Source organism: Streptomyces sp. NPDC043685 (assembly GCF_056436585.1).
In genome coordinates, this window is the sequence record NZ_JBWKCH010000006.1 from 403700 (window position 1) to 519042 (window position 115343).

A 115343-nucleotide genomic window follows, 5' to 3' on the forward strand; every position below is an offset into this window, starting at 1 on the left:
CGCCCTCCAGGACGAGGCGGACCGCTTCCACGCCGTCGGCAAGATCCACCCCGACACGGGCCTGCCGATCGCCACCTCCGGCGCCGACTGGACGTCCGTCTTCGGCGAGGAGATGGTCAAGCTCGGCGAGGAGCGCGAGGACATCGTCGCCATCACGGCCGCCATGCTCCAGCCGGTCGGCCTGGACAAGTTCGCCAAGCGCTTCCCCAAGCGCGTCTACGACGTCGGCATCGCCGAACAGCACGGCGCCGTCTCCGCGGCCGGCCTGGCCACGGGCGGCGTCCACCCGGTGTTCGCGGTGTACGCCACGTTCCTCAACCGCGCCTTCGACCAGGTGCTGATGGACGTGGCCCTGCACAAGTGCGGTGTCACGTTCGTCCTGGACCGGGCCGGCGTCACCGGCACCGACGGGGCCTCCCACAACGGCATGTGGGACATGTCGATCCTCCAGGTCGTCCCGGGGCTGCGGCTGGCCGCGCCGCGCGACGCCGACCAGGTGCGCGCCCAACTGCGCGAGGCCGTCGCCGTGGAGGACGCGCCGACCGTGGTCCGCTTCTCCAAGGGCGCGGTCGGCCCCGCCGTACCGGCCGTGCGCCGCGTCGGGGGCATGGACGTCCTGCGCGAACCCGGTACCGACCGGCCGGACGTCCTGCTGGTGTCCGTGGGCGCCCTCGCACCGATGTGCCTGGAGATCGCCGGTCTGCTCGACAAGCAGGGCATCTCCACGACCGTCGTCGACCCGCGCTGGGTCAAGCCGGTCGACGAGACCATGGCCCCGCTCGCCGAACAGCATCGCGTGGTCGTCACCGTCGAGGACAACAGCCGCGTCGGCGGCGTCGGCTCGGCGATCGCCCAGGCACTGCGCGACGCGGGCGTCGACGTGCCGTTGCGCGACTTCGGCATCCCGCCGCGCTTCCTCGACCACGCCTCCCGTGCCGAGGTCCTCGCCGAGATCGGGCTCACCGCGCCGGACATCGCCCGTCAGGTGACCGGCTTGGTCGCCAAGCTGGACGGCCTCCCCCACTCTCGGCTGCGCTCGAGCGGGGGGACCCCCACCGACCGCAGTGCGGCGGACGCCGTGGACGCCGCGCGCGACTGACGCGACTGCCGCGGACGACACGGCCGATACGGCCGAACGGGTTCGAGATGGGCCGGTTCCCCCACCATGAGGGTGGTGGAATCGGCCCATTGGCGTGAATTGGCCCGTGCCGGGGCATACGGATGGTGCCACCTCTCGATCATGTCGAGGACGACAAGCGTGGGAGGTACCCCGTGAGAAGTACCCTCTTCCGGACGAAGAAGGTCGAGCAGTCCATCCTCGACACCGAGGAGCCAGAGCACGCGCTCAAGAAGTCCTTGTCCGCGCTTGATCTGACCGTTTTCGGCGTCGGTGTGATCATCGGTACGGGCATCTTCGTTCTCACCGGCACAGTCGCCAAGAACAACGCGGGGCCCGCGGTGGCCCTGGCGTTCGTGGCGGCCGGCGTCGCCTGTGCGCTGGCCGCGCTCTGTTACGCCGAGTTCGCCTCGACGGTTCCGGTCGCCGGGTCCGCCTACACGTTCTCGTACGCCTCGCTCGGGGAGTTCCCCGCCTGGATCATCGGCTGGGACCTGGTCCTCGAGTTCGCGCTGGGGACGGCGGTGGTGGCCGTCGGCTGGTCCGGCTACATCCAGTCGCTCATGGACAACGCGGGCTGGACGATGCCCGCGGGGCTGGGCAGCCGGGAAGGTGCCGACACCTTCGGCTTCGACATCCTCGCCGCCGCGCTGGTGCTCGTCCTCACGGCCATCCTCGTGGTCGGCATGAAGCTGTCGGCGCGAATCACCTCGCTCGTCGTCGCCATCAAGGTGACGGTCGTCCTCGTCGTGATCATCGCCGGTGCCTTCCTCATCAAGGGCGAGAACTACGACCCGTTCATCCCCAAGGAGAAGGCGGTGGAGGCCGGATCCAGTCTCGACTCCCCGCTGATCCAGTTGATGTTCGGCTGGGCGCCCTCCAACTTCGGCGTGATGGGCATCTTCACCGCGGCCTCGGTCGTGTTCTTCGCCTTCATCGGATTCGACGTCGTCGCCACGGCCGCGGAGGAGACGAAGAACCCGCAGCGGGACATGCCGCGCGGCATCATCGGCTCCCTCATCATCTGCACCACGCTGTACGTGCTCGTGTCGATCGTCGTCACCGGCATGCAGCACTACACGAAGCTGTCCGTCGACGCCCCGCTCGCCGATGCCTTCAAGGCCACCGGGCACCCGTGGTACGCGGGCTTCATCAGCTTCGGCGCCGCGGTCGGCCTGACGACGGTGTGCATGATCCTGCTGCTGGGACAGACGCGTGTGTTCTTCGCGATGAGCCGTGACGGCCTGCTGCCGCGGTTCTTCTCGCACGTCCACCCGCGGTTCAAGACGCCGCACCGGCCGACGATCCTGCTCGGCGTGATCATCGCGATCCTCGCCGGGTTCACGCCGTTGACCGAGCTCGCCGCGCTGGTGAACATCGGCACGCTGTTCGCCTTCGTGGTCGTCGCGATCGGCGTGATCATCCTGCGCCGGACCCGTCCTGACCTGCCCCGGTCCTTCCGTACACCGTGGGTGCCGGTCATCCCGATCCTGTCGGTGTGCGCCTCGCTGTGGCTGATGATCAACCTGCCCGCCGAGACGTGGGTCCGCTTCGCCATCTGGATGGCCGCCGGCTTCCTCGTCTACTTCCTGTACGGCCGCAGCCACAGCCGCCTCGCCCGCCGCGATGCGGGGCTGGAGGAGCCGAGCGTGGGCGGCGGCGGCACGCCGTAGGCTCCGCCGGGTCGCCGCGCCGTTGCGGCGGCCCCGGCCGCGCGGTGGGTGTGCGGGACTTCGCCAATCGCCGGGTGGTGGGCCAGGGCCGCGGACCAGCCGCGGAGCACCCCGTTCCGCCGGGCTGCGGACGACCCCGCCCCGGCACCGGCGCACCGTGCCTACGGACGGACGGACCGCGGTCCCGCCACCTCCGCCCCCAGCTCCCCGACCCGCCCCCGCAGCTCCCGGTCCGCCGTGATCACCAGGACGGGACGCTCACCGGCCGAGGCCACGACTTCGACGATGTGGTCGTCCCCGCTGCCCGGGGCGGACGACACCCGTACGCCGGGCACGGACTCCACCCCCCGAGCCGCCCCCTCGACCACCAGGACGATCTCCACCGGGCCGGGCACCGCGGGGACCCCCTCCGACGCCAGCCGGTCCCGCAGCCGTTCCGCCGCCCCTCTGCGGTCCCGCCACCACCCGTCCGGCACCGACCCGACGACATTCGCGGCGTCGACGACGACGAGGACAGGCTCAGGGGAGTTCATGTGGCCAGCGTCGCACGGGGGAAAGGCGGGAGGCACGGGTGGGCGGGCGCACCGGGCGCCGTCGGCCGCATAAAGTGAACACGTGAACGGCGACTGGCTCATCCGCGGCCGCGACGGCCGCCTCACCGTCTATCTGCCCTCCGGCGACGCCGTCCTGTGCCGTGCCGAACGCGGCCCCGCCGGCCCCTGGGAGCACGCGCCACGCACCGTCGGCGGCAGCCAGAAGCTGCACCCCGGCGCGGCGGTCGGCCAGGGCACCGACGGGTACGCGCACCTGGCCGCCTGGCGGCCCACCGTGCCGGGGGAGTCGGGACTCGTGCACTCCACGCACTTCCGGCCCGGACTCGCGGCCCTGGACTGGGTCCCGATCGGGCACCCGGACCAGAAGGGCGACCGGACGGGCCCGCCGGCCGTCGCCGTCGACGGCGCGGGGCGCGGCTACGTCTTCGTGCGCAACAACAGCGGCGGGGTGAGCCTGCGCAACCAGAAGGTCAAGGGCGGCTGGGGAGGCTGGCTGAACCTCGAAGGGCAGGACGTCGACGGGGAGTTGGCCGCCGTGACGGGGGAGTCGGGGTTCGTGGAGCTGTACGCCTGCGCGCCGGGCGCCCTCCTGCACTGGCGTCAGGAGGCGGACGGGAAGAAGCCGGTGCTGACCGAGGGCGTGGACGCCCCCGTCCGTCCGGGGACCTTGCGCGCGCTCGCGACCTCCGCCGAGCACACCACCCTCTTCTTCACCGACACCTCGGGGGACGTGTGCGCCTGGCGTCCCGGTGAGAAGCCGGTCACCCTCCTCGCGTCCGCCGGCCCCGGCCCGGTCTCCGCCGTGCGGTGCGAGATCGAGGGGCACGACTGCACCGTGCTCGCGCAGCGGTCGGCGAGCGGCCGGGTCGCCTTCGCCGCGTATCCCACCGAGCAGGAGCCGGCGGGTGCCTGGTGGACCGAGTCCGGTCCCACGCTGCCCGACGACGCCCTGGTGTCGGTGGCGCTCGACGAGCACGACGAGGTCGTCGCCGCCTCCCAATCGCCCTCGACCGGGCGGGTGCTGCTCACCCGCCGCAAGGACGAGCCGGGGCTCGCGCTGGAGGCCTGGAGGGAGATCTGACCCCTCCGCGAGGCGGAAGACTCCTTCGAACATGCGGAAAGGGGGGCGGGTGCACGGATTGTTACCGTACGCCCACCCCCCTCAGGGGTAACGCGTTACGCGGGGACGCTCGCGACGCCCTGCGCCAGGAACCTCTTGCCGTTCACGCGCTCGGAGACACCCTCGCGGTCCAGGTACGGCGTGATGCCGCCCAGGTGGAAGGGCCAGCCGGCGCCCGTGATGAGGCAGAGGTCGATGTCCTGGGCCTCGGCGACGACGCCCTCGTCGAGCATGATGCCGATCTCCTGTGCCACCGCGTCGAGCACGCGGTCACGGACCTGCTCCTCCGTCAGGACGGTGTCGCCCTGCTTCAGCAGCGCGGCGACCTCGGGGTCGAGCTCGGGCTTGCCGCTGTCGTAGACGTAGAAGCCGCGCTTGCCCGCCTCGACGACCGCCTTGAGGTTCGGGGAGACCGTGAAGCGGTCCGGGAACGCCCTGTTGAGGGTTTCCGAGACGTGCAGGCCGATCGCCGGGCCGACCAGCTCCAGCAGGACCAGCGGCGACATCGGCAGACCGAGCGGCTCGACGCCCTTCTCGGCGACCTCGACGGGGGTGCCCTCGTCGATGATGTTCTGGATCTCGCCCATGAAGCGGGTCAGGATGCGGTTCACGACGAACGCCGGGGCGTCCTTGGTGAGGACCGCGGTCTTCTTCAGCTTCTTGGCGACACCGAACGCCGTGGCCAGGGAGGCGTCGTCGGTCTTCTCACCGCGGACGATCTCCAGCAGCGGCAGGACGGCGACCGGGTTGAAGAAGTGGAAGCCCACGACCCGCTCGGGGTGCTGGAGCTTCGAGGCCATCTCCGACACCGACAGCGAGGAGGTGTTGGTGGCGAGGATCGCGTGCGCCGGGGCGACCGCCTCGACCTCCGCGAACACCTGCTGCTTGACGCCCATCTCCTCGAACACGGCCTCGATGATGAAGTCCGCGTCCGCGAAGCCCTCGGCCTTGTCCAGGACACCGGTGACCAGCGCCTTGAGGCGGTTGGCCTTGTCCTGGTTGATCCGGCCCTTGCCGAGCAGCTTGTCGATCTCGGCGTGGACGTAGCCCACACCCTTGTCGACGCGCTCCTGGTCGATGTCGGTCAGCACGACCGGCACCTCCAGGCGGCGCAGGAACAGCAGCGCGAGCTGGCTGGCCATCAGACCGGCGCCGACGACACCGACCTTGGTGACCGGGCGGGCCAGCGACTTGTCCGGGGCGCCGGCGGGGCGCTTGCCGCGCTTCTGCACCAGGTTGAAGGCGTAGATGCCGGCGCGCAGTTCGCCGCCCATGATGAGGTCGGCCAGAGCCTGGTCCTCGGCGTCGTAGCCCTGCTGGAGGTCGCCGTTCTTGGCGGCGGCGATGATGTCCAGCGCGCGGTAGGCGGCCGGGGCGGCGCCGTGCACCTTGGAGTCGGCGATGAAGCGGCCCTTGGCGACGGCCTGGTCCCAGGCCTCGCCGCGGTCGATCACCGGGCGCTCGATCTTCAGCTCGCCCTTGAGGACGGTCGCGGTCCAGATCAGCGACTGCTCCAGGAAGTCCGCGCCCTCGAAGATCGCGTCGGCGATCCCGAGCTCGTAGACCTGCTTGCCCTTGAGCTGCTTGTTCTGGTTGAGGCTGTTCTCGATGATCACCGAGACGGCCTTCTCCGGGCCGATCAGGTTCGGCAGCAGCGTGCAGCCGCCCCAGCCGGGCACCAGGCCGAGGAAGACCTCGGGCAGCGAGAACGCCGGCACGGCCGCGGAGACGGTGCGGTAGGTGCAGTGCAGACCGACCTCGACACCGCCGCCCATCGCGGCGCCGTTGTAGTACGCGAAGGTCGGCACGGCCAGCGTGGAGAGCCGCTTGAAGACCTCGTGGCCGCCCTTGCCGATGGCGAGCGCGTGCTCGTGCTCCTTGAGGATCTCCACGCCCTTGAGGTCGGCGCCGACCGCGAAGATGAACGGCTTGCCGGTGATGCCGGCGCCGACGATCTCGCCGTCCGCCGCCTCCTTCTCGACCTGGTCGATCGCGGCGTTGAGGTTCGCCAGCGAGGCCGGGCCGAAGGTGGTCGGCTTGGTGTGGTCGTGGCCGTTGTCCAGGGTGATCAGGGCGAAGCGCCCGGCACCCAGGGGGAGGTCGAAGTGGCGTACGTGCGCACTCGTGACGACCTCGTCCGGGAACAGTTCGGAAGCCTGCTTCAACAGCTCGGCGGTGGTGCTCACTTGTCCCCCTCGAAGTGCGGGTTCTCCCAGATGACCGTCGCGCCCATGCCGAAGCCGACACACATGGTGGTCAGGCCGTAGCGGACGTGCGGCTGCTCCTCGAACTGGCGGGCCAGCTGCGTCATCAGACGGACGCCGGAGGAGGCCAGCGGGTGGCCGAACGCGATGGCGCCGCCGTACTGGTTGACGCGCTCGTCGTCGTCGGCGATGCCGTAGTGGTCCAGGAAGGCCAGCACCTGGACGGCGAAGGCCTCGTTGATCTCGAACAGGCCGATGTCGGAGATCGACAGACCGGCCTGGGCCAGCGCCTTCTCCGTGGCCGGGATCGGGCCGTAGCCCATGACCTCCGGCTCCACGCCCGCGAAGGAGTAGGAGACCAGACGCATCTTCACCGGGAGGTCGTGCTCGCGCGCGAAGTCCTCGGAGGCGATGAGGGAGGCGGTGGCGCCGTCGTTCAGACCGGCCGCGTTGCCCGCGGTGACCCGGCCGTGGACGCGGAAGGGGGTCTTCAGGCCCTGGAGGTTCTCCAGGGTCGTGCCCGGGCGCATCGGCTCGTCGGCGGTGACCAGGCCCCAGCCCGTCTCACCGGCCTCCGGCGAGGTGCGGCGGACCGAGATCGGCACCAGGTCGGCCTGGATCTTGCCGTTGGCGTACGCCTTGGCGGCCTTCTCCTGGGAGCGCACGGCGTACTCGTCGGCGCGCAGCTTGGTGATCTGCGGGTAACGGTCGTGCAGGTTCTCCGCGGTCATGCCCATGAACAGGGCCGACTCGTCGACCAGCTTCTCGGAGACGAACCGCGGGTTCGGGTCGACGCCCTCGCCCATGGGGTGGCGGCCCATGTGCTCGACACCGCCCGCGATGGCGATGTCGTAGGCGCCGAAGGCGACGGAACCGGCGACCGCGGTGACGGCGGTCAGGGCGCCTGCGCACATGCGGTCGATGGAGTAGCCCGGGACGGACTGCGGCAGACCGGCGAGGATGCCCGCGGTGCGCCCGATGGTCAGGCCCTGGTCACCGATCTGCGTGGTCGCGGCGATGGCGACCTCGTCGATCTTCTTGGGGTCCAGTCCGGGGTTGCGGCGCAGCAGCTCCCGGATCGCCTTCACGACGAGGTCGTCGGCACGGGTCTCGTGGTAGATGCCCTTCGGGCCCGCCTTGCCGAACGGGGTGCGGACGCCGTCGACGAAGACGACGTCCCTGACGGTACGAGGCACGATGGCTCTCCTCCAGGGTCAGGACTGCATTGCTGCTGCGATGCGCTGAGCGCGCGCTCAGTCACCATGCTACTTATGAGTAACGTAGCTGCACAGTCCTGACAGGCGGAGCGGTGAAGGTCACACCTTCGGGGGTGCCGTGGAGCCTCTCGGAGTCAGCACGGGCGTGGGCACGGGGTGCGACCCCGCCGCCTCCTCACCCCCGGTGATCAAGGAGAACAACGTGCGGGTCACCTCCGCCCCGAACCCGTGCACGTCATGGCTCATCGCCGAGAGGGTCGGATGGGTCAGCCGGCACAGCTGCGAGTCGTCCCAGGCCAGCAGCGACACGTCCTCCGGTACCCGCAGCCCCATCTCCGCCGCCACCGACAGCCCGGCCACCGCCATGATGTCGTTGTCGTACACGATCGCCGTAGGCCGGTCGGCCGCGGACGAGGTCAGCAGCGACCGTGTCGCCCGCGCTCCCGCGTCCCCCGAGAAGTCCGTTGCCACCTGCCACGCCCCGGCCAGGGCCAGCGTCCCCGCCGCCTCGTCGAACGCGGCCGTCCGGATCGCCGTGTGCCCGAGCTCCGCCGCCCCGCCCACCCGGGCGATCCGCCGGTGCCCGAGCGCGGCCAGATAGCGCACCGCCTCCGTCACCGCCGTGGCGTCGTCCGTCCACACCGAGGTCAGCCCCCCGGTCAGCGAGGGATGCCCGACGGCGACCACCGGCATGCCGAGTCTCTCGGCGAGGGCCGCCCGGGGATCCTCCGCGCGGAAGTCGACCAGGATGGACCCGCCGACCTGCCGCCCCCGCCACCACGCCTCCTGGACGCCCACCTCCTCGTCCATGTTCCGCACGAGCCGCAGCAGCAGCGAACTGGAGTGCTCCGCCAGCACGCTCTCCACACCGGAGACGAACTCCATGTACCAGGGCTCCAGCCCCAGCACCCGCGCCGGCCGGCACACGGCCAGACCGACCACGTCCACCCTCGAGCCGGCCAGCGTCCGGGCGGTGAGGCTCGGTTCCCAGCCCAGCTCGCGCGCCGCCCGGAAGATCCGGTCCCTGGTGGCCTCCGACAGCCCGGGCTTGTGGTTGAACGCGAGGGACACGGCACCCTTGGACACACCGGCGCGCGCGGCGACGTCCTTGATGGTGACGCGGGGGGTCGGCGTTGCCGTCATCGGGCGCTCTCCACGCAGTACAGGGCCGAGCGGGCGGTCTCCGCGTCCGGAGTCTTCCAGCCGCGCACCCCGATCGTCACCTCTTCACCGGGCAGCAGTGTCACCAGCCCCCGGTCGGCCCGCGCCCCCGGCTCCAGCCGGTCGGCCTGGAGCAGCAGGTCCCGGACCAGGGTGCGGGCGGTCACGGTGATGCCACCCGGGGCGAGCGCCACCTCGAACCGCGGGGTGGGGTAGGGGACGTCACGGTCGGGCACCGGGAAGTGCACCGCCCGCAAGCCGTCGGCGTCGGCGACCAGGAACTCCTTCGGCCCGACGGGTGTCAGCGCACGCGGCACGTCCCGCCGGGCCACGGCACGCGCCCCGGCGGCCAGTTCCACCTTCGCGTGCCCCAGCACCTCGCCCTCGACGGTCATCCGCCGCAGGGACAGCGTCCCCCTCCACTCCGTCGCCCCCTGGTTCACGGCGGCCAGCACCAGCCCGCCGTCCTGTTCCGCGAGCGTCAGCAACCGGTCCGCGTACAGGCGCCTCAGCTCGTAGTACAGCGGTTTCTCCCGGCCGTCCCCGTCGATCGCCGCCCACGAGGTCACCGGCCAGCAGTCGTTGAGCTGCCAGACGATCGTGCCCGCGCACACCGGCCAGTGGGAGCGCCAGTGCTCGATCCCGGCCGCGACCGCCCGGGCCTGGTTCAGCTGCGTCAGGTAGTGCCACCGGTCGAAGTCCCCGTCCGGCACGGCGAAGTGCCGCTCCAGCCCCCGCTCCAGCTTGCCGTTGCCGTCGTCCGCCTTCTGGTGGTGCAGCATCCCGGGGGAGTCCGGCGCGAGTTCCTCCCCGGGCAGGGCCCGGCGCAGCGTGGCGTACGCGGGCGGTGCCTGCCAGCCGAACTCGGCGACGAACCGGGGCACGCTCAGCCGGTAGTCCGCGTAGTCCTCCCGGTTCCACACCTCCCAGGAGTGGTGGGTGCCGTGCGCCGGGTCGTTCGGGTGGTGCCGCCAGGACCCGGACCAGGGGCTGCCCGCCGCGTACGGCCGGGTCGGGTCCAACTCGGCCACCACGCGAGGCAGGACGCCCAGGTAGTAGCCCTCGCCCCAGGAGTCCCCGGCCAGCCGCGGCTCCCACTCCCAGTCCCGAAAGCCCCACAGGTTCTCGTTGTTGCCGTTCCACAGCACGAGCGAGGGGTGCGGCATCAGCCGTACGACGTTCTCCCGCGCCTCGGCCTCCACCTCGCCGCGCAGCGGCTGCTCCTCCGGGTAGGCCGCGCACGCGAACGGGAAGTCCTGCCAGACCAGCAGTCCCAGTTCGTCGCAGGCGTCGTAGAAGTCCTCGCTCTCGTAGATGCCGCCGCCCCAGACCCGTACGAGGTCCACGCCCGCACCGGCCGCCTGCTCCAGCCGCTCCCGGTAGCGCGCGCGGGTGATCCGGGACGGGAAGACGTCGTCGGGGATCCAGTTGACGCCCCGCGCGAAGAGCCGCTCGCCGTTGACGACCAGGGTGAAGCCGGTGCCGTGCGCATCCGCCCGCCGGTCCAGCACCACCGTCCGGAAGCCGACCCGCCGCCGCCACACATCCAGGGTGTCGTCGCCGTGCAGCAGCTTCAACTCGACGTTGTAGAGGGGCTGTTCGCCGTAACCGCGGGGCCACCAGAGCTCCGGGTCCGGCACCCGCAGCCGTACGGTCCCGCCGGCTCCCTCGATCTCCGCCCGGGCCCGCACCCCGGCGATGGTCGCCTCCACGGCGAGCGGTGCCTCGACCCGGGTCCGCTCGATGTCCACGGCCAGTTCGACGACGCCCGTGCCCTCCTCGACGGTGACCAGCGGACGCACCCGGGCGAGCCGGGCGGTCGACCAGTGCTCCAGGCGCACCGGCCGCCAGATCCCGGCCGTGACCAGGGTCGGCCCCCAGTCCCAGCCGAAGGAGCAGGCCATCTTGCGCAGGTACTGGTAGGGCTCGGCGTAGGCGGCGGGCCGCTCGCCCACCCGGCCCCGCACGGCCTCGGCCTCGGCGTAGGCGGAGACGAACCGCACGGACAGCCGCCCGGACAGGCCCGTCACGTCGAACCGGTACGAGCGGTGCATGTTGCGTACCTCGCCCAGCAGCCGCCCGTCCAGGGAGATCTCGGCGACGGTGTCGAGCCCGTCGAAGACCAGGTCGGTCTGCTCCTGTCCCCACGGGCCGCCGATCTCGCGCTCGTACGTCCACTCCCGGCGCCCCACCCACGCCACCTCGGTCTCGCCCAGGCCGAGGAACGGGTCGGGGATCACCCCGGCCGCCATCAGGTCGGTGTGCACGCAGCCCGGCACGGTGGCCGGCAGCGCCTCCGAGCCGTGCCGCAGGATCCATCCCTCGCCGAGCGGTGTGGCCTCCAGCATGCGCACTCCCTTAACCGGTTCAGTGAAGAGTCGAGTGTCGTCTTCGCATCGTTGGCGGGATTGGGACTTTACCGGTTGAGTGCACGCTGTCAGAGTTCCGAACCAGCCATACCGCACGTGCTCGTCCGTCCCGAGTTCCCCTCAGCGAACGGAGTTGATGCACATGAACCGCCGTACCCTCCTCGCCCTCTCCGTGGGCGCCGCCCTGCTCGCGTCGGCCTGCACCGGCACGGGGGGCTCCTCGAAGGGCGCCGACGCCGAGGCGCCCGACGACGCCTCCAAGGTCGACGGGACCATCACCGTCCTCACCCACCGGACCGACCTCGTGCAGGACGGGACGTTGAAGAAGTACGCCGCCGAGTTCAACAAGACGTACCCGAAGGTGAAGGTCGAGTTCGACGGGATCACCGACTACGAGGGCGAAGTCAAGATCCGTATGAACACGGAGAACTACGGGGACGTCCTCATGATCCCCGCGGTGATCGAGAAGAAGGACTACCCGAAGTTCTTCGCCTCGCTGGGCACTCAGGAGGAGCGGAGCAAGAAGTACCGCTTCACCGGCTACACGGCCGTGGGCGGCAAGGTCTACGGCCAGAGCCCGCTCGGCGCGCTGCCGGGGTTCATCTACAACAAGAAGGTGTGGAGCGAGGCCGGGATCACCGACTGGCCCACGACACCGGCCGAGTTCCTCGCCGGCCTCAAGGCGATCAAGTCGAAGACCGACGCGGTCCCCTACTACACCAACTTCAAGGACGGGTGGCCGCTGAGCCAGTGGACGGGCGTCAGGGGCTCGGTGAGCTGCGACGAGCAGGCCACCACCCGATGGGCCGAGGGCAACCCCTGGGCCGAGGGCGGCGAACTGCGGGTGGCGGACACGCTGTTGTACGACATCGTGCACGAGGGGCTGACCGAGAAGGACCCGACGACCACCAACTGGGAGGCGTCCAAGCCCAAGCTGGCCAAGGGCGAGATCGCCACCATGTGGCTCGGCTCCTGGGCGGTCATCCAGATGCAGGGCGCGGCGAAGCAGGCCGGCGCCGACCCGGACGACATCGGCTTCATGCCCTTCCCCGCCCAGAAGGACGGCACGTTCTGCGCGGTGACCTCGCCCGACTACAACCAGGCCGTCAACGTCCACTCCGACCACAAGCAAGCCGCCCGCGCCTGGATCGACTGGTTCACCGACAAGTCCGGCTACGCCGAGGACAACCTGGCGCTGTCCCCGCTCAAGGACGCCCCGCTGCCCGACGTCCTGAAGCCGTACCAGGAGGCGGGCGTCAAACTCCTCGACCTCGACGACAGCAAGGGCGCCGAGCTGAAGACCCTCGAGAACCAGTCCGAGGTGGGCATCAACAAGCCCGACTACCGCAAGGAACTCGTCGACATGGCCCGCGGCGCGAGGAAGGGCGACCCGGACGACTACCTGGACGGCCTCGGTGAGAAGTGGACCGAGACCCAGAAGTCGCTGGGGTACTGATGACGGGCACGACCGAGACGGCGGCCGTCAAAGCCGCCGCGGGAGCGGCCGCCCCCCGACCGGCCCCCGCCCCGCGCCCGGCACGCCTGTGGCGCGGGGCCACCCCCTGGCTCTTCCTGCTCGCCCCGCTCACCCTGCTGATCGTCTTCACCTACGCGCCGATCGCCAACATGGTCGCGTACAGCTTCACCGACTGGGACGGGGTGAGCCCCGAGCTGCACTACACGGGCGCCGAGAACTACACCGAACTCTTCACCCGCTCCGAGCTGTTCGAGGTCTTCTGGGTCAGCGGCTACTACCTGGCCGCCTCCGTGATCCAGATCGTGGCCGCGCTCTACTTCGCCACGATCCTCAGCTTCAACGTGCGCTTCCGGAACTTCTTCAAGGGCGTGCTGTTCTTCCCGTACCTGATCAACGGCGTGGCGATCGGGTTCGTGTTCCTGTACTTCTTCCAGGACGGCGGCACCCTCGACTCGGTGCTGGGCCTGTTCGGGGTGGAGACGGACCGGGCCTGGCTGGGCACCCCGGCCTCGGCGAACACCTCCCTCGCGGCGGTGTCCGTCTGGCGCTACCTGGGCCTGAACTTCGTGCTGTTCCTGGGCGCGATCCAGTCGATCCCGGGGGAACTGTACGAGGCGGCCGAGCTGGACGGCGCGAACCGCTGGCAGCAGTTCCGCCACATCATCGCGCCGGGCATCAAGCCGGTGCTGTCCCTGACCGTGATCCTGTCGATCTCGGGCTCCCTGGCGGTCTTCGAGATCCCGTACATCATGACCGGCGGCGCGACCGGTACCGAGACGTTCGTGATCCAGACCGTGAAGCTTGCCTTCCAGTTCAACAAGACGGGCCTCGCCTCGGCGGCGGCCGTCGTGCTGCTGCTGATCGTCCTGGCGGTGACCTGGGTGCAGCGGCGTCTCGTCCCGGACGACAAGGTGGACCTCGTATGACACGCCGCTCGGTGACCCGCGTCCTGGTCCACCTGTCGCTGATCGCCGCGACCGCGGTGGTCCTCCTTCCGCTGGCCGCCGTCTTCCTGACCTCGCTCAAGTCCGAGCGGGAGATGGCGGACGGCAGCGGAGCGCTCGCCCTGCCCGACGACCCGTTCAACTTCCACAACTACGTGACGGCGTTCCGGGACGGCCACATGCTCTCGGCGTTCGCCAACACCGCGATCATCCTGGTCGTCGCCATCGCGGGCACCGTCCTGATCGGCTCGATGACGGCCTATGCCATCGACCGCTTCCGGTTCCGCTTCCGCAGGTGGGTGCTGGCGCTGTTCCTGGTCGCCGCCCTGGTCCCCGGTGTGACCACCCAGGTGGCCACCTTCCAGATCGTCAACAGCTTCGGCATGTTCGACAGCCTGTGGGCGCCGATCGCCCTCTACATGGGCACCGACATCGTCTCGATCTACATCTTCCTGCAGTTCATCCGGTCCATCCCGGTCTCCCTGGACGAGTCGGCCCGCATCGACGGCGCCAACGCCTTCACGGTCTACCGGAAGATCATCTTTCCGCTGCTGAAACCGGCGATCGCGACGGTCGTGATCGTGAAGGGGATCAACGTCTACAACGACTTCTACATCCCCTTCCTCTACATGCCCTCCGAAGATCTTGGCGTGATCTCGACGTCGCTGTTCCGCTTCAAGGGCCCGTTCGGCGCCCACTGGGAGACGATCTCGGCGGGAGCGATCCTGGTGATCGTCCCCACCCTGGTCGTCTTCCTGTTCCTCCAGCGGTTCATCTACAACGGTTTCACCCGGGGGGCCACGAAGTAGCCGGCCTCGCTCAGGCCTCCTTCGGCGACAGCGCCTCCACCAGCACGGGCGTCACCTGCTCCACCTGCCAGGGCCGCGCACCGTGCCCGGCCAGGGCGGCGGCCACCGTCTCGGCGTCCACCACCGCCGGCGGCTCCCAGCACACCCGCCGTACCGTGTCCGGGGTGATCAGGTTCTCCTGCGGCATGTTCAGCTGCTCGGCCAGCGCCGACACCCCGGCCCGGGCCGCCGACAACCGCGCCGCGGCCGCCGGGTCCTTGTCGGCCCAGGCCCGCGGCGGCGGGGGCCCGGTCACCGCCTGCCCGGGCTGCGGCAGCTGCGCCTCGCTCAGCGCCTTCGCCCGGTCGACCGCCGCCTGCCACTGCTCCAGCTGACGCTTGCCCACGCGGTGGCCGAAACCGTTCAGCGCGGCCAGTGCGTGCACATTGGCCGGAAGCGCCAGCGCCGCCTCCACGATGGCCGCGTCCCCGAGCACCTTGCCCGGCGACACGTCCCTCCGCTGCGCGATCCGGTCCCGGGTCTGCCACAGCTCCCGCACGACGGCCAGCTGCCGGCGCCGGCGCACCTTGTGCATACCGGACGTACGCCGCCAGGGGTCCTTGCGGGGCTCGGGCGGCGGAGCCGAGGCGATCGCGTCGAACTCCTGGCGGGCCCAGTCCAGCTTGCCCTGCCGGTCCAGCTCCTTCTCCAGCGCGTCGCGCAGGTCGACGAGCAGCTCGACGTCCAGCGCCGCGTAGCGCAGCCAGGGCTCGGGCAGGGGCCGGGTCGACCAGTCGACGGCGGAGTGGCCCTTCTCCAGGACGAAGCCCAGCACGCTCTCGACCATCGCGCCGAGACCGACCCGGGGGAACCCGGCGAGCCGCCCGGCCAGCTCGGTGTCGAACAGCCGCGTCGGCACCATGCCTATCTCGCGCAGGCAGGGCAGGTCCTGGGTGGCGGCGTGCAGCACCCACTCGACGCCGGACAGCGCGTCGCCGAGGGCGGACAGGTCGGGGCAGGCCACGGGGTCGATCAGGGCCGTACCGGCGCCCTCACGGCGCAGCTGCACGAGGTAGGCGCGCTGCCCGTAGCGGTAGCCGGACGCGCGCTCGGCGTCGACGGCCACGGGCCCGGTCCCCGCCTCGAAGGCGGCGATCACCCGGGCGAGGGCGGTCTCGTCCGCGATGACGGGCGGAATGCCCTCACGCGGCTCCAGCAGAGGGATCGGCGCCTCCGTAGCAGAAGATCCGCCGTCGTCCGGAGGGGCGCCTCCGGTGGTTCGCAGTGGGCTGTCTGCTGCGGTGTCGTGGGCGTCGGTCACCTGTCAAGGGTATCCATGTATGGACAGCGCCCGCCGACGGAACGTTCCGTCGACGGGCGCCCCAGGGTCGCAAACCAGTCATGTCGGGGAAGAGGCGGGCTCGCGAACCGGGAGTGACATGAGCGGGACCGGTCGCCGCCGTCGTACTGGAGGCCGGTTCCGTTCATGTGAATGAATGATCACGACGGGTCACGGGGGAGCGGGTCAGTGGATGATCCCGGTCCGCAGCGCCACCGCGACCATGCCGGCGCGGTCGCCCGTGCCGAGCTTGCGGGCGATACGGGCGAGGTGGCTCTTGACGGTCAGGGCGGACAGTCCCATCGAGACGCCGATCGCCTTGTTCGACTGGCCTTCCGCGACCAGCCGCAGCACCTCGACCTCACGGCCGGACAGTTCGCGGTAGCCGCCCGGGTGGCTCGGGGCACCCGGGGGGCGGCGGTGCAGACGGGCGGCGGCGGCGCCGATGGGGGCGGCGCCCGGGCGGGTGGGGAGCCCGACGTTGGTACGGGTGCCGGTGACGACGTACCCCTTCACCCCGCCGGCGAGTGCGTTGCGCACGGCGCCGATGTCGTCGGCGGCGGAGAGGGCGAGCCCGTTGGGCCAGCCCGCGGCGCGGGTCTCCGACAGCAGGGTGAGGCCGGAGCCATCCGGCAGGTGGACGTCGGCGACACAGATGTCGCGGGGGTTGCCGATGCGGGGACGAGCCTCCGCGATGGACGAGGCCTCGATGACGTCGCGCACACCGAGCGCCCACAGATGGCGGGTGACGGTGGAGCGGACGCGCGGGTCGGCCACGACCACCATGGCGGTCGGCTTGTTCGGGCGGTAGGCGACCAGGCTTGCGGGCTGCTCGAGGAGAACGGACACCAGGCCTCCTGGGGTGCGGGACGGGGCCGGCTCGTGGGGGTGAAGCCGGGACGAACCGTGCTTTCAAGGTCACAGTCGTCTTCGGCACCGAACCCGTCCGCCTTTAGAGAATGATCACGATTCGGTGATAACAATCCGTGCAATTCGGACACGCGGTCGATCATTCGAAGGTCGAACGGTTTCGGTCTGCGTCGGTACGCGGTCGAAAGTGGCCGTATCGACAAAGTGATTCGGCCAAGAGGGGTACTCAGGTGTGATCGTCGACCGGACATGGTTGACCGCCCCGCACAAGGTCGATCAGTGCGGGGCGGTCGGGGGTCGATCAGAGGTGGATCAGGGGCCGGTTCAGCGGGACTGCGGCCCTCGCCGCTGGGGCAGCGTCACGATCGACGCGTCCCCGGGCCCGGCCGGGGGCAGCCCGGCGATCTGGGCGAGCAGATCGCACCAGGACGCCAGATGGGCTGCCGTGTCCGGCACACCGCCCAGGCCCTCGCGCGGCGTCCACGACGCACGGATCTCGATCTGCGAGGCGGCCGGCCGTGCGGACAGCCCGCCGAAGTAGTGGGAGCTCGCCCGCGTGACGGTGCCGCTCGGCTCCCCGTACGTCAGCCCCCGGCTCTGCAGCGCGCCGGTCAGCCAGGACCAGCACACCTCCGGCAGCAGAGGGTCGGCCGCCATCTCCGGCTCCAGCTCCGCGCGCACCAGCGTCACGAGCCGGAACGTGCCCCTCCAGGCGTCGTGCCCGGCCGGGTCGTGCAGCAGCACCAGACGCCCGTCGGCCAGGTCCTGGTCGCCGTCGACGACCGCGGCCTCCAGCGCGTAGGCGTGGGGGGCGAGCCGCTTCGGCGGGGGCGTCGGCTCGACCTCGATCTGGGGCCGCAGCCGCGCCGCCCTCAGCGCGTCGACGGCGGCCCGGAAGGGCAGCGGGGCGGACTCCGCCTCCCGCCGGTCGTTCTCGGTGTCCTTCGCTTCGTCCATTCCGCCAGCGCCGTCCGACAGTCGTCCCTGAGCCGCAGCCATGCGGGAAGATTACGGGGACCGGGGCCCGGGTGCCGGGCTAGACACCCCGCGCCTGCCCAGGGGCTGAATCGCGCCGTCCGGCAGCGTGCGAAACTTGGCCCCGTGAGTGCCAACGACGCCCCTCGGGCCCAGCAGCCGTCCGCCCCGTACGAATCCGCCTTCCTCAAGGCCTGCCGGCGCGAGCCCGTGCCGCACACGCCGGTGTGGTTCATGCGACAGGCCGGGCGCTCACTGCCGGAGTACCGCAAGGTGCGCGAGGGCATCGGGATGCTCGAGTCCTGCATGCGGCCCGAGCTGGTCACCGAGATCACCCTCCAGCCGGTGCGCCGGCACGGCGTGGACGCGGCGATCTACTTCAGCGACATCGTCGTCCCGCTCAAGGCCATCGGCGTCGACCTCGACATCAAGCCCGGCGTCGGCCCGGTCGTCGAGCGCCCGATCCGCACCCGCGAGGACCTCGCCCAGCTGCGCGACCTCACCCCGGAGGACGTCTCCTACGTCACCGAGGCCATCGGCCTGCTCACCCGCGAGCTCGGCGCCACGCCCCTCATCGGCTTCGCCGGAGCCCCCTTCACCCTCGCCAGCTACCTCGTCGAGGGCGGCCCGTCGCGCACGTACGAGAACGCCAAGGCGATGATGTACGGCGACCCCGAGCTGTGGGCCGACCTGCTCGACCGCCTCGCGGACATCACGGCCGCCTTCCTGAAGGTGCAGATCGAGGCGGGCGCCTCGGCGGTCCAGCTGTTCGACTCCTGGGCCGGTGCGCTGGCCCCCGTCGACTACCGCCGCTCGGTGCTGCCCGCGTCCGCCAAGGTCTTCGAGGCCGTGGCCGGTTACGGCGTCCCGCGCATCCACTTCGGTGTCGGCACCGGCGAGCTGCTGGGCCTGATGGGAGAGGCCGGCGCGGACGTCGTCGGCGTCGACTGGCGCGTCCCGATGGACGAGGCCGCCCGCCGCGTCGGCCCCGGCAAGGCGCTCCAGGGCAACCTCGACCCGACCGTGCTGTTCGCCCCGACCCAGGCCGTCGAGGCCAAGACCCGCGAGGTCCTGGACGCGGCGAAGGACCTGGAGGGCCACATCTTCAACCTCGGCCACGGCGTCATGCCGTCCACGGACCCGGACGCGCTGACCCGGCTCGTGGACCACGTGCACACGCGGACGGCGCGCTGACCGAGCACGGGCCCCGGCCCGCCGCGTCAGAGCGGAGACCTCGCGCTGAGTGACCCGGGCGGCGACGGCCTTGTGCATGGCAGTCCGCCGAATCTACCTCGCTCGTCGTGAACGCGGGTGCCCGGGCGTGCGTATGAGTCGGCAACCGCCCGCGGCGCGGGGAAGGCGGGTCGCGGGGCCGACGTGAGGAACAGGCGATGAACGACCGAGTTACCCCCGCGATGCACGCGCTGCCCGACGGTGAGGCGGAGCTGACGCTGGTGGTGCGGCTGCCCTGGGAGGACGTGGCCCGCCTCGGCCAGGACGCGGGGCGGCTGGCCACCCAGCTGCGGCGGCCCGTGACGCTGGAGGAGGCGGTGAGCCACCGATTGCGCTCGACCCGGGTGGCCGCCCACGCGAAACCCGCCGGGGAGCAGCCGCCCGCGGTGACCGCCTCCGCGTCGGTGTCCTCCCTGCCGTCGCGGCCGCCCGCGGAGCAGGCCCGGCAGGCGATCGACCGGATCAACGGCACGGCGGGGACGGCGTAAGGGATTCGCCGCGGGGGTGCGGGGGTGTTGCCGGGCGCGGGCCCGTCGCGGCCGGTCGCGCCCACGCGGCGGAGCCGCACATGGACGCGGCCCCGCGCCCCTGAGGGCAGACCCGCCGCCTGTCACATGGAATCGCGCACCTTCGCCGCCGCCTTGCGGGCCGCCACCAGGATCGGGTCCCAGACCGGGGAGAACGGTGGGGCGTAGCCGAGGTCCAGGCCGGTCATCTGTTCCACCGTCATGCCTGCCGTGAGGGCGACCGCGGCGATGTCGACGCGCTTGCCCGCCCCCTCCCGGCCGACGATCTGGACGCCCAGGAGGCGGCCCGTGCGGTGCTCGGCGAGCATCTTGACCGTCATGGGGGAGGCGTTCGGGTAGTAGCCCGCGCGGCTGGTCGACTCGACGGTGACCGACTCGAAGCGCAGCCCCACCCGGTGGGCGTCCTTCTCGCGCAGCCCCGTGCGGGCGATCTCCAGGTCGCAGACCTTGCTGACCGCCGTGCCGACCACACCCGGGAAGGTCGCGTAGCCGCCGCCGACGTTGGTGCCGATGACCTGGCCGTGCTTGTTGGCGTGGGTGCCCAGCGGGATGTGCCGGTCCTGGCCGGAGACGAGGTCGAGGACCTCGACGCAGTCGCCGCCGGCCCAGATGTCCTCGTGGCCGCGCACCCGCATCGAGCGGTCGGTGAGGAGGCCGCCGTGCGGGCCGAGGGGGAGGCCGGCGGCTTGCGCGAGGGTGGTCTCGGGGCTGACGCCGATGCCGAGCACGACCACGTCCGCAGGGAACTCGCGGTCCTGTGTGACCACCGCCCGCACCCGCCCGTCGCCGGTGAGGATCTTCGTGACGTCGGCGTCGTTCACCATCGTGATGCCCAGGCCCTCCATGGCCTCGTGCACCAGGCGGCCCATGTCGGGGTCGAGGGTCGACATGGGCTCGCTGCCGCGGTTGACGACCGTCACCTCGTAGCCGCGCTTGATGAGCGCCTCGGCCATCTCCACGCCGATGTAGCCGGCCCCGACGACCACCGCGCGGCGGCCCCGCGTGCCCTCCAGCGTGTCGAGGAGCGCCCGGCCGTCGTCCAGGGTCTGCACACCGTGCACCCCCGGGGCGTCGGCCCCCGGCATGTCGGGCCGGACCGGCCGGGCACCGGTGGCGATCACGAGCTTGTCGTACGACGTCCAGGACTCCTCGCCGGAGTCGAGGTCACGCGCGCGTACCCGCCGTCCGTCGAGGTCGAGTTCCGTGACCTCGGTGCGCAGCCGCAGGTCGATGTCCCGGGCGCGGTGCTCCTCGGGGGTGCGGGCGATGAGCTGGTCCGGGCCGGTGACGTCACCGCCGACCCAGTAGGGGATGCCGCACGCGGAGTACGACGTGAAGTGGCCCCGTTCGAACGCCACGATCTCCAGCTCGCCGGGGCCCTTCAGACGGCGTGCCTGCGACGCCGCGGACATGCCCGCGGCGTCGCCGCCGATGACGACCAGTCGCTCCCGTGTACGGCTCATGTTCATGCGAACACGCTACGGGAGCACGGCATTTCAGTCCTGCTCGCCCGGCGCCCGCGGCCGCGTCGCCTCCGGTGCCGGGCGGGCCGTCGGCAGCGGGCCCAGCGCGGTCGCCGTGGGTGCGGGCGCGGGCCGGCGCGGCAGCCGGGGGCGTACGACGCGCAGCCACAGCAGCACGATCAGGGCGGCCACCGCCGCGAACGGCAGCACCGCGCCGAAGGCGACGGCGAGCCAGCGCAGCATCGTCACGAAGGCGCTCCAGCCGCCCGCGAGCGCGTCCACGAACCCCGGGTCGTCGTCCCCGGTCCTGGTCTTCTTCACCGGCGTCTCGGACAGCGACAGGGTGATGGTGGCCAGGCTGGTGCGGTCCTTCAGGGACTTCTGCCGGGCCAGCAGCGACTCCAGGTCGGCCTGGCGGGTGCTCAGCTCGCCCTCCAGGGTCACCACGTCGCCGAGCTTCGTGGCCTGGTCCATCAGCTCGCGGATCCGTGCCACGCTCGCGCGCTGCGACCTGATCCGGCTCTCCACGTCCACGACCTGGTCGGTGACGTCCTCGGCCTTGGCGTTGCGGTCGATGAGCTTACCGGTGCCCTCCAGCCCGGCGAGGACCTCGTCGTACTTGTCGACGGGCACCCGCAGCACGATCCGGGTGCGCTCATGGCCCTCGGCGTCCCGGGTGGTGGTCTCGTCGCCGACGTAGCCGCCCGCGTTCTCGGTGCCGGTGCGGGCCTGGTCCAGGGCCCTCGGGACGTCCTTGACCTGCACGGTCAGGGACGCCGTGCGGATGATGTGGCTCGCGGCGAGCTTGGGCGGCGCCGTGGCCCTGGCGCCGCTCGCGGTGCCACCGGGGGCGGCCTCGCCGGTAGCGGCCTTGCCCTCCGCCCCGCGGTCGGCGGCGCTGCCGCCGCCCGCCGAGTCGTCCCCGGCGCTGCACCCCGTGAGAGCGAGGGCGGCCGCCAGCAGGAGCGCGGTCAGGGCCGAGGCGGGGTGTCGTACGGATCGTCGTGTGCGCATGCGGGCATCCCCCGGGGGTCGATGGTGCTGACGCTTCTTCGACGCACGGACCGGCCCCGTCGTTTGGCCCGGGCCGGTTCCGATGCGGTCACGGTCGGGACTCGCGACGGACACCGGGCCGCGGCGGCACCGCCGGCGGGGTCTGAGAGGCTGGGGGCATGCGCGAAGTTCACAGGCAGGTCGTCGTCATCGGGGCCGGCATCGCGGGGCTGGCCGCCGCACACCGGCTGCTGGAGCGCGGGGCGCGGGTGACCGTGCTGGAGGCCTCCGGCCGGGTCGGCGGCAAGCTGCTGCCCGGGGAGGTCGCGGGTGCGCGCGTGGACCTCGGCGCCGAGTCGATGCTCGCCCGCCGCCCCGAGGCGGTGGCGCTCGCGCGCGAGGTGGGCCTCGCCGACCGCCTCCAGCCCCCGGCCACCGCGACGGCCTCGCTGTGGACCCGCGGCGCCCTGCGGCCCTTCCCCAAGGGGCATGTGATGGGCGTGCCCGGTACCGCGTCCGCCCTGGCCGGTGTGGTGTCCGAGGAGGGCCTCGCCCGGATCGAGCGGGACGCCGAACTGCCCCGCACCGAGGTCGGCGACGACGTGGCGGTCGGGGAGTACGTGGCGCGGCGCCTCGGCCGCGAGGTCGTCGACCGTCTGCTGGAGCCCATGCTGGGCGGGGTGTACGCGGGCGACGCCTACCGCATCTCCATGCGCTCGGCCGTCCCGCAGCTCTTCCAGGTGGCCCGCACCCACACCTCCCTGACGGAAGGCGTCCGGGAGCTCCAGGCGAAGGCGGCCGCCGCCGGGCAGACCGGCCCGGTCTTCATGGGCATCCAGGGCGGCATCGGCACCCTGCCCCTCGCGGTGGCCGACTCGGTCCGTGCGCGCGGGGGCGAGATCTTCACGCGAACGCCGGTGACGGAGCTGCGCCGCACCCCCGAGGGCGGCTGGCAGGTCGCCTCCGGCGAGCGCGCGTGGCGTGCGGACGCGGTGATCGTCGCCGCGCCCGCCCCCGTCGCCGCCCGGCTGCTGCGCGCCGAGACGCCCGGGGCCGCCGCCGAGCTCGACGCCGTCGAGTACGCCTCCATGGCCCTGGTCACCCTCGCCTACCGCCGCAGCGAGACGGCCCTGCCCGACGGCAGCGGCTTCCTCGTGCCGCCGGTCGACGGGCGCACCATCAAGGCGTCCACGTTCGCCTCGCGCAAATGGGGCTGGATCGCCGAGGAGAACCCGGACCTGGTCGTGCTGCGCACCTCCGTCGGGCGGTACGGCGAGACGGAGATCCTCCGGCGCGACGACAGAGAGCTGGTCGAGGTCTCCCGGGACGACCTGAAGGCGGCCACCGGCCTGGACGCCACGCCCGTCGCCACCCGCGTCACCCGCTGGGACGACGGCCTGCCGCAGTACCCCGTGGGCCACCACGCGCGCGTGGCCCGCATCCGCGAGCACGTCGCCCGGCTCCCCGGCCTCGCCGTCTGCGGAGCCCCCTACGACGGGGTCGGCATCCCGGCCTGCATCGCGAGCGCCTACGCCGCCGTCGACCAGATCCACGGTGACCTCGGCGGTGTGCAGGAGCTCACCGCCCACCCGGTGCAGAGCCTGCACGGCGGAGCGGGAGAATGAGGAGCATGAGTGACGACGCCTCCACCACCCCCTCCGGCACCGCGCCCGACCGCATCCCGAACAAGGGCAAGCTGGCCAAGGACCTCAACGAGGTCATCCGCTACACGCTCTGGTCCGTCTTCAAGCTCAAGGACGTCCTCCCCGAGGACCGCTCCGGGTACGCCGACGAGGTCCGGGAGCTGTTCGACCAGCTCGCCGCGAAGGACGTGACGATCCGCGGCACCTACGACGTCTCGGGCCTGCGCGCCGACGCCGACCTCATGATCTGGTGGCACGCGGAGACCAGCGACGCGCTCCAGGAGGCGTACAACCTCTTCCGCCGCACCAAGCTGGGCCGCGCCCTGGAGCCCGTCTGGTCGAACATGGCGCTGCACCGCCCCGCCGAGTTCAACCGCGCGCACATCCCGGCGTTCCTCGCCGACGAGACGCCCCGCGACTACGTGAGCGTCTACCCCTTCGTGCGCTCCTACGACTGGTACCTGCTGCCCGACGAGGACCGCCGCCGCATGCTCGCCGACCACGGCAAGATGGCCCGCGGCTACCCGGACGTGCGCGCCAACACCGTCGCCTCGTTCTCCCTCGGCGACTACGAGTGGATCCTCGCCTTCGAGGCCGACGAGCTGTACCGCATCGTCGACCTCATGCGTCACCTGCGCGCCTCGGAGGCCCGCCGGCACGTGCGCGAGGAGGTGCCGTTCTTCACCGGCCGCCGCAAGGACATCACCGAGCTGGTCGCCTCTCTGGCCTGATCCGCCCAGCCGCCGTACGGCCCCGGTCCGGGGCCGTCGGCTTCGGCTCGGCGTGCGGGGCGCACTCGGCGTGCCGCCCCGGCAGCCGGCCCCGCAGCAGATACGCCTCCATGTGCCCGTTGACGCAGGCGTTCGGCCCGCCGGCCAGACCGTGGGCGCCGGCGTCCCGCTCCGTCACCAGGACCGAACCCGTGAGGCGGTCGTGGAGTTCGAGGGCGCCCTCGTAGGGCGTGGCCGCGTCGCGCTCGGCGGCCAGGATCAGCGTCGGCGGCAGCTCGCCCGGCCCGGCGCCCACCTCCGGCGGCCGCTGACGCGGCGCCGGCCAGAAGGCGCACGGCAGGTTCGCCCACACGTTGTGCCAGGTCTCGAAGGGTGCCACCCGCGCCAGCCGGGTGTTGTCCCGGTCCCACACCGCGAAGTCCGTCGGCCAGGGGGCGTCGTTGCACTCGACGGCCACGTAGACCGCGCGGGAGTTCTCCGCCTCGGCCGCCGCCTCGGGGTGCTGCTCGGCCTGCTCGACCAGCGGCCCCTCGTCGCCCCGGAGGTACGCCGACAGCGCGTGCGCGCGGTGCGGCCACAGGTCGTCGTAGTACCCGGCCTGGAGCAACGCCCCTTGCAACTGCCCCGGTCCCACCTTTCCGCCCGCCGGTTCGGCGGCCAGCCTCGCGCTCACCCGCTGGTAGCTGCGCAGCACGTCCCGCGCGGTCCGGCCCAGCCCGTACACGTCGTCGTGCCGGGCGATCCAGGCCCGGAAGTCCGCCCAGCGGCGCTCGAAGGCCGCCGACTGGGCGAGGTTGTTGCGGTACCAGATCCGCTCGGGGGCGGGGTGGACCACCGAGTCGAACACCATCCGCCGCACGTGCGACGGGAACAGCGTCGCGTACAGGGCCCCGAAGTAGGTGCCGTACGAGGAGCCCATGAAGGTCAGCCGTTCCTCGCCGAGGGCGGCGCGCAGCACGTCGAGGTCGCGGGCGTTGTTCAGCGAGTGGTAGTGCCGCAGCGCGTCGCCGTTGCGCTCGGCGCAGCCGCGCGCGTACGCCTTCGCCCTGGCGACGCGTTCCCTCTTGTACGACTCCGAGGGGTGCGTCGGCGCCTGCGAGGGCCCGGGGAGGGACTGCTCGGGGTCCTTGCACGACAGCGGGGCCGAACGGCCGACGCCGCGCGGGGCGTAGCCGACGAGGTCGTAGGCGGCCGCGATCCTCTTCCACTCGGGGAGCAGGCCGATGAGCGGGAAGTACAGCCCGGTGGCGCCCGGTCCGCCCGGGTTGTACACGAGGGCGCCTTGCCGCAGGACCCGGTGCCCGCTGCCGTCCGGGGTCTTTCCCGTGGCCCGGGCCCGGCTGACGGCGAGTTCGATGTGCCGGCCGTCGGGGTGGGCGTAGTCCAGCGGGACGCTCACCGTGCCGCACCGCATGCCGCCGGGCAGGTCCCGCGCGTCGGGGCACGGGCCGAACTCGACACCGGCCGCCTTGGCGCGGGCGGCGGCCACGGCGGTGCCGCGCCGCTCGGCCGCCCCCGTCGGGTCCTCGGCGGCCGGTGCCGCGGTGAGGGTGCTCAGCAGCAAGGACCCGGCGGCCGAGCAGAGCAGGGCGGCTCTCATCGTGTGTCCCTTCGGTGCGCGGTGGCGACGAAGGGGATGTTTCGTGCGGCTCGGGGGGAAGGCAAGCACCGTCCGCCGGTGTCGGGGCCGATGCCCCCGTGCGCCCCCGGCCGGTCAGTCGTGCGCCTCGCGGTGGCCGAACGCGGCGCGCAGATCCGGTTCGCCGATCGCGCGGACACCGCGCACGGCCACCGAGGTCAGATACGTGCGGTCGTCGGCGGCGCTGTCCGCGGTGCGGGTCAGCGCGCCGAGCAGCCGCCGGCCGGCCGGGGAGGCCCAGTGCGAGTACGGGTGGATCTCGACCCGTGCGACGGCCAGGCAGCTCAGGGTCAGGGCGAGCGGCAGCGCGAACCACAGGGCGACCAGGTGCCGGGGCATGTCGGGCGGAGTGGGCGCCAGCAGTGCGGCCACGCCCAGCCCGAGGACGACGAGGGCCGCGCCGCGCACCTGCCGGACGGCCGTGGCCACCGTCGTACGGGCGCTGTCCGGCACCGCGAGCCCCGCGCGCACCAGCCCCTCGGCGATCCCGCGCACCGCCTCCGCCGTCGCGGCCGTGGCCCGCACCGGCGCGATCCGGGACTGCCCCTGAGGGCCTATGGCGCCTATCACCGACCGCTCCATCTCGTCCCGCCCGCGCGGGTCGACGACCGTCGCCCAGCCGGTGTGGGCCAGCAGCAGCCGGCGCTGGCGGGCCATGGCGACCAGCGTCACGTCGGCGACCCGCCGGGGGCCGCCGGAGAGGAACGCGGCCTCGTACAGCGTGAGTTCACGACCCCGGCCGGTGTCCGCCTCGACGGCCGCGGCGCGCACGGCGGCCAGGCACAGGCGGGTGCACGCGGTGCCGGCCACGGCCCAGGCCGCCAGCAGGAAAAGAGCCCAAAGCATATGTTGTTTGTATGTGACACGGTCGCGAGAACACCATGCCTCGTTCACGATCCGGACGGAGTGTTGTCGGTATGTGACGTTCCGCTTCTGCCCGGTGGCGGACTGTAGGCAGGCGGCGGGAGCGGGTAGCTCGGCGGCGGGGGTGAGGCGGGGGGCGCGGGCGAGGCCGGGGCGCTCGTGCCGCTCCCGGCCGCCATGTCCCGGGCGACGGCGTCGTAGTCGACGTATCCCGTGGCCTCCAGGACCTTGATGTGGTCCAGGACCGTCGTGTTGGCGTCGTCGGCGAGTTGGCGCACCAGCGTGTTGCGGGTGCTCGCGCGGACCTGGGCGACGACCGGGAAGACCCTGCCGTGTGCCAGCCGCAGGAGGTTGGCGAACTCGCGGTCGTACTCCGTGCCCCGCGCCGCGTCCAGAGTGGTCAGCCACTGCTTCTGCTGGTCGCTCGGTTCATCCGGCAGGACGAGGTTCAGCCGGGCGGCGACGCCGCGGACCCGCTCGTCCAGGAAGCGGTGCCCCTCGACGAGATGCCGGCCCGCCGTCCGGACGGCCGGGGTGGTCCCCTTCGTCCGCGCCTGCCGGCCCGCGGGCTGCTCCCACAGCCCGGCCAGCCGCACCTTGACGAGGAAGTCCTGGTCGAGCGCGGACAACGGGCCGTAACTCGTCTGAAGGGTCCGGGCGCTCAGCACGTCCGGCCCCGGCTCCGGCCGGTCGGTGGACGACCAGAGGGAGAAGACCAGCGCGGCGAGCGTCGCCGTCAGACATACGACGATGAGCCCGGTGCCGCTGACGATGCCTCGGCCCTCGACGGGGTGTCGCGGTCGCATGGTGGTGTCTCCTGGTACGGCACCGCACGCCAGTGCGTTTCGGGTGCGGAGGTGACATGTTACTGCGGGGTCCACACCAACTGCCGTACGCGGACAAATGGTTGCATCGAGGGCACGCGCCGGCGACGGGGCAAGGCGTGCGGGGGACTCGCCGTGGCGAAGGGACGCGCGACGTTCCACGGCGGATCGCCGGACAGGCCCTGCCGGCCCACCCGGGTTCTCCGGGCCGCCCGGATGCCGCCGCGGCGGTGTGCGCCGTGGCCGCCGCCCGCCCACCGGTCCGCCGTCCGGTGGACCCCCTCCCGGACCGGAGCGACAGGGATGAGGGGCCGGGCCCCTCACCCGTCAACGCCGCGCCAGCACCCTGCGCGTGGCGCGGGCCAGCCGGTGGGCGGGCCGCCGTGAGGGAGGCTTCGGGCCCGACCGCTCCAGCCACCACTCCCGCAGCTCCCGCCGCGCCCGGGCGTCCCCGGGGCGTCCGGTGGACAGCAGGTGCTCGGCGAAGGTGAGGGCGTCACGCCGGTACCCGGCGGTCATCGGCTGGGTCTGGGCGTAGCACAGGAACGCCGTGCGGTACCCGTCCCCGAGGATCACCGGCAGCTCGGGGGCGACCTTCGCCACGACGTCCGCCCGCTTCGCCGCGAGCGCCCGCGCCTGGACGCCGACCCGCACACGGTCGAACCCCTCGGGCACGGGCGTCCCCGCGACCAGCGCCGACAGCAGCGCCGCCTGCGCCAGCCCGAGCCGCTGCCGGGCGGCGCCGGCCTCCTGTGGGTGGGGCGGGCCGAAGGCGCCCCGTGTCGCCTCGGCCGCCCCGGTCTCATGGCCCGCCGGTCCCGCGCCGCCCCGGGCCTCGTCCCGCCGCCCGGCGCCGTCGTCCGCGGGAACACCACCGACGCACCCGGCCTCGTCCTCCCGCCCGGGAACGGCTCGACCCGCGGCCGCGAGGACCGTCGAGCGGAACTGCGTCTTCACCCGCTCCACGGCCCCCGCCTCCAGCGCCCGCCGGATCGAGGTCAGTTCGCCGGCCAGTTCCGCCGGTTGCGGGAAGTTCTCGTCGCGTTCCAGCAGGACACCCGGAGGGCAGACGCGCGAGGCGAGGTCCGTGAGGATGTCCAGGACCGGCCGCGGCACCGGGTGGGCGTGACTGTCGTGCCAGACGCCGTCGCGTTCGAACCCGCCGGCGACATGGACGTAGGCGATCGCCTCCAGGGGCAGCTCCGCCAGGGCCTTGGCCGGGTCCTCACCGCGGTTGACGTGGTTGGTGTGCAGGTTGGCCACGTCGATCAGAAGGCGGACGCCTGTGCGGTCGGCGAGGTCGTAGAGGAACTGGCCCTCGGTCATCTCCTCGCCCGGCCAGCAGATCAGCGCGGCGATGTTCTCGACGGCCAGCGGCACCGGAAGCGAGTCCTGTGCGATGCGCACGTTCTCGCACAGGACGTCCAGGGCGTCCCGGGTCCGCGGGACGGGCAGCAGATGGCCCGCCTCCAGGTGCGGGGACGCCGTCAGCGGCCCGCCCGCCCGGACGAACGCGATGTGCTCGGTGACCAGCGGGGAACCCAGCGCCTCGGCACGCTCGGCCAGTGCGGTCAGCCGGCCCGGGTCGGGCCGGTCCGCGCCGCCGAGGCCGAGCGAGACGCCGTGCGGGACCACGGTCACGCCCCGCTCGCGCAGCCGCCGCAGCGAGTCGGGCAGGTGCCCGGGGCAGAGGTTCTCGGCCACGGCCTCGACCCAGTCGATCCCCGGCATCCGCTCCACGGCGTCCGCGATCTCAGGCCGCCATCCGATGCCCGTCCCCAGTCGCTCCATCGTCCCCTCCTCCACCCCGGACCGTTCCTCGAACGTGAGGGAGGTATGGCCCCGCCGCCGGGCGCCGAACCGCGTCCACCCGCCTTCAGAGCAACATTTGAGGTTTCGGCGGGCCGGGGCCGGCCGGTGCCCGGCCCATCCGGGCCCGAGGCCGCCGCGCCCCTACAGCGGGCGCGAGGAGCGGTAGTTGAACACCGACCAGAGGACGAACAGACCGGTCACGATCATGATGATCGACCAGAACGGCTGGTAGGGCAGCCAGAGGAAGTTCGCGATCAGGGCCAGGCGACCACGACCGCGCTCACGACCCGCGCCCAGGCGGCTCCCGCGAACAGGCCGAGCCCGGCGGCCACCACGAGGACGCCGACGATCACGTGGATCCAGCCCCACGCGGTCAGGTCGAACTCGAAGGAGTACTGGCCGAAGCTCGTGTACACCTCGTCCCCGGCGATCGCCGCGATGCCCTGGAGCACCGCGAACAGGCCGTAGACGACCATCAGGATGCCGCCGAGGGCGAGACCCCCGGCCGCCCACGGGTCACCGGAGCCGCCCGGGCCGGTGCCGCCGGGTGTCCGGTCGTCGGAGGCGGGCGGGGCGGGGGGAGGGGGCGCGGCGCTGGACATGGCTGCCTCCTGAGGCGGGTCGACTGGTAACCCCACTGGAGCACCCGTCCGGGACCGCCGCGCCCGCGGCTACGCCGAACGGGTGGCGGCCGGGCCGCCGCTCCCGTACGGCTCCCGGCGCAGCGCCGGGTGGTCAGCGACCACCGTGCACGAGCCGGGCGCGATCTCCGTGAACCCCGCGTCGCGGACCAACGGCAGCCCGCTGCCGACCAGTCCGGGCCAGTCCGCCGCGGCGGCCGTACGGACGGCGAGCGGGAAACCCGCGTCCCGCCAGGCGGTCCGCTCCTCGCCGGGCAGCTCCCACCAGGCCAGTTGGGCGGCGTGGCCCGCCTGCGCCATCGCCTTGCCGGCCGACATGCCGAGGTCCGGGTTCAGCCACAGCACGGGAGCGGCCGGGTCCGCCTCCACCGGCGGCTCCGGGTCGTCCAGGTCGGTGCCGGAGACCTGGAGCCTGGCCAGGACCTTGGGCCAGCCGTCCAGCGGCACCGGCGGGAACACCCGCACCTCGGCCGACTTGCCGGTGACCGTGATGCCGTCCAGCGCCTCGGCCCGCCGCCACTCGGCGCCGCGCGCCCGCCGCACCACCTTGCGGATCCGGGCGTCCTGCCAGTCCCGCATCGCACCGGCCCACTCGCCCTGCCCGGCCGACCGCTCGTCGGCCAGGATCGTCAGCACGGCCCGCGCGGCCGTCTCCAGCGCGTCCGTACGCGCCGGGGGCTCCGCCCGCTCGATCCGCACGACGAGCGGCAGCACGAACTGCGGCGCCTCGTCACGCGCCGAGGGCTCGGACCGGAAGGGACTGTCGCTCACGGGCGTCGGGTCTTCGCTCACGAAACCCAGTGTGCCAGCCGGAAGATCGTGCAGGATGGCCGCATGCGACCCGACCTGTGCCTGCGCGACGCGGGCCGCCGCTACGGACTGCGGGGACCCTGGGTGCTGCGCGGTGTCGACCTGGCGGTGGCTCCGGGCCGGCTCGTCCGCATCGAGGGCGCCAACGGCAGCGGCAAGTCCACGCTGCTGCGGCTGCTGGCCGGCATCGACGCCCCCAGCGAGGGCCGCGTCACCGGCCGGCCGCGCACGGCGTACGTCCCCGAGCGGTTCCCGCCGGCCCTGCCCTTCACCGCCGCCGGTTACCTCACCCACCTCGGCACCGTGCACGGCCTGCCCCGGGCGGCGGCCGCCCGGGCCGCCGGGGACTGGCTGGAGCGCCTCGGCGCCGCCGCGTACGCGCAGACGCCGATGGCGCGGCTGTCGAAGGGCAGCAGCCAGAAGGTCGCGGTCGCCCAGGCCCTGTTGGGGGAGCCGGAGCTGCTGGTGCTCGACGAGGCGTGGACCGGTCTGGACACCGCGGCCCGCGCCGAGCTGGAGCGCGCGGTCGCCGAACGCACGGCGGCCGGGGGCTCCGTGGTCTTCGTCGACCACGACCCGCGCCGCCTGGCGGGCCTGCCCGACGCGACGTACGCCGTGTCCGGCGGAAGGCTCGTCCGGCAGGAGCCGGCGCCGGTCCCGGCCGTGTCCGGCCCGCACGTCGTCGTCGAGGCCCAGGGCCCACCGGACGGACGGCTGCCCGAGGACGTGCGCCGGGCGGTGACCTCGGTGGAGGAGACCGGACCGGGCCGCTGCCGCCTCTGCGTCCCCGCCCCGCGATCCGATGTCCTGCTCCGCACCCTGCTGACGGCCCGCCCGCCCTGGCACGTGGTGAGCGTGACACCGCGGGCGACGGCCCCGAAGAGGCAGCCGTGACCGCCCTGATGCGCTACCACGCCGCCCTGCTGCTGAGGTCGCAGCGCTGGCTGCCGCCGTTCCTGCTGTACGCGGCCTTCCTGGCGATCAGCATCCAGGCCGGGCAGCCGGTGCTCGACTCGCTCGGGTACACCGCCGCCGTCCTGCTGCCGGTCGCCGCGTGGCTGGCGCGGATCTGCGTCACGGGCGAACCCGACGCCGCGCGCGGCTGTGTGGCCGCGGCCGCGGGACCCGCGCGGGCTCATGTGGCCTGTCTGCTGGTGGCCCTGGCCGGGGCGTCGGCGCTCGGCACGCTCGCGACCCTCGCCGTGACGCTGCTCAGTGACCCGGTCGCCTCCGACCACCGCACCCGGGTTCCGCTCGCCGCCGCCTGCGGGGCCGGGCTGCTCGCCGCCCTGGCCTGCGCGCTGCTCGGCACGGCCGTCGGCGCGCTCACCAGCCGGCCCCTGCTGCGGTCGCCGGGCCGGGCCGTCCTCGCCCTGCTGCTCGCGGCGCTGCTGTCCCTGGTGGCCACCGGCTCGCCGGCCCAGGCGGCCGTGCAAGGACTCGTGACCGGCTCGCGGCAGGGCACCGTACCGCTGCCGCTGCTGCCCCTGGGCGCCGCGGCCCTGGTGACGGCCGCGGCACTGGCCCTGGCCGGTGCGCTGGCCGCCCGCAGGTCACCCTGAACAGGCGGTGCGCTGCGCCTCCTGCCACTCGCAGGCGGGGCAGAGCGTGATGCCCTTGTACGACTCGGGGTACTCCGTCGGCTCACGGCACAGTACGCACTCCGCGTACGGCGGGCCGTCCGCCCGGGGCGGCCTGGTCGCGTCGATCAGGCAGTAGTCGTCCTCGCTCATACGTCCAGCGTAGGCCCGGGCCGGGCGCTCAGAGGTCGCGCTGTTCCAGGGGCTTGGTGGCGGGGCCCTGGATGACCTTGCCGTCCGTGTCGAAGCGGGAGCCGTGGCAGGGGCACTCCCAGGCGCGTTCGGCGGCGTTGAAGTCGACCAGGCAGCCCAGGTGCGTGCAGCGGGCGGAGACGGCGTGCAGGCCGCCCTCCTCGTCCCGGTACACCGCGACACGGTGGCCGTCGGCGCGGACCACGGCGCCTTCGCCCGGCGGCAGCGACTCCACCGGCGGTGAGGGCCGCAGCCGGTCGCCCACGAAGTGCCCGGCGACCTTGGCCTGCGTCTTGAGGAACGTCGGCGCCTCACGCAGCGCGGGCCTGACCCGGCGCGGGTCGTACAGCCCGCTCCACTCGCACTCCTCACCGGTGATCTGCGCGGTCAGCAGCCGGCCCGCCATGATGCCGCCGGTCATGCCCCAGCCGCCGAAGCCGGTGGCCACATAGGCGTGCCGGGCGCCCTGGTGCAGCGGGCCGACCATCGGCACGGTGTCCGTGGGCTCGGTGTCCTGCGTGGCCCAGCGGTGGGTGACCTCCAGGTCGGGGAAGTGGCCGGTGGCCCAGGCGGTGAGGCGTTCGAGACGGGCCCGCGGATCACTCGTGCCGGGCGTGAAGTGCTCACCGGTGACGATCAGCAGCCGCCGGTCGCCGTCGAAGGGCGCGGTGCGCACCGAGCGGGTGTCCTCCTCGGGCGTGATGAACATGCCGTCCGGGTCCTGGTGCGCGGGGATCGTCCCGGCGACGACCAGCTCGCGGCGCGTGGACAGACGGGCGAAGAGCAGGGCCCGGTCGAAGATCGGGTAGTGCGTGGCGACCACGACGTCCCGGGCGCGGACGGTCGCCCCGTCCGCCGTCGAGACCCGGCAAGGTTCGCCCTCGTCCAGTCCGAGCACGGTGGTGTCCTCGTAGATCCGCCCGCCGTGTTCGACCAGGTCGGCGGCGAGGGCCAGCAGGTACTTGCGCGGGTGGAACTGCGCCTGCCCGGTGACCTCGACCGCGCCCGCCACCGGGAAGGGCAGCCCGGTCTCCGTGACGAAGGAGGCGGGCAGCCCGGCCTCGGCCGCGGCCCGGGCCTCCGCGCGCAGTTGCTCCACGCGGCTCGCGTCACGCGCGTAGGTGTAGGCGCTCCTCGTCTCCCACTCGCAGTCGACGCCCAGGTCCCGGGCGATCCGGGCCGCGTGCTCGATCGCCTCGGACTGCGACCGCGCGTACAGCCGGGCGCCCTCCGGCCCGCGGGTGCGCCGCAGCTTGTCGTAGACGAGTGTGTGCAGGGCGGTGACTTTGGCGGTGGTGTGCCCGGTGACGCCGGCGGCGACCCGGCCGGCCTCCAGCACGGCCACGCTCCGCCCGGCCCGGGTCAGCTCCCACGCCGTGGACAGCCCGGCGATCCCGGCCCCGATCACCGCCACGTCGACGTCCAGGTCCTCCGCCAGCGCCGGATGACGGCCGTCCGGTGCGGTGTCGAGCCAGTACGAGCTGCTGACCTGCTGTTCTTCGCCCATGGGCCAGCGAGTACCCCCGACCGTCCGGTTCAGTGTCGGGCGAGCCCTTCGTCACCGGGGCGGGCGCATCCGGTCTCCGGGCGGCGCAGAGAACCCCGGCAGCCGGAGAGGGCGGCTCCTCCCTGCGGATCAGGGCTGCTCGAGCAGCCGCTTGCGGCACTCCTCCACGTCGAAGTCCGCTTCCGGGAACTGCGGATCGAGCTCCCGGAAGTGCTCCAGGAGCAGGGTGCTGACCGCCCAGTTGCGGTACCACTTGCGGTCGGCCGGGACCAGGTACCAGGGAGCGTACGAGGTGCCGCAGCGCTCCAGGGCGATCTCGTAGGCCTCCTGGAACGCCGGCCACAGGGCGCGGTCGTCGATGTCGGACGCGGCGAACTTCCAGCGCTTGTCCGGCTTGTCGAGGCGCTTGAGCAGCCGGCGGCGCTGCTCGTCGAAGGACAGGTGCAGGAAGCACTTGATCAGGGTCACGCCGTCGTCGGCGAGGGACCGCTCGAAGCGGTTGATCTGCTCGTAGCGCCGCGCGATCTCGGTGGCCGGGGCGAGCCCGCGGACGCGGGCGATCAGCACGTCCTCGTAGTGCGAGCGGTCGAAGATGCCCAGTTCGCCGCGGACGGGCAGCGCCTGCTCCACCCGCCACAGGAAGGGGTGCGCGCGCTCCTCGGCGGTGGGGGCCTTGAACGCGGTGATCCGGCAGCCGGACGGGTTGAGCAGGCCGATGACGTGCTTGACCGTGCCGCCCTTGCCGCTGGTGTCCATGCCCTGGAGCACCAGCAGGACGCGGCGCCGGTCGCCCGCGGTGCCGGCCGCCCACAGCCGTTCCTGGAGGACGGCGAGACGCTCGCCGATCCGGGCCGTGGCGGCCTTGCCGGCCTCCTTGCCGTCCGGGCCGGCGGGGGTGGCGGCGGCGTCGAACCGGGTCAGGTCGACCGGTTCACCGGCGGGCAGACGCAGCCGCTCACGCAGCGAGGTGTCGTGCTTGTGTCTCACCGGGCCCCCTTGCGGTCCTGTGCCTCGATGGTCCGGTGGGGCGCCGGGCCGTGCCGGCGCCCCGTCCGAGTGGGCGCCGGCTAGCGGCGCCAGGGGCCCGTCACCGCGAAGGTGGTGCCGGGCGTGTAGCAGTTGACGTACATCGTGTCCCCGTCGGGGGAGAAGGTCACTCCCGCGAACTCACCCCACTCCGGCTCCTGCGGTGTGCCGATGTTCTGCCGGTTGCGGGCCATCGCGTAGACCTCGCCTCGCCGGGTGACACCGAAGACGTGCTGGGCGCCGTTGCCGTCCTCGCACACCATCAGGCCGCCGCTGGGCGCCAGGCAGATGTTGTCGGGCGACTCTCCCGGCAGTTGCACATCGGTGTCCGGGCCGAACACGATCACCAGGGTGAGCCTGCGGTGCTCCGGGTCGTAGCGCCAGACCTGTCCGAAGTGGTCGGCGGCCGAACCGTCCGAGCGGCGGGCGAACGACGACACGAAGTACACCGAACGGCCGCCCCAGTAGCAGCCCTCCAGCTTCTGCGCGTGGGTGATGCCCTCGCGGCCGAAGCCCTGGAACCTGATCGGCGTCTCCGCGGCCTGCGGGTCCGGGACGTCCACCCACTCGATGTGGTCGAACGCGGCGCCCACGTCCTGGACGGAGGACAGGTCCGGCACGCCGGGCACCCGCATGGCCTGGAGCCGCCCGCCCGCGCGCAGCGAACCCCGTCCGCCCAGCGGCCGGTCCGGCAGGAAGCGGTAGAACAGGCCGAAGGGCTTCTCGAAGGCGTCCTCGGTCTCGTACACCACGCCCCGCCGGGGGTCGACCGCGATCGCCTCGTGCGCGAAGCGGCCCATCGCGGTCAGCGGCACGGCACCGGTGCGGTGCGGATCGGCCGGGTCGACCTCGAAGATGAAGCCGTGGTCCTTGGTGTAGCCGTTGGTGCCGGCCTTGTCCTCGGTCTCCTCGCAGGTCAGCCAGGTGTGCCAAGGGGTGGGCCCGCCCGCGCAGTTCACGGCCGTACCGGCGATCGCGACGCGTTCGGAGCGGACCCGGTTGCGGGAGTCCAGCGTCAGCGCCGTGCAGCCGCCCTTGCCGGCCGGGTCGTAGGTCAGGCCCTCGACGGCCGGGACCGGGATCCTGCCGTTGGCGCGGTTCTCATGGTTGCGGACCAGGTGGACACCGCCGCCTCTGGCGCCGAAGGCCGCCATGCCGTCGTGGTTGGAGGGCACGAGGCCCTCGCCGGAGCGCAGTTCGTCTCCCTCGCGGGACAGGATCCGGTACCGGAAACCCTCCGGCAGGTCGAGGACGCCCTGCGGATCGGGGACGAGCGGGCCGTAGCCGGTGTGGCCCAGGCCCTGTGCGGCGGCGGTGCCGGCGAAGAGTTCGGACAGGGCGCCGGAGAACGCGATCCCGATGCCCAGGGCACCCGTTCCGGCGAGCAGCTGACGTCGTGAGGCGGAGCGACCGGACGTGGTCATGGGGAAACCTTCCTGCTGGCGGACAGGAACTGTGATCCCGCTGTGTCTATCACCTGGTGCGGGCGGCGGGAACCACGCGCGTAGCGCGGGTCACTGCTCGACCGCGCGCCGCAGCCGCTCCATGGCCTCTTCGGCCTGTTCGGTGCGGTCGACGGCGCTCTGCGCCCGCTCCGCCTCGTCCGCCGCCCCGGCGTGTCCCGCGTCCTGGGCCGGGGGCTGCTGGCCCCGCTCCAGGAACCGCAGCAGCTCCACCGGAATGGGCAGGACCAGCGTGGAGTTCTTCTCCGCCGCCACCGCCATGACGGTCTGCAGCAACCGGAGCTGGAGCGCCGAGGGCGTGTCGGCCATCTGCTGGGCGGCCTGGGACAGTTTCTTGGAGGCCTGGTACTCGGCGTCGGCGTTGATCAGCCGGGCCCGCCGCTCCCGGTCGGCCTCGGCCTGGCGGGCCATGGAACGCTTCATGGTGTCCGGCAGGGAGACGTCCTTGATCTCCACACGGTCGATGGTCACGCCCCACTCCACGGCCGGGCTGTCGATCATCAGCTCCAGGCCCTGGTTGAGCTTCTCCCGGTTGGACAGCAGGTCGTCCAGCTCGCTCTTGCCGATGATCGAACGCAGCGAGGTCTGTGCCATCTGCGAGACGGCGAAGCGGTAGTCCTCGACGTTGACGATCGCGGCCGCCGGGTCGACGACCTTGAAGTACACCACCGCGTCGACCCGCACGGTCACGTTGTCGCGGGTGATGCCCTCCTGGGCGGGGACCGGCATGGTGACGATCTGCAGATTGACCTTGCGCAACCGGTCCACCGCGGGCACGACGAGGGTGAACCCGGGCCGCCGCACGTCACCGTGCAGACGTCCGAGCCGGAAGACGACTCCCCGCTCGTACTGCTTGACGACCCGCGCGGCGGAAGCCACGTAGACCAGCGCCCCGGCCCCGACCGCGGCCACCACGCCGACCAGCTCTTCGACCATGCCGACCTCCCCGCTCAGAGGTCCGAATTCTTCTGCTTCTGTAACGATATGCCCGGAGCGCGGCGCGAGGCCATGCCCGGGAGGACCGGGCAAGGAGGCAGGCCACGTGAAAGGTCCGGGGCGCGCCGGCTGCGCGCCCCGGACCGGGGATCGGGTGGTCGGCCGGTCCGCTAGGCGGCGGTGACCTTCTCCGCCGGGATCCGCACCGGCTCCGCGGCGGGTTCCGTGACCTTCACCGGCTCGGTGCCCGTCGCGCTGTGCCGTGCGGCCCAGTTCTCCAGCGCCGTGCGGCAGGCGTGGTCGAGGTGGTGCAGGCCCGACAGGTCCAGCTCGACCGGGCGGTCCTGCGGCAGGCCCTCCAGGCTGTCGAGGATCTTCGGCAGCCGCAGGAAGGTCGCGTTGCCGGACAGGTACGCCTGGATCGGACCGGCGCCCTTGTCGATGATCTCGAGCTTGATGTGCGAGGCCTCCCAGGCGGTCTTGACGACCGACAGGGCCAGACCGATGAGCACGCCCTCGAACATGTTCACCGCGACGATCGACACGGCGGTCACGATGAGGATGAGCGCTTCGCCCTTGTGCTCCCGCCACAGCGCCGTGATCTGGCTGAACGGGATCAGCTTCCAGCCGGCGTGCACGAGGATGCCGGCCAGGGCGGGGATCGGTATCAGCGCCAGGGCCCACGGCATCGCGGCGGCGAACAGCAGCAGCCACACGCCGTGCAGCACGCGCGACGCCTTGGTCTTCGCACCCGCGTTGACGTTGGCGGAGCTGCGCACGATCACCGCGGTCATCGGCAGCGCGCCGAGCAGACCGCACAGGGTGTTGCCCGCGCCCTGGGCGACCATCTCCTTGTTGTATTCGGTGCGCGGACCGTCGTGCAGCCGGTCCACGGCCGCCGCGCTGAACAGGCTCTCCGCGGAGGCGATCAGCGCGAAGGCGATGATGGTGCCCCAGATGGCCGGGGTGGCCAGCTCACCGAAAGCCTCGGCCCCGGGCGGCTGGACGACGCCGAGCAGACCCTCCACCTGGACGGTGGCGACCGGCAGGCTGAAGGCGAGCGCGGCGACCGTGGCCAGGACGACGGCCGCGAGGGCGCCGGGCACGGTCTGCACCGCCTTCGGCAGCTTCTTCCACAGCACGATGACGGCGACGGTGCCCGCGCCGATCGCGAGGGAGGCCAGGGCCTCGGTGCTGCCGAGCGCGTCGGTGAACGCCCCGGGCAGGCCCGCGATCTTGCCGAGGCCGGTCTCCGGGGCCTTCAGGCCCGCTGCCGCGTATATCTGCCCGGCGATGATCACCAGACCGATACCGCAGAGCATGCCCTCGACGACGGAGACGGATATCGCCCTGAACCAGCGGCCTATCCCGAAGAAGCCCATGGCGAGCTGGAGCAGCCCGGCGAACAGCACGATCACGCCGAGCGTGGCCACCCCGAACTCGCTGACGGCCTCGAAGACCAGCACGGTCAGGCCGGCGGCGGGCCCGGAGACCTGGAGGCTGCTGCCCCGCATGAGCCCGGTGACGATGCCGCCCACGATGCCGGTGATCAGGCCCAGCTCGGCGGGAACGCCGGATGCGACGGCGACGCCGACGCACAGCGGCACGGCGACCAGGAAGACGACGATGGAGGCGAGGAAGTCCTGCCTCAGGTAAGGGAACTTCGACAGCATGGTCACCAGCCCCCTCAGAGCGTCTCGAACGTGTCGGATTCCGCGCGGTGTTCCCGCACGATGCCGGTGTGGACCTCGTAGTACCAGCCGTGCAACCGGAGTTCACCCGCGTCGAGGCGCTTTTCGACGCACGGGTAGGAACGCAGCCGCAGCAGCTGCGTCAGCACGTGGTTCTGCACGGCCTCGGCGACCGTCGGGTCGGCCGGGTCGGAGCACTCGGGCTCGTCACAGGCGTGCGCGAGCCAGTCGCGCACGGCGGGTACGACCGCCAGATCGTCGTGGCGCACCACCGCGCCCACGGCACCGCAGTGCGAGTGGCCGCAGACCACGATCTCCCGGACGCCCAGGACTTCGACGGCGTACTCGATGGTGGCCGCCTCCGAGGTGGGGTGCTCGAAGGAGTGCGGGGGGACGACGTTGCCCGCGGTGCGCAGCTCGAAGAGCTCGCCCGGGCGGGCGCCGGTGATCAGGGCCGGTACGACCCTGGAGTCGGAGCAGGTGATGAACAGGACGTCGGGGGACTGGCCCTCGGCGAGGCGGGCGAACTCCTCAGGGCGCTGTCCGAACTTGCGGGCGTTGTCGATGAGGGGCTGCATGGTGTGGTGACTCCTCCTGGCGCGCAGTGGGGGCGCGTCGGACGGGCATGACAGGGGTGGGGGGAAACGGCTCGGCTGCCTCAGCAGCGGAATACCTGAAGTGCCGCCGGGGTGTGCGACGTCGAGGATCTCGATGTGCGGTGGTGCGCGGCGCCGGGTCCGGCCGCTTGCGGTGCCGTCGGCCGGATGTGCCTCTGCAGCGGCCGTTCGGGCGCCGTGGGCGCCGAGTCCGCGGCGTGGGACCGGTCGCGGGTGCGCAGGGGACCGGTCGGGTCCCCGTGGTGTCCGGCGCGGCAGGTCGCCGTCTCGTCCCGCAGAGCCTTCCCGGGATGCTTGTGGCCGGGGCGCGAGGACTTTCCGGAGGGCTTCGTGCCGGGCTGAGCGTTGGCCTCGACTTGACCGTACGTGTGCGCGGATGCGAAGGACGCCGTCGGCGCGAAGAACTGGAGGGCGAGCAGGGCGGCGGCGAGGATCGAAACCACGGTTCGTGCCGTCGTGCCTCGGAACATGCGCCCCCCTTCAGGTGATTGACACGTCTAGTGCTGACCAACAGTTGGTCAACGACTGGTCAAGAAACACGTTAACCCTGCAAAGTCGTTTGCAGGGTTAACTTAACGTTTCAAGCTGAAGAGAGCCTGAAAACCATGCGTCGGCTGGCTTGAACAGGCGCTTCTCATCGACCCGTTGGGCGCGGTGACGGAGGGTCGATCACCGAGGGTCCGCCAGCTTGCCCGCGTCCCGGGCGAGGGCGGTGAGCCGGGATATGGCCCTGAAGTACTTCTTGCGGTAGCCGCCGTTGAGCATCTCGTCGCTGAAGAGCCGGTCGAAGGGCAGGCCCGAGGCCAGCACGGGCACCTCGCGGTCGTAGAGCCGGTCCGCCAGGACGACGAGTCTGAGAGCCGTCGACTGGTCGGGAACCGGCCGCACCCCGGTGAGGCACACGGCCTTGACGCCGTCGGTCAGAGCGCCGTACCGGCTGGGGTGGACGCGGGCCAGGTGCTCCAGGAGGGGCGGGAACGCGTCGAGGGAGGCGCCCTCGGTGGCGTGCGCCGCCTTCGTCACCTGTTCGTCGGAGTACGGCGGGGGTGCCTCGGGCAGGCCGCGGTGGCGGTAGTCCTCGCCGTCGATGCGCAGGGCGCGGAAGTGGGCCGACAGGCCCTGGATCTCGCGCAGGAAGTCGGCCGCGGCGAACCGGCCCTCGCCGAGCTTGCCCGGCAGCGTGTTGGAGGTGGCGGCGAGCGCGACGCCCGCGTCGACGAGCTTGCCGAGCAGCGTCGACACCAGGACGGTGTCGCCCGGGTCGTCGAGCTCGAACTCGTCGATGCACAGCAGGCGGTGGCCGGACAGCGTCTGCACGGTCTGCTGGAACCCGAGGGCGCCGACCAGGTTCGTCAGCTCCACGAAGGTGCCGAAGGCCTTGAGCGAGGGCTCGGCCTCGGTGGCGTGCCACAGGGACGCCAGCAGGTGGGTCTTGCCGACGCCGTAGCCGCCGTCCAGGTAGACACCGCGCGGTCCGGCGGGAGCCTTCTTCGCCGCCTTGCCGAAGCCGAACAGTCGCCGCTTGCCGGAGCCGGCCGACGCCCCCGGGCCGAGGCCCGCCGCGAAGTTCTCCAGGACCCGGACGGCCTCCGTCTGGCTGGGCTGGTTCGGGTCGGGGAGGTACGTGCTGAAGCGGACGGAGTCGAACCGCGGCGGCGGCACCATCTCGGCGACCAGCCGGTCCGCGGGAACGCGCGGCTCACGGGCGCACAGGGACAGCGGGGCCGGGTCGGTCACAGGGCCGGTTCCGGAGGGGACGGGGGAAGAGGACACGGTTCACCATGCTACGGGGCGTGGAACACTGCACGGCATGCGACGTCTGTTCCCTGTGACCGATGAAACAGCAGCTCCGGCCCCGGGTGGCGCCTCAGGCGGGGACGCCGGACGGGAGTGGAGCCTGGACGAGCTGGCCGCCGCGTACGCCTACCCCGAGCCGGGGCCCGGGGGGCCGGTGCCGTGGCTGCGCGCCAACATGGTGTCCACGCTGGACGGGGCCGCCCAGCACGACGGCCGTTCGCAGCCCATCTCCAGCGCCACCGACATGCGGATCTTCGGCACCCTGCGGGCGCTGGCGGACGTCGTGGTGGTCGGAGCGGAGACGGTGCGCAAGGAGGGGTACCGGCCGGCCCGGGCGCGGGAGGACTTCGCCGCGATGCGGGAGGCGGCCGGGCAGCGGCCCGCACCCGCGATCGCGGTGGTGAGCGCCGGCCTCGACCTGGACTTCTCGCTCCCGCTGTTCACCTCGCCCCTGGTGCCCACCCTGATCCTCACCGGCGCCGCGGCCGCCCCCGACCGTGTCGCGGCCGCGGAGAAGGCGGGCGCCCTGGTGGTGACCGCCGGGGACGGCATCGGCATCGACCCCGCCCGGGCCGTCCGGGAACTGGCCGGCCTCGGTCACACCCGGTTGCTGACCGAGGGCGGCCCGCGGCTGCTGGGCCAGCTGGTCGCGGCCGGTGTGCTCGACGAGCTGTGCCTGACCGTCTCCCCGATGCTCACGGCGGGCGACGCCCAGCGCATCGCGGGAGGGCCCGCGGTCACGGTCCCGCACCGCTTCTCACTGGTGTCGATGCTGGAGGAGGACGGCTTCCTCTTCACCCGCTACGGGCGTGCCTGACGCACTGAACCGCCGGTCGCGGGGTACAAGGTGTCGGCGGCCGGGTGGGCCGGCCGGCCGGTTCGCCCGGGAACGGCAGGGAAGATCGCGGTCCGCCCGTTCGTCGGTGGAATATGCCACTCCGTTCGGTTTCCGGAGGGCACACTGGATCAGGCAGTACCCGTGCGAACACGGGGCAGGATGGTTTCCGCAGGGCCCGGCGCGGCCCGCGGAGGAGTGGGGCCACGGGCCCCCGGAGCGGAAGGGGCGCCTGGTGTTCACCAGCGTATTGATGATCGAGAAGGCGCTGACGTCGGCCGACGTGGAGTTCGTCACCACCTTGCACGGCGAGGAGCAGGTCTCCTTCCAGGTGCTGCTCCAGCCGCGCGGCGAGCAGGCGGACCGACTGCTGCGGGCCATCGACGACGTGGCGCTCGGTGAGCTCGACGAGGCCGTCCGCGAGGGGGAGACCCCGGAGGGCGAAGAGGCCCTGAGCGTCGGGCAGCGGGCGCTGGAGGTCTCACTCGCCGCGCTGCGGGCCTCGGGCAGCGCGGCGGAGGGGCGGCTGATCGAGGATCACCCGCTGGACGCGCTGAAGTCCCTGGTCGAAGAGGTCGGGGCGGACGAGGTCATCGTGCTGACCGACCCCCACTACGTGGAGGAGTTCTTCCACCGGGACTGGGCCTCCCGGGCCCGGCACAAGGTCGGGGTGCCGGTGCTGAAGCTGTTCTCGCACAGCAAGGCGTAGGGCCCCTGATGGGCGGTCCGGCCCCGCGCACGCAATAGGCTTGGCCCGCTCACTCTCGTCACCCGAACTTGGAGACACGCATGGCAGCCGGCCTTCCTCCCGCCATGGACCGACCGCACTTCATCGGGATCGGTGGGGCCGGAATGTCGGGTATCGCGAAGATCCTCGCCCAGCGCGGGGCCGTGGTGGCGGGCAGCGACGCCAAGGAGTCGGCCACGGCCGAGGCGCTGCGCGCGCTGGGCGCCACCGTGCACATCGGGCACGCCGCCGAGCACCTCGCCGACGACGCCAGCTGTGTGGTCGTCTCCTCGGCGATCCGCCAGGACAACCCCGAGCTGGCCCGCGCGGCCGAGCGCGGCATCCCCGTCGTGCACCGCTCGGACGCGCTCGCCGCGCTGATGGACGGGCTGCGGCCGATCGCCGTCGCCGGGACGCACGGCAAGACGACCACCACCTCGATGCTGGCCGTGTCGCTGAGCGAACTGGGCCTGAAGCCCTCCTACGCGATCGGCGGGGACCTGGACGCCCCCGGCTCCAACGCGCTGCACGGCGAGGGCGAGATCTTCGTCGCCGAGGCGGACGAATCGGACCGCAGCTTCCACAAGTACGCGCCCGAGGTCGCGATCGTCCTCAACGTCGAGCTGGACCACCACGCCAACTACGCCTCGATGGACGAGATCTACGAGTCGTTCGAGACGTTCGTCGACCGGATCACCGAGGGCGGCACGCTGGTGATCGCCGCCGACCACGACGGCGCCCGGGAGCTGACGCGCCGCGTCCGGGCGTGCGACGTGACCGTCGTGACCTACGGCGAGTCCGAGGACGCCGACGTGCGCATCCTGTCCGTCGTGCCGCAGGGGCTGAAGAGCGAGGTCACGGTGGTGCTGGAGGGCGAGGAGCTGACCTTCGCGGTCTCCGTGCCCGGCCGGCACTACGCGCACAACGCGGTCGCCGCGCTGGCCGCGGGCGTGGCCCTCGGGATCCCGGCGGCCGAGCTGGCCCCGGCGATCGCCGCCTACACGGGCGTGAAGCGGCGCCTCCAGCTGAAGGGCGAGGCCGCGGGCGTGCAGGTCATCGACTCCTACGCGCACCACCCCACCGAGATGACCGCCGACCTGGAGGCCATGCGCGCGGCGGCGGGCGATTCCCGCATCCTGGTGGTCTTCCAGCCGCACCTCTTCTCGCGGACGCAGGAGCTCGGCAAGGAGATGGGCCGGTCCCTCGCCCTCGCGGACGCCTCGATCGTGCTGGACATCTACCCGGCCCGCGAGGACCCGATCCCGGGCGTGACGAGCGAGCTGATCATCGAGGCGGCCCGGGCCGCGGGCGCGGACGTGACGCCGGTGCGCGACAAGGCGGACGTCCCGTCGGCCGTCGCGGGAATGGCCAAGCCCGGTGATCTCGTTCTCACCATGGGAGCGGGCGACGTCACCGACCTCGGCCCGCTGATCCTGGACCGTCTGTCGAACTGAGGGGCTGGAGGCTCATGCCGTACGACGTGGAGAAGCCGGACGAGCAGTGGCGCGCGGAGCTCTCCCCGGGGGAGTACGCGGTCCTGCGGCAGGCGGCCACCGAGCCCGCCTTCACCGGTGAGTACACCGACACCAAGACCCGGGGCGTCTACTCCTGCCGCGCCTGCGGCGCGGAGCTGTTCACCTCGGACACGAAGTTCGAGTCGCACTGCGGCTGGCCGTCGTTCTTCGACCCCAAGGACACCGACGCGGTGGAGCTGATCGAGGACCGGTCGCACGGCATGGTGCGGACCGAGGTGCGGTGCGCCCGGTGCGGCTCGCACCTCGGGCACGTGTTCGCGGGCGAGGGATACCCCACGCCCACGGACCAGCGGTACTGCATCAACTCGATCGCGCTGCGACTGGCTCCCGCGCGGGACTGACACGGCGCTCAGCGGATCCGGCACTCCTTCTGTGTGAGGGGTGCCGTGTCCCCCGCCTTACGCCTGCACACCACGCGAGGGCGGGCGGTGCCGTCCTTGGTGCGGCGGACCTCCTTGAGGACGATGCTGTGCCCCGTGCGGTCGCCGTACAGCGGGGCGCCCGTGAAGTCGATGGTGCCTGTGGCCATGCCCTCGATCTTGACGCTGCGCAGGTTCACCCAGGTCGAGGCGCGGCTCTGCGGCCGGTCCCCGCGGGTGGCCGCCCAGAACAGCGCGCGGGTCGCGTCATGGGCCAGGGCGGTCTGGCCGCTGGCCAGGGCGGGGCTGTCGTAGCGCAGACGGCGGTCCCGCATCCCCGGCAGGTACGTGGCCGCGTCCAGGTAGAAGCCCGTCTCGCCGGCGGCCGTCCCCAGCTCCGCGAGGGCCGCGTGGTACAGCGTGACCTTCGGCGCGACGGACTGCCCGCCGCCGTCGAAGTCGGCCTTGGACAGGTCGTCGCCGGTGAGGATGGCCAGGGGCTTCCCGGCGCAGCCCGGCTCGGTGCCCAGCTGGGTCATCAGCGGGTCGATGTCCTCCACCCGGCCGGCGAAGTAGATCACGGAGGGGACCCGGCCGCCGCGGCAGATCTCCTGGGCGTGCGAGCGCAGTTCCGGCTTGCCGCCGCTCAGGGTGTAGCGCCGCTGTTCGAGCGGGGTGAAGCCCTGCCGGCGCAGCATCCGCCGGCCGTAGCGGGCCTGCTCGTCGGTGTAGAGGTCGTCGGTCCGCGCCGTGTCGCGGGCCAGGACGAGGGAGTACTGGCGCCGGTGCGGAGTGCGCAACTGGGCGGCGATCAGACCCAGTTGACGGATCTGCCAGTCGTCCGTGGCGGCCAGGCTGAACCAGTTGGCGAACTCGCGGGGCAGATACGTCGCGGAGTTGGTGCCGGAGACGACCGGCAGGCCGGCCTCCATCAGGGTGCGGATCGTCGCCCGGCTCGACTTCAGGTCCCGGCCGGCGCCGACGACCCCTACCACGGTCGGATCATGGGCGGCGTACGCGGCGATCGCCTCGGCCATCCCCACCTGGTGGCCCAGGTCCACGCCGCCGTTGGCGATCAGGACGCGCAGCTTCACACTGGAGTTCTCGTTGACGACGGCCTGCGCCAGGTACACGCCCGCCAGTTCCTCGGCGCCCTTCACCAGGGAGGACCCGGAGTCGGTGGAGGCGCTGAGCGGCCCCGCGTAGACGACGGTGACGTATGTGCCGGCGGCGAGGACCTTCTCGTTCTGGCGGGCGATGCGGTCCTCCAGGTCGGCAACCGTCCAGGGCGTGCCCTCGTCCGCCGTGAGCGCCTTGACGTCGTCGCCGGGCTCGGGCGCCGGCAGCCAGTCGGAGAAACGGACGCCGTCGGTCGCTATGCCGATGCACTCCGGGCGGCCGTCGGGTGTCTGCTCGCGGCGGGTGTCGCGGTTGGCGGTCAGCACGGACGCCGAACAGTAGCGGTCGTGCAGGGCGTCGGCCCGCATGACGGTGCCCGCCGCCAGCAGGCCGGTCACCAGGACCAGGGTGTGCAGGGCCCACACCAGCCGGGCGGGCGTGGGCCGGGCGGAGGCCCGCAGATGGGGGCGCACCTCCTCGACGGGGCCCAACTGGTCGTGCGGCAGCGGGACCTTCAGCACCCACGGCAGGACGGAGCGTTCCCGGCTGGGCGACTGCTCGGCGCGCAGGTTGCGGCCCCACTCCCGGTACCAGGTGCGCAGCCGGACGCCGAACGTGGGCGGCGCCGGCTCCGGGACCGGTTGCGCCGGGACGACGCTGCGCTCCATGCGCGGCACGTCGTGGGCGCGTACCGCGGCCACCACGAGCAGCGGGTCGAGCTCGCTGCGCCGGCTGCGGACGTCGCTGATGGCGCGGATCAGCTCGATGCCGCCGTTGCGGTCGTCGGCGTGCGGCAGGAACAGCATCGGCGGCCGCGGCCGTTTGAAGCCGCGCAGGTCCCAGCTCCAGCGGCGGTGGTTGTCCCGCAGGTCCTCGCGCAGCGCCAGCACGCACAGCTGGAGGTGGAAGTCACCGCCCGTCGTGAGCGCTTCGGCCACGTCCTGGGCCCGGGCCGCGATCGCCTTCCAGGAGCGCACCGGCCGCAGCAGCGAGACCTCGGTGGGCTTCTCCTGGTCGGCCGCTCTCAGGAAGGTCGTCGTCATGAACCAGCGGCTCTCGCGGCGCAGCCACAGGAAGATCGGCGCCCGCCCCGGCAGGACGTAGTTCAGGACGGTCAGCAGCAGCAGGAAGACGAGCCCGGCGCCGACCGCCACGTACCACTCGCTGCGGGCGAGCAGCGCGGCGAGCACGGTCACCAGGCTCGCCGGGAGGATGTGCGCCATGTCGAACAGCGGCAGGCCCGAGCGCCAGCGGGCGGTGTTCTTCGGCCGCCAGCGCTGCTGCGCCAGCTCGTTCAGCAGCCGCTGCCGCGGGTCCTGCCCGGCCTCGGGGCTGCCCGGGGCGGGCGCCGGCCAGGTGTCGCCGAGGGCGGCGACCGCGTCGTCGATGGCGTGCACCAGCCGCAGCCGCGGGAACGCGTAGCGCCGGTAGACGGCCTTCGGCCCGCCCCACTTGCGCGGGTCGCTCAGCGCCCGCACCAGGGCCGCGGCCCGGCGCACCTCCGTGGCGCCCTCGTAGGCCTCCTGGGCCACGGCGCACCGCGTGCCGTGCGCCTCCTGGCCCACGTACAACTGCCGTACCAGCCCGGCCACCGCCTCGTCGTCCCGGCTCTCCTGCCCGTGCACGACGAACACCGGCATCGGCGGTTCGGCGCTCCTGCGGAAGTCCTGGATGAGGATCTCGAGCTGGTTGTGCAGGAGGCGCCCCGCGTCGCTCTCCGGCATGCCGTCATGTCCGCCGGGGCACTCCGGCGGCGTGCGATCGGCGTTCACCATGGGCAACCCCCGTTAACCTTCGGTGACCTACGAGGCTAACCCGTGCGGGTGGGGTGGGAGTGGGTGACGCACGAACTCCTGTTTCGTCCACATCGTTGACGCGGGCCGTCCGCATCCCCACACTGGCCTGACTACGTAGTCAGGCGATACCTGTCTCGCTCAGTGGGCACCATGACTACGTAGTCGGCCTCTGCCCAGTCGACCTCACTCGATCCCGGGAGTCCCCATGCCCACGAGCGGAACCGCCGGTGGGCGACGCCGCCGTGGGCCCGGCATGACCGAGGTCGCCCGGGCCGCCGGGGTGTCGCAGAAGACCGTGTCGCGGGTCGTCAACGGTGAACCGCACGTCAGCCCCGAGGTGCGCGACCGGGTGCTGAGGGCCGTGCGGGAGCTGGACTACCGCCCCAACACCGCGGCCCGGGCCCTGCTCCTGGGCCGCTACCGGCGCATCGGCGTGGTCTCGCTGGGCAGCGCGCTCTACGGCCCCGCCACCCTGCTCATCGCGCTGGAACGGGCGATGAGCAGGGCCGGCTACTCCGCGGCCCTGGCCAGCACCCTGGAGGGGCACAGCGTCTCGGCCGCCGTGGAGGCGCTGCTGGACCAGGGCGTGGACGGGATCGTGCTGTCCGAGCCGGTCGACGACGGCACTCCGCTGCGGCTGACCGCGGAGGTGCCCGTGATCAGCCTCGGGGAGGGCGTCGAACTCCCGCCCGGGGCCGCCGGGGCCGTGGTCGGCGCCGACGGGGTCGCGGCGGCCCGGCTCGCCACCGAACACCTGCTGTCCCTCGGCCATCGCACCGTCTGGCACATACCCGGCCCGCAGGACTGGTGGGCCGCCCGGGACCGGCTGCGCGGCTGGCGCGAGGCCCTCGCCGCCGCCGGGACGCCCGAGCCGCCGCTGCCCTCACCGGGCGACTGGAGCCCGGCCTCCGGGTACGCCGCCGGACGGCAGCTCGCCCGGCTCCGGGACGTCACGGCCGTGTTCGCCGCCAACGACGACATGGCCATCGGCGCCCTGCGCGCGTTCGCCGACGCGGGCCGCGCCGTCCCCGGCGAGGTGAGCGTCGTCGGCTACGACGACATACCCGCCGCCGCCTACCTCTGCCCGCCGCTGACCACCGTCCGGCAGAACTTCGCCGCCGTCGCCGAGCGGGCCGTGGAGGTGCTGATCGGTCTGATCGAGGGCCGTCCCGTCCCGGCCGGGGCGGCCGAGCGGGCGGTCGAGCTGACCGTGCGGGGCTCGACCGGGCCGGCCGCCGGACCGGGTTCCGCCCGCTCCCGCCCGTAGCCGTCCCACGTGAGGAGTCACGTGTCGTACCCCCTGGCAGCATCCGCCCCTGCGACGCGCCGCGCCCTGCTGCGCGGGGCCCTCGGCGTCGGCGCGGCCACCGCGCTGTCCGCCTGCGGCGGTGGCCGCACCACCCTGCGTACCTCCGGTGACGTCACCCTCGCACTGTGGACCCACGACCCGGGCTACGAGGCCTTCTTCGAGAAGGGCATCCCCGGGGCCGACCGCGCGGGCGACTTCCGCTACCACCTGAGGGTCACCCGGGCCGGCGCCCCGGACATCGTCACCAAACTGCTCGCCCAGGCCGTCGCCGGACGCGGCACCCCCGACCTCGTCGGGTTCGAGATCGGCAGCTTCCCGCGCATGCTGCGCGGCGACATCGCCGAGCGGCTGCTGCACGACTTCACCCCCGACATCGAGGCCGTCCCCGGGCTGAAGGGCGACCTGCTGCCCGCCCGCACCGCGCCCTTCAGCAGGGACGGCCGGGTCTACGCCTTCGACTCCGACACCCCGATGGTCGTCTACTTCCACCGCCGGGACCTGTTCGAGAAGTACGGCCTGCCCGAAGACCTGGCGACCTGGGAGGAGTTCGCCGAGGCCGGTGCGCGGGTGCACCGCGACCACGGGGCCTCGCTGTGCGTCGTCCCCACGGTGGGCAGCGACCCGGGCCAGGTCGTGCAGTCCTTCCAGATGCTGCTCTACCAGCGCGGCGGCGCCTTCTTCGACGCCGACGGCCGACTCGTCCTGGACTCACCGGAGGCCGAGGAGGTGCTGCGGTTCCTGTGCGACGGGCTGCGCAGCGGGTTCGTCGTGGAGGTCTCCGACTACTACGGGGCGGGCATGCAGACCGCGCTGAAGAGCGGCCGGGTCATCGGACTGCCCATGGCCATCTGGTACAAGAACTACGGCCTGGTGACCAACGTGCCCGAGCAGAAGGGCAGATGGCGGGTGCGGGCACTGCCGCGGTTCGCCTCCGGAGGCGGAGTGACCGCCGCGCTGGGAGGCACCGGGTTCGGCGTCGTCGAGGACAAGGCCAACACCCGGGCGGCGACGGAGTTCCTCTTCAGGACGTGGCTCACGCACGAGGGGCAGGTCCGCCGGTTCACCGAGACCGGTTATCTGCCCACGCGACGGTCGGTCTACGAGGATCCGCGGCTGGGCGCCTACGAGGACGAGTTCTGCGCGGGGCAGCGGCTGTTCGAGCTGTACCGGTCGCTGCTGCCGGACGTACCGCCGTTCCATCAGAGCCCCGACCAGTCGATCCTCTACGACGTGCTCGGGGGGAACCTGCTGCGCGCGTATCACGGGGATCTGTCGCCGCGTCAGGCGCTGATGCGAACGGCAGCGGATTTCCGTGACCAGGCCGGGCGGTAGCGCGGCCGCGGCGCCATCGTGGTGCGCCGCGCCCCGCGGCGGAGCCGCATGTCGATTCAGCCCCGCGCCCCTGGAAGGCGCTGCGACCCCCGCGTTCGGAGGACCACCATGACCACCACCCTGACCGGGGCGTCCGGCACCGCCCGCACGCGCAGCGCCCCGAAGGGGCAGGAGCGGCGCCCCCGTCGGACCTGGGCGCCCTACCTCTTCGTCTCGCCCTTCTACCTCCTCTACGTCCTGTTCATGCTGGTCCCCGTCGGTGTCTCGCTGTGGCTGAGCCTGACCGAGTGGGTCGGACTCGGGCCTCCGCACTGGGTGGGGCTGCGCAACTACCGGCTGCTCGCCACCGACATCAGCTTCCACCGGGCCCTGGGCAACACCGCCGTGTTCGTGCTGGTCGCCCTCTTCCTGGTCGTCCCGCTCGCCCTGCTGATCGCCCAGGCGCTCAACACCCGGGGGCTGCGCCTGCGGGACCTGTGGCGCACCGCCTACTTCGTGCCGATCGTGGTGTCGCCGATCCTCGTCGCGCTCGTCTTCGGGCTGATCTTCGACCGGCAGTTCGGGCTCGCGAACGCCCTGCCGCGCGCGCTGCTGGGCACCGGCGGTGTCGACTGGCTCGGTGATCCGGACCTGGCCAGGGTGAGCATCGCGCTGGTGATGCTGTGGCGCTGGACCGGCTACCTCACCGTCTTCTTCCTCGCCGGGCTCCAGAACGTGCCCAGGGAGCTGTACGAGGCCGCCGCACTCGACGGGGCGGGACGGCTGCGCACCTTCACCACCGTCACCCTGCCGGCACTGAAGCCGGTGACGGCGTTCGTCGTCGTCACGTCCTTCATCGGCGCGGCCCAGATCTTCGAGGAGCCGTATCTGCTGACCGGCGGCGGGCCGGCCGAGTCGACCCTGTCGGTGACCATGTTCATCTACCGGGCCGCCTTCCAGCGCCAGCAGTTCGGCTACGCCGCGGCCGCGGCGGTCGTGCTGTTCGTCCTCGTCTTCGGCCTCAGCCGGCTCTTCAACCGTCTCCTCGGCATCGGGAGGGCCACCCCATGACTCGCGCCCGCCTGCCCCTGTACGCCTTCCTGGTCACCCTGTTCGTGGGCTTCCTCGCCCCGCTGGTGTGGGCGCTGAGCGGCTCGCTCAAACCGCGCGGCGACATCTTCGGCCACCCGCCGAAGCTGCTCCCGGACCCCTTCACACTGGACAACTACCGCACCCTGCTCACCGCGCAGCCCTTCGCCCGCTGGTTCCTGATGAGCACGGTCGTCGCCGTCGTCGCCACGGGCGTGTCCGTCTTCGTGTGCGCCCTCGCCGGTTACGCCTTCGCCAAGTTCCGCTTCACCGGCCGGCGGCTGCTGTTCGGCGTCATGTTCGGCTCGCTGTCGATACCGTTCGCGGTGATCCTCGTGCCGCTGTTCGTGATCCTGGTGAAGACCGGGCTCGGCAGCCCCTGGTTCGCGCTGATCGTGCCCTGGGCGGCGCCCGCGTTCGGGATCTTCATGATGCAGCAGTACATCGTGCAGTCCGTTCCGGACTCGGTGCTGGAGGCCGCACGGATCGACGGGGCGAGCGAGTTCGGGATCTTCCGGACCATCGTGCTGCCGCTGCTGCGGCCCGCGCTGGGCGCGCTCGGCGTCTGGCAGTTCCTCCAGAGCTACAACAGCTTCCTGTGGCCGCTGGTGCTGGTCTCCGACAGCTCGCAGTACACCCTGCCGCTGGGCCTGCAGACCCTGTTCGTCTCCGAGCAGCGGCAGTACAACCTCGTGCTCGCCGGAGCCGTCCTCGCCGTCCTGCCCGCCGTGGCCCTCTTCGTCCTGCTGCGCAAGCAGCTCCTCGAAGGGCTCTCCACGGGCGCGGTCAAGGGCTGATTTTCCATCAACCGCCATGGAGGAGAGCCATGTTCGAGCTGCCCCGGCGCGTGCTGTTCGGCGCCGCCTACTACCACGAGTACCAGCCCCGCGACCGTCTCGAGGACGACCTCGACCTGATGGCCGAGGCCCGCTTCACGGTCATCCGGGTCGGGGAGTCCGTCTGGTCCACCTGGGAGCCCGACAACGGGCGTTTCGACCTCGACTGGCTCCAGCCGGTCCTGGACGGCGCCCACCGGCGGGACATCCGCGTGATCCTCGGGACGCCGACGTACGCGGTGCCGCCCTGGCTGGCCCGGCAGTACCCGGAGATCGCGGGGGAGTCCCGCACGGGTGAGCGCATCGGCTGGGGCGCCCGGCAGGAGGCCGACTTCACCCACCCGGCCTTCCGCTTCCACGCCGAGCGGATCATCCGCAAGATCGCCGAACGCCACGCGAGCCATCCGGCCGTCATCGGCTGGCAGGTCGACAACGAACCCGGTCCGCACCTGCTGCACAACCACGGTGTCTTCCAGCGGTTCACCGACGAACTGCGCGAGCGCTACGGCGACGTGGAGACCCTCAACCGCGCCTGGGGCCTGGTCTACTGGTCGCACCGGCTGTCCACCTGGGCCGACCTGTGGACGCCGGACGGCAACGCGCAGCCGCAGTACGACCTGGCCTGGCGGCGCTTCCAGGCCCGGCTCGTCACCGAGTTCATAGGCTGGCAGGCGGACATCGTGCGCGAGTACGCCGCGCCCGGCCAGTTCGTCACGACGTGCATCTCCTACGACCGCCAGGGCGTCGAGGACGACAAGCTCACCGAGTGCCTCGACGTCACCGCGGGCAACCCGTACTACACGATGCAGGACGCCCTCGCCCTGCCGGACACGGGCGCCGGGGACCAGGGCTGGACGACCAACGGCACCTGGGCGCTGTACCGCAGCGCCGACCGCATGTACTCCTCCCGCCAGGAGCCCTTCCTGGTCACCGAGACCGACGCGCAGGCCATCGGCGGACCGTGGGACAACCGCCCCGCCTACGACGGTCAGTGGCGCCAGGCGGCCTGGGCGCTGATCTCCCGGGGCGCCTCGATGATCGAGTACTGGCACTGGCACACCCTGCACTTCGGCGCCGAGACCTACTGGGGCGGCATCCTCCCGCACAACGGCCGACCCGGCCGCGTCTACCGTGAACTGGCCCGGCTCGGCGCGGAGTTGGAGCGGGCCGGTGATCTGGTGTCGGCCCTCGCCCCGGACGCCGACGTGGCCTTCCTCTACGACGGCCCCAGCAAGTGGGCGCTCCAGGGCCAGCCGCCGCTGGCCGGCGCCGACGGAGGTCCGGACGGCCGGTCGTACGAGAGGATCTTCGACGCGTTCTACCGGGGCGCCTTCGACGCGGGGCTCCAGGCGCGTGTCCTGCATCCCGGGCAACTGCCGGACGTTCAACTGCCCCCGGTGCTGGTCGTGCCCGCCTACTACGCCGCCGACGACGTGGTCCTCGACCGGCTCCGGGCCTACGCCGAGACCGGTGGGCATCTGGTCCTCGGCCCGCGCACCGGGTACGGCGACACCGAGGCCCGGGCCCGCACCGATCTCCAGCCGGGCCGGCTGGCCGAGGCCGCGGGGGTGACGTACGACGAGTTCAGCAACCTGCGCGAGCCGTTGCCCGTCCGCGGCTCGCACTCCCTGCCCCTCCCGCCCGGCGCGCACGCCCTGCACTGGGCGGACGGACTGGCGCCACGGGGCGCCGAGACCCTGGCCACCTACGAGCACCCGCACTTCGGCCGCTGGCCCGCCGCCACCACGCACCGCCACGGCGCCGGACGCATCACCTACGTCGGCACCGTGCCCGACCCGGACTTCGCCCGCGCCCTGTTCGGCCGGTGGGCCCCCGAGGACGCCTGGCGCCCGGCCCACCCGAGCGTCACGGCGACCTCCGCGACCGCCCGGGACGGCCGCCGGGTGCGCTTCCTGCACAACTGGTCCTGGGACGAGGTGTCCGTGCCGGTGCCCGCGCCCGTGCGGGACGTGCTGTCGGGCGCCCGGTACGCCGACGCGGTGCCGCTCGGAGCGTGGGACGTGAAGGTGCTGCGGGAGGCCTAGGCCGTGTCCGAGGCGGCGGATGGGTCCTGGGCGGCGAGTTCTTCGGCCAGTTGCATACAGCGCAGGCGGGCCGGGGAGAAGTCGTAAGGCATCTTGCCGGTGGCTTCGAACACGCTCATGGAGTCGGCCTCCCGCCTGCCGGAGCCGAGGCCGGCCTCGCCCTTGCCGTCATCGGCGGTGGCAGGGCGCACCGTGTCCCAGGCGTCGAAGAGGGCGTCGTCGTCCTCGCCCAGGCCCGACTCCTCGATGACGGCCTGCAGGGCGCTTTCGAAGGCGTGCCGCTCGACGGCCACGCGAGCCACCCGTGGATCATCGACGGCGACACTGTCGTCGAGTGCCTCCTCGGCGTCGTCGATGCGGTCGGAGTCCTCCCGCAGAGTGGGGTGCGTGGCAAGGGCGACGAAGCGGGTGGCCTGGACGGCCGCGCCGAGCGGGCCGAAGATCCGCTCGGTGACCAGCAGACTGTCCAGGTCCGCCTGGCGCAGGGAGCCCTCGGGCAGCCTGTTGAGGCGTTCGGTGACGACGTCGGAGAGCAGGCCCGTCCGGCTGCCTTCGGTGCGCATCCGCCGCACGGCGGTCCGTTGCCGCCGCAACTCCGCCTCCTGCTCGGCGAGGCTTTCCTCCAACCGCTCCAGGATGCCCGTGACATCCTCTCCGCCGTCCGCACCGGCGCAAGCCCTGCCGGTGGTGAAGGCGTCACGGATGTCGTTGAGGGCGATCCCGGCATCGGCCATCCTGCGAATCCACAGCAGGCGGATCATGTCCTCGTACCCGTAGCGGCGGCGGCCGTCGCCGCCCCGCTCGACCTCGGGGAGCAGCCCGATCTCGTGGTAATGGCGGATCGCCCGCGGCGTGATGCCGGTGAAGGCCGCCGCGTCACCGATCCTGACCTGGCGGGGTGGCATGAAAGACGCATGCATGAGCAGGGACCCTTCCTCAAGGCATCGGGACGTGAGTCCACGGGACCACATGCCGCTACGGCACGTGCAACCCCCCGCACACCGCTCCGCCCAAGGCCAGGAAATGCGCGTTCCCGATGCGCTGCCGGACTGTGCGCGGGCCGTCACCGGCGGCCTGTTCCCCGCGCCGCCGACGGCGTTCCTGCAGGCGCTGCCCGGCACCTGCCGGCGTGTCACCTCATCGCGTGGCCGGGAACCCCGCGCTGCGCAGCACCCGTCGCCGGGCGTCGACCGCGAACACCTCGCAGTCCTTCCGGGCGGCGGCCCAGGCGACGCCCTCCGTGCCGAGCGCGAACGCCGCCGTCGCGACCGTGTCCGCCTCCGTCAGGGTGGGGGCGAGCACGGTCAGGCTGAGGAGGCCGGTCGCCGGGCGGCCGGTGCGGCCGTCGAGGATGTGGTCGCCGCGCTCGTACCGGGCGGAGGTCGCCACGGCCCGGTCCGTGACGTCCAGCACGGCGCACAGCCGGTCGGCGTGTTCGGGGTGGCGCACGCCGACGCGCCAGGGGCCGCCGGAGGCGATCACGTCACCGCCCGCGTTGAGGCAGAACCGCCTCGCCCCGGCCGCCGCCAGCAGGTCCGCCCCCTTCTGCACCGACCAGCCCTTCACCACGGCGCAGGGGTCGAGACCGCGGCCGGGCAGCCGCGCGTCGAAGGCGCCCCCGGTCGCGATCCGGTACTCCTCGCACAGGTCCAGCACCTCGCGGAGCTCCCGGCTCGGCTCGCGCAGCTCGCCCCGGTCCAGCCGTGACACCTCGCTGTCGGGGCGGAACGGGCTGAACCGCGCGTCGGCCTCGCGCAGCCAGGCGAACAGGCCGTCCACGGGTGCCCCGGGGAAGTCCTCGTCGTCGATCCGCACCGACACGGGAAATCCCATGACGTGCTCGACGCGCCGCATCCGCTCACCCCCTCGCGTCGAGGGCGGCCTGGAGCGACTCCTTGTAGCCGTCGCTGGTGATCGTGGCGCCGGAGACGGTGTCGATGTCGGCGCTCTGCGCCTGGAGGGTCTCCTCGACGAGCTTCGGCACGGCCGCGGTGGTCTGCGGATGGCCGGGCTGCCGCAGCATCCGCACCGAGGCGATCCTGTCGCCCTCGAAGGTGACCTCGACCTGGACCGGACCCTTCTCGGTGTCGACGGCGGACCCCGGCACCACCGTGGAGGTGGTTCCGCCCGGCGACGACACCGAGGGGGCCGGCGCGGGCGCGGCGGCAACCGACGACCCGGTCTCCTGCGACGGGGCGTAGCGCCAGAGCGGGATCAGACCCGCGACGCTCAGGACGAGGACGGGCAGGGCTCGTTTCACGGCTTGCTCCTCGTCATCCGGCCAGGCTGAAGCGTTCGAAGTGGGTCTGCGAGGCCGGCACGCCCAGCGCGCGCAGGCTGCCGAGCACCGCCTTCATCATCGGCGGCGGACCGCACAGGTAGACGTCCCGCTCGGCGATGTCCGGCACCAGCCGGGCCAGCTCCCGCGGCGCCAGCCGGTCCGGCACGGGCGGCCCCGTCACCAGGTGCAGCTCGGCGCCCTTGGCCGAGGCGAGGTCGCGCAGCTCGTCGTGGAGGACGGCGTCCCGCGCCGTCGCCACCCGGTGAATCACCACCGCGTGTCCGTGCAACTCCTCCAGCAGCGCCCGGATCGGTGTGACACCGACGCCCCCGGCGATGAGGACGGCGTCCGGGCGGGTGCGGTGCAGGGCGGTGAAGGCGCCGTAGGGGCCCTCGGCGAACACCCGCGTGCCGACCTTCAGGTGCCGCAGGGCCGCGCTGCCGTCACCGGCCCGCTTGACGGTCAGGCGGAGCGTACGGCCGTCGGGGGCGGCGGACAGGGAGAACGGGTTCGCCTGCCACCAGCGGTCCTTCGTCAGGAACCGCCACAGGAAGAACTGCCCGGCCCGGGCGGGCAGCCGGTCCAGATCGCGGCCGGTGACGTGGACCGACACCACCTCGTCGTTCTCCGGGACGACCGCCGTCACCCGCAGCCGGTGGCGGAGGTTGCGCCGCAGCGGCAGCACCAGACGGCCGGCGAAGACCGAGGCCAGGGCCAGGCCCCACACGCCGTACCAGTACGCCGTCGCCGCGGGCGACGAGGTGAAGGTCGTCCCCGCCACGACCTGGTGGGTGAACGCCAGGACCACCGCCACGTAGGTGTACAGGTGGATGAAGTGCCACGTCTCGTAGGCCAGCCGGCGCCGGGCGTACCGTGCCGACACCGCGCCGACCACGAGGATGACCGCCAGGGCGGCGATCGCCCGCAGCACGCCCTCGACGGTCTCGGCGAGGTCCACCAGCTGGTCCACCGGGTCCAGCGACGAGGCCTGCGCGTAGCCGCACACGATGAACACCGCGTGCGACAGCAGCAGCCACAGCACCGAGAAGCCCGTCCAGCGGTGCCAGGACGTCAGCCGGTCCATGCCGATCCGCCGGTCGAACCACGGCAGCCGTGCCACCAGCAGCAGCTGGAACGCCATGAGCAGCGCCGCGTACAGCCCGGTCAGCCGGCCCAGCACGATCAGCGCGTTCGAGGCGAAACCGGCCCGCGCGAAGAACACGGCCACCACGACCGCGTTGGCCAGCAGCACCGCGTACAGGCCGGTGCGGCCCACCACTGTCGGCCGTAGGCGCGGGCGGGTCGCCGCGGGAGGGTGATGGAGAGTCGTCACGATCGGCAGCTCCTGGATCGGATCCGGGGGCTTCGAGCTTGGCGCGCGGGAGCTGTCGGAAAGCTGTCGCTCAACTTTCAAGTGTTTATCGATCCGGCGGCGGGAGGACATGCGGCTGGGACGGCGCGGGGGCTGTGCAGCACTATGAGCGCGTGGAGAAAGTACGACTTCTCGTCGTCGACGACGACCCGCCCATCGCCGACCTCGTCGCGACCGTCGCCCGCTACGAGGGCTGGGAGGCGGTCACGGCGTACACCGGCGAGGACGCGCTGGTGCGGGCCGCCGAGTTCCACCCGGACATCGTGGTGCTCGACCTGATGCTGCCCGGCGTGGACGGCTTCGGCGTCCTGGACCGGCTGCGCGCCTGCGGCACGATGGTGCCGGTGGTGTTCCTGACCGCGCGCGACGGCGTCGCCGACCGGGTCGCCGGGCTCACCCGGGGCGGGGACGACTACCTGGTCAAGCCGTTCGCCGTGGAGGAGCTGATGGCCCGGCTGCGGACCGTGCTGCGGCGCAGCGCCGGACCCGCCTCCCAGCGGTCCGTGCTCCGGGTCGGCGACCTGACGATGGACGAGGACACCCGCGAGGTGCGGCGCGGCGACCGGCTGCTGTCGCTGACCCCGACCGAGTACGAGGTGCTGCGCTACCTGCTGCGCAAATCGCCCACCGTGCTCACCAAGGCGCAGATCCTCGACCACGTGTGGGAGTACGGCTTCGGCGGCCGCTCCAACGTGGTCGAGCTGGTCGTCAGCCGGCTGCGCCGCAAGCTCGACGAGACCGACGACGGCGGCACGCCGCTCATCCACACCGTGCGCGGTTTCGGGTACGCGCTGCGGCAGGCCGCCGAGTGATCGCCCGCCTGCGACGGGCCTACCGGGGGATGAGGCTCGGCACCCGGCTGGCCCTCGGACTGGGCGCCCTGTCCCTGGTGGTGTTCGCCGTCGTCGGCACGGCCCTGACCACGTACATGCGGGACTATCTCCGCGCCCAGCTCGACACCCAGCTGGCACAGGCCCAGATCGCGCAGTCCAAGTCCATCGCGGACTACGGCACGCTGTCCGGCAAGAAGTACTACAGCTGGTTCTACGCGGTGTACGACGTGCCGGACGGCAGACCGGAGCTGCGCACGCCCGAGGACCCGGCCGACCTGCCGAAGGACGTGGACGACTTCACCTCCCTGGCCCGGGCGCAGACCGCCGCGCACACCGAGCTGCTGCGCACCGAGCACCTCGCGGGCGCGGGCACCTACCGCCTGCGTGCCTGCCAGGTGGAGCGCGGGGTGGTCCTGGTCAGCGCCGCGCCCATGGACGACATCGAGGACACGGTCGGGCGGCTCATCGCCATCCAGGTCGTCGCCTTCGGGCTCGCGCTGCTGGCGCTTGTCGTCTTCGGACGCCGGATGCTGCGCCGGGGCCTGAAACCGCTCAGCGACATGGCGTCCACCGCGCACGGCATCGCCTCGCACGACCTGACCGAGTCGGCGGCCCGGCTGCCGCTGCGGGCGGACGGCCGGGACGGCGGGCCCGAGGTGGACGAACTGCGCACCGCCTTCAACACGATGCTGGAGCACATCGACGACTCCCTCGCCGTGCGCGCCGAGGCCGAGCAGCGGCTGCGCCGCTTCGTCGCGGACGCCTCGCACGAACTGCGCACCCCGCTGATGTCGGTGCGCGGTTACGCCGACCTCTTCCAGTACGCCGCCGCCAACGCACCCGAAGAACGCGACCGGCACCTGGCCCGGCTGCGCGCCGAGGCCGCCCGCATGGGCGTCCTCCTGGACGACCTGCTGCTGCTCGCGCGACTGGACGCGGCGGAGGTGGAGGCGCCGCTGCGGCTGCGGGACGCCGATCTGGTGGAGCTGGTCGGCCAGGCCGCGGACGCCTTCCGCGCGGGCCGCCCCGACCACCCGCTGACGGTCCTCGCGGGCCCCGGCCCGGTGCGGCTGCCGATGGACCCGCTGCGCATCCGGCAGGTCCTCGACAACCTGCTGACCAACGCCGCCGTGCACACCCCGGCGGGCACGAAGGTGTCGGTGGAGGTGGCCGTGGCGCCGGGCGTGGCCGAGGTGCGGGTCACCGACACAGGGCCGGGCATCCCGCCCGACGACCGGGCCCGGGTCTTCGACCGCTTCTACCGCGTCGACAAGGCCCGCAGCCGCGACCGCGGCGGCAGCGGACTCGGCCTGGCGGTCGCCCGGTCGCTGGTCCGCGCCCACGGCGGCCGCGTCGAGCTGGACAGCGCGCCCGGAGCGACGGTGTTCACCGTGCGCCTGCCGATGGGTGACGTACGCCCCGCGGACCGCTGAGAGGCGCCCTTTAGACTCGTCCGGAAACAGCCCGTACGACCATGGCCAACGCTTCCGCCAACCCGAAGGGCTCCGGCGCCTTGATACGGATCGAATCAGTCACCAAGCGCTATCCGGACGGCACGGTGGCTGTCGACCGGCTCTCCCTGGAGATACCCGACCGCTCGATCACCGTCCTCGTCGGCCCCTCGGGCTGCGGCAAGACGACCACCCTGCGGATGATCAACAGGATGGTCGAACCGAGTGAGGGAAGGATCCTCCTCGACGGCGAGGACATCCAGCGCCGGCCCGTCACCACCCTGCGCCGGTCCATGGGTTACGTCATCCAGAACGCCGGCCTCTTCCAGCACCGCACGATCCTCGACAACATCGCCACCGTGCCCCGCGTGCTCGGCTGGGGCAAGCAGAAGTCCCGGGCGCGGGCGGCCGAACTGATGGAGCGTGTGGGCCTGGACACCGCCCTCGCCAAGCGGTACCCGTACCAGCTGTCCGGCGGCCAGCAGCAGCGTGTCGGCGTGGCCCGGGCGCTCGCCGCCGACCCGCCCGTGCTGCTCATGGACGAGCCGTTCTCCGCGGTCGACCCGGTCGTGCGCAAGGGACTCCAGGACGAACTGCTGCGCATCCAGGACGAGTTGGGCAAGACCATCGTCTTCGTCACCCATGACATCGACGAGGCGATCAAACTCGGCACGATGGTCGCCGTGCTGCGCGAGGGCGGTCACCTCGCCCAGTACGCGCCCCCGGCCGAGCTGCTGTCCCACCCCGCCGACGCCTTCGTCGAGGACTTCCTCGGAGCCGACCGCGGCATCCGGCGCCTGTCGTTCTTCCCTTCAGCCGAACTCCCCCTGACCAGCGCCCCGGTGATCCCGGTGGACGCCGGCGCCGAGCAGATCGCCGCCTCCGGCGCCCCCTGGCTGCTGGTCACCGACGCCGAGGGCAGGCCGCTGGGGTGGGCCGAGGCGCGCGACCTGACGGCCGGTGACATCGACCCCGGCCGGCTCCTGCCGCACGGACGGCCCTTCGTGCCCGGCACCGACTCCCTGCGGGCCGCCCTCGACTGCGCGGTGCTCTCCCCGGCCGGCTGGGCCGTCGCCGTCGACGACACCGGGCGGGTCACCGGCGTGGTCTCGCAGGCGACCATCGGCGAGGCGATCCGCAGCGCCCACGCCGCCGGTCACGCCGACAAGGCCGAGGTCGCCTCGTGAACGGCTTCTTCGACATCCCGAGCGACCTCCAGCACAGCTACGCCGGCCTGATCGGACTCCATCTGCGCGAGGCCCTGCTGCCCGTGCTGGCCGGTCTGCTGCTCGCCCTGCCGCTCGCCCAGCTGTGTGTCCGGTTCCGCTGGCTGTACCCGCCCGTGCTCGGCGCCACCACCGTCCTGTACGCCGTCCCGTCGCTGGCCTTCTTCGTGGTCCTCATCGACTACACCGGCCAGACCGAGCTGACCGTGATGATCCCGCTGGCCGTGTACAGCCTGGTGGTGCTCGTCCCGGCCATCGTCGACGGGGTGCGGTCCGTGCCCCAGGAGACCCTGGCCGCCGCCACCGCCATGGGCTTCGGACCCGTACGCCGTTACGTCCAGGTGCAGTTGCCCATCGCGGTGCCCGCCATCATCGCCGGGCTGCGGGTCGCCACCGTCTCCAGCATCTCCCTGGTCAGCGTCGGCACCCTCATCGGCAACCAGGGCGCCCTCGGCAACCTGCTCGCCGACGCGCAGAAGTACGACCGGCCCGAACTCGCCGTGAACTCCGTGATCACCACGGCCGTCCTGGCCATCGCCTGCGACGCCCTGCTGGTGCTGCTGCGCGTCGCGCTGACCCCCTGGATGCCCAGCGGCACCCGCGGCCGCCCGAAGCCGGGCACACGGCAGAAAGCGCCCGCCGCCCCCCAGGACGTGGTGACCCGGTGAACGTACTGAACTTCGTCAACGCCTTCTTCAGCGACGGCGCCCACTGGCACGGCTACGACGGCATCCCCCAACGGCTGCTCGAACACGTCCAGTACTCGCTTCTGGCCCTGGCCCTCGCCGCCGCCATCGGCCTGCCCGTCGGCCTGCTGACCGGGCACACCGGGCGCGGCGGCAACGCCCTCGCCTTCATCGCCACCGCGGCCCGGGCGCTGCCCAGTTTCGGGCTGCTGGTGCTGATCGTCATCGTCATGGGCTTCGGGCTGCTGCCGGTGATGATCCCCCTCGTCGTCCTCGCGGTGCCGCCGATCCTGGTGACCACCTACGAGGCCGTCCGCACCGTCGACCCCGCTCCGGTGGACGCCGCGCGCGGCATGGGCATGCACGAGTCGAGGATCCTCTTCCAGGTCGAACTGCCGGTCGCGCTGCCGCTGATCCTCAGCGGTCTGCGCTCGGCGGCCATCCAGATCGTGTCGACGGCCACCATCGCCGCGTACGTCAGCCTCGGCGGCCTCGGCCGGTACATCGTCGACGGGCTCTACCAGCGCGACTACGAGAAGGTCGTCGGCGGCGCGACCCTGGTCGCCGTCCTGGCGCTCGTCACCCTGGCGCTGTTCTGGGTCGCGGGCCGGGTGGCCGTGTCGCCCGGGGTCCGCCGACGCTGAGCCCCGACAGGCGATGGACAAACCGTGACCAGGACGCCCTTGACTGATCACAAAGCGGCTGGATTGGATCGTCGAATGACTTCTACCGCGAAGAGCAGCAGGTCCAGGACGAGGCACACCAGCGCGGCGGCCGTCGCGCTCGCCGCCACCGCGGCGCTGCTCGCGGGCTGTTCGTCCGGCGACTCCGGCGACAACCCCCTGGAAGGCGAGAAGGCGAAGGCCGGCACCGTCGTCGTCGGTTCCAATAACTTCGCCGAGAGCACCCTGCTCGCCGACATCTACGGCGAGGCACTCAAGGCCAAGGGCATCGAGGTCACCTACAAGCACAACATCGGCAGCCGTGAGACGACGTACGGCCTGATGAAGAACGGCTCCGTCACCGTGCTGCCGGAGTACAACGGCTCGCTGCTGGCCTACCTGGACCCCAAGGCCGAGCAGAAGTCCGCCGAGGCGGTGAACGAGGCCGCCAAGGCCAAGCTGGACAAGAAGCTGACGCTGCTTCGGTCGTCGTCGGCCGAGAACAAGGACTCGGTCAGCCTCAACTCCGAGACCGCGAAGAAGTACAAGCTCACCTCCTCCTCCACCCTCGCGGACCTCAAGGAGGCCGCCCCGGACCTGGTGATCGGCGGTTCGCCCGAGTTCCAGACCCGGCAGCAGGGCCTCAAGGGCCTGAAGTCCGTGTACGGCCTTCAGTTCAAGTCCTTCAAGGCGCTCGACGCGGGCGGCCCGCTGACCCAGGCGGCGCTGACCCGCAACACCGTCCAGGCCGCGGACGTCTTCACCACGGACCCGACCATCGTGAAGGAGAAGTTCGTCGTTCTGAAGGACCCGGAGAACCTCTTCGGGTTCGCCAACGTGACCCCGCTGGTCAACAAGAGCGGCCTTCCGCGGAAGGGCGTCGACACCCTCGACGCGGTCTCCGCGAAGCTGGACACGAAGACGCTGCTGGAGCTGGACGCGCAGGTGCAGCTGGAGAAGAAGGACCCGCTGGACGTGGCGACGGCGTGGCTGAAGTCGGCGGGCCTGGCCTGAGCCGGCCGCCCGTCACGATGCGGTAACGGGCACGGGCGGATCCGCGGGGGACCGAACGCGGGCCGGTGGTGGGGCGTCACAGGACAAAACCCCGTCCCGGCCCCGCGTTCCCCTGGGAGAGCCATGCGTACCGACAGGACCCGAACCGCCCGTCTGCTGCTCGTCCTCGCCCTGTCCGCCACCGCGGCCGGCGCCGTCGCGGGCTGCGGCCGCGCGGAGGACGGCGGCGGCCGGCCGGCCCCGCCGGCGCGGGACGACGACCGCGCCCGCGAGGTCGCCGCTGCCTGGGACGGCTCCCGGGCGGCCGCGCGGTGGCACCGGGGCTTCCACCCGGTGGCCCCGCTCGTCCAACCGCCCGCGGAGGGCCTGCGCGGCGACGACCGGCGCGCCTACGCGACCGGCACCTTCGACCTGCGGGCGCCCCTTCCCTCCGCCCGTGACGACAGCGGCCGGGTGACGTGGCGGGACGGGCAGTCGCTCACCGGGCCCCTCATGACGGCCGACGAGGCCTACCGGGCCCTGGACCGCGACAGCGGCCCGGGCCCCCGACTGACCGTCACCAAGGCCGAGTTGGGCGACATGACCGTGCTCACCGCCCGCGGACCGGCGACCGTCCCGGCCTGGCTGTTCACGCTGAAGGGCTACTCCGGCCCGCTGAAGCGGGCCGCGGTGAGCCCCTCCGGACAGCCCGAGCCGCCCATCGGGCCGCTCGGAGCGGACGTGCCCACGGACGTGCTGGCGCCGCTCGGCGGCCTGCTGAAGACGGCGCCGGACGGCCGGTCCGTCACCGTGGTGGCGCACCACGGCTCCTGCGACGACGGCCCCGTCGTGGCGGCTCTGGAGACGAACGGCAGCGTGGTGCTCTCCGCCGCCGTGACGGGCGCCGACGACGGTCCCTGCACCGGCGAACTGCGCCTCGAGAAGGTCACGGTGAAGCTGGAGCGGCCGCTCGGCGACCGCGTCCTCCTGGACGCGTTCACGGGCCGGCCCGTGCCGTACACCGAGTCGCCCGGCGCCGCTCCCGGCCGAAGCTGAACCGTTCCGCCTCAGGTCTGCGCCGCCGACGCGATCAACTGGTCGATCAGGGCGATCAGCACGTCACGGCACGACTCCCGGTCCCGGGCGTCGCACAGCAGCACCCGCACGTGCTCCGGCAGCGCGAGCGCCTCCCGGATGTCCTCGGGCGGGTACGGGTGCTCGCCGTGGAAGCCGTTGACCCCGACGACGAACGGAATGCCCCGGCGCTCGAAGAAGTCGATCGCGGCGAAACTGGAGTCGGGTCTGCGGACGTCGACCAGGACCACCGCCCCCAGCGCGCCGAGCGCCAGGTCGTTCCACATGAACCAGAACCGCTGCTGTCCGGGCGTGCCGAACAGGTACAGCACCAGCTCCCGGCTGATGGTGATCCGGCCGAAGTCCAGGGCCACGGTGGTGGCCCGCTTCTCCTCGATGCCGTCGAGGTCGTCGACGCCCAGACCGGCCATGGTCAGGGGTTCCTCGGTGCGCAGCGGGACGATCTCGCTGACCGACCCGACCAGGGTGGTCTTGCCCACGCCGAAACCCCCGGCGATGAGGATCTTGACCGTGTCGGGGGCCGAAGACGCGTCAGTGGCAAGGTCAGAGCCGGCCAAGGCCGTCCCTCACTTTCTGCAGCAGGTCCAGGTCGGGGGTGGTGCGGGTCACGAGGCGGGGCGGGCGGACGGTGATCCGGCCCGCCTCCAGCAGGTCGCAGAGCAGGATGACGACCACGCTCACCGGCAGGTCGAGCCGTGCGGCCAGCTCCGCCACGGCGAGCGGCTCGGCGCACAGCCGGAGGATCCGGGTGTGCTCGGGCTGGCACCGGGCCGCCGCGGCGGGCGGCGGATCGACCGCCGTGACCGTCGAGATGAGCGTGAAGTCGGCGCGGCTGGGCCGGGTCCTGCCACCGGTCAGCGCGAACGGTCTGACCAGCCGGCCCGCCGCATCACCCCCGCTCACCTCACACGCCTGGGTCGACGACGGGTCCGGCCACGCCCCGCGGTGCCGCGCTCAGGTGCTCGCCGATCTTCTTCACCAGCATGTTCATCTGATACGCCACCACCCCGACGTCCGCGCCCGGACCGGTCAGCACGACCAGGTGCGCGCCGGGCCCGGCGGAGGTCAGGATCAGATAGCTGTTGGCCATCTCGATGAGCGCCTGGCGCACCGGACCGCCCCGGAAGTCCATGCTGACGCCCTTGCTGAGGCTCATCAGACCGGACGCGGTCGCCGCGAGCCGCTCGGCGTCGTCGCGCAGGAAGCCGGTGGACTTGCTGACCACCAGGCCGTCCTCGGAGAGCACCACGGCCTGGTTCACGTCGGCGACCCGCTCCACGAGTCCGGTCAGCAGCTGGTCGAGCTGGGTGTGCGTGGCGGGGATGGGGCGTGTCATTGCGGTGTCCTTCGTCAGCGGTCGGCGGGCGGAGTCGAGGGGACGGGATCGGCGGCGGCCTGCCGGGCTACCGCGGCCGCCTGCGGGTCGTGGGGCGGCTCGGCGTCGTCGTCACGGGCCCGGAGCGTGCCGCGCTGGAAGCCGGCCAGGGAGGACGCGGCGGCCTCCGCGGTGAAGTCGTCGTAGGCGCCGTCGGCGGCGGGCGCGGGCTCCTCGCGCAGCTCCTCCACCAGGCTGGTCTGCGGCACCCTGCGGGGCAGCGGGGTCAGTCCGTCCCGGCGGGAGACGACCTCGCGGGCGGCGGACGGGGCGGCGGAGGCCGTGCGGGCCGTGACGAGGGGCCGCGGCTCACGGGCGGACACGGCGGCGCGGTCGGCTCCCGCCGATGCCCCGGCGCCCCCGGGTGCCTCGCTCCGCCCGGCGTCGCCCGCACCCCGTCCGTCCACCGCGACCAGCTCCTCCCGGGAGGCGTCGGCGTCCTTCGCGCCGCCGCCGCTGCCGTCGCCGCCGGGAGTCTCCCGCACCACGATCTCGTGCGGGAGCAGCACGATGGCCGTGGTCCCGCCGTACGGCGACGAGCGCAGGGTGACGGCGATGCCGTGCCGGTGGGCCAGCCGGGCGATCACGAACATGCCGAGGCGCAGGTCGTCGGCGAGCGCCACCACGTCGAACTGCGGGGGCACGGCCAACTGTTCGTTGAAGGACGTGTAGTCCTCCTCCGACATGCCGAGGCCGCGGTCCTCCACCTCGACGGCCAGGCCCTTGGCCACCATCCCGGCCCGCACCGTCACGGGGCTCGGGGCGGGTGAGTACGCGGTCGCGTTGTCGATGAGCTCGGCCAGCAGATGGATGACGTCCGCCACCGCGGGCGGCGCGACGCACACCTCCTCCTCGGTGAGCACGTCCACCCGCTGGTACTCGGCGACCTCCCCGACCGCGCTGCGCAGGATGTCCATCAGCGCGACCGGCTCGCTCCAGCTGCGGCCGGGCCGTTCACCGCTGATGATGACGAGGTTCTCCTCGTAGCGGCGCAACTGGCTCGCCGTGGAGTCCAGTTCGTACAGGCCCTTGAGGATGTCGGGGTCGGAGTGCTCGCGCTCCAGCGTGTCGAGTTTGCTCAGCTGGAGGTTGACCAGGTTCTGGCTCTGCCGTGCGATGCCCAGGATGATCTTCTGGAAGCCGCGCCGGGTGTCGGCGAGTTCGACGGCGGTGTGCACGGCCGTGCGCTGGGCGGTGTTGAACGCCCGGGCCACCTGGCCGAGTTCGTCGTGGCCGTAGTCCAGCTCGGTCGTCGCCGACTCCGGGTCGACCGTCTCACCCCGCTCCAGCCGCGCCACCACGTCGGGCAGCCGCTCCTGCGCGAGGCTGACGGCGGCCCGGCGCAGGCCGCGCAGCCGCCGGGACAGCGAGCGGGTGATCCGCCAGGACATGACGACGCACACCAGCAGCGCGAGCAGTCCGCCCGCACTGAGCAGCGCGGCCTTGAGCAGCAGGGCGTCCGCCTTGTCGGCGCTGCGCTCCAGCAACCCCGTCGTCTGCTGCTGGATGAGGCCCGCGTACTGCTCGGACAGCTTGTCCATGGCGGCCGACCACCGCCGGTGCGCGTCCGGCAGGGCGATCCGGTCGGCGTCGGACCCGGAGTTGCGCGCGGCCAGCACCTGGTCCTCGACGGACTGCAGCGTCTGCCACTCGCGGCCGGCCAGGATCCGCTCGGTCTGCGCCTTCGCCTCGCCCGTCAGCTGCGGCACGACCTGGTCCTGGACCAGCCAGCGCCGCGTGTTCACCAGCTCCGTGAACTGCGTCCACGTCTTGTCGTCCAGATACCCGGACGGCCACGCCAGGGTGAGCTGCGCGTCCTCCTGGGAGACCAGTTCCGCGGCGTGCTCCAGACCGACCAGCGGGCCCGCCTGCGACGTGAGGTCGCCGTCGTCGACCTGGGACAGCTCCTGGAAGGCGTGGATCTGGTCGTCGATGATCGAGGAGTACTGGTCCAGCGCCTGCTGCGCGGTGATGTCCGTCGGGTCGTCCACCTGGTCCCGGTAGTACTCCAGGCTGCCCACCGACCCGAGCACCGAGTACAGGCGGTCGGATATGCGCGAGGGCGCCCTCTCGATCGCGTCGGCCTGCCCGACCAGCTTGGCCACCGCCTTGTCGGTCTGCGCGCGCTGAGCGTCGAGGGCGGCCCGGGAGCCCTTCGACGAGGCCAGCCAGGCGGCCGACAGGCTGCGCTCCCGCTGGAGCGCGAGCGTCGCGTCGGTGCCCATGGCACCGGTCGACCGGCTCAGTTCCGTCTGGTCGCGCAGCCTGAGGCCCTCCGAGAACATCTGGATCGTCGTCACGCCCCACATGCCGGCGAGGGTGACGCCCGGCACGAGGGCCAGGAGCACCAGGGAGAGGCGTATGGAACCGAGACGGCGCCGGGCACCTGTCCGTCGAGACATCGTCGTCCTAGGGCGTTCAGCGGGGAGCGAGGAAGGGGAAGGCGGAGCGGTATGGGGGGTGTGTGGGGGACGGGCGCGGGGGTGGTGCCTTCCCTGGTACGGCACATGGGATGCGCAGGATGTTATCCGTACAAGTGGACGTACGGGCCGGGCCTGACCGAAACTTTGGCGACACCCTCACGGGAAGGGCCCGGTCACCGGGTCCCGGCGGCCGCGAACCGTGCCACGGAGGACACGTTCGACCTGGTCACGAAGGCGGGACCGGTGAGCACCGGCGCCGTCCCGCCGCCGCTGACGTTGCCGTTGGTCCGGTACAGCCACAGGGCGTCCACCGCGAGATAGCCCTGCAGATACGGCTGCTGGTCCACGGCGAACTGCACCTTGCCCCTCTGGACCGCCTTGACCAGGTCCTTGTCGAGGTCGAAGGTGGCCACCTGGGCCTTGCCGCCGGCCTGCTCGACGGCCTTGACGGCACTGAGCCCGTACTGGGCGCCCAGCGTGACGACTTCGTCGATGCTGGAGTCCTGCCGCAGCCGGGAGGCGATCGCGGCGGTCACCGCGTTCATGTCGCTGCCGTCCACGTACAGGTTGTCCGTGGTGCCGCGGAACGTCTTCCTGATGCCGGCACAGCGGGCCTCCAGCGCCACGTTGCCCCGCTCGTGCACCACGCACAGGGCGTGCTCGGCGCCGAGGCCGTCCAGCTTGTCGCCGACGGCCCGGCCCGCGACGGACTCGTCCTGGCCGAAGTACTCCAGAAGTCCCGTCGGACGCCAGGCGTCGATGCCGGAGTTGAGGCCCACGACGGGTATGCCGGCCGCCTTGGCCTGGGCGACCGGGCCGCGCATCGCCGCCGGCTTGGCCAGGGTCACCGCGATGCCGTCGGCCTTGTCACGGACCGCGTCCCGCACCAGATCGGCCTGCGCGGCCGGATCCGCGTCGCTGACGTACGTCAGGTCGACGCCGTCCTTGGCGGCCGCCGTCTCGGCGCCCTTGCGCACCAGGTCCCAGAAGGCGTCGCCCTTGCCCCCGTGTGTCACCAGGGTGACCTTCATCCCGCCCGGCCCGCTCGCCGTGTCCGCGGTGCCGTCGGCCGCGCCGAAGGCCGAGCAACCGGAGACGAGCAGGCACAGGGCGGACGCCACGGCCGCGAGGCGGACGCGTCCGGCGGAAGTGGGCGGCGGGGGAGGAGTGTTCATGAGGAGCGGACCTCGCTGTGCGGCCGAGCAAGAGCAGGGTGAGAGTGCGGGCGGACCGCAGGGTGTGCACCGACCGGATGACTCTCGCTGGCCCGGAGCCAACCGTGTGTGACCACCGGTCGTCAAGTGAGCAGCCACGTGCCGTGAGGTGCCGCTGCCGCATCGTGATGATCTGTCCGACCTGTCGAACGGATGGCGTCGAGGAGCCTCTCACCTCGGCTTTCCGTACCGTCCATGCGGTTCGGGCGCTGCGTGCGGATCGGTGCCGCCGCCGGGTCCACCCCGGGCGATCGGCCCCGGTGCGACCCGTTCCGCCCCGGGACGCCTGCCTACACTGGTGCGCGCGCGGGACGGTGGACGGCCTCGCGGGACGACGGAAGGGGCGGTGACGGTGGCGGCAGCCGGCGATGGCTTCGAGGACCCGTCCGCGGACGTGCTCGCCCGGGCCGCCGAGGCCTTCGGTCTGCTGGCCTCGCCCGCCCGGCTGCACATCGTCTGGGCGCTGGCGCAGGGCGAGAGCGACGTGACCGGGCTGGCCGAACGGGTCGGCGGGGCGCTGCCCGCGGTCAGCCAGCACCTCACCAAGCTGAAGCTGGCCGGACTGGTCCGCTCCCGCCGCGAGGGCCGCCGGCAGGTGTACTACGTCGACGATCCCGACATCGTCGAGGTCGTGCGGCTCCTGGTGGACCGGCTCACCGGCCGCGCCGCACCCGCGCGCCGCCACCTCCATGGCCTCTGAGACGGCCGAGGGCACCACCCATCAGGTGCTGCGCCGGCTGGAGTCGGGGCCCCGGGGGCTGACCGAGACCGAGGCCGCGTCCCGGCTGGCCGCCGTGGGCGAGAACACCCTGCCGGACCGCCGTACCTCCTCCTGGTCCCGCCGGTGCGTACGCGCCCTGCGCGACCCCTTCACCGCGGTACTGCTCTGCCTCGGGCTGGTGTCCGCCGCCGTCGCCTCCTGGGGCACCGCCGTGGTGATCCTCGCCCTGGTCGCGGTCAGTTGTGTGCTGCGGGCGAGCGGGGAGCACCGGGCCGACCGGTCCCTGGAGGCCCTGCGCGAACTGGTCGCCGGCACCGCCACGGTGCTGCGCCGCCCCGGCCCCGCCGAGCCGCCGGAGCCCCGGGAGGTGCCGGTCGCCGAACTGGTCCCCGGCGACGTGCTCCGGCTCGGCCCCGGTGATCTGGTCCCGGCGGACCTGCGGCTGCTGCGGGCCCGGGGGCTCACGGTGCACCAGGGCGCGCTGACCGGGGAGTCGGCGCCGGTGGCCAAACGGGCGGTCGACACGGACGCCCCCGACGAGTCCCACCTGTGCTTCCAGGGCAGCGCGGTCGCCTCGGGCGGCGCCACCGCCGTCGTGCTGGCGACCGGGTCCGGCACGCGGTTCGCGGCCGCCCACCGGGCCCCCGAGGCGCCCCGCGAGGACGGGGCCTTCGACCGGTCGGTGCACGGGATCTCCTGGGTGCTGATCCGGTTCATGCTGCTGACACCGCCCCTGGTGCTGATGGCGAACGCGACCCTGCGCGACCGCGGCCTGGAGACACTGCCCTTCGCCGTCGCGGTCGCCGTCGGGCTGACGCCCGAGATGCTGCCGGTGATCGTCACGACCTGCCTGGCCCGCGGCGCCGCCCTCCTCGCCCGCGCGCACGGCGTGATCGTCAAACGGCTTCCGGCGCTGCACGACCTGGGCGCGGTCGACGTGCTGTGCGTCGACAAGACCGGCACCCTCACCCGGGACCGCCCGGTCGTCGAGAGGGCCCTCGACCCGGCCGGCCGGGCCGACCCGGAGGTGCTGCGCTGGGCCGCCGTCGGCGCCTGGTGGACCCTCCAGCTCGCCGAACTGCCCGCCCCCGACGCCCTCGACGAGGCCCTGCTGGAGGCGGCCGGGCCGGTGGGCGAGGAGTACGACGGGGTGGACGCCGTGCCGTTCGACCCCGTGCGGCGGACCGCGACCGCGGTGGTACGAGGTGAGCCCGGGCGGCACACCGTCGTCGTCACGGGCGCCGCGGAAGCCGTCCTGGAGCGCTGCGCGACGCCGCCCGGCGAGCACGGCCGGCTGCTCGCCCTCGCCGCCCGGGAGGCGGACGCCGGGCTGCGGGTCCTGGCCGTCGCCACGGCCGACCGCCCGGCGGGCGCCCGCACGGCCGATGCCCGGGGCCTGGTCTTCCGGGGCCTGGTGACCTTCCGGGACGCCCTCGCGCCCACCGCCGCCGAGGCCCTGCGCGAACTGGCCGACCGCGGGGTCACGGTGAAGGTCCTCACCGGCGACCACCCCGCCACGGCGGCCCGGGCCTGCCGGGACCTGGGCCTGGACCCGGGCGAGGTGCGGACCGCCGACCAACTCGGCGACGACCCGGCGAAGGCGACGGTCGTCGCCCGCTGCACCCCCGAGGACAAGGCCCGGGTCGTGGCCGCCCTGCGCGCCGCCGGACACACCGTCGGCTTCCTCGGCGACGGCGTGAACGACGTGGCCGCCCTGCGCGCCGCCGACGTCGGCATCGCGCCCCGCTCCGCCGTGGGCGTGGCGCGGGAGAGCGCCGACGTCGTGCTGGGCGAGAAGGACCTCACGGCGATCGGCCACGCGATCACGGCCGGCCGGCACGCGAGCGGCAACATCGCCTCGTACCTGCGTGTCACGCTCTCCTCGAACCTGGGCAACGTCGTCGCCATGCTCGCCGCCGGTCTGCTCCTGCCCTTCCTGCCGATGCTCCCGGCCCAGGTGCTCGCGCAGAACCTGTGCTTCGACGCGGCGCAGCTCGCCTTCGCCCACGACCGTCCCGGCGCGGCGGCCCTGCGCGGCCCGGCCGTGCTCAGACCGCGCTCCTTCCTGCGGTTCGCCGTCGGTTTCGGGATGCTCAACGCCCTCGCCGACCTCGCCACCTTCGCCGTCCTCGCCCTGGTGCTGAACGGGCCCGACGCCCTGGACGACGAGGCCGTGTTCCACTCCGCCTGGTTCACCGAGAACCTGGTCACCCAGGCCGCCGTGATGCTGCTGCTGCGCACCGGCCGGCGCGACGCGGCGGGCAGCTCGCCGGGTCCGGTCGGCCTGGCGGCGGGCGGCCTCGCCGTCGTGGGCCTGCTGCTCCCGCCGAGTCCCCTCGGGGCGGCCCTCGGCATGACGGCCCTGCCGGCCGCCTACTACCTGCTGCCGGCCGTCGTCCTCGGCCTGTACGCGCTGGCCCTGGCGGCGGCCCGGACCCGGCACCGGCGGCGTCAGCCGTAGGTGAGGTTCGAGCAGGGGTTGTCGTCCGCGGTCCGGGCCCCGTCGGCGACCTCGGACGGCACGGCGGCCGGCGCCGGGGAGGCGGACGGGTCCGCCGCCGGGGCGTTTGCGTACGACTGCCCCAGGACGACGCTGATCCCGTCGCCGGCCGTGGACCGCAGCTCGGCCCCGGGCAAGGCCCGCGCCACGGTCCTGGCCCGGTCCTCCTGGCCCGGTCCGTACTCGACCAGCGTGCTCCCGCGGTGCTGGTCGGCGGCCGTCGCCGTGCCGGTGACGGTGAAGCCGTCCCCGGTGAGGGCGGCGGTGGCACGGGCGGCCAGGCCGGGGACGGCCGTGCCGTTGTAGACGGTGACGTCGATGCCCTCACCGGAGACCGGCGCGGGGGAGGCGGAGGTCTTGGAACGAGCTGTTCCGGTCTTCTTGCCGCCGGCGTCGTGCCCGTCGATCGTGCGGTCGGCCCGCAGCGCTGCCCACAGGACGTCCGCGTCCGGCTGGACGATCGCCACCCGGGACCCGGAGTAGCGCCAGGGCAGGGTGACGAACTCGGTGTTGTGCAGGTCGATGTCCTTCAGGCTCATCGCGAAGGAGATCAGCTTGTCGGCGGAGCCGAGGCCCGGGTCGACGGTCAGCGACTTCGTGGCGGCCTCGGCCAGCGGCAACAGCCGTGTGGGGGTGAGGCCCTTGCCCTTGACCTCCTTCAGCAGGCTCGCCACGAACGCCTGCTGGCGTTTGATCCGGCCGATGTCGGAGCCGTCGCCGATGCCGTGCCGGAGCCGGACGTAGTCCAGGGCCCTCTGCCCCGACACGGTCTGCTCGCCCTTGTGGAAGAGCAGCTTGCCGGGGGAAGTGAGATGCGGGTCGAGATCGTTCTCGTGGACGTCCTGCGGCAGGCACACCCGCACCCCGCCCACCACGTCCGTCAGCTCCGCGAAGCCCTTGAAGTCGACGACGACGGTGTGGTCGACGCGCAGCCCGGTGAGCTGCTCGACCGTGTTCTGGGTGCACGCCGGGTTGCCCTCGGCGGTCTGGCCGACCGAGTACGCCGCGTTGAACATCGTGTCCGGCCGCGCCTTGGTCCAGGTGCCGTCGGGCAGCTTGCAGGGCGGGATGGTCACCAGCGTGTCGCGCGGGATGGAGACGGCGATGGCGTGCCGGTGGTCGGCGTAGACGTGCAGCAGGAAGGCGGTGTCGGAGCGGCCCACGTCGTCCTTCTCGCCGCCGCCCAGCGCGTTGTTGCCGCCGGTGCGGGTGTCGGAGCCGATGACCAGGACGTTCTCGCCCTTCGACGAGGCGGCGTCGGGGCGGTTGTCGGAGAGGCCGCCGGAGTCGAACGTGCTGATGTCGCCGTCCAGTTCGAGATACAGCCATCCGGCGCCGCCGGCGGCGAGCACGAGCAGCGCGAGCCCGATCAGGAGGGCGGTGCGTATGCCCCGGCCGCGCCGGCGGCCGCGCCGGCGCCCGCCGTCCCGGGGCGTGGCCCGGCTGCCGTGGGCGGCGCCCCCGCTCCGGTGCCGCGGCGGGTCCGTCCTCCGATTGCTGGTGACCGTCATCGGCGTCTGCTTGCCTCTCGCGCGGGGGTTGTACAGTTGCGCAATGTAGCAACTGTCGACGAGAGGGAGGGCATGACGTGCTGCGCAACGGACTGGAGCCCTGGCACCTGCTGATCGTGGCGATCGTCGTGATCGTCCTGTTCGGTTCGAAGAAGCTGCCGGACACGGCACGCTCGCTGGGCCGCTCGATGCGGATCCTCAAAAGTGAGGCCAAGGCCCTGAAGGAGGAGGGGGCTTCGGACGCGGCACCCGCCGGGCAGGCCCGGCCCGCCATGCCCGTGGACGCCGATCAGGCCCGGCCGTGAAGCGGACCCGGCGCACCGGGTGACTCTTCACACCGGCGCACCGGGCCATTCTTCGCACCGGTGCACCGGTGACTGGGCGCGACGGACCTCAGGACTGTCCCAGCGGCGCCGACGGCACCGTCTTCGCCGCCCGGGCCTCCTTGCGGCGCTTCCTGCGACTGACGCGGGGCTCCTGGTCCGGGAGCCAGCCGAAGGCGAGGCAGCTGCCGATCACGCCCAGGAGCAGGCCGACGAAGAAACCGCCCAGGTTGGAGGTCAGCCAGGTGCCCAGGGAGACCAGCACGCCGATCACCGAGTAGAACAGGCGCTGTGCGGGGTTGAAGAGGATCAGCACGCCGCACAGCAGCATCACGGCCGGGAGCAGGTACCCGGCCAGGCCCTGCATGCCGACGTGCAGGATGACGTCCAGCGACGCCTTCAGGGTGAGCAGGACCTCCGCCCCGCCCAGGGCGAGCAGCAGCCCGCCCCAGAACGGGCGGTCGGCCCGCCACTGCCTGAAGGCGGGCCGGACTCCCTCGCGCGGACCGCGCGACATCAGCAACCCGACCCGCTGAAGCCCAGCTTCAGACCGGGCAGCTTGAACACACCGGCCGTCGTGGCGTAGTTGGTCTGCCGCAGGTTGGCGATGTGCACCGTGTCGGACTGCTGACTGAACACACCCTTGGGCCCGCGGCCCTTCGGACCGGCCTTGTCGAGCGTGCTGGCGTCGTTGCCGATCTCGATGTTGTTGAACGCGGCGTCGCCGGTCAGCTCGGTCGAGTCGGTCGTCAGATCGCTGGCGCTGACCTTCTGCGACCCCTCGCCCGCCCGGATGACCAGGTTCGTACCGCCCAGGTCCACGCTCTGGCACAGCTTGGAGAGGGTCGCGTTCTTGATCACGGACGTGACGACCAGCACCTGACCGCCGGTGTCACCCGCGTTGGGGCTGCCCTCGGCCATCTCGTCCAGGCCGCCGAACTGCGCGAAACCGGTGCCGTTCAGCTCGGTGGCGGTGACCGTGAACGGCATGCCGGAGATGGCGAACTGCACGCCCAGCGCTCCCTCGGCGGTGAGGACCGCGAGGCCGGCGGCGACCAGGGTGGCCGGCACCGCCATCACCGCGGCCCGGCGTGCCCGGACCCGTCCGCGTCGCGCGGGAGCGTCACTGGCGTCCGGGGCGGCGGCGCCGTCCGGTCTTTCGGGGGTGTGCTCGGCGGAGGGGGTCATGGCTGCTCCAGGTGCGTGTGGGTGCGGATCGGACTTCGGTGGCACGTTGCCCTGGCGCGGACATCGACCACGGACGCACGTCTCCTCGCAACTCCCGGCGGATGCAAGGGCTTTCTCGTTACGCCGCAGTAGCCATCCAGGAAGTTACCGGCGGTTACATTAAGGGTCAAGGGAAGTGTGGACAAAGAGTGTCGGTTGTGCGCCGCAGGTGAGTCGCCGCTCCTGCGAAAGGCTCACCCTGGGCACAACTCCCTTACGGAGCCTTGACGTTGCGGGAGACGCAGGTCTACAACTCTCCTCGTCCCACCGGATCCGTGGCGCCGGATCCGCCGCGCGGCACTTCCGCGTGTCCCGGACCCGCTCGTCCCCGTACGGGCATCACACCGCCCGGCACGTCCGCACGGGCTTTCCGTCGCCCGAGTCCCCCGGCATGGCCGCCCTTCCTCGAGCCGTGCCACCAGCCACCCCCCGCCCGGCCCGGCCGGAGGTCCCTTCCCGTGTGAGCCTCCGGCCGGTACCCGGCCTGCCGTTGCCGGCCCGTCACGTACGGAGAAGGCGTGACGAGCCGGCGACGGCGGAGGCCCGGCGCACCCCCACCCCACACCCCCCGCTATCGAAAGAGGTACACCCGCATGCGTACGCGCACCCTCATCGCCCTCACCGCAGCCGCCGCCGCCCTGGGCCTCGCTGCCCCCGCCTCCGCGGCCGACACCCCCGTCCTGACCACCGCCGACGGCGGATCCGTCGCGGTCGGCGACGTCCTCGACGCGTCCCTGGCGAGCGGCACCGCCGCCACCTTCCACTCCAGCGCGACCGGCACCAACGGCATCTCCTGCACCAAGTCGGCGTTCTCCGCCACCGTCACGGACAACCCGGCCGCCCCGGGCACCGCCACCGAGTCCCTGACCAAGCACAGCTTCGACACCAGCGGCTGTACCGCCAACGTCGTCGGGGTGCTCGGCGTCAGCGGCATCACCGTCGACAACCTGCCCTACACCACCAGCGTGTCCTCCGACGGCACCGTCTCCGTGGCCCCGGCCGCGGGTTCCACCGTCCAGTCCACCGTCAAGCTGCGCACCCTGCTCGGCACCATCACCTGCGTCTACCAGGCCCCCGGCCTGACCGGCACGGCGAGCAACGCCGACAACAGCATCTCCTTCACCAACCAGCAGTTCACCAAGGTGTCCGGCTCGTCGCTGTGCTTCGCCAACGCCTTCTTCACCGCCAAGTACGCCCCGGTGACCAAGGGCGGCGTCGCCGTCAACGTCAACTAATCGCTGAACAGCGGTAGTTCAGCGTCGCCGTAGTCGTACGGCCAGGGCGGCGCCGCCGGTGAGCAACAGCACCGCCGCGGCGCCGCCCGCCAGCATGGGCGCCGACGGGCCGGAGGCCGGGCCGGCGGTGACGGCCAGGGGCGTCTCGTCGCCTCGCGGTCGCGATCGCGGACCGGGACTCCGCACGGCCGTGCTAGCCGACGGCGCCTCCTCCTTCGACGACTCCTCCGACGGCGCCTTCTGCTGCTCCGTCTCGCGCTCCGGCTTCCGCGCGGGCTCGGTCTCCTGCGGCTGCTGCTTCCCCGCCTGCGGGAACACCACGTCCGAGCACGAGTAATAGGTGTCCGGCGTACTGCTGTTCTGCCAGACCGTGTACAGCACGTGCCGCCCGGCCCGGTCGGACGGCAGGGTCGCCCCGAAGCGGTAGGCGCCGTTCGTCAGGGGCGGGTCCGTCACCTCCGCGAAGGGCTTGTCGGGCAGGTCGGACCAGGACAGCGGCCCGTCCGGGTCGTAGCCGGGCTTGGTCAGGTACATCCGGAACGTGCCGGTGTGCGGGATCGTCGAGACGTACCGCATGGTCAGCGTGGCGCCGGGTGTCACCCGGGTCGACGGCCAGTCGGAGCGCGCGAGATCGAGGCCCCGGTAGGCGGGCAGCCCCCCACTGCACAGCTTCCCGTCCGGGACGACCTGCCGGTCCCGGCCGCCGACGTTCGCCACCCGCAGGTTGTCCCACGCCGTGAAGGGCCCGCCGTTCGCGGCGACGGCCGCACGGCAGGCCGCCGTGCCGGCACGCTCACCCCCTTCCGGGGAGCAGGCCACCACCCGGCTCACCGGGTCCGTCGGCGCACCGTGCGCCCGGGCCGGGCCCGCCGCCCACAGCGGGAGCAGCAGCGGGGTGACGAGGGCGGCCGCGAGTGCGGTGCGGTGTGCGGTGGTACGAGACATCCGTCTGCGTCTCCTCGGCCTGGGTGGGGCGACGTTCGGTGTGCAGTACGGGAAATCGGCCCGGTGCGTTCATCACGTCACGACCCGCGCGAAAAGGGGCCATTGGGCGCTCGACCGCCCGCCATAGAGGGTGGGGTCGCCGTCGAACCGAGGGTTTCCCCCGTATCCCGCTGACCTTCTCTTTGCCTATCGTTCGAGCACCGCTGACCCACAGGTAACCCCGAACGGGTCCGCTTCCCGCCTCACGCCTGGCCGGCCATCGCGTCGCTCTTCGCTTTTCGAACGACCCCCCTCCGCTTCGAGGACGAAGCGACCCCACCGCCGCTCCGCCCAGCCCGGAGTCCGGCCACGAAAGGCAACGACCGTGCGTATCTCCCCAGAGCTCAGACGGAAGCTGATATCCGTCGCCGCCGTCTCCGCCGCCCTGCTGACCGCAGCCCCCGCCTCGGTCGCCGTCGCCCAGGAGTCCGCCACCGCCCCGGCCGCCGTCCCGGCCGCTCAGACCGAGGCCGCCCCCGGCGCCCCGGCCGAGCGCCTCATCGTCGGCTACAAGTCCGGCGCCAGCGAGGCCAAGTCGGACAAGGCCGCCGCCGCCGACGCCGCGACCAAGGCCGAGAAGACCGGCGAGGACGTCGACTTCCAGCGCCGCCTCGGTACCGGTGCCGCCCTCGTCGAGCTGGGCACCGACCCCTCCAAGGCGTCCGTCGCCGACGTCGTCGCCCAGTACCAGGCCGACCCGCAGGTCGCCTACGTCGTCCCGGACCGTCTGAACAAGCCGACGGCCGTCACTCCGAACGACACCGAGTACAGCAAGCAGTGGGACCTCTTCGAGGCCACCGCGGGCATGAACGTCCCCGGCGCCTGGGACACCACCACCGGCACCGGCGTGACCGTCGCCGTCATCGACACCGGCTACGTGGCCCACTCGGACCTGGCCGCGAACATCGTGGCCGGCTACGACTTCATCTCGGACACCGCCGTCTCCGTCGACGGCAACGGCCGTGACAGCAACCCGGCCGACCCGGGCGACTGGTACAACGACAACGAGTGCGGCCAGGGCATCGCCGCGTCCACCTCCTCCTGGCACGGCACCCACGTCGCCGGCACCATCGCCGCCGCCACCAACAACGGCAAGGGCGTCGCCGGCATCGCCTACGGCGCGAAGATCTCCCCGCTCCGCGTCCTCGGCAAGTGCGGCGGCTACGACTCCGACATCATCGACGCCATCACCTGGGCGTCCGGCGGCACCGTGGCCGGCGTGCCCGCCAACACCAACGTCGCCAAGGTCATCAACATGAGCCTCGGCGGGGGCGGCGCCTGCTCCAGCGCCACCCAGAGCGCCATCACCGGCGCCGTGAACCGCGGCACCACCGTCGTCGTCGCGGCCGGCAACGAGAACCAGAACGTCTCCAACGCCTCCCCGGCGAACTGCAACAACGTCATCGCGGTCGCCGCCACCAACCGCTCCGGCGCCAGGGCGTCCTACTCGAACTACGGGACCCTCGTCGACATCTCGGCTCCCGGCGGCCAGACCAGCACCGGTACCGCCAACGGCATCCTCTCCACGCTGAACTCCGGCACGAAGACGCCGTCGAGCGAGAACTACGCCTACTACCAGGGCACCAGCATGGCCACCCCGCACGTCGCGGGCCTCGCCGCCCTGATGAAGTCGGCCAACTCCGCCCTCACCCCGGCGCAGATCGAGTCGGCCATCAAGGCCAACGCCCGCCCGCTGCCCGGCGCCTGCTCCGGCGGCTGTGGCGCGGGCCTCGCGGACGCCGCGAAGACGGTCCAGGCCGTCAAGGGCGGTACGTCCACCGGCACGACGTTCTCCAGCACCACCGCCGTCGCCATCCCGGACAACGGCGCGGCGATCGAGTCGCCGATCAGCGTCACCGGCCGCAGCGGCAACGCCCCCTCGGCCCTCCAGGTCGGCGTGGACATCACCCACACCTACCGCGGTGACCTCGTCATCGACCTGGTCGCGCCGGACGGTTCGGCGTACCGCCTGAAGTCCGCCGCCTCGGACTCGGCCGACAACGTGAACACCACCTACACGGTGAACGCCTCCTCCGAGGTGGCCAACGGCACCTGGAAGCTGCGTGTCCAGGACACCGCGGCGCAGGACACGGGCACCCTCAACGGCTGGAAGCTGACCTTCTGATCCTCCTTCGGGAACGCTGAACGAGGCAGGCCACCCAGCGGGCGGGCCGGCCGGTGCGGATGGGGCACCGGCCGGCCCGCCTTTACGTCTGGCCCCACAAGCCCCATATTTAGATACCGAACGCGCTGTTTCCTTTCACCAGTTGCGCTTGTTTTGCCGGATGTGCACCCGCACTCCGGCACACTGGTGTGGTGAACACCGTCTGAGGGTGAGTTATCGTGTACGGGGGGTAAAAACAAACGGCATGACCCGTTCATTTCCGTCCCGGGAGAGTTCAGCCGATGGCGAGGCAGTTGCGAGCCGAGCAGACCCGCTCGACGATCATCACGGCCGCCGCTGACCTGTTCGACCGTCGCGGCTACGAATCGACCAGTCTCAGCGACATCGTGGAGCACGCCCACGTCACCAAGGGCGCCCTGTACTTCCACTTCGCGGCGAAGGAGGATCTCGCCCACGCGATCCTCGAACTCCAGTCGCACACCGCCCGCCGGATGGCGACCGAGACCGACAACCGCGGCCACACCTCCCTGGAGGCGCTGATGCGCCTCACCTTCGGCATCACCCGCATGTCCGTCGAGGACCCGGTGCTGCGGGCCGGCCTGCGGCTCGCCACAGGCGGGATCCGGCCCCGCCCGCCCCTGAGCCACCCCTTCACCGAATGGCTGGACATCGTCACCTCCCGGCTCGTCGGCGCGGTGAAGGAATCCGACCTCCACCCGGACATCGACATCGACGTCGTCGCCCACTCGCTGGTCTGCTTCTTCGTCGGCACCCGTGTCGTGGGCCGCTCCCGTGAGCCGGTCGCGCGCCAGCCCCGCCGGACCGCGGAGATGTGGAACATACTCATCCGCGGTCTGGTCCCGGTGACCCGCCGGGCCCGCTATCTCAGCCTGGCGGCGCGCCTGGAGCGGGAGATCGCCCCCGTCTGACCGGGTCGCGGGGCGAGCCGTCCCGCGCGCCGCACCCGCGCGTTACGGTGAGGCCCATGCCCGACACCCCCTCCGCACCCGTGCTCCTCGGCAACCAGCCGGGCTCCTTCCCCCACCGTGTGCTCGCCGAGCGGCACCCCGCCGTCATCCAGCAGGTCCGCGAGGCCTTCCCGTACGAACCCGCGCAGCACCGCGCCCTCGACGACCTGCTCGTCAACTGCACCGAGGGCAGGATCGAACCCCTCCCCGCCGACGCGCACGACCGCGCCCTCTGGGACGCCTGGGGACTGCGCGCGTACACCGGCCGGTCCTGGTTCGACGTGCCGTGGCTGTGGTCCGAGAGCTGGTTCTACCGCCAACTCCTCCAGGCCGTCGGCTACTTCGGCCCGGGCCCCTGGCAGGGCATCGACCCCTTCCGCCCCTCCAAGCTCGCCGAGCTCGACTCCGCCGAGACGGACGAGGAACTCGCCGCCCTCGACGACCTCTCCGGCCTCTCCGCCACCGAACAGGCACAGGCCCTGCTGCACGGCTCCCTCTGGGGCAACCGCGCCGACCTCGGCTTCCGCCTCTCCGACGAAGGGGCGCGGCAGCCGGACGCCGTCCCCGCCCTGGTCGCCGACGACAGCGACCGGCTCTGGTCACTGCTCGACACCACCGGCCCCGACAGCGGCACCCTGTGCCTGGTCGCCGACAACGCGGGCCGTGAACTCGTCCCCGATCTCCTGCTTATCGCGCACCTCCTGGAGAGCGGGAGCATCGGCCGGGCGGTGCTGCACGTCAAGCCGTACCCCTACTACGTCTCCGACGCCACCACCGCCGACGTCGTCGACGCCGTGCGCCGGCTGACCGGAGCCGGGGGAGCGGCCGCCGCGTACGGGCGGCGGCTGTGGTCCGCCCTGGCCGACGGCCGTCTCAGCCTGCGCGCCCACCCCTTCTCCAGCGCCCCGCTGCCGTACGGGCAGATGCCCGGCGACCTGCGCGCCGAGTTCACCGCGGCCACGCTGACCATCGTCAAGGGCGACCTCAACTACCGCCGCCTGGTGGGCGACCGGCTCTGGGAGCCGACCACGCCGTTCGCCGACGTCACCGCCTCCTTCCCCGGCCCGGTCGCCGCCCTGCGCACCCTGAAGTCCGACGTGATCACCGGCCTCGACGCGGACACCGAGGCCGCCCTGGTCGCCAAGGAGGAGCAGCGCTGGCGCACCAGCGGCACGCATGCGCTGATCCAGGTGAAGGTCCCCGGCTAAGCCACATCACCTCCCCCTCGCCCGCGTTCACGCCCGATTCACGCGATGGTGTGATCATGTCCGGCCCGGCGGATGCCGCCGCGGGGCGCCGGGTAGGGCCCGGCCATGACGCAGCCGTTCGAACTCCCTCCCTTCTACATGCCGCATCCCGCGCGGCTGAACCCGCATCTCGACGAGGCCCGGGCCCACTCCACGCGGTGGGCCCGCGAGATGGGCATGCTGGAGGGTTCCGGCGTCTGGGAGCAGGCCGACCTCGACGCGCACGACTACGGCCTGCTCTGCGCCTACACCCACCCCGACTGCGACGCCCCCGCCCTGTCCCTGATCACCGACTGGTACGTGTGGGTCTTCTTCTTCGACGACCACTTCCTGGAGATGTACAAGCGCAGCCCGGACCGCGCCGCCGGCAAGGCCCACCTGGACCGGCTGCCGCTGTTCATGCCGCTGGACCTGTCGACTCCCGTCCCCGAGCCGCGCAACCCGGTCGAGGCGGGCCTGGCCGACCTGTGGGCGCGCACGGTGCCGAAGATGTCCGAGGACTGGCGCCGCCGCTTCGCCGTGGCCACCGAGCACCTGCTCAACGAGTCGATGTGGGAGCTGTCCAACATCAACGAGGGGCGGATCGCCAACCCCGTCGAGTACATCGAGATGCGCCGCAAGGTCGGCGGAGCCCCCTGGTCGGCCGGGCTCGTGGAGTACGCGACCGCAGAAGTGCCCGCCGCCGTCGCCGGCACCAGGCCGCTCAGGGTGCTGATGGAGACGTTCTCCGACGCCGTGCACCTGCGCAACGACCTGTTCTCCTACCAGCGCGAGGTGGAGGACGAGGGCGAGAACAGCAACGGCGTGCTCGTCCTGGAGACCTTCTTCGGCTGCACCACACAGGAGGCCGCCGACATCGTCAACGACGTCCTCACCTCCCGGCTGCACCAGTTCGAGCACACCGCGTTCACCGAAGTGCCTGCCGTCGCCCTGGAGAAGGGGCTCACGCCGGACGAGGTCGCGGCCGTGGCGGCGTACACCAAGGGGCTCCAGGACTGGCAGTCCGGCGGCCACGAATGGCATCTGCGCTCCAGCCGCTACATGAACGAGAACGCGGCGCGCGGCGACAGCCCGTGGCCGGGCTGCTCCGGCATCGGCACCTCGGCCGCCGACGTCCGCGCCCTGCTCGCGACGGCCGGAGCCGTGGGGGCGTCGCCCACACGGTCCGGGCAGGCGGGGAGGCTGCGTTCCTTCACGCATGTGCCGTACCGGAAGGTCGGGCCGTCACGGATCCCCGACATCCGCATGCCGTTCCCGCTGCACCTCAGCCCGCACGTGGACCACGCCCGCCGCAGCCTGCGCGCCTGGGTGGGCCGGATGGGCATCCTCTCCGAAGGCGTATGGGACGAGGACAAGCTCCGGGCCTACGACCTCCCGCTCTGCTCGGCGGGCCTGGATCCGGACGCCACCCCCGAGGCACTCGACCTCAGCGCGCAGTGGCTCGCCTGGGGCACCTACGGCGACGACTACTACCCGCTGGTCTACGGACACCGCCGCGACCTCGCCGCGGCCCGGCTCACCACCGCCCGCCTGTCCGACTGCATGCCGCTCGCCGGTGAGACGCCGCCGCCCCCGGCCAACGCCATGGAGCGGGGCCTGGCCGACCTGTGGGCGCGCACCACCGCCCAGATGGCGCCCGAGGCGCGGCGCACGCTCAAGAACGCGATCGACGTCATGACCGAGAGCTGGGTGTGGGAGCTGCTCAACCAGCTCCACAACCGGGTGCCCGACCCGGTGGACTACCTGGAGATGCGCCGGGCGACCTTCGGGTCCGACCTCACGCTGAGCCTGTGCCGGATGGGACACGGCCCGTCCGTCCCGCCCGAGGTCTACAGCAGCGGCCCGGTCCGCTCCCTGGAGAACGCCGCGATGGACTTCGCGTGCCTGGTCAACGACGTCTTCTCCTACCAGAAGGAGATCGAGTTCGAAGGCGAGATGCACAACGCGATCCTCGTCGTGCAGACCTTCTTCGGCTGCGACTACCCGACCGGGCTGGGCATCGTGCACGACCTGCTGAACCAGCGCATGCGCCAGTTCGAGCACGTCGTGGAGCACGCACTGCCCGTCCTGTACGACGACTTCCGGCTCTCTCGGGAGGCGCGCGCGGCGATGGCGACCTACGTGGCGGACCTGCGGAACTGGATGTCCGGCATCCTCAACTGGCACCGCGCGGTGGACCGTTACAAGGACGAGTGGCTGTCCCGGCGCGCCCACGGCTTCCTCCCGGGCCGCCCGCCGGCCGTGCCCGTGCCCGCGCTCCGCTGAGCCGATCCCTGTCCGCGCCGGGCCCCGGTCAGTCTCACTCGTTCGTGGCTCGTCGGCCGCCGATGTGCCGGGTAGAGCACCTGCCGTGATCGTTCCGGGATCCGCCGGAGGCGATCGGCACCACCCGGAGGCGAGCCATGGAACAGACCGCGCTGCGACCCAAGCCGATGCCGGGCCAGGAGCCCGGGCCTGCCGCGCCCGGGGCCGGATCCGGCCCGTCGAGACCCCGCCCGCACGCCGCCCGGCGCCGGGGGCGGCGGCTCCTCAACGTCCTGCTGGCCGGGTTCGTCGGCGCGGTTCTGGTGCTGTCCGGGATCGGCCTCGGGGCGATGGGCGTCTCCCTGGCCGGCAAGGGCGGGCGCTTCGGCCCGAGGGCGTGGCACACGCCGTCGCCCCCCGGCGCCTCGCCCGCCGCCGCTCCGGCCGCTCCCGTCGCCACCACCCTCGGCGTGCAGGTCATGGACGCCCGCACGCCGGGGGCCGTGGTGGTGGGGCTGCACGTGCCCGGGCCGGCCCAGGCGGCCGGTCTGGTGCGCGGTGACGTCCTCCTCGCCTTCGGCACGACCCGGATCGACACGGCCGCCGATCTGGTCCGGGCCGTGGCCCGCGCCCGGCCGGGCGCGGAGGTCAGGCTGACGGTCCGCCACCGCGGCGGCGGTTACGAGCAGCTGACCCTCGTACCGGCCGTGGCGGCGTGAAGCGCCCTACCGTCCGTCCCGGAAGCGGTCCGTGAGCCGCCCCGAATCGTCCAGGACGGGGCACACCGGGCCGGGCGAGGCGCCCCGCCCGGTGATCGGCTCGCCCTCCCAGGGGCACCGGCAGGGCGTCGGGCCAGGGCCCCCGCCCGGTGCCGTGGGGGAGGGCGGTGCGCCGCCGTCAGGGCGGTCGCCTGGGTGAATGCCCGCAGACGGCTCGCGCAGCCCCCTCCGGCCGGGCAGGATGCTGCCCGTAGCACCTTCGTCCGTCCTGGGAGGCCCGGATGACCGGAAGCACCGCCGCGCCCTTCACCGCCGACGACTACCGGGCCCGCATGGAGCGCGCCGCGCGCGCGGCCGCCGACGCCGGTCTCGCGGGCCTGCTGGTGGCCCCCGGCCCGGACCTGGTGTGGCTCACCGGCTACACGCCCCCGGCGGTCACCGAACGGCTCACCCTGCTGGTCCTCGCCGCCGGGCAGGACCCCGTCCTGGTCGTCCCCGCCCTGGAGGCGCCGGACGCCGGGCGGGCGTCCGGCGCGCCCGCCCTGACCCTGCGCGACTGGACCGACGGCAAGGACCCCTACGCCGCCACCGCCGCCCTCCTCGACCCCACCGGCCGCTTCGGCATCAGCGACAACGCCTGGGCCCTGCACCTGCTGGCCCTCCAGCAGGCGCTGCCCGGCAGCTCCTACGCCTCGCTCACCGAGGCCCTGCCGATGCTGCGCGCCGTCAAGGACGCGGCCGAGCTGGACCTCATGACGGCCGCAGGAGCCGCCGCCGACGCGACGTTCGAGGAGATCCGGGGCGTCCCCTTCGCCGGCCGCCGGGAGTCCGAGGTGGCCGCCGACCTCGACCGGCTGCTGCGCCGGCACGGCCACGAGCAGGTCGACTTCACCATCGTCGCCTCCGGCCCGAACGGCGCCGACCCGCACCACGAGGCCGGTGACCGCGTCATCGAGCGCGGCGACATGGTCGTCCTGGACTTCGGCGGCCTGAAGGACGGCTACGGCTCCGACACCTCCCGCACGGTCCACGTCGGCGAACCCACCGACGAGGAACGCCGCGTGCACGACCTCGTGCGCGCGGCCCAGGAGGCCGGCTTCCGCGCCGTGCGGCCCGGGGCCGCCTGCCAGGACGTCGACCGCGCCGCCCGCAAGGTCATCGCCGACGCCGGCTACGGCGAGTACTTCATCCACCGCACCGGACACGGCATCGGGGTCACCACCCACGAGCCGCCCTACATGATCGAGGGCGAGGAACGGCCCCTCGTACCCGGCATGTGCTTCTCCGTGGAACCCGGCGTCTACCTGCCCGGCCGGTTCGGGGTCCGCATCGAGGACATTGTGACCGTCACCGAGGACGGCGGCCGGCGCCTGAACACCACCCCGCGCGAGCTGGTCATAGTGGAGTGAGGCCCCGATGTCCCCAGCCCGCCTCCCGAACGGCAACGGCGCGACCATGACCCAGGCACCCACACCCAGCGCGGACACCGTCCGCAGACTCGTCCTGTCCCTCCTCGAAGACGGCAAGGGCACCAAGGCCGCCCCGGACGGCCGGGGCGGCAAGGACCCCCGTCAGAGCGGCCCCGGCCCCGACGTCCGGCCCGCCACCCCGGGCGCCGGACCCGTCACCTGGTGGGTCGGCACCCGGCACGTGCTGCGCCTCGCACCGGACCGCGAGGCCACCGTGCGCCAGCGCCGCGAGCTGCGCCTGCGCGACCTCGTCCGCCCGCACGTCCCGACGGCGGTGCCGGCCAGCGTCGCGCACGGCGAGTGGGCACCCGGGCTGGGCTACACGATGGACACCAAGGTGCCCGGCGGCTCGGGGGAGGAGCACGACGTGTCCGCCGTCGGCGAGGCCGACCTCGCCGGGCTCCTCACGGGCCTGCGCGAGGTGCCGGTGCGGCAGGCCGAGACGCTCGGCGTGCCGCGGGCCGCGCCGCGTTCCCTGGAAGCACTGCGCCGGGCCGCCGTACGCGCCGCCGAACGCCTCGCCGCGGCCGACGAGTTCGACACCGCACGCCTCAACCAGCTCACCGCGCCCGCCGCGTCCCAGCTCGCCGCCCAGCCCGGCTCGGCGGTCCTCACCCACCACTCCCTGACCGGCGGCCATCTCGTGGTCAGCGCCGACGGCCGGGTACGCGGAGTGCTCGGCTGGGGCGGCGCGGTCGTCGGCGACCCGGCCGAGGACATCGCCGGTCTGGCGCTCGCCGTCGGCTCACCCGCCGCCGTGCGCGCCGCCACCCTCGCCGGCTACGGCGCCCGCCCCTGCCTGCGCGGTCTGTGGCTCGCCCGCTGCGACGCCGTCGTCCACCTCGCCGAGGCGCTCGGCGGCAAGGACACCGCCCTGCCGCGGACCCGGCTGTGGCGCGCCTGGGAGCCGATCCTGCTGGAACGCGTGACGGACCTCGGGGACGCCGACGACGCCCCGTAGCGGGCCGGGCGCCCGCACCCCGTACGGCTATCCTCCGCCCATGAAGCGCACCGTCGCCGCCCGGTCGGTCCCGGCCGTCGTCCTGCTGTGCCTGGCCGGCTGCTCAGGCACCGCCGGGCCCTCCGCACCCGGCGCCACGGCGTCCCCGGCACGCCAGCGCACCCCGGCGGAGCGGCTCGGCACGCTCATGGTCACGGCGGCCGACCTCGGAGAGGGCTACTCCTTGCGGCCCTTCGACCCGGCCGCGGGGAAGTCCGTCTTCGCCCGGTCCGCGCAGGAGATCACCGGCGACGCCTGCACCCCGCTGGCGGCCATGACGCATCAACTGCCCCTCGGCAGGCCGCAGGGCGTCCTCAGCCGCCTCGTCACGACCGACGAGGCCCCCGGCACCCGCATCTACGTCACGGTCGCCACCTACGCCCCGGGCGCGGCGGTGACGGCGATGGACACCCTCCTCGCCGACGCCGTGCAGGGCTGCTCCCTCGGCTTCACCGCCCGGGCCCACGGCAGGATCGAGCTGTACTACCCCTTCGAGCCCGAGGACAGCCCCGACGCCGGCGACGAGGCACTCGCCTATCGCGGCGCCGTCACGCCGCGGGGCGGAGCGACGCGCCCGATCCGCACCGCCGTCGTGCGGCACGGGGACGCCATCACCGTCTGCACCGCGGTCGGAGGTGCCGGCATCGCGCGGCCGGGGCTCCTCGCGCCCGTCGTCGAGGCGCAGGACGCGAAGCTCCCCTGACCGCCGCACTCAGGCCTGCGACAGCACCACGCCGGACTCCCCGGGCAGCCGCACCACCCCGTCCGCCCCGGGCGCCTCCACCGGCTCCCACGCGGCCAGGACCCGCGCGTGGGGCACGCCGAGCGGCAGCTCGGCCGGCTCGGGGGCCAGGTTCACCGCCACCAGGACGTCCCCGCGCCGGAAGGCGAGCCAGCGGCGCTCCTCGTCGTAGGCCACCTTCGTGTCAGCGAGGTCCGGGTCGGTCAGATCCGGCTGCTCGTGGCGCAGGGCGAGGAGCCGCCGGTACCAGGCCAGCACGCGCGCGTGGGGCTCGCGTTCCGGTTCCGACCAGTCGAGGCAGGAGCGGTCCCGGGTCGCCGGGTCCTGCGGGTCGGGAACGTCCTCCTCCTTCCAGCCGTGCGCGGCGAACTCCCGCCGCCTGCCCCGCCGTACGGCGTCCGCCAGCTCCGGATCCGTGTGGTCGGTGAAGAACTGCCAGGGCGTGCCCGCGGCCCACTCCTCGCCCATGAAGAGCATCGGCGTGAACGGCGCCGTCAGCACCAGCGTGGCCGCGCACGCCAGCAGCCCGGGGGAGAGGAGGGCGGAAAGCCGGTCCCCCTGCGCCCGGTTGCCGACCTGGTCGTGGGTCTGGCTGTAGCCGAGCAGCCGGTGCCCGGCCACCCGCGAGCGGTCCAGCGGACGCCCGTGGTGCCGCTCGCGGAAGCTGGAGTACGACCCGTCGTGGAAGTAGCCGCCGGTGAGGGTCTTGGCGAGCCCGGCCAGCGGGGCGCGCGCGAAGTCGGCGTAGTACCCCTGCGCCTCACCCGTGAGCGTGGTGTGCAGGGCGTGGTGGAAGTCGTCGTTCCACTGCGCGTGCAGCCCCAGGCCGCCCGCCGCGCGGGAGGTGATGAGCCGGGGGTCGTTCAGGTCCGACTCGGCGACCAGGAACAACGGCCGCCCCGTCTCGGCGGCCAGCGCGTCCACGGCCTCCGACAGCTCCTCGAGGAAGTGCCGGGCCCGCGTGTCCACCAGCGCGTGCACCGCGTCCAGGCGCAGCCCGTCGAGCCGGTAGTCGCGCAGCCACGCCAGCGCGCTGCCGATCAGGAACGCGCGCACCTCGTCCGAGCCGGGCGCGTCCAGGTTGACCGCGGCGCCCCAGGGGGTGTGATGGGTGCCGGTGAGGTACGGGCCGAAGACGGGCAGGTAGTTGCCGGACGGCCCGAAGTGGTTGTGCACCACGTCGAGCACCACGCCCAGCCCCAGCGCGTGCGCCCGGTCGACGAAGCGTTTCAGCGCCTCGGGCCCGCCGTACGGCTCGTGCACCGCCCACAGCGAGACGCCCTCGTAGCCCCAGCCGTGCGTGCCCGGGAAGGGCGTGAGCGGCATCAGCTCCACGTGCGTGACGCCCAGTTCGGCGAGGTGGCGAAGCCGCTCGGCGGCCGCGTCCAGGGTGCCCTCCGGCGTGTACGTCCCCACGTGCAGCTCGTACAGCACCGCGCCCGGCAGCGGCCGCCCCTGCCATCCAGCGCGCCACGCGAACCGGTCGTGATCGACGACCGCGCTCAGCCCGTCGGGGCCGTCCGGCTGCCTCCGCGAGCGCGGATCGGGCAGCACGGGCCCGTCGTCCAGCGCGAAGCCGTACCGGGACCCCTCGCGCGCCTCGGCCTCGGCCCGCCACCAGCCCGCCCGTTCCGGATCGCGCTCCATCGCGCGTGTGACGTCGTCGCACCGCAGCGTCACACGGCCGGCCTGTGGTGCCCACACCTCGAACTGCACGGACGGTTCCCCTTCGTCTGCTCACCGTGATGTAGCCCGTCCATGGTGCGTCAAAAAAGATCAATCCGCTGGCGCATCCACCCATTTGCGGCGGGTCTCACCGGGTACGCGCGCGGTGGTGGCCGATTTCCCGTTTTCTGGACAGCCCGGCCGCGCTGCCCGACAATCACGAGCGTGACGTCGTCCTTCGAGTTCAACACGTTCCCCGCGCGGCTCTCCGACGCGGAGCGCGACCGGGCGCTGAAGGTCCTCCGTGACGGCGTCGCCATGGGCCGTCTGTCCCACGACACGTTCGTGCGCCGCATGGAGCTGGCGCTCGCCGCCCGCCGCCCGGACGAACTCGCCGTGCTCACCGCCGACCTGCGCACCGAGAGCCGGGTCGCGCGCGTGGTCTTCGGCACCGTCGAGGCGGTCTCGGGGTTCACCGTCCGCATGCGCCGGGCCTGGCAGGCCGAGCGGCTGCCCAAACTGCTGCTGCCCCACCCGGCGCACGGCCATCCGCTGCGCATAGGCCGTGACCCCGCCAGCGGACTGCGCCTCAACCACGAGACGGTCTCCCGCGTGCACGCCGAACTCCGGCACCAGGGCGGCCTGTGGGTCCTGCGCGACCTCGGCTCCACCAACGGCACGACGGTCAACGGCCGGCGTGTCGTCGGCGCGGCCGTCGTCCGCGAAGGGGACCAGGTCGGGTTCGGCCGGGTCATGTTCCGGCTGTCGGCCGGCTGACCGGAAACGGAGCCACGCCTTCGCCCTGGCCTGGGGATTGCCGTGTGCCGGTCCCGTAAGCGTGGCTGAAATGCCTTTGCCGTCCACGGTGTTGACGTACCCCTGAAGTCGTGACTCACTGTGCGTACGCCATCTACACCTGGTGAACCGACGGCACCGCATGGGGAGGTGTGCCCTGCCGCCCCTCCCGCGCTATCCGACCGTCGACGAACTGGGCGCCCGGGCCACCGCCCTCGTCGCCCGCCACCCCCGTGACGCCCGCCTGCGCCGGGTCGGCACGTCCCGCGCCGGCACCCCCCTGTGGCTGCTCTCCGTCGGCCACGGCAGCCGCCAGACCCTGGTCGTCGCCGGCCCCCACGCCAACGAACCGGTGGGCGGCGCCACCGTGCTGCGCCTGGCCGAGCGGACCCTGGCCGACCCGCGGCTCACCGAGGGCGCCGACGCCACCTGGAACCTGCTGCTGTGCCTCGATCCGGACGGCTCGCGCCGCAACGAGGGCTGGCTGACCGGCCCCTACACGCTCGGCCGGTATGTGCGGAACTTCTTCAGACCCGGCTTCCTGGAACAGCCCGAGTGGCTGCCCGACGGCGCGGCCGGCGCCGCCCTGCCGGAGACCCGGGCCCTGCTCGGTCTCCAAGACGAACTGCGCCCGTTCCTCCAGTGCTCCCTGCACGGCGTGGACATCGGCGGCGGCTTCGTCGAGCTCACCCACGACCTGCCGGGCTTCGACCGGCGCCTGGCGCACATCGCCGCCCGGCTCGGCATCCCGCGCGAACTCGGCGCGTACGACGCCCTGTACTGGCCCGGGCTCGGGCCCGCCGTCTACCGGATCCCGCCACCGCGCCGGGCCGGTCTGGCCGCGGCCATCACGGAGGCGGCCGTCGAGTCCACGTGGTTCCACCCCTACCGGCACGGCACCGTCACCGCGGTCGTCGAGGCGCCCATGTGGGGCGTGACGGCCGTGGCGGACGGTTCCCCGCCCGCGCACCGGGACGCCGTGCTGCGGGCCGTCAGCCGGACCCTGCGCCACGACACGGGCCTCCTGCGGCACCTGCTGGCCCGGATCCGGCCGTACCTGACCACGCCGGACGCGGCCCGTCTGCTCGCCCCGGTCGACGACTACCTCCTGGTCTGCCCCGGCCTCGCCGACGCCTGGGACCCCGACACCGGCGACAGCCCGGCCCACCCCCTGCCGCCGCTGAGCACCGCCCACCTGGTCGCCCTGAGCATCTCCGGGCGGCGGCTGGCGCTGCGCACGGCGGGGCTGCTGCACCAGCTCGTCAGGGCCGCGGGCCGGGACCCGGCGGGGGCGCTGCCGGAGCTGGACCGGCTGATCGACGCGTGGTGCGCCGACTACCGTGACGGCTGCCGGGCGCGCTGGATCCCGGTGGCCCGCCAGGCCGAGTACCAGGCCCGCGTGGTGCTGGCCGCGTTCGAACTGGCGGGACGGCAGGCGCCCGTGGGCCCGGGGCCGGGCGAGCCGGTACCGGGCGAGCCGGTACCGGTGCAGCGGGACTGAGACCGCGACCGGGACGGAGACCGCGACCGGGACGGAGGACCGCCCGGTCACCCCTGGGCCTTGTCCGGCACGGCCCCCGCGACGACGGCCCTACGGCGCCGCCTCGCGCGCGTGCAGCGCCGCCGCCACCACCGTGCGGGACTGGTGCTCCACCTGGTGCTCCAGCGGCACCCAGCGGGCGCGGAAACGTTCCGCGAAGGCGTCGCTCCAGGTCGAGACGAGCTCCTCGAGCTGTTTCGCCGCTCCGTCGTCCGTCCCGCGCAGCACCCGCAGCAGCATGGCCGCCGCCCGCAGCGGCACCCGGCGCGCGAACGCGTCCACGCTGCCGACGTACGCCCGGGTGAGGTCGGCGGGCGGGGTGTGGATCAGGTCGGACGCCAGTCCCGGCACCAGCTCCAGCCCCCACCGGGCGGCCCGCAGCAACGGCCCGTCCAGGTCCGCCAGCCGGGGCAGCGCACCGTCGAGGACCCGGGTCACCTCCAGAGCGTCGCGCTGGAGCCGGCGCGCCAGCCGCCCGATGGCCGCCGCCGGAGCCGGATGCGGAGCCGGGTCGTCCACCAGGTCGCTCGCCCACATCGGCACCTCGACCACCGCGGTCAGCCCGCCGTAGCGGTGGGCGTGATACCAGGTGCTGTGCCGCGCGTCGTCCGGCAGGCTCGGGTACGCCGGCCCGATGTCCGGCGCGGGCATGACGTGCACGCCCGGCCCGGAGGCGGGCCAGCCCGCGGCGTCCGACGCGCCGGTCTCCACCGGGATGTGCAGCTCCGCCGCGGACTTCCCGAAGGGCTCCGCGAGCCCCGGCACGTCCTTCGTCAGCTGCACCCAGCTGCCGCCCAGGTCCGTGCCGTGCAGGGTGACCTGGAGGTAGGGGCGCAGCTCGTCGATGACACCCGTCAGGGCCAGGGTCTCCGGCGGCAGCCGGTCCGGCGGCAGCACCGACGGCGCCCACTCGGGCTGCTCGGGGCCCGCCGGCCGGAAGAAGCCGAGGTGGTAGTCGAAGAGGCTGCGCGGCGCCGGCGTCACGTGCAGGCTCGCCCCGTCGGGATCCGCGCACAGCAGGAAGTGCCAGGAGATGCCGTCCCGCAGCTCCCGCTGCTCCAGGACCCGCCGGGCGAGGGCGAGCAGGGTGCAGGAGCCGGTCGGCTCGTTGGCGTGGGCGCCGGCCACCACCAGTACGGCGCGGGGGGCCCGGCCCACGGAGAGCAGGTGCAGGGGTCTGCCCGCGCGGGAGGCACCCACCTGCCGCAGGGTGCACACACCGGGGCGCTGAGCGGTCAACGCCCGGGCAGCAGAGAGCTGTTCGTTCACCGTCGGGTAGCGCAGCTCCGGCAGGACACTCACCCCCGTCACATCCGCCCGAGTTCGCCATCGCAGTACCCCACGGCCATGGTGCGGTGTCAAGGGCGCCACCGGGGAGGCTCCAGGGGGCGCCCGGAAGCACGGGCCGCCGGTCACCGCTGGTGCAACCCCCGCCCCGCCAGGGTCAGGAACACCTCGCCGACCGCCTCGGAGAGCGTGGGGTGCGGGTGGACGTGCCGGGCCACGTCGGACGGCTCGGCGTCCCAGCCGACGATCAGCTGGCTCCCGGCGATCATCTCCGACACGTGCGGACCCACCAGATGCACGCCGAGCACCCGCCCGCCGGTCTCGGTGACGACCTTCACCATCCCGCCCTGCCCGTGCACCATGCCCTTCGCGACGGCGGTCAGCGGCATGGTGCCGGTCTCCACCTCGTGGCCCCGGGTGCGTGCCTCGGCCTCGCTCAGCCCCACCGCGGCCGTCTGCGGCGACGAGTAGGTCACGCGGGGCACGGCCGTGTAGTCCACCGGCGCGGACTCCACGCCCGCCAGCGTCTCGGCCACCAGCAGCCCTTCCGCGAACGACGCGTGGGCCAGTCCGAGCGACGGCGGCGGCAGCAGGTCGCCCACCACGTGCACCCCGGGCACGGCCGTCTCCAGCCGGTCCCAGCGGGCCGGCTCGACGAACCCCCGCGCGTCCGTGACGAGCCCCGCGGCGGCCACGTCCAGGCCGTCGGTGACCGGCACCCGCCCCACCGCGACGAGCAGCCGCTCGGCCTCCACGGTGAGCGTCTCGCCCCGGGCCGTACGCACGCGGGCCCGCACCCCGTCGCCGAGGACCTCGGCGTCCAGCAGGCGGGCGCCGGCCCGGACGTCGATGCCGCGCTTCTTCAGGCCCCGGGCCAGATGACGGCTCACGTCCGCGTCCTCCAGCGGCACGATCCGGTCGGCGGCCTCCACCAGCGTGACCTCGGCGCCCAGGGAGCGGTGGAGCGAGGCGTACTCCACCCCGATCGCGCCGCCGCCCAGCACCAGCACCGACGCCGGGAGCCCGGGGGCGAAGAGGGCGTCGTCGCTGGTCACCACGCGCCACCCGTCCGGCTCGAGCCCCGGGAGCGTGCGCGGCCGTGAGCCGGTGGCCAGGACCAGCCCACGGCGCGCGCAGAGGTCACGCACGCCGGGTTCGCCGTGCACGCCCTCCACCCGCACCGAGCGCGGCCCCGTGAGGCGGGCGCTCCCCTCGATCACCCGCACCCCCGCCCGATCGAGGTGCGCCCCCACCCCCCGGTGGTTGCGCGCCACGATGTCGTCGCGCGTGGCCACCAGAGCCGACCAGTCGACCGCGTCCACCGTCGCCTTCACCCCCCAGCGGTCGCGGGCCTCGGCGATGCCGTCGACGAGTTCGGCCGCGTGCAGCATCGCCTTGCTGGGGATGCAGCCGCGGTGCAGACAGGTCCCCCCGACCTTGTCCCGCTCCACGAGCACGACCTGGAGACCGAGGGCCGCGGCGCGCAGGGCGGTGCTGTAACCGCCCGTGCCGCCGCCGATGACGATGACGTCCGCTGTGTCCATGCCATCAGCCTCCGCCCGGCCCTTGCCATGAGTCCAAGGCAATGTTCTTGTGGCATCGATGCACGGTGTTTATGGGGGAGGGCCATGAGTCTGCGGCAGATGGAGTACTTCCTGACGGTCGTGGAGGAGGCCTCCTTCACCCGCGCGGCCGAGCTCCTGCACGTCTCGCAGCCGGCGCTCTCCCACCAGATCAAGGCGCTGGAACGGTCGGTGGGCGGCGCCCTGCTGGAGCGCATGCCGCGCGGTGTGCGCCTGACGCCGATGGGACGTGCCTTCCGGCCGCACGCCGAGCTCGCCGTGCGCAGCGCCGCCCAGGCCCGTCGCGCGGCCCGGGCCGCCGCCGGGGCGGAGGGCGGTGAACTCCACATCGCAGCCGTCCACTCCGTCGCGGTCGGCGTCCTGCCGGACGTCTTCGCCCGCTGGCGCGCCGCCCACCCGAGGGTGCTGCTGCACCTCCACGAGTACGCCACCTCGCAGGCCCTGCAGGAGCAGGTCGAGCGCGGCACCGCCGACCTCGCCGTCGGCCCGGCGCCCGTCGACTGGCCGGGGACGGTGGTGCCGGTCGGCGAGGAGGAGATCGTCCTCGTGGTCCCCTTCGACGACCGGTTCGCCGGCCGCGCCACGGTGACGCTGCCGGAGCTGGCCGACCGCCCGTGGGTGCGCTGCGCCATGGAACCGGTCGTCCACGGCGAACGCTTCCTCGACTGGGCGTGCGGCCGCGCCGGCTTCACGCCGCGCACCGCCGCGTTCACCGAGCACACCTCGACGGCGGTACGGATGGCCGCGGCGGGCGTCGGCGTGTGTGCCGCGCCCGCCCACATCGTCCGGGACGCGGTCGGCGAGGGCTGTGTCGTCCTGTCGCCCGACCCGCCCTGGAAGCGCACCCTGACGGTCTACTCACGCGTGGCGCCGACCGCCGCCGCGGCGGCCTTCGTCGAACTGCTGCACAAGGCCTGGCCGCACCCACGCGTCCTGCGGAACCCGCCCTACGAGACCTGCCCTGAGGACGACGCCGCGGTGGCCTGAGTGCGGTCCCCGGGGTGGGGCCGTTGCCTGGGTGCGATCGGCCCGGTGCCGGGGCGATCGCCTGGGTGCCGCCGCCTGAGCGTGGTCGCCGGGTTCGGGCGGTCGCCCTGAGCGTCGTCGCCCAGGCGACCTCAGGCGTCCACGCCCCGCGGTCGCCCTGCGTTCAGTCGCCCAGGTCCCCGCGATCGACCACGCCCCCACCGTCGCCTCGAGCTAGTCGTACGCCTTCTCCAGCAGCGCGACCGGCTGTCCCTCGAACAGCTCCGCCACGCGCGCGTGCCCCGTGAACTCCCGCCCCGGCTCCAGCACGTCCGCCCAGCGGCCCGGCGGCAGCGGCAGTACGGTGTCGCGCCAGCCGCCCGCCTCGGCGAGCCGCAGCGACAGGCGGGTCACGGCCGTCACCACCTCGCCGGACCGGGCGAACGCCAGACAGTGCCCGGCCGCCGGCCCCTCGGCCGGCAGCGCCGTGTAGGTGGCCGTGTCGCCGAACGCGCCGGGCCGCCGGGTCCGCAGCCCCAGCGCCGCCCGCGTCACCGCCGCCTTCCGCGCGGACGTGCCACCGGACTCCTCCGGCGGGAAGCCCACCGCCCGCCGGTTGTCCGGGTCGACCAGCGCCCGGTACTCGGCCTCCGTGCCCTGGTAGACGTCCGGGACGCCCGGCATCGTCAGCTGCACCAGGGCCGCGCCCAGCACATTGGCTTGGATGTGCGGCGCCAGCGACTGGCGGAACGCGTTGACCCGCTCGCCCGGCGCCCCGCACGGCCCGGCCGCCACGAACCGCTCCACGGCCTCCTCGTAGGACGGCTCCTGCTCGGTCCAGCTCGTGTACAGGCCCGCCTCGCGCACATGCTTCAGCAGCGCCCCCCGCACCCGCTCGAGCGCCCCGGCCTCCGGGCCCAGCCCGAACACCGTCTGCCAGGCCGCCCACGCCAGTTGCGCGTCCGGTACTCCCTCCCCGGAGCGGGTCACCTCCGCCAGCACGTCCGCCCAGCGGTCCGGGCACTCGGTGAGCACGTGCAGCGCCGCCCGGACGTCGGCACTGCGCTTGGTGTCGTGGGTCGAGACGACCGTGCCGGACGCCGGCCAGTCGCGCTGCATCCGCGCGCAGTACGCGTGGAACTCCTCCGGCGACAGCGCCGGGGCGCCCGGGTTCCCGCCCACCTCGGTCGCCGACAGCAGCGGCACGTACCGGTAGAAGGCCGTGTCCTCCACCGACTTGGCCCGCAGCGCCGACGAGGTCTGCGCGAACCGTGTCCGGAACTCCACCTGAGCGGGCCCGTCGCCGTAGCGCCCCAGCACCAGGTCCCGTACGACGTCCACCGCCCCGGCCTCCTCGGGCACCGCGAAGGCCTGCCGGGCCCCGGCCGCCGCCTCCTCGGTGACCACGGACGCCGCGTCGACCGACTCGTAGGGCCGGTAGACCTCCATCCGTACCAGCAGCTCCTGGAGGGCCGTGCGCAGCGCCCAGGGCGCGCGGTCGCGCAAGGCCGGTTCCGGCGAGGTCGCGCAGAGCCGCGTCAGCACCCGGGTCAGCCGGTCGGTCTCGGTGGCCAGCTCGTGCGTGAGGACCTTGTACGCCGCCCGGCGCACCGTCGCCTCCCACTGCCCGCCCCGGTCCGTCTGCGGGGCGGCGAAGCGCCGGTACCGGCCCAGCAGGTCGCCGAAACCGGCCGGGTCCGTGAAGACCCCGTCCACGTGCCGCAGGGCGTCGTAACCGGTGGTCCCGGCGACGGGCCAGGACGCCGGCAGGTGCTCGCCGTCGGCCAGGATCTTCTCCACGACCGTCCAGCGGCCCCCGGTCGCCTCGTGCAGCCGCCGGAGGTAGCCGTCGGGGTCGGCCAGCCCGTCGGGGTGGTCGATGCGCAGCCCGTCGATCACGCCCTCGTGCAGCAGCCCGAGGATCTTGTCGTGGGTGGCCTCGAACACCTCCGGGTCCTCCACCCGGACCCCGATGAGCTCCGAGATGCTGAAGAACCGCCGGTAGTTGAGCTCGGTCCGGGCCAGCCGCCACCACACCGGGCGGTACCACTGCGCGTCCAGCAGATGCGGCAGCGGCAGGTCCTCGGTGCCCTCGCGCAGCGGGAGGACGTGGTCGTAGTAGCGCAGCACGTCGCCGTCGACGCGCAGCTCGTCGAGCACCTCGCCCAGCGGCCCGCCGAGGACCGGCAGGAGCACCTGGCCGTCCTGCGCCTCCCAGTCGATGTCGAACCAGCGCGCGTACGGCGATTTCGGGCCCTCGCGCAGCACCTCCCACAGGGCGCGGTTGTGGCGCGGGGACATGGCCATGTGGTTGGGGACGATGTCCACCACCAGGCCGAGCCCGTGGTCCCGGGCGGTGCGCGCCAGCGCCCGCAGCCCCTCCTCGCCGCCCAGCTCCTCGCGCACCCGCGCGTGGTCGACGACGTCGTAGCCGTGCGTCGAGCCCGGCACCGCCTCCAGGACGGGGGACAGGTGCAGGTGCGAGACGCCGAGCGAGGCCAGATACGGCACGGCGGCCGCGGCTGCTCCGAACGGGAACTCGGGCTGCAGTTGCAGCCGGTACGTGGCCGTGGGCACCACCGGGTCAGGTCGCTCAGGTGTCATGGAACGTACGTACCCGCCCCGCCGCCGTTCGTGTCATCCCCCGCGCCAGGTGCGTCGCGCGTCGCCCGGACGAGTGGCTTCCGGGCGACGCGCACGCCTGAGCGGTCAGACGGGCCGCTGGAGCACCGTCATGCTCCGGTCCGTCAGGGTCAACCGGTCCCCGGCCTGCACCTTCGGGCCGGTGCCCGAGGGCGTCCCGTCCGCGCGGGCCGTGTCCACGACGACCTCCCACTGCCGCCCGTGATTGACCGGAACCACGAACTCCAGCGGCTTCGGCGAGGCGTTGAACATCAGCAGGAACGAGTCGTCGGTGATGCGCTCCCCGCGCGCGCCCGGCTCGGAGATCGCGTTGCCGTTGAGGAACACCGTCAGCGCCGAGGCCTGCGCCGAGTCCCAGTCGCGCTGGGTCATCTCCCGGCCGTCGGGGGTGAACCAGGCGATGTCGGACAGGTCGTCGTGCGTGCCCTCCACGGGCCGTCCGTGGAAGAAACGCCTGCGGCGGAAGACCGGGTGGTCCCGGCGCAGCCACACCATCGCGCGGGTGAAGGCCAGCAGCTCCCTGCTCAGCCCGCCCTCGGCCTCCTCCCCCTCCTCGGGCCACTCCACCCAGGACAGCTCGTTGTCCTGGCAGTAGGCGTTGTTGTTGCCGTGCTGGGTGCGGGCGAACTCGTCGCCGTGGCTGATCATGGGCACGCCCTGGGACAGCATCAGCGTCGCGATGAAGTTCCGCATCTGCCGGGCCCGCAGCGCCAGCACGTCCGGGTCGTCGGTCTCGCCCTCGACCCCGCAGTTCCAGGACCGGTTGTGGCTCTCCCCGTCCCGGTTGTCCTCGCCGTTGGCCTCGTTGTGCTTGTCGTTGTAGGCCACCAGGTCGTGCAGCGGGAAGCCGTCGTGGCAGGTCACGAAGTTGATCGAGGCCAGCGGACGGCGTCCGTCGTCCTGGTAGAGGTCCGAGGAGCCGGTCAGCCGGGAGGCGAACTCCGCGAGGGTGCGCTGCTCGCCCCGCCACAGGTCGCGCACCGTGTCGCGGTACTTGCCGTTCCACTCGGTCCACAGCGGCGGGAAGTTGCCCACCTGGTAGCCGCCCTCGCCCACGTCCCACGGCTCGGCGATCAGCTTCACCTGCGAGACCACCGGGTCCTGCTGCACCAGGTCGAAGAACGACGACAGCCGGTCCACCTCGTGGAACTGCCGGGCGAGCGTCGCCGCCAGGTCGAAGCGGAACCCGTCGACGTGCATGTCCGTCACCCAGTACCGCAGCGAGTCCATGATCAGCTGGAGCACGTGCGGGGACCGCATCAGCAGGGAATTTCCCGTGCCGGTCGTGTCCATGTAGTAGCGGGGGTCGTCGGTCAGCCGGTAGTAGCGCGAGTTGTCCAGGCCCTTGAAGGACAGGGTCGGGCCCAGGTGGTTGCCCTCGGCGGTGTGGTTGTAGACCACGTCGAGGATCACCTCGATGCCGGCCTCGTGCAGGGCCTTGACCGCCGACTTGAACTCCAGCACCTGCTGGCCCCGGTCGCCCCAGGACGCGTAGGCGTTGTGCGGGGCGAAGAAGCCGATGGTGTTGTAGCCCCAGTAGTTGTTCAGGCCCATGTCGACCAGGCGATGATCGTTCACGAACTGGTGCACGGGCATCAGCTCCAGGGCCGTGACCCCGAGCTCGGTGAGGTGCTCGATGATCGCCGGGTGGGCGAGGGCCGCGTACGTGCCGCGCAGCTCTTCCGGCAGACCGGGGTGACGCATGGTGAGGCCCTTGACATGGGCCTCGTAGATCACCGTGTGGTGGTACTCGGTGCGCGGGCGCCGGTCGTCGCCCCAGTCGAAGTAGGGGTTGACCACGACGGACGTCATCGTGTGCGGCGCCGAGTCGAGGTCGTTGCGCCGGTCGGGGTCGTCGAAGTGGTAGCCGTAGACCTCCTCACCCCAGCTGATGGAACCGCTGATCGCACGCGCGTACGGGTCGAGCAGCAGCTTCGCGGAGTTGCAGCGCAATCCGTGCTCAGGCGCGTACGGTCCGTGCACCCGGAACCCGTACCGCTGCCCCGGCATGATGCCCGGTACGTACGCGTGCCGGACGAACGCGTCGCTCTCGCGGAGCTCGATCGCCGTCTCCGAGCCGTCGTCGTGCAGCAGACACAGCTCTACTCGGTCCGCGGCCTCCGTGAAGACCGCGAAGTTGGTGCCGGCGCCGTCGTACGTGGCACCGAGTGGATACGCCTCTCCAGGCCAGACCTGCATGAATACGACTCTTTCAGGTGTGCGGCGCCGGTGGGGACGCCTTGGTCCCGAGTCTCCCCGAAAGTGAGGGAACCTCCTATGACTTATCTCCCTCTTACCGAGTGACCAGTGCATACGAGGTATGCCGAACCATTGGGGCAATCACATACTCCCGGGGCTGTTGGGGGAGTAGGGGGAAGACGTGCGCAACATAGTGCACCGCCATCTGGGCAAGGTGGTGGCGGGTACGGCCATCGCGGTGGCGGGAACCGCCGTGATGATCGGGATCACCCTGCCGGGCACGGCCGGAGCGGACGACACGGGGACCCGGGCGGGGCAGTCCGTCTCGCAGGACACCGGTGACCGGGTGGACGGCGACCGGGCGGCCGGGGGCCGGGAAGCCGGAGGCCGGGCCGTGGAGCCCGGGGTCGTCGAGGAGGCACCGGCCGAGGGGCAGCGGGGCGAGGGCCGTGATCCGCTGACCGACGACGAGCTGAAGCGGGTCGAGAAGATCGCCCTCAGCCGGCAGCTGTTCCAGAGCGGTGAGAGCGTCGACGGGGACCGCGGCCCGCAGCGCCTCGGCGTCGACCTGGCCGAACCCGAGTCCGACGAGGCCGGCAAGCCGGGCGCGCCCCGGCGCGCCGACGTCACGTTCTACGACTACCGGGACGACACCCTCGTCACCCGGACCGTCGACCTCACCTCCGGCAAGGTGGTGCACACCGACACCCAGCACGGCGTCCAGCCGCCGCTCAGCCGCGCCGAGAAGGCCGAGGCGGCCGCACTCCTGATCGCCGACCCGCTGGGCGCGGGCCTCAAGGCCGACTACCGGGACGCCACCGGCAGGGCGCTCACCTCCCCGGACCAGCTCCAGCTCAGCGGCGCCGTCTACCGGGCCACGCCGGGCGCCCAGCCCGCCGTGCTCGACCGGTGCGGAGAGCACCGCTGCGTCCGGCTGTTCCCCAAGGTCAAGAACGGCCCGTGGATCGACGCCAGGGCGCTGGTGATCGACCTGAGCGCCCGCAAGGTCGCCCGGCTCGGCCGCTGACCCGCCCTTGTCGCTCACCCGTCCACCTCGCTCCTCCTCGTCAGGGAGTCATTTCGTCATGCGCGTGAACAGCAACACCAAGGCCCGCACCCGGGCGGCCGTGGGCCTGACCGTGGCCGCGCTGGCCGCCGGCGCCACGGCCGGCGCGGGGCCGGCCACCGCCGCCCCGAAGGCGGCCCCCGCCGCGGCAGCGGCCGCCGAGTGCAGCACCGCCTACCGCATCGAGCAGAAGCTCTCCTCCGGCACGACCTGGCGGATGTGCTGGCGCTACGACGGCAAGGCCGGCCTCGTCCTGGAGAACATCTCGTACCAGCCGAAGGGGGAGGCCAAACCGATCAAAGTCCTCAACAGCGCCCGTCTCGGCCAGATCCACGTCCCCTACGACGACGGCTCGGTCGAGTACGACGACCTCACCGGCTTCGACTTCGCCCAGGGCCTGATGAACCTGGCGCCGGGCGAGTGCCCCGGCGGGGCCATCAAGACCGTCAAGGTCCCCGACTCCTGGAACGAGGACCCGAACGTCAAGGGTCTGTGCACCACCACCCGCTCCCGCGGCCACGCCTACCGCATGCAGGGCGACACGGCGAACAAGGTCTACCAGGCCGAGGGCAAGGACCTCCTCGTCTACACGGTGAACCAGGTCGGCTGGTACGAGTACATGACCGAGTGGCGCTTCCAGGACGACGGCACGATCACCATGAACGTCGGCGCCACCGGCAGCCTGTCCTTCGACGACTACGACGCCGGTGACGGCCGCGGCTGGCCCATCGGCAAGGGCGCGAGCGCGGCCAAGGCCACCAGCCACAGCCACAACGCCTTCTGGCGGCTCGACTTCGCCCTGGACGGCTCCACCAAGAACCGCGTCGAGCAGTACGACTCCACCGTCACCGCGCCCGCCCGCGGCCAGCGCGCCCCCACCACCAAGACCACCCGTACCAAGGTGACCAAGGAACTGGCCGGGGACAGCAAGGCCTACCGCTGGTGGCGCATGGTCAGCGCGACCGGCAAGAACAAGGACGGACACGCGCGCTCCTACGAGATCGTCCCCGGGGTCACGACCAAGTACCCGGGCCGCAGCTACACCAAGCACGACCTGTACGTCACGCAGTACAACAAGTGCGAACTGTTCGCCAGCCACAACCCCGGCAACTGCGGGGCCGGGGCCGGGAAGTCCGTCGACAAGTGGGTGAACGGACAGGCCCTGACCGACCCCGTGGTCTGGATGAACGTCGGCTTCCACCACATAGCCCGGGACGAGGACCAGCAGCCCATGCCCGTCCACTGGCAGGGCTTCTCGATCGCCCCGCGTGACGTCACCGCCATGAATCCGCTCACTCCGGCCGAGCTCGCCTGGCAGAACGGGCACTGGCGGCCGCGCGGTTGAGACCCACCCTGCCCATCCGGCTGCACCGCCGACCGCTCCCGGAGTACCCTTCCTTGATCGTTGACAAGGGCGGTGCCCGGGGGAGTGGAAGGCGGTGCGCGGGTGGGCACGGGAGGGCTGGAGCTGCCCCCTGGTGACGAGGGTCACGAGGGGAACTCCGCAGACGTCCCGACCGGTGCCGTGTCCCTGGCGCGGCCGATGGACGCGACGGGCTCGATCGGCCCGGAACTGGACTGGGGCGCCGACGCCTGGCGCGAGGTGCGCACCCGGGCCCAGCGGGCCGGCCGGGCCTACATCTGGCTGAACCTCGTGGAACAGCGGCTGCGCGCGGTGGTCGCCGCCGTGCTGCGGCCCGTGTACGAACCCGTGCACGGCGAGGACTGGGTGGTGGCCGCCGCCGGACCGGCCGGCCAGGAGTGGGTGCAGCGCGCGGTGGCCGTGCGCGAGGTCAGCCGCCGCAAGGGCTATCTGCTCGACCCGGCCGACGACAACGTGCTGTCCTTCCTCACCCTGCCGCAGCTGCGCGAGCTGATGGTGCAGCACTGGCCCTGCTTCGAGCCGTACTTCGACGACCGCCGTGACGTCGAACTCGCCCTGGACGAGCTGGAGGTCACCCGCAACGTCGTCTCCCGCAACCGGGCCCTGTCCGAGGCCGTGCTGAGCCAGGCCGAGCGCGCCTCGGCCCGGCTGCTGGAGATGCTCGGCGCGGGCGGGGACGTGCCGTCGGCGCGCCGGCTGCCGATCGACGCCGTCGAGGACCTGGTCGGCGACCGCTACGCCGACGTGGTCGCCGTCCACCCGGACCGGGTGCGGCTGATGCGGCAGTTCCCGGCCGAGGACATCTTCGGCGGCGCCCGCCGCCTCGACGCCATCGGTATCGGCCTGAACCTGCTCGTGCAGAACTTCTCCGGGCGGCGTCTGGTGCGGCTGGCCGAGTCCGGCTGCCGGGTCAGACTGCTGTTCCTCAACCCGGCCTCCAGCGCGGTCAAGCGGCGCGAGCGCGAACTCGGCATCAAGCGCGGCGAGCTCAGCCGGGCCGTCGAGATGAACATCCTGCACATGCGCCGGGTGCGTGCCCGGCTGCGGGACCCGGGCGCCTTCGAGATCCAGGTCTTCGACGAGACGCCCCGCTTCACGGCCTATCTGGTGGACGGCGACGGCGCGGACGGCATCGCCGTCGTGCAGAACTACCTGCGCCGCACCCGGGGCATGGAAGCGCCGGTGTTCGTGCTGCGCAACAGCGGCAAGGTGGTCAAGGCGGGCGAGACGGACGAAAGCGGCCTCTTCCCCACCTACCGTGAGGAGTTCGAGGTGATGTGGGCGGATTCACGGCCGGTGTCGTGACCTGTGTCCCGATGTGGGGTGGTTCTCCGGCCCGCCACCGGGGGTGAGCGGAACGCGATCCTCTGATTGTCAGTGGTGCGTGGGAAGGTGGGGACCACTGGGGGAACGCACCACATGAAGGGGGACCGCCCATGGGCTGGCACCGGGAGCTGCTGGTCGGCTTCGATCTGGAGACGACGGGCACGGACCCGCGCGAGGCGCGCATCGTCACGGGCGCCGTGATCGAAGTGCGGGGCGGGGAGCCGATGGGGCGCCGGGAGTGGCTCGCCGACCCGGGTGTGCCGATCCCCGAGGACGCGGTGGCGGTGCACGGGATCAGCAACGAACGCGCGGCGGCCGAGGGCAGCCCCGCCGACCAGGTGGCGGACGCCCTCGCCGAGGTCCTCACCTCCTACTGGAAGTCGGGCGTACCGGTCGTCGCGTACAACGCGACCTTCGACCTCACCCTGCTCAGCGCGGAGTTGCGGCGCCACGGCCTGCCGTCCCTGCGGGACCGCCTGGGCGGCATGGATCCGGCCCCGGTCGTCGACCCGTACACCATCGACCGCCGGGTCGACCGCTACCGCCGCGGCAAACGCAACCTCGAAGCGGTCTGCGCCGAGTACGGCGTCGTGCTCGACGCCGCCCACGACGCTCTGGCCGACGCCCTGGCGGCCGCCCGCCTGGCCGTCGCGATAGCCGACCGCCACCCCAAGATCGCCACGCTCGGCCCGGCGGCCCTGCACCATCGCCAGATCGAGTGGCACGCGCAGTGGGCGGCGGACTTCCAGAGCTTCCTGCGCGGCAAGGGCGACACCACGGCCCTGGTCGACGGCGCCTGGCCGCTGCGGGAGTTGGCGGACGAGCCGGTCTGAGCGAGCTCTCCGGCCGTCAGAACGGATACCAGCGCACCGTCTCGTCCCCGTCCCTCAAGGACCTCACCCGCCGCTCGAACTCGGCCAGCGCCTTCGGGTTGCCCGGGGCGTGCTGGGCGACCCACGCACAACTGGCCGTCTCCCGGGCCCCGCGCAGCACCCCGCAGCCCTCCCACGCGCGCACGTCCCAGCCGTAGGCCCGCACGAACGACGCGTACGCCTCGTCCGGGACGCCGTACCGGTCGTGGGCCAGCGCCATCACCACCAGGTCGTGCTCCCGCAGATCCGCGGACACCGTCTCCAGGTCCACCAGCACCGGCCCGTCGGGTCCGACGTGCACATTGCGCGGCAGCGCGTCCCCGTGGATCAGTCCCGGCGGCAGGTGCGGGGTGAGCGCGGCGGCGCGCGCGGCGAACCCGTCCCGCCGCTCGCGCAGATACGCCGCGTCCGCGGGATCGATCGCGTCCCCCGCGAGCCGCAGCCAGCGCTCCACTCCGCCCAGCAGATCACGGCCCGGCAGCTCGAAGGGAGGCGGTGGCGTGGCGTGCACGACCCGCAGCAGTTCGGCCAGATCCCGCGGCTCGGCGGGCCGCACGGCGTCCGGCAGCCGGTGCCACACCGTCACCGGGTGTCCCTCCACCAGCAGCGCCTTCGATTCGGCCGCCCGCACCGCCGGCACGCCCGCCTCGGCGAACCACACGGCGATGTCCAGTTCCCGGCGCGCCCGGTCCATCAGTTCGGCGTCCCGGCCGACCTTGACGACCAGGTCACCGGCGGCGAACACCGCGTTCTCACCCAGGGCGAGCAGCCGGGCCTCCCGGGCCGAACCGGGCAGTACCCCCGCCGCGGCCAGAACGTCCCGCGCCCGTGCCTCGTCCATGGTCCGCCTCCGTCGTCCGCGCTCCGGCCGTCGGGTTCCGGCCATCCACCGGTCAGTGTCGCATCGGCGCGGGCCGGACCGCGTAGCCGGTGCCTTGACGAGGCATACGGCCTTCACGAGCATGACCAGGCGGGCCGAGCGGTGCGAAGGGGCTGATTCCGTGACACCGGTGACCGAGGCGTCGTCACCTTCGCCCCCGGTGAGGCGGGCCGGCCGCCGACCCGGCCGGGACCGGCCCCGGAAGGCCGTCGACCACGGCGCCTGGTTCCTGGTGCTGCCCGCCCTCGTCCCGATCCTCGTCCTCAGCGTCGGGCCGCTGCTGTACGGCATCCTGCTGGCCTTCACCGACGCCCAGTCGGGCCGCACCGAGCCCACCCGGTGGATCGGCGCCCTCAACTTCCGGGACCTGCTGCACGACACCCTGTTCTGGGAGTCGTTCCGGATCGGGCTGGTGTGGGCGGTCGGCGTGACCGTGCCGCAGTTCCTGCTCGCCCTGGGCCTCGCGCTGCTGCTCGACCAGGACCTGCGGCTGCGCTGGCTGGCCCGTGCCCTCGCGATCATCCCGTGGGCCATGCCCGAGGTCGTGGTCGGCATCATGTGGCGGCTCGTCTACAACCCCGACGCGGGCATCCTCAACGAGACCCTGCGCGACATCGGGCTCGGCGGCGGCCGGGACTGGCTCAGCGGACTGGCCACCGCACTGCCCGCCGTGATCGTCGTCGGCGTCTGGGCGGGCATGCCGCAGACGACGGTCGCGCTGCTCGCCGGGCTCCAGAACACCCCGCGCGAACTCCACGAGGCGGCGGCGGTGGACGGCGCGGGTGCCTGGCGCCGCTTCCGCACGGTCACCTGGCCCGCCCTCAGACCCGTCGCCCTCGCCATCACCGCGCTCAACCTCATCTGGAACTTCAACTCCTTCGCCCTGGTCTACGTCCTGACCAACGGCGGCCCGGGCGGCCGGACCCGGCTGCCCATGCTGTTCGCCTACGAGGAGGCCTTCCGCTACGGGCAGTTCGGCTACGCGGCGGCGATGGGCTGCGTGATGGTGGCCGTGATCTCCGTCGCCCTGGCCGTGTTCCTCGCCGGCCGCCTCAGGGGAGGTGACGACGCGTGAGGACCGGCACCCCGGCGCGCATCGGCCAGTACACCGCGCTGCTCGCCTACCTCGTCTTCCTCGCCTTCCCGTTCCTCTGGCTGCTCTCCACCGTGTTCAAGCCGCCGCGCGAACTCGGGGCCCTGCACCCGTCCTGGATCCCGGACGACCCCACCCTCGCCAACTTCCGGCAGGCCTTCGACGAGCAGCCGCTGCTGCACGCGGCACTCAACTCCCTGGTCGCGGCACTCGCGGCGGCCGTAATCGCGGTCCTGATCGCGACGCCGATGGCCTACGTCACCGCCCGGCGCCGCACCCGGCTCGCGAAGGCGGTGACGGGCTGGGTGGTGGTCAGCCAGGCGTTCCCGTTCGTGCTGCTGATCATCCCGCTGTTCCTGGTGCTGAAGAACCTCCGGCTCATCAACTCCGTGCCGGGGCTGGTCCTGGTGTACGTGGTGTGGGCGCTGCCCTTCGCGCTGTGGATGCTCGCCGGGTACGTACGGGCCGTGCCGCCCGAACTGGAGGAGGCCGCGGCGGTCGACGGGGCGGGCCGGGTGCGGACCCTGGTGTCGGTGACCGCGCCGCTGCTCGCGCCGGGCATCGTGGCGACCGCCCTGTTCGCGTTCATCACGGCGTGGAACGAGTTCTTCTTCGCCCTCGTCCTCCTCAAGACACCGCAGAAGCAGACCCTTCCCGTGGTCCTCACCCACTTCATAGGCGCCGAGGGCGTCGCCGACCTCGGCCCCCTCGCGGCGGCGGCGTGCCTGGCGACCCTGCCCTCCCTGCTCGTCTTCGCGCTCATCCAGCGGCGGATCACCGGCGGCATGCTCACCGGGGCGGTGAAGAGCTGATGCGCGCACGCCTGCTGGCCCTGGTGCTCCTGCTGCTGCTCGCCGGCTGCTCCTCCGGCGGCACCCGCGACGACGGCCGCATCACCCTGCGCTTCCAGTCCCTGGCCTGGCAGGAGGAGTCCGTCCGGGCCACCGAGCAGCTGGTGGACGAGTGGAACGCCCGCCACCCCGACGTCCGCGTCGAGTACGTGCAGGGCACCTGGGACAGCGTCCACGACCAGCTCCTCACCGCCTTCGAGGGCGGCGAGGCACCCGACGTCATCCACGACGCCTCCGACGACCTCGCGGACTTCGCCTACGGCGGCTACCTCGCCGACCTCACCGGCCTGCTGCCCGCGCGGCTGAAGTCGGACATACCGCGGCGCAGTTGGGAGACCACGACGTTCGGGGACGGCGTCTACGGCGTGCCGTTCCTCCAGGAACCGCGCGTGCTCATCGCCAACACCGCCTGGCTGCGCACGTCCGGCGTGCGCATCCCGACCCCCGAGAAGCCCTGGAGCTGGGCGGAGTTCCGTCGGATCACCGAACGCCTCAGCGGCCGGGGGAAGTACGGCATCGCCTGGCCGCTGAAGGAGCCCGTCTCCGCCACGCTCAACCTCTCCCTGTCGGCGGGCGGACAGCTCTTCCACCGCGGGCCGGACGGCAAGGTGACGATCCGGTTCGAGGCGGCCGACCAGATGGTGCCGCGCACCATCCACGAGCAGGCGAACACCGACCGCAGCGCCTCGCCCACGACCCTGGGCAGCGGCGGCTCCGACACGCTGCCCGGCTTCTTCGACGGCCGGTACGCGATGGTCCCGCTCGGCTTCTCCTACCGCCAGCAGATCGTCCAGCAGGCCCCGAAGGGCTTCGACTGGCAGGTGCTGCCCGCCCCGGCGGGCACCGCAGGACTCACCCAGGGCGTCAGCCCCCAGACCCTCTCCATCGCCGAGGACTGCCCGCACAAGAAGGAGGCGGCCGAGTTCCTCGACTTCCTGCTGCGGCCCCGGAACATGGTCCGCCTCGCCCTCGGCGACTGGATGCTGCCCACCGGCACCCAGGCGCTGACAGACCCCGCCCTGCGCACCCCGCGGCACGGCTGGGCCACCGGCACCGCCCTCGCCGCCCACCTGCGCCCCGCACCGGCGCAGACGGTCCGTGGCTATCCCGAGTGGAAGGACAAGGTGGCCACCCCCGCCCTTCAGGAGTACTACAGCGGAGCCATCGGCCTCGGCGCACTGCGCGAACGGCTGGAGGAGGACGGCAACCTGGTGCTCGCCCGTTACCAACGCTGACCCGGCGGAAAACCGGACGAGATCGACTCGCGGCTCGTGCCCGTGCTGCGCGCCCCCGCACTCACCCAGCCGGAGTGCTTCGAGTGGCCACCCTAAATAAGGTTGCACGAGACGTATCGTCTCGCGTAAGGTCCGGCGCATGACCGGTCGCGCCCACATCGCCATGTTCTCCATCGCCGCCCACGGCCACGTGAACCCGAGTCTGGAGGTGATCCGCGAGCTCGTGGCGCGCGGGCACCGGGTCACCTACGCCGTCCCGCCGGTCTTCGCGGACAAGGTCGCGGGCACCGGCGCCGAGGTGAAGCCCTGGAACACGACACTGCCCTCACCCGACGACGACCCCGATGCGTGGGGCGACACGCTGCTGGACAACGTGGAGCCGTTCCTCGACGACGCGATCCAGGCCCTGCCGCAGCTGATCGAGGCGTACGAGGGGGACGAGCCCGACCTCGTCCTGCACGACATCGCCTCCTACCCGGCCCGGGTCCTCGCCCACCGCTGGGGCGTCCCCGCTGTCTCCCTCTCGCCGGCCATGGTCGCCTGGGAGGGATACGAGGAGGAGGTTCTTCGGCCCCTGTGGGAGGAGCCGAAGAAGACCGAGCGGGGCCGCGCCTACTACGCCCGCTTCCACGCCTGGCTGGAGGAGAACGGGATCACGCGGCACCCCGACGACTTCGCGGGGCGCCCGGACCGCTCGATCGTCCTGCTGCCCAGGGCGCTCCAGCCGAACGCCGACCGCGTCGACGAGCGGGTGTACTCCTTCGTCGGCGCCTGCCAGGGCGACCGCGCCGCCGAGGGCGGCTGGCAGCGGCCCGCCGACGCAGGGAAGGTCGTGCTCGTCTCCCTCGGGTCGGCCTTCACCAAGCAGCCGGGCTTCTACCGCGAGTGCGTCGAGGCGTTCGGCGACCTGCCGGGCTGGCATCTGGTGCTCTGCGTCGGCAAGCACGTCGACCCGGCCGAGTTCGCGGACGTTTCCGGCAACGTCGAAGTGCGTTCCTGGGTACCGCAGTTGGCGATCCTGCGGCAGGCCGACCTGTTCGTCACCCACGCGGGTGCCGGCGGCAGTCAGGAGGGCCTGGCCACCGCCACTCCGATGATCGCCGTGCCGCAGGCCGTGGACCAGTTCGGCAACGCCGAGATGCTCCAGGGTCTCGGCGTGGCCCGGTACCTGCCCATGGAGGAGGCGACCGGCGCGAGTCTGCGCGAGGCGGGCCTCGCCCTGGTCGGGGATCGAGAGGTGGCCCGCCGGCTGAAGGAACTCCAGGAGCGGACGGCCCAGGAGGGCGGCACCGGGCGGGCGGCCGACCTGATCGAAGCCGAACTGGCCGCCCGCAAGCCCTGAGGCCGCGGTGCCGCGTCAGGTCGTCGTCACACCGCGACGGCCTGACGGGTGAGGGTCAGACGGGCGTTGTCGAGCGTGGCGTCCATCCGCGCCGACTGCCCCTTGGTGAACATGAACATCGCGGCGTCGTCGGTGTAGTCCATGTAGTTCATGAACATGTCGCCGTCCGGCCCGTTGCCGCACGTCACATGGGGGAAGGTGGGGGAACCGGCGTTCGCCCCCGCCTGGTTGGGGGTGTCCGCCACGAAGTCGCTGCCGCTGCACCCCTCGTCGTCGTCGCCCCAGATGTGCCGCAGGTTCAACCAGTGCCCGATCTCGTGCACGGCCGTGCGGCCACCGTCGAACGGCGCCGCGGCGGTGCCGGTGGTCCCGCACGCGCTGTGCGTGATCACCACGCCGTCCGTGGAGGCGGCACCGCCCGGGAACTGGGCGTAACCCAGCAGCCCGCGGCGCAACTGGCAGACCCACAGGTTCAGATAGATGTCCGCGGGCCAGGCGTCGTGGCCCCCGCTCAGGCTGAACTTGACCAGGTCGTCGGTGTCCCAGTCCGCGTTCGCGCTCCTGGTCCGCGTGATGCCGTCCGTGGGACGGCCCAGCGGGTCGGTCCGGGCGAGGTGGAACTGCAGACGTGCGTCGGCCACCAGGTCCTTCCAGACCTCGGGCACCTTGCTCACGTCCGGGTTCGCCGCCCGGAAGTCCCGGTTGAGCACGTCGATCTGACTGTGGATCTGGGCGTCGTTCACGTTCTGCTCGGGGGTGCTGTACACGACGTGCACCACGACGGGGATGTCGATCAGGCCCTGCCGGGCGGTGACCTGCTCCATCGACTCGTAGGCGAACGCGGTGTTCTCGATCAGGGCCCGGTTCTCGGCGTACTCCGGGTTCAGGGTGAGGAGTCTGCGGTGTACCTCCATGGCGCCGCACCAGCGGCTGTAGTCGGGCGAGGTGGCGCGAAGGAATGCCTGCGCATCGGACATGAGGTGTCCCGGGAGGGCGAGGGGGTGTGCCGCGCACGCGGCTGCGGAATGCGCGTTCTGACACGCGCCGCGAGGGCCGGGCGACGCCGGGGCGGAGCGGTCGGTTGCCCGTTCCCTCCGAACCCATACACTGATAATTCTAGTCACTTTGGCATAAGAGCGGCAATGCGGACGGCATGGAACGAGCGAGGTGGCCGGTATGCGAGAGCCTCCGACGGACCTGTTCCGCTCGTGGCTCCACTCCTACGAGGAGGACCACGAGGACGTGCGGGTCTACCGGCCGGACGACTTCCCCTTCCCGCCGGCGCGCGGACGCCGCGGCATGGAGTTCACCCCCGACGGCATCGTCGTCGACCACCCCCTGGGACGCGGTGACGCCCCGGACGCCGTGCCCGGCCGCTGGCAGTTGGTGTCGGACAGTCACCTCACCCTCACCTTCGGGGGCGCCCGCCCGGCCCGCGAGCTGGAGATCGTGCGCTGCGACGCGCGGGTGCTCCAGGTGCGGCGGCTGAACTGACGGGCGAGCGGAGGACGGACGAGCGGGCGGTGGCGGACGGACAGGACGTCGGCGGCCGGCCTGACCAGGGCGCGGCGGCCGGCCCGGCCGGGGCGTGCGCGAGGGCCCGTTGGTTGCGGAGGCAACCAACGGGCCCTCGCATGCCGCCCGCGGTGATCAGACCCTGAGGGGCTCGCCCTCGTCGTCCCGCGCCGCCGCCCCGGCGACCGCCTGGGGCGTCTCGTCGTGCGTGAGGTCCGGCAGCCGGTGCAGCCACTTCGGCAGGTACCAGTTGCGCTCGCCGAGCAGCGTCATCACCGCCGGCAGCAGCACACCCCGGATGATCGTCGCGTCGATGAGCACCGCGGCGGCGAGGCCGACGCCCATCTGCTTCATGGACTGCATCGACAGCGTCCCGAAGATCGCGAACACGGCGACCATGATCACCGCGGCACTGGTGACCACCCCGGCCGTGGTGACCACACCGTGCCGGATCGCGTCCTTCGTCGCCAGGCCCCGCAGCCGCGCCTCACGGATCCGCGAGACCACGAACACGTGGTAGTCCATCGACAGGCCGAACAGGATCACGAAGAGGAACAGCGGCAGCCAGGTGATGATCGCCCCGACACCCTCCGCACCCACCAGGGACGCGCCCCAGCCGTGCTGGAAGACGGCGACGAGAATGCCGTACGCGGCGCCCACCGACAGCAGGTTCAGCACGATCGAGGTGATCGCGATGGTCAGCGAGCGGAACGACAGCAGCATCAGAAGGAAGGCGAACACCACCACGAACGCGAACACCGGGACCACGGCACCGGCCAGTTGGTCGTTGAAGTCCTTCGACCCCGCCACCTGCCCGGTGATCGGCGCCTCGACCCCGTCGACCTTGCCGAGCGTGGCCGGACGCACCTCGTCGCGCAGCTTGTCCAGGCTCACCCCGGCCTTGTCCAGGTCGGAGCCGCCCACCAACGGCACATAGACGAACGCCACGTTCTGCGCGTCGTGCAGCTTGATCTCCACCGGGCCCCGGGAGGCACCCGAACTGATCGCCCGGTCACGGAAGTCGGCCAGTGCGGACTTCACCTCCGGCGCGTTGATGTCGCGTGCCTTCACGATCACCTCGGCCGGCTCGGAGCCGCCCGGGAAGGCGTCGTTGAGCCGGTTGTACGTCTCCACGATGGGCAGCGAGTCCCCGAACTCCTGGTCCAGGGTGAACTGCTGCGTCTTCATCCCGAGCGCGGGAGCCGTGATGGCCAGCAGCGCGCCGGCCGACACGGCCACGGCGATCACCGGCTTGGCCAGGACGCGCCGCAGCACGGCCGTCCAGAACCGGCTGTCCTGGCTGCCACCGCCCGGCTTGCGCCGGCGCAGGAACGGGATCCGGCCCTTCTCGACGCGCTCGCCCAGCAGCGACAGCAGCGCGGGCAGCACCGTCACGGAGCCCACCATCGCCACGGCCACCACCATCAGCGAGGCCAGGCCCATCGCCTCGAACTCGGCGAGACCGGTGAACAGCATGCCCGCCATCGCCACGCACACGGTGACACCCGAGACGACGATCGCCCGGCCGCTGGTCGCGGCGGCGATCCTCAGGGCCGTCTGCGCGTCCCGCCCGGCCTCGCGTTCCTCACGCTCGCGGCGCAGGTAGAACAGGCAGTAGTCGACGCCGACCGCCATGCCGACCAGCAGCATCACGGAGTTGGCGGTCTCGCTCATCGGCATGATGTGGCTGACCACGCCCATCAGGCCCATCGTCGCC

Annotated in this window: 96 protein-coding genes and 2 pseudogenes (2 of these 98 running past the window's edge); 52 read left to right on the plus strand and 46 right to left on the minus strand. The window is 72.7% G+C overall.

From position 1 onward, the window contains the following. Both dxs and AC0665_RS21720 read left to right on the plus strand, forming a co-directional pair. A protein-coding gene (gene dxs / locus AC0665_RS21715; protein ID WP_478705607.1) for a 1-deoxy-D-xylulose-5-phosphate synthase crosses the window boundary here: on the plus strand, window positions 1-1099 show its 3' portion. It extends 860 nt beyond the left edge of the window; 1099 of the gene's 1959 nt are visible here — the last part of the coding sequence; its start codon lies off the left edge, out of view; it ends in the stop codon at window positions 1097-1099. A 173-nt stretch (window positions 1100-1272) separates the two neighbouring features. Further along, window positions 1273-2790, plus strand: coding sequence for an amino acid permease (locus AC0665_RS21720; RefSeq protein ID WP_366050480.1), 1518 nt, complete (start codon window positions 1273-1275; stop codon window positions 2788-2790). A 161-nt stretch (window positions 2791-2951) separates the two neighbouring features. On the opposite strand, the gene AC0665_RS21725 is transcribed toward AC0665_RS21720, so the two are convergent. Further along, complete coding sequence (locus tag AC0665_RS21725; protein ID WP_478604097.1) at window positions 2952-3323, minus strand: NTP pyrophosphohydrolase; 372 nt, start codon at window positions 3321-3323, stop codon at window positions 2952-2954. 82 nt (window positions 3324-3405) lie between these two features. Here AC0665_RS21725 and AC0665_RS21730 point away from each other — a divergent pair, with 82 nt between their 5' ends. After that, entirely contained in the window at window positions 3406-4425 is a 1020-nt protein-coding gene (locus AC0665_RS21730; protein WP_468631654.1) for a hypothetical protein, read from the plus strand. 95 nt (window positions 4426-4520) lie between these two features. Here the strand turns inward: AC0665_RS21730 and AC0665_RS21735 are convergent, their stop codons facing one another. The 4 genes from AC0665_RS21735 to AC0665_RS21750 form a co-directional block, all read right to left on the minus strand. Further along, on the minus strand, window positions 4521-6650 hold the full coding sequence (locus tag AC0665_RS21735; RefSeq protein WP_468402910.1) for a 3-hydroxyacyl-CoA dehydrogenase NAD-binding domain-containing protein: 2130 nt from the start codon (window positions 6648-6650) through the stop codon (window positions 4521-4523). Beyond that, complete coding sequence (locus tag AC0665_RS21740; RefSeq protein ID WP_478604093.1) at window positions 6647-7864, minus strand: thiolase family protein; 1218 nt, start codon at window positions 7862-7864, stop codon at window positions 6647-6649. Before AC0665_RS21740 ends, AC0665_RS21735 begins: the two co-directional genes overlap by 4 nt. Before the next feature lie 120 nt (window positions 7865-7984). Next, window positions 7985-9028, minus strand: a complete 1044-nt coding sequence (locus tag AC0665_RS21745) for a LacI family DNA-binding transcriptional regulator (protein WP_468402914.1) — start codon at window positions 9026-9028, stop codon at window positions 7985-7987. After that, a complete protein-coding gene (locus AC0665_RS21750; RefSeq protein WP_478705608.1) occupies window positions 9025-11394 on the minus strand; it encodes a glycoside hydrolase family 2 protein in 2370 nt (789 codons plus the stop codon). The genes AC0665_RS21745 and AC0665_RS21750 overlap by 4 nt, the downstream gene beginning before the upstream one ends. Before the next feature lie 163 nt (window positions 11395-11557). Here AC0665_RS21750 and AC0665_RS21755 point away from each other — a divergent pair, with 163 nt between their 5' ends. Genes AC0665_RS21755 through AC0665_RS21765 form a run of 3 tightly spaced genes read left to right on the plus strand, consistent with a single transcriptional unit; the run spans window position 11558 to window position 14645 of the window. Next, window positions 11558-12871 carry an ABC transporter substrate-binding protein gene (locus tag AC0665_RS21755; protein WP_478604086.1) on the plus strand — a complete coding sequence of 438 codons (1314 nt, stop codon included), beginning with the start codon at window positions 11558-11560 and terminating at the stop codon, window positions 12869-12871. Continuing rightward, entirely contained in the window at window positions 12871-13818 is a 948-nt protein-coding gene (locus AC0665_RS21760; protein ID WP_478705609.1) for a carbohydrate ABC transporter permease, read from the plus strand. Before AC0665_RS21755 ends, AC0665_RS21760 begins: the two co-directional genes overlap by 1 nt. Next, window positions 13815-14645 carry a carbohydrate ABC transporter permease gene (locus tag AC0665_RS21765; RefSeq protein WP_468402922.1) on the plus strand — a complete coding sequence of 277 codons (831 nt, stop codon included), beginning with the start codon at window positions 13815-13817 and terminating at the stop codon, window positions 14643-14645. Before AC0665_RS21760 ends, AC0665_RS21765 begins: the two co-directional genes overlap by 4 nt. A 10-nt stretch (window positions 14646-14655) precedes the next feature. Here AC0665_RS21765 and AC0665_RS21770 read toward each other — a convergent pair whose 3' ends face one another. From AC0665_RS21770 to AC0665_RS21780, 3 genes are all read right to left on the minus strand, one after another. Continuing rightward, window positions 14656-15945, minus strand: coding sequence for a ribonuclease D (locus tag AC0665_RS21770; protein ID WP_366050469.1), 1290 nt, complete (start codon window positions 15943-15945; stop codon window positions 14656-14658). A 204-nt stretch (window positions 15946-16149) separates the two neighbouring features. Beyond that, window positions 16150-16812: a response regulator transcription factor gene (locus AC0665_RS21775; protein ID WP_003993737.1), complete on the minus strand. Its 663-nt coding sequence runs from the start codon at window positions 16810-16812 to the stop codon at window positions 16150-16152. A gap of 345 nt (window positions 16813-17157) precedes the next feature. Next, on the minus strand, window positions 17158-17832 hold the full coding sequence (locus tag AC0665_RS21780) for a DUF3000 domain-containing protein (protein ID WP_468631666.1): 675 nt from the start codon (window positions 17830-17832) through the stop codon (window positions 17158-17160). A 102-nt stretch (window positions 17833-17934) separates the two neighbouring features. On the opposite strand from AC0665_RS21780, the gene hemE reads away from it, so the two are divergent. Together hemE and AC0665_RS21790 are read left to right on the plus strand one after the other, a co-directional pair. Continuing rightward, window positions 17935-19002, plus strand: a complete 1068-nt coding sequence (gene hemE / locus AC0665_RS21785; RefSeq protein ID WP_468402927.1) for a uroporphyrinogen decarboxylase — start codon at window positions 17935-17937, stop codon at window positions 19000-19002. A gap of 197 nt (window positions 19003-19199) precedes the next feature. Then, window positions 19200-19529 carry a hypothetical protein gene (locus AC0665_RS21790; protein WP_363118973.1) on the plus strand — a complete coding sequence of 110 codons (330 nt, stop codon included), beginning with the start codon at window positions 19200-19202 and terminating at the stop codon, window positions 19527-19529. A 122-nt stretch (window positions 19530-19651) separates the two neighbouring features. Here AC0665_RS21790 and AC0665_RS21795 read toward each other — a convergent pair whose 3' ends face one another. Beyond that, window positions 19652-21037, minus strand: coding sequence for an FAD-dependent oxidoreductase (locus tag AC0665_RS21795; RefSeq protein ID WP_478510406.1), 1386 nt, complete (start codon window positions 21035-21037; stop codon window positions 19652-19654). Window positions 21038-21064: 27 nt separating this feature from the next. Further along, window positions 21065-22045, minus strand: coding sequence for a DUF4349 domain-containing protein (locus AC0665_RS21800; RefSeq protein ID WP_478705610.1), 981 nt, complete (start codon window positions 22043-22045; stop codon window positions 21065-21067). 158 nt (window positions 22046-22203) lie between these two features. On the opposite strand from AC0665_RS21800, the gene hemG reads away from it, so the two are divergent. Beyond that, window positions 22204-23649 (plus strand): protoporphyrinogen oxidase, encoded by a 1446-nt coding sequence (gene hemG / locus AC0665_RS21805; protein WP_478705611.1) that lies wholly within the window; start codon window positions 22204-22206, stop codon window positions 23647-23649. Window positions 23650-23654: 5 nt separating this feature from the next. Further along, window positions 23655-24398: a hydrogen peroxide-dependent heme synthase gene (hemQ, locus tag AC0665_RS21810; protein WP_468402936.1), complete on the plus strand. Its 744-nt coding sequence runs from the start codon at window positions 23655-23657 to the stop codon at window positions 24396-24398. Here hemQ and AC0665_RS21815 read toward each other — a convergent pair. The 6 genes and pseudogenes from AC0665_RS21815 to AC0665_RS21840 all read right to left on the minus strand — a co-directional run bounded on the left by AC0665_RS21815 (window position 24370) and on the right by AC0665_RS21840 (window position 30970). After that, window positions 24370-25998 carry an alpha/beta hydrolase gene (locus AC0665_RS21815; protein ID WP_478705612.1) on the minus strand — a complete coding sequence of 543 codons (1629 nt, stop codon included), beginning with the start codon at window positions 25996-25998 and terminating at the stop codon, window positions 24370-24372. The genes hemQ and AC0665_RS21815 overlap by 29 nt on opposite strands. Before the next feature lie 114 nt (window positions 25999-26112). Further along, window positions 26113-26883, minus strand: coding sequence for a TIGR04222 domain-containing membrane protein (locus tag AC0665_RS21820; RefSeq protein ID WP_468402940.1), 771 nt, complete (start codon window positions 26881-26883; stop codon window positions 26113-26115). Between the two features lie 44 nt (window positions 26884-26927). Continuing rightward, window positions 26928-27707 carry a DUF4142 domain-containing protein gene (locus AC0665_RS21825; RefSeq protein ID WP_478604066.1) on the minus strand — a complete coding sequence of 260 codons (780 nt, stop codon included), beginning with the start codon at window positions 27705-27707 and terminating at the stop codon, window positions 26928-26930. Between the two features lie 345 nt (window positions 27708-28052). Continuing rightward, window positions 28053-29516 carry an MbnB/TglH/ChrH family RiPP precursor modification enzyme gene (locus AC0665_RS21830; RefSeq protein ID WP_478705613.1) on the minus strand — a complete coding sequence of 488 codons (1464 nt, stop codon included), beginning with the start codon at window positions 29514-29516 and terminating at the stop codon, window positions 28053-28055. Between the two features lie 162 nt (window positions 29517-29678). Beyond that, window positions 29679-30139: pseudogene (locus tag AC0665_RS21835) on the minus strand (DUF7144 family membrane protein). A 69-nt stretch (window positions 30140-30208) separates the two neighbouring features. Then, window positions 30209-30970, minus strand: a complete 762-nt coding sequence (locus tag AC0665_RS21840; protein ID WP_478705614.1) for an aminoacyl-tRNA hydrolase — start codon at window positions 30968-30970, stop codon at window positions 30209-30211. 42 nt (window positions 30971-31012) lie between these two features. On the opposite strand from AC0665_RS21840, the gene AC0665_RS21845 reads away from it, so the two are divergent. Both AC0665_RS21845 and AC0665_RS21850 read left to right on the plus strand, forming a co-directional pair. After that, a complete protein-coding gene (locus AC0665_RS21845) occupies window positions 31013-31882 on the plus strand; it encodes an ABC transporter ATP-binding protein (RefSeq protein WP_478604056.1) in 870 nt (289 codons plus the stop codon). Then, entirely contained in the window at window positions 31879-32550 is a 672-nt protein-coding gene (locus AC0665_RS21850) for an ABC transporter (protein WP_468631686.1), read from the plus strand. Before AC0665_RS21845 ends, AC0665_RS21850 begins: the two co-directional genes overlap by 4 nt. On the opposite strand, the gene AC0665_RS21855 is transcribed toward AC0665_RS21850, so the two are convergent. The 8 genes from AC0665_RS21855 to zapE all read right to left on the minus strand — a co-directional run bounded on the left by AC0665_RS21855 (window position 32542) and on the right by zapE (window position 41773). Further along, window positions 32542-32721 carry a hypothetical protein gene (locus AC0665_RS21855; RefSeq protein WP_062929707.1) on the minus strand — a complete coding sequence of 60 codons (180 nt, stop codon included), beginning with the start codon at window positions 32719-32721 and terminating at the stop codon, window positions 32542-32544. The two genes, AC0665_RS21850 and AC0665_RS21855, sit on opposite strands and share 9 nt — an antisense overlap. A 28-nt stretch (window positions 32722-32749) precedes the next feature. Next, complete coding sequence (locus AC0665_RS21860) at window positions 32750-34267, minus strand: FAD-dependent oxidoreductase (RefSeq protein ID WP_478705615.1); 1518 nt, start codon at window positions 34265-34267, stop codon at window positions 32750-32752. Between the two features lie 129 nt (window positions 34268-34396). Next, complete coding sequence (locus AC0665_RS21865) at window positions 34397-35254, minus strand: PPK2 family polyphosphate kinase (RefSeq protein ID WP_478604051.1); 858 nt, start codon at window positions 35252-35254, stop codon at window positions 34397-34399. An 80-nt stretch (window positions 35255-35334) separates the two neighbouring features. Next, complete coding sequence (locus AC0665_RS21870; protein WP_478705616.1) at window positions 35335-36717, minus strand: PhoX family protein; 1383 nt, start codon at window positions 36715-36717, stop codon at window positions 35335-35337. Between the two features lie 90 nt (window positions 36718-36807). Beyond that, the gene (locus AC0665_RS21875; RefSeq protein WP_478604047.1) at window positions 36808-37692 is read right to left on the minus strand and encodes a slipin family protein; all 885 of its coding nucleotides are present in this window, start codon (window positions 37690-37692) and stop codon (window positions 36808-36810) included. Window positions 37693-37862: 170 nt separating this feature from the next. Next, window positions 37863-39365: a SulP family inorganic anion transporter gene (locus AC0665_RS21880; protein ID WP_478705617.1), complete on the minus strand. Its 1503-nt coding sequence runs from the start codon at window positions 39363-39365 to the stop codon at window positions 37863-37865. Between the two features lie 14 nt (window positions 39366-39379). Next, complete coding sequence (locus AC0665_RS21885) at window positions 39380-39961, minus strand: carbonic anhydrase (protein ID WP_478604043.1); 582 nt, start codon at window positions 39959-39961, stop codon at window positions 39380-39382. Between the two features lie 708 nt (window positions 39962-40669). Further along, a complete protein-coding gene (zapE, locus tag AC0665_RS21890; RefSeq protein WP_478705618.1) occupies window positions 40670-41773 on the minus strand; it encodes a cell division protein ZapE in 1104 nt (367 codons plus the stop codon). Between the two features lie 37 nt (window positions 41774-41810). On the opposite strand from zapE, the gene AC0665_RS21895 reads away from it, so the two are divergent. The 4 genes from AC0665_RS21895 to msrB all read left to right on the plus strand — a co-directional run bounded on the left by AC0665_RS21895 (window position 41811) and on the right by msrB (window position 45235). Then, window positions 41811-42614, plus strand: a complete 804-nt coding sequence (locus AC0665_RS21895; RefSeq protein WP_366050455.1) for a pyrimidine reductase family protein — start codon at window positions 41811-41813, stop codon at window positions 42612-42614. A 253-nt stretch (window positions 42615-42867) separates the two neighbouring features. Beyond that, entirely contained in the window at window positions 42868-43341 is a 474-nt protein-coding gene (locus AC0665_RS21900) for an indole-3-glycerol phosphate synthase (RefSeq protein ID WP_363118993.1), read from the plus strand. An 80-nt stretch (window positions 43342-43421) separates the two neighbouring features. Next, entirely contained in the window at window positions 43422-44813 is a 1392-nt protein-coding gene (gene murC / locus AC0665_RS21905; protein WP_468402970.1) for a UDP-N-acetylmuramate--L-alanine ligase, read from the plus strand. A 14-nt stretch (window positions 44814-44827) separates the two neighbouring features. Next, window positions 44828-45235 carry a peptide-methionine (R)-S-oxide reductase MsrB gene (gene msrB / locus AC0665_RS21910; protein ID WP_468631699.1) on the plus strand — a complete coding sequence of 136 codons (408 nt, stop codon included), beginning with the start codon at window positions 44828-44830 and terminating at the stop codon, window positions 45233-45235. Between the two features lie 8 nt (window positions 45236-45243). On the opposite strand, the gene AC0665_RS21915 is transcribed toward msrB, so the two are convergent. Beyond that, window positions 45244-48147, minus strand: coding sequence for a type 1 periplasmic-binding domain-containing protein (locus AC0665_RS21915; protein ID WP_478705619.1), 2904 nt, complete (start codon window positions 48145-48147; stop codon window positions 45244-45246). A 226-nt stretch (window positions 48148-48373) separates the two neighbouring features. On the opposite strand from AC0665_RS21915, the gene AC0665_RS21920 reads away from it, so the two are divergent. The 5 genes from AC0665_RS21920 to AC0665_RS21940 all read left to right on the plus strand — a co-directional run bounded on the left by AC0665_RS21920 (window position 48374) and on the right by AC0665_RS21940 (window position 54758). After that, entirely contained in the window at window positions 48374-49435 is a 1062-nt protein-coding gene (locus AC0665_RS21920) for a LacI family DNA-binding transcriptional regulator (protein ID WP_478510395.1), read from the plus strand. A 21-nt stretch (window positions 49436-49456) separates the two neighbouring features. After that, on the plus strand, window positions 49457-50809 hold the full coding sequence (locus AC0665_RS21925; RefSeq protein WP_478705620.1) for an ABC transporter substrate-binding protein: 1353 nt from the start codon (window positions 49457-49459) through the stop codon (window positions 50807-50809). Between the two features lie 108 nt (window positions 50810-50917). After that, window positions 50918-51859: a carbohydrate ABC transporter permease gene (locus tag AC0665_RS21930; RefSeq protein WP_468402980.1), complete on the plus strand. Its 942-nt coding sequence runs from the start codon at window positions 50918-50920 to the stop codon at window positions 51857-51859. Further along, window positions 51856-52674, plus strand: a complete 819-nt coding sequence (locus tag AC0665_RS21935; RefSeq protein WP_478705621.1) for a carbohydrate ABC transporter permease — start codon at window positions 51856-51858, stop codon at window positions 52672-52674. The genes AC0665_RS21930 and AC0665_RS21935 overlap by 4 nt, the downstream gene beginning before the upstream one ends. Before the next feature lie 29 nt (window positions 52675-52703). Beyond that, the gene (locus AC0665_RS21940) at window positions 52704-54758 is read left to right on the plus strand and encodes a beta-galactosidase (RefSeq protein WP_478705622.1); all 2055 of its coding nucleotides are present in this window, start codon (window positions 52704-52706) and stop codon (window positions 54756-54758) included. On the opposite strand, the gene AC0665_RS21945 is transcribed toward AC0665_RS21940, so the two are convergent. The 4 genes from AC0665_RS21945 to AC0665_RS21960 all read right to left on the minus strand — a co-directional run bounded on the left by AC0665_RS21945 (window position 54755) and on the right by AC0665_RS21960 (window position 58372). Beyond that, a complete protein-coding gene (locus tag AC0665_RS21945) occupies window positions 54755-55678 on the minus strand; it encodes a helix-turn-helix domain-containing protein (RefSeq protein WP_478705623.1) in 924 nt (307 codons plus the stop codon). The two genes, AC0665_RS21940 and AC0665_RS21945, sit on opposite strands and share 4 nt — an antisense overlap. Window positions 55679-55895: 217 nt before the next feature. Beyond that, window positions 55896-56612, minus strand: coding sequence for an FAD:protein FMN transferase (locus AC0665_RS21950; protein WP_478705624.1), 717 nt, complete (start codon window positions 56610-56612; stop codon window positions 55896-55898). A 4-nt stretch (window positions 56613-56616) separates the two neighbouring features. Continuing rightward, a complete protein-coding gene (locus AC0665_RS21955; protein ID WP_478705625.1) occupies window positions 56617-57018 on the minus strand; it encodes an FMN-binding protein in 402 nt (133 codons plus the stop codon). Window positions 57019-57031: 13 nt separating this feature from the next. Then, complete coding sequence (locus tag AC0665_RS21960) at window positions 57032-58372, minus strand: ferredoxin reductase family protein (RefSeq protein ID WP_478705626.1); 1341 nt, start codon at window positions 58370-58372, stop codon at window positions 57032-57034. 152 nt (window positions 58373-58524) lie between these two features. On the opposite strand from AC0665_RS21960, the gene AC0665_RS21965 reads away from it, so the two are divergent. The 7 genes from AC0665_RS21965 (at window position 58525) to AC0665_RS21995 (ending at window position 65318) form a co-directional block, all read left to right on the plus strand. Next, entirely contained in the window at window positions 58525-59223 is a 699-nt protein-coding gene (locus tag AC0665_RS21965; RefSeq protein WP_478510384.1) for a response regulator transcription factor, read from the plus strand. Further along, window positions 59220-60677: a sensor histidine kinase gene (locus tag AC0665_RS21970; protein WP_478604021.1), complete on the plus strand. Its 1458-nt coding sequence runs from the start codon at window positions 59220-59222 to the stop codon at window positions 60675-60677. Before AC0665_RS21965 ends, AC0665_RS21970 begins: the two co-directional genes overlap by 4 nt. Before the next feature lie 80 nt (window positions 60678-60757). Then, window positions 60758-61882, plus strand: coding sequence for an ABC transporter ATP-binding protein (locus tag AC0665_RS21975; RefSeq protein ID WP_468404779.1), 1125 nt, complete (start codon window positions 60758-60760; stop codon window positions 61880-61882). Then, window positions 61879-62589, plus strand: a complete 711-nt coding sequence (locus AC0665_RS21980; RefSeq protein ID WP_478510381.1) for an ABC transporter permease — start codon at window positions 61879-61881, stop codon at window positions 62587-62589. The genes AC0665_RS21975 and AC0665_RS21980 overlap by 4 nt, the downstream gene beginning before the upstream one ends. Continuing rightward, a complete protein-coding gene (locus tag AC0665_RS21985) occupies window positions 62586-63251 on the plus strand; it encodes an ABC transporter permease (RefSeq protein WP_478604016.1) in 666 nt (221 codons plus the stop codon). Before AC0665_RS21980 ends, AC0665_RS21985 begins: the two co-directional genes overlap by 4 nt. Before the next feature lie 75 nt (window positions 63252-63326). Further along, a complete protein-coding gene (locus AC0665_RS21990) occupies window positions 63327-64283 on the plus strand; it encodes an ABC transporter substrate-binding protein (RefSeq protein ID WP_468403002.1) in 957 nt (318 codons plus the stop codon). 123 nt (window positions 64284-64406) lie between these two features. After that, a complete protein-coding gene (locus tag AC0665_RS21995) occupies window positions 64407-65318 on the plus strand; it encodes a hypothetical protein (protein ID WP_478705627.1) in 912 nt (303 codons plus the stop codon). Window positions 65319-65329: 11 nt separating this feature from the next. On the opposite strand, the gene AC0665_RS22000 is transcribed toward AC0665_RS21995, so the two are convergent. The 5 genes from AC0665_RS22000 to AC0665_RS22020 form a co-directional block, all read right to left on the minus strand. Continuing rightward, window positions 65330-65914 (minus strand): GTP-binding protein, encoded by a 585-nt coding sequence (locus AC0665_RS22000; RefSeq protein WP_363119012.1) that lies wholly within the window; start codon window positions 65912-65914, stop codon window positions 65330-65332. Further along, window positions 65901-66260 (minus strand): DUF742 domain-containing protein, encoded by a 360-nt coding sequence (locus AC0665_RS22005; protein ID WP_363119013.1) that lies wholly within the window; start codon window positions 66258-66260, stop codon window positions 65901-65903. The genes AC0665_RS22000 and AC0665_RS22005 overlap by 14 nt, the downstream gene beginning before the upstream one ends. Before the next feature lies 1 nt (window position 66261). After that, a complete protein-coding gene (locus AC0665_RS22010) occupies window positions 66262-66693 on the minus strand; it encodes a roadblock/LC7 domain-containing protein (protein ID WP_010034179.1) in 432 nt (143 codons plus the stop codon). A gap of 14 nt (window positions 66694-66707) precedes the next feature. Continuing rightward, window positions 66708-69134: a sensor histidine kinase gene (locus AC0665_RS22015; RefSeq protein ID WP_478604009.1), complete on the minus strand. Its 2427-nt coding sequence runs from the start codon at window positions 69132-69134 to the stop codon at window positions 66708-66710. A 194-nt stretch (window positions 69135-69328) separates the two neighbouring features. Then, a complete protein-coding gene (locus tag AC0665_RS22020; RefSeq protein WP_478604006.1) occupies window positions 69329-70330 on the minus strand; it encodes a substrate-binding domain-containing protein in 1002 nt (333 codons plus the stop codon). Between the two features lie 391 nt (window positions 70331-70721). Here AC0665_RS22020 and AC0665_RS22025 point away from each other — a divergent pair, with 391 nt between their 5' ends. Beyond that, window positions 70722-71069 (plus strand): ArsR/SmtB family transcription factor, encoded by a 348-nt coding sequence (locus AC0665_RS22025; RefSeq protein ID WP_363119205.1) that lies wholly within the window; start codon window positions 70722-70724, stop codon window positions 71067-71069. Then, window positions 71059-73551, plus strand: a complete 2493-nt coding sequence (gene mgtA / locus AC0665_RS22030) for a magnesium-translocating P-type ATPase (protein ID WP_478705628.1) — start codon at window positions 71059-71061, stop codon at window positions 73549-73551. Before AC0665_RS22025 ends, mgtA begins: the two co-directional genes overlap by 11 nt. Here mgtA and AC0665_RS22035 read toward each other — a convergent pair. Further along, window positions 73542-75101: an LCP family protein gene (locus AC0665_RS22035; protein ID WP_478604002.1), complete on the minus strand. Its 1560-nt coding sequence runs from the start codon at window positions 75099-75101 to the stop codon at window positions 73542-73544. The two genes, mgtA and AC0665_RS22035, sit on opposite strands and share 10 nt — an antisense overlap. 77 nt (window positions 75102-75178) lie before the next feature. Between AC0665_RS22035 and tatA the strand changes: the two genes are divergently transcribed. Beyond that, window positions 75179-75406, plus strand: a complete 228-nt coding sequence (tatA, locus tag AC0665_RS22040) for a Sec-independent protein translocase subunit TatA (protein WP_468631737.1) — start codon at window positions 75179-75181, stop codon at window positions 75404-75406. A gap of 88 nt (window positions 75407-75494) precedes the next feature. On the opposite strand, the gene AC0665_RS22045 is transcribed toward tatA, so the two are convergent. Continuing rightward, window positions 75495-75941, minus strand: a complete 447-nt coding sequence (locus AC0665_RS22045) for a DUF6114 domain-containing protein (RefSeq protein ID WP_478604000.1) — start codon at window positions 75939-75941, stop codon at window positions 75495-75497. Continuing rightward, entirely contained in the window at window positions 75941-76612 is a 672-nt protein-coding gene (locus AC0665_RS22050) for a DUF6230 family protein (RefSeq protein WP_478603998.1), read from the minus strand. Before AC0665_RS22050 ends, AC0665_RS22045 begins: the two co-directional genes overlap by 1 nt. A 632-nt stretch (window positions 76613-77244) precedes the next feature. Here AC0665_RS22050 and AC0665_RS22055 point away from each other — a divergent pair. Continuing rightward, entirely contained in the window at window positions 77245-77886 is a 642-nt protein-coding gene (locus AC0665_RS22055; protein WP_363119022.1) for a Tat pathway signal sequence domain protein, read from the plus strand. A gap of 18 nt (window positions 77887-77904) precedes the next feature. Here the strand turns inward: AC0665_RS22055 and AC0665_RS22060 are convergent, their stop codons facing one another. Continuing rightward, window positions 77905-78831 (minus strand): lytic polysaccharide monooxygenase auxiliary activity family 9 protein, encoded by a 927-nt coding sequence (locus AC0665_RS22060; protein WP_478603996.1) that lies wholly within the window; start codon window positions 78829-78831, stop codon window positions 77905-77907. Window positions 78832-79195: 364 nt separating this feature from the next. Between AC0665_RS22060 and AC0665_RS22065 the strand changes: the two genes are divergently transcribed. The 8 genes from AC0665_RS22065 to AC0665_RS22100 all read left to right on the plus strand — a co-directional run bounded on the left by AC0665_RS22065 (window position 79196) and on the right by AC0665_RS22100 (window position 89345). Further along, window positions 79196-80995 (plus strand): S8 family peptidase, encoded by a 1800-nt coding sequence (locus tag AC0665_RS22065; RefSeq protein WP_478603994.1) that lies wholly within the window; start codon window positions 79196-79198, stop codon window positions 80993-80995. A gap of 281 nt (window positions 80996-81276) precedes the next feature. Beyond that, the gene (locus tag AC0665_RS22070; RefSeq protein WP_363119025.1) at window positions 81277-81924 is read left to right on the plus strand and encodes a ScbR family autoregulator-binding transcription factor; all 648 of its coding nucleotides are present in this window, start codon (window positions 81277-81279) and stop codon (window positions 81922-81924) included. Window positions 81925-81980: 56 nt separating this feature from the next. After that, window positions 81981-83171, plus strand: a complete 1191-nt coding sequence (locus AC0665_RS22075) for a damage-control phosphatase ARMT1 family protein (RefSeq protein WP_478705629.1) — start codon at window positions 81981-81983, stop codon at window positions 83169-83171. Window positions 83172-83276: 105 nt separating this feature from the next. After that, window positions 83277-85475 (plus strand): germacradienol/geosmin synthase Cyc2, encoded by a 2199-nt coding sequence (cyc2, locus tag AC0665_RS22080; RefSeq protein WP_478705630.1) that lies wholly within the window; start codon window positions 83277-83279, stop codon window positions 85473-85475. Between the two features lie 137 nt (window positions 85476-85612). Next, complete coding sequence (locus AC0665_RS22085) at window positions 85613-86173, plus strand: PDZ domain-containing protein (protein WP_478603988.1); 561 nt, start codon at window positions 85613-85615, stop codon at window positions 86171-86173. A 281-nt stretch (window positions 86174-86454) separates the two neighbouring features. Next, window positions 86455-87582: a M24 family metallopeptidase gene (locus tag AC0665_RS22090; RefSeq protein ID WP_478603986.1), complete on the plus strand. Its 1128-nt coding sequence runs from the start codon at window positions 86455-86457 to the stop codon at window positions 87580-87582. A 46-nt stretch (window positions 87583-87628) separates the two neighbouring features. Continuing rightward, window positions 87629-88603, plus strand: a complete 975-nt coding sequence (locus AC0665_RS22095) for an aminoglycoside phosphotransferase family protein (RefSeq protein ID WP_478705713.1) — start codon at window positions 87629-87631, stop codon at window positions 88601-88603. 40 nt (window positions 88604-88643) lie between these two features. Further along, the gene (locus AC0665_RS22100; RefSeq protein WP_478705631.1) at window positions 88644-89345 is read left to right on the plus strand and encodes a hypothetical protein; all 702 of its coding nucleotides are present in this window, start codon (window positions 88644-88646) and stop codon (window positions 89343-89345) included. A gap of 9 nt (window positions 89346-89354) precedes the next feature. Here the strand turns inward: AC0665_RS22100 and treZ are convergent, their stop codons facing one another. Beyond that, window positions 89355-91100 carry a malto-oligosyltrehalose trehalohydrolase gene (gene treZ, locus AC0665_RS22105; protein ID WP_468403032.1) on the minus strand — a complete coding sequence of 582 codons (1746 nt, stop codon included), beginning with the start codon at window positions 91098-91100 and terminating at the stop codon, window positions 89355-89357. Between the two features lie 174 nt (window positions 91101-91274). On the opposite strand from treZ, the gene AC0665_RS22110 reads away from it, so the two are divergent. Next, complete coding sequence (locus AC0665_RS22110; RefSeq protein WP_478510365.1) at window positions 91275-91826, plus strand: FHA domain-containing protein; 552 nt, start codon at window positions 91275-91277, stop codon at window positions 91824-91826. 160 nt (window positions 91827-91986) lie between these two features. Next, entirely contained in the window at window positions 91987-93345 is a 1359-nt protein-coding gene (locus AC0665_RS22115; RefSeq protein WP_478705714.1) for a M14 family zinc carboxypeptidase, read from the plus strand. A 90-nt stretch (window positions 93346-93435) separates the two neighbouring features. Here the strand turns inward: AC0665_RS22115 and AC0665_RS22120 are convergent, their stop codons facing one another. Both AC0665_RS22120 and lpdA read right to left on the minus strand, forming a co-directional pair. Next, the gene (locus AC0665_RS22120) at window positions 93436-94686 is read right to left on the minus strand and encodes a M14 family zinc carboxypeptidase (RefSeq protein ID WP_478603985.1); all 1251 of its coding nucleotides are present in this window, start codon (window positions 94684-94686) and stop codon (window positions 93436-93438) included. Between the two features lie 110 nt (window positions 94687-94796). Beyond that, window positions 94797-96215, minus strand: a complete 1419-nt coding sequence (gene lpdA, locus AC0665_RS22125; RefSeq protein ID WP_478603983.1) for a dihydrolipoyl dehydrogenase — start codon at window positions 96213-96215, stop codon at window positions 94797-94799. Between the two features lie 84 nt (window positions 96216-96299). Between lpdA and AC0665_RS22130 the strand changes: the two genes are divergently transcribed. Next, window positions 96300-97241: a LysR family transcriptional regulator gene (locus tag AC0665_RS22130; RefSeq protein ID WP_478705632.1), complete on the plus strand. Its 942-nt coding sequence runs from the start codon at window positions 96300-96302 to the stop codon at window positions 97239-97241. Between the two features lie 213 nt (window positions 97242-97454). Here AC0665_RS22130 and treY read toward each other — a convergent pair whose 3' ends face one another. Together treY and glgX are read right to left on the minus strand one after the other, a co-directional pair. After that, window positions 97455-99824, minus strand: coding sequence for a malto-oligosyltrehalose synthase (gene treY / locus AC0665_RS22135; RefSeq protein WP_478705633.1), 2370 nt, complete (start codon window positions 99822-99824; stop codon window positions 97455-97457). Between the two features lie 105 nt (window positions 99825-99929). After that, a complete protein-coding gene (gene glgX, locus AC0665_RS22140) occupies window positions 99930-102062 on the minus strand; it encodes a glycogen debranching protein GlgX (RefSeq protein WP_468403044.1) in 2133 nt (710 codons plus the stop codon). A gap of 181 nt (window positions 102063-102243) precedes the next feature. On the opposite strand from glgX, the gene AC0665_RS22145 reads away from it, so the two are divergent. The 4 genes from AC0665_RS22145 (at window position 102244) to AC0665_RS22160 (ending at window position 106671) form a co-directional block, all read left to right on the plus strand. Then, window positions 102244-103089, plus strand: coding sequence for a Tat pathway signal sequence domain protein (locus tag AC0665_RS22145; protein ID WP_468403046.1), 846 nt, complete (start codon window positions 102244-102246; stop codon window positions 103087-103089). 58 nt (window positions 103090-103147) lie between these two features. After that, on the plus strand, window positions 103148-104473 hold the full coding sequence (locus AC0665_RS22150) for a copper amine oxidase (RefSeq protein WP_478705634.1): 1326 nt from the start codon (window positions 103148-103150) through the stop codon (window positions 104471-104473). 102 nt (window positions 104474-104575) lie between these two features. After that, window positions 104576-105817, plus strand: coding sequence for an SAV2148 family HEPN domain-containing protein (locus AC0665_RS22155; protein WP_468403049.1), 1242 nt, complete (start codon window positions 104576-104578; stop codon window positions 105815-105817). Window positions 105818-105948: 131 nt separating this feature from the next. Further along, window positions 105949-106671, plus strand: coding sequence for an exonuclease domain-containing protein (locus tag AC0665_RS22160; RefSeq protein WP_468631768.1), 723 nt, complete (start codon window positions 105949-105951; stop codon window positions 106669-106671). A gap of 16 nt (window positions 106672-106687) precedes the next feature. Here AC0665_RS22160 and AC0665_RS22165 read toward each other — a convergent pair whose 3' ends face one another. Then, window positions 106688-107551, minus strand: a complete 864-nt coding sequence (locus AC0665_RS22165) for a phosphotransferase enzyme family protein (protein WP_478705635.1) — start codon at window positions 107549-107551, stop codon at window positions 106688-106690. Window positions 107552-107711: 160 nt separating this feature from the next. On the opposite strand from AC0665_RS22165, the gene AC0665_RS22170 reads away from it, so the two are divergent. The 4 genes and pseudogenes from AC0665_RS22170 (at window position 107712) to mgt (ending at window position 112111) form a co-directional block, all read left to right on the plus strand. Next, entirely contained in the window at window positions 107712-108665 is a 954-nt protein-coding gene (locus tag AC0665_RS22170) for a carbohydrate ABC transporter permease (RefSeq protein WP_478705636.1), read from the plus strand. After that, the gene (locus AC0665_RS22175) at window positions 108662-109495 is read left to right on the plus strand and encodes a carbohydrate ABC transporter permease (RefSeq protein WP_478705637.1); all 834 of its coding nucleotides are present in this window, start codon (window positions 108662-108664) and stop codon (window positions 109493-109495) included. The genes AC0665_RS22170 and AC0665_RS22175 overlap by 4 nt, the downstream gene beginning before the upstream one ends. Continuing rightward, window positions 109495-110769 (plus strand): ABC transporter substrate-binding protein, encoded by a 1275-nt coding sequence (locus AC0665_RS22180; RefSeq protein ID WP_468403059.1) that lies wholly within the window; start codon window positions 109495-109497, stop codon window positions 110767-110769. The genes AC0665_RS22175 and AC0665_RS22180 overlap by 1 nt, the downstream gene beginning before the upstream one ends. Window positions 110770-110865: 96 nt before the next feature. Beyond that, window positions 110866-112111 (plus strand): annotated as a pseudogene (gene mgt / locus AC0665_RS22185) (macrolide-inactivating glycosyltransferase). Window positions 112112-112137: 26 nt separating this feature from the next. On the opposite strand, the gene AC0665_RS22190 reads toward mgt, so the two are convergent. After that, window positions 112138-113088: a zinc metalloprotease gene (locus AC0665_RS22190; protein ID WP_468403061.1), complete on the minus strand. Its 951-nt coding sequence runs from the start codon at window positions 113086-113088 to the stop codon at window positions 112138-112140. A gap of 199 nt (window positions 113089-113287) precedes the next feature. Between AC0665_RS22190 and AC0665_RS22195 the strand changes: the two genes are divergently transcribed. Beyond that, window positions 113288-113605, plus strand: coding sequence for a hypothetical protein (locus AC0665_RS22195; protein ID WP_478705638.1), 318 nt, complete (start codon window positions 113288-113290; stop codon window positions 113603-113605). A gap of 156 nt (window positions 113606-113761) precedes the next feature. Here the strand turns inward: AC0665_RS22195 and AC0665_RS22200 are convergent, their stop codons facing one another. Then, window positions 113762-115343, minus strand: partial view of an MMPL family transporter gene (locus AC0665_RS22200; RefSeq protein ID WP_468403065.1) — the 3' portion only. Its footprint extends 671 nt past the window's final position; the window shows 1582 of its 2253 coding nt (coding positions 672-2253); its start codon lies off the right edge, out of view — the gene reads right to left on this strand; it ends in the stop codon at window positions 113762-113764.

Bases quoted from the DNA above. Each gene is read 5' to 3' on its own strand.
- AC0665_RS21725 (WP_478604097.1), bottom strand. From the start codon at position 3,323: ATGAACTCCCCTGAGCCTGTCCTCGTCGTCGTCGACGCCGCGAATGTC.
- AC0665_RS21745 (WP_468402914.1), bottom strand. From the start codon at position 9,028: ATGACGGCAACGCCGACCCCCCGCGTCACCATCAAGGACGTCGCCGCG.
- AC0665_RS21750 (WP_478705608.1), bottom strand. From the start codon at position 11,394: ATGCTGGAGGCCACACCGCTCGGCGAGGGATGGATCCTGCGGCACGGC.
- AC0665_RS21755 (WP_478604086.1), top strand. From the start codon at position 11,558: ATGAACCGCCGTACCCTCCTCGCCCTCTCCGTGGGCGCCGCCCTGCTC.
- AC0665_RS21760 (WP_478705609.1), top strand. From the start codon at position 12,871: ATGACGGGCACGACCGAGACGGCGGCCGTCAAAGCCGCCGCGGGAGCG.
- AC0665_RS21765 (WP_468402922.1), top strand. From the start codon at position 13,815: ATGACACGCCGCTCGGTGACCCGCGTCCTGGTCCACCTGTCGCTGATC.
- AC0665_RS21780 (WP_468631666.1), bottom strand. From the start codon at position 17,832: ATGGCTGCGGCTCAGGGACGACTGTCGGACGGCGCTGGCGGAATGGAC.
- AC0665_RS21790 (WP_363118973.1), top strand. From the start codon at position 19,200: ATGAACGACCGAGTTACCCCCGCGATGCACGCGCTGCCCGACGGTGAG.
- AC0665_RS21795 (WP_478510406.1), bottom strand. From the start codon at position 21,037: ATGAACATGAGCCGTACACGGGAGCGACTGGTCGTCATCGGCGGCGAC.
- AC0665_RS21800 (WP_478705610.1), bottom strand. From the start codon at position 22,045: ATGCGCACACGACGATCCGTACGACACCCCGCCTCGGCCCTGACCGCG.
- hemG (WP_478705611.1), top strand. From the start codon at position 22,204: ATGCGCGAAGTTCACAGGCAGGTCGTCGTCATCGGGGCCGGCATCGCG.
- hemQ (WP_468402936.1), top strand. From the start codon at position 23,655: ATGAGTGACGACGCCTCCACCACCCCCTCCGGCACCGCGCCCGACCGC.
- AC0665_RS21815 (WP_478705612.1), bottom strand. From the start codon at position 25,998: ATGAGAGCCGCCCTGCTCTGCTCGGCCGCCGGGTCCTTGCTGCTGAGC.
- AC0665_RS21820 (WP_468402940.1), bottom strand. From the start codon at position 26,883: ATGCTTTGGGCTCTTTTCCTGCTGGCGGCCTGGGCCGTGGCCGGCACC.
- AC0665_RS21825 (WP_478604066.1), bottom strand. From the start codon at position 27,707: ATGCGACCGCGACACCCCGTCGAGGGCCGAGGCATCGTCAGCGGCACC.
- AC0665_RS21830 (WP_478705613.1), bottom strand. From the start codon at position 29,516: ATGGAGCGACTGGGGACGGGCATCGGATGGCGGCCTGAGATCGCGGAC.
- AC0665_RS21845 (WP_478604056.1), top strand. From the start codon at position 31,013: ATGCGACCCGACCTGTGCCTGCGCGACGCGGGCCGCCGCTACGGACTG.
- AC0665_RS21855 (WP_062929707.1), bottom strand. From the start codon at position 32,721: ATGAGCGAGGACGACTACTGCCTGATCGACGCGACCAGGCCGCCCCGG.
- AC0665_RS21860 (WP_478705615.1), bottom strand. From the start codon at position 34,267: ATGGGCGAAGAACAGCAGGTCAGCAGCTCGTACTGGCTCGACACCGCA.
- AC0665_RS21870 (WP_478705616.1), bottom strand. From the start codon at position 36,717: ATGACCACGTCCGGTCGCTCCGCCTCACGACGTCAGCTGCTCGCCGGA.
- AC0665_RS21875 (WP_478604047.1), bottom strand. From the start codon at position 37,692: ATGGTCGAAGAGCTGGTCGGCGTGGTGGCCGCGGTCGGGGCCGGGGCG.
- AC0665_RS21880 (WP_478705617.1), bottom strand. From the start codon at position 39,365: ATGCTGTCGAAGTTCCCTTACCTGAGGCAGGACTTCCTCGCCTCCATC.
- AC0665_RS21885 (WP_478604043.1), bottom strand. From the start codon at position 39,961: ATGCAGCCCCTCATCGACAACGCCCGCAAGTTCGGACAGCGCCCTGAG.
- AC0665_RS21895 (WP_366050455.1), top strand. From the start codon at position 41,811: ATGCGACGTCTGTTCCCTGTGACCGATGAAACAGCAGCTCCGGCCCCG.
- murC (WP_468402970.1), top strand. From the start codon at position 43,422: ATGGCAGCCGGCCTTCCTCCCGCCATGGACCGACCGCACTTCATCGGG.
- msrB (WP_468631699.1), top strand. From the start codon at position 44,828: ATGCCGTACGACGTGGAGAAGCCGGACGAGCAGTGGCGCGCGGAGCTC.
- AC0665_RS21915 (WP_478705619.1), bottom strand. From the start codon at position 48,147: ATGGTGAACGCCGATCGCACGCCGCCGGAGTGCCCCGGCGGACATGAC.
- AC0665_RS21920 (WP_478510395.1), top strand. From the start codon at position 48,374: ATGCCCACGAGCGGAACCGCCGGTGGGCGACGCCGCCGTGGGCCCGGC.
- AC0665_RS21930 (WP_468402980.1), top strand. From the start codon at position 50,918: ATGACCACCACCCTGACCGGGGCGTCCGGCACCGCCCGCACGCGCAGC.
- AC0665_RS21935 (WP_478705621.1), top strand. From the start codon at position 51,856: ATGACTCGCGCCCGCCTGCCCCTGTACGCCTTCCTGGTCACCCTGTTC.
- AC0665_RS21940 (WP_478705622.1), top strand. From the start codon at position 52,704: ATGTTCGAGCTGCCCCGGCGCGTGCTGTTCGGCGCCGCCTACTACCAC.
- AC0665_RS21945 (WP_478705623.1), bottom strand. From the start codon at position 55,678: ATGCATGCGTCTTTCATGCCACCCCGCCAGGTCAGGATCGGTGACGCG.
- AC0665_RS21950 (WP_478705624.1), bottom strand. From the start codon at position 56,612: ATGCGGCGCGTCGAGCACGTCATGGGATTTCCCGTGTCGGTGCGGATC.
- AC0665_RS21990 (WP_468403002.1), top strand. From the start codon at position 63,327: ATGACTTCTACCGCGAAGAGCAGCAGGTCCAGGACGAGGCACACCAGC.
- AC0665_RS21995 (WP_478705627.1), top strand. From the start codon at position 64,407: ATGCGTACCGACAGGACCCGAACCGCCCGTCTGCTGCTCGTCCTCGCC.
- AC0665_RS22010 (WP_010034179.1), bottom strand. From the start codon at position 66,693: ATGACACGCCCCATCCCCGCCACGCACACCCAGCTCGACCAGCTGCTG.
- AC0665_RS22015 (WP_478604009.1), bottom strand. From the start codon at position 69,134: ATGTCTCGACGGACAGGTGCCCGGCGCCGTCTCGGTTCCATACGCCTC.
- AC0665_RS22020 (WP_478604006.1), bottom strand. From the start codon at position 70,330: ATGAACACTCCTCCCCCGCCGCCCACTTCCGCCGGACGCGTCCGCCTC.
- mgtA (WP_478705628.1), top strand. From the start codon at position 71,059: ATGGCCTCTGAGACGGCCGAGGGCACCACCCATCAGGTGCTGCGCCGG.
- AC0665_RS22035 (WP_478604002.1), bottom strand. From the start codon at position 75,101: ATGACGGTCACCAGCAATCGGAGGACGGACCCGCCGCGGCACCGGAGC.
- AC0665_RS22045 (WP_478604000.1), bottom strand. From the start codon at position 75,941: ATGTCGCGCGGTCCGCGCGAGGGAGTCCGGCCCGCCTTCAGGCAGTGG.
- AC0665_RS22050 (WP_478603998.1), bottom strand. From the start codon at position 76,612: ATGACCCCCTCCGCCGAGCACACCCCCGAAAGACCGGACGGCGCCGCC.
- AC0665_RS22055 (WP_363119022.1), top strand. From the start codon at position 77,245: ATGCGTACGCGCACCCTCATCGCCCTCACCGCAGCCGCCGCCGCCCTG.
- AC0665_RS22060 (WP_478603996.1), bottom strand. From the start codon at position 78,831: ATGTCTCGTACCACCGCACACCGCACCGCACTCGCGGCCGCCCTCGTC.
- AC0665_RS22070 (WP_363119025.1), top strand. From the start codon at position 81,277: ATGGCGAGGCAGTTGCGAGCCGAGCAGACCCGCTCGACGATCATCACG.
- AC0665_RS22075 (WP_478705629.1), top strand. From the start codon at position 81,981: ATGCCCGACACCCCCTCCGCACCCGTGCTCCTCGGCAACCAGCCGGGC.
- cyc2 (WP_478705630.1), top strand. From the start codon at position 83,277: ATGACGCAGCCGTTCGAACTCCCTCCCTTCTACATGCCGCATCCCGCG.
- AC0665_RS22085 (WP_478603988.1), top strand. From the start codon at position 85,613: ATGGAACAGACCGCGCTGCGACCCAAGCCGATGCCGGGCCAGGAGCCC.
- AC0665_RS22090 (WP_478603986.1), top strand. From the start codon at position 86,455: ATGACCGGAAGCACCGCCGCGCCCTTCACCGCCGACGACTACCGGGCC.
- AC0665_RS22095 (WP_478705713.1), top strand. From the start codon at position 87,629: ATGACCCAGGCACCCACACCCAGCGCGGACACCGTCCGCAGACTCGTC.
- AC0665_RS22100 (WP_478705631.1), top strand. From the start codon at position 88,644: ATGAAGCGCACCGTCGCCGCCCGGTCGGTCCCGGCCGTCGTCCTGCTG.
- AC0665_RS22115 (WP_478705714.1), top strand. From the start codon at position 91,987: ATGGGGAGGTGTGCCCTGCCGCCCCTCCCGCGCTATCCGACCGTCGAC.
- lpdA (WP_478603983.1), bottom strand. From the start codon at position 96,215: ATGGACACAGCGGACGTCATCGTCATCGGCGGCGGCACGGGCGGTTAC.
- AC0665_RS22130 (WP_478705632.1), top strand. From the start codon at position 96,300: ATGAGTCTGCGGCAGATGGAGTACTTCCTGACGGTCGTGGAGGAGGCC.
- treY (WP_478705633.1), bottom strand. From the start codon at position 99,824: ATGACACCTGAGCGACCTGACCCGGTGGTGCCCACGGCCACGTACCGG.
- glgX (WP_468403044.1), bottom strand. From the start codon at position 102,062: ATGCAGGTCTGGCCTGGAGAGGCGTATCCACTCGGTGCCACGTACGAC.
- AC0665_RS22150 (WP_478705634.1), top strand. From the start codon at position 103,148: ATGCGCGTGAACAGCAACACCAAGGCCCGCACCCGGGCGGCCGTGGGC.
- AC0665_RS22160 (WP_468631768.1), top strand. From the start codon at position 105,949: ATGGGCTGGCACCGGGAGCTGCTGGTCGGCTTCGATCTGGAGACGACG.
- AC0665_RS22165 (WP_478705635.1), bottom strand. From the start codon at position 107,551: ATGGACGAGGCACGGGCGCGGGACGTTCTGGCCGCGGCGGGGGTACTG.
- AC0665_RS22180 (WP_468403059.1), top strand. From the start codon at position 109,495: ATGCGCGCACGCCTGCTGGCCCTGGTGCTCCTGCTGCTGCTCGCCGGC.
- AC0665_RS22190 (WP_468403061.1), bottom strand. From the start codon at position 113,088: ATGTCCGATGCGCAGGCATTCCTTCGCGCCACCTCGCCCGACTACAGC.
- AC0665_RS22195 (WP_478705638.1), top strand. From the start codon at position 113,288: ATGCGAGAGCCTCCGACGGACCTGTTCCGCTCGTGGCTCCACTCCTAC.